Annotated in this window: 90 protein-coding genes, 1 tRNA gene and 1 riboswitch; of the genes, 39 read left to right on the forward strand and 52 right to left on the reverse strand. The window is 68.1% G+C overall.

The genetic code is table 11. From position 1 onward, the window contains the following. From ACO0LV_RS16975 to speB, 3 genes are all read left to right on the forward strand, one after another. A partial coding sequence (locus ACO0LV_RS16975; RefSeq protein WP_424789107.1) for a M15 family metallopeptidase occupies nucleotides 1–564 on the forward strand: 564 nt, incomplete at its 5' end. 99 nt (nucleotides 565–663) lie between these two features. After that, nucleotides 664–2,028, forward strand: coding sequence for an NAD-dependent succinate-semialdehyde dehydrogenase (locus ACO0LV_RS16980; RefSeq protein ID WP_424789108.1), 1,365 nt, complete (start codon nucleotides 664–666; stop codon nucleotides 2,026–2,028). Continuing rightward, a complete protein-coding gene (speB, locus tag ACO0LV_RS16985; RefSeq protein WP_424789109.1) occupies nucleotides 2,028–3,038 on the forward strand; it encodes an agmatinase in 1,011 nt (336 codons plus the stop codon). The genes ACO0LV_RS16980 and speB overlap by 1 nt, the downstream gene beginning before the upstream one ends. Before the next feature lie 20 nt (nucleotides 3,039–3,058). On the opposite strand, the gene ACO0LV_RS16990 is transcribed toward speB, so the two are convergent. Then, entirely contained in the window at nucleotides 3,059–3,961 is a 903-nt protein-coding gene (locus ACO0LV_RS16990) for an Lrp/AsnC family transcriptional regulator (protein ID WP_424789110.1), read from the reverse strand. Nucleotides 3,962–4,219: 258 nt separating this feature from the next. On the opposite strand from ACO0LV_RS16990, the gene ACO0LV_RS16995 reads away from it, so the two are divergent. From ACO0LV_RS16995 to ACO0LV_RS17010, 4 genes are all read left to right on the forward strand, one after another. After that, the gene (locus tag ACO0LV_RS16995) at nucleotides 4,220–5,599 is read left to right on the forward strand and encodes an MFS transporter (protein ID WP_424789111.1); all 1,380 of its coding nucleotides are present in this window, start codon (nucleotides 4,220–4,222) and stop codon (nucleotides 5,597–5,599) included. Nucleotides 5,600–5,699: 100 nt separating this feature from the next. Beyond that, nucleotides 5,700–7,382, forward strand: a complete 1,683-nt coding sequence (locus tag ACO0LV_RS17000; RefSeq protein ID WP_424789112.1) for an amidohydrolase — start codon at nucleotides 5,700–5,702, stop codon at nucleotides 7,380–7,382. Further along, entirely contained in the window at nucleotides 7,379–9,007 is a 1,629-nt protein-coding gene (locus ACO0LV_RS17005; RefSeq protein ID WP_424789113.1) for a thiamine pyrophosphate-binding protein, read from the forward strand. The genes ACO0LV_RS17000 and ACO0LV_RS17005 overlap by 4 nt, the downstream gene beginning before the upstream one ends. After that, on the forward strand, nucleotides 9,004–10,617 hold the full coding sequence (locus tag ACO0LV_RS17010) for an amidohydrolase (protein WP_424789114.1): 1,614 nt from the start codon (nucleotides 9,004–9,006) through the stop codon (nucleotides 10,615–10,617). Before ACO0LV_RS17005 ends, ACO0LV_RS17010 begins: the two co-directional genes overlap by 4 nt. An 84-nt stretch (nucleotides 10,618–10,701) precedes the next feature. On the opposite strand, the gene dacB is transcribed toward ACO0LV_RS17010, so the two are convergent. Together dacB and ACO0LV_RS17020 are read right to left on the reverse strand one after the other, a co-directional pair. Next, complete coding sequence (dacB, locus tag ACO0LV_RS17015; protein WP_424789115.1) at nucleotides 10,702–12,291, reverse strand: D-alanyl-D-alanine carboxypeptidase/D-alanyl-D-alanine endopeptidase; 1,590 nt, start codon at nucleotides 12,289–12,291, stop codon at nucleotides 10,702–10,704. Between the two features lie 91 nt (nucleotides 12,292–12,382). Next, the gene (locus ACO0LV_RS17020; protein WP_424789116.1) at nucleotides 12,383–13,186 is read right to left on the reverse strand and encodes a UbiA family prenyltransferase; all 804 of its coding nucleotides are present in this window, start codon (nucleotides 13,184–13,186) and stop codon (nucleotides 12,383–12,385) included. 73 nt (nucleotides 13,187–13,259) lie between these two features. Between ACO0LV_RS17020 and ACO0LV_RS17025 the strand changes: the two genes are divergently transcribed. The 3 genes from ACO0LV_RS17025 to ACO0LV_RS17035 are packed head-to-tail and all read left to right on the forward strand — an operon-like array spanning nucleotide 13,260 to nucleotide 15,877. Continuing rightward, nucleotides 13,260–14,324, forward strand: a complete 1,065-nt coding sequence (locus ACO0LV_RS17025) for a type III polyketide synthase (RefSeq protein ID WP_424789117.1) — start codon at nucleotides 13,260–13,262, stop codon at nucleotides 14,322–14,324. Continuing rightward, on the forward strand, nucleotides 14,321–14,851 hold the full coding sequence (locus ACO0LV_RS17030; RefSeq protein WP_424789118.1) for an isoprenylcysteine carboxyl methyltransferase family protein: 531 nt from the start codon (nucleotides 14,321–14,323) through the stop codon (nucleotides 14,849–14,851). The genes ACO0LV_RS17025 and ACO0LV_RS17030 overlap by 4 nt, the downstream gene beginning before the upstream one ends. A gap of 3 nt (nucleotides 14,852–14,854) precedes the next feature. After that, entirely contained in the window at nucleotides 14,855–15,877 is a 1,023-nt protein-coding gene (locus tag ACO0LV_RS17035; RefSeq protein ID WP_424789119.1) for an NAD(P)/FAD-dependent oxidoreductase, read from the forward strand. On the opposite strand, the gene ACO0LV_RS17040 is transcribed toward ACO0LV_RS17035, so the two are convergent. Both ACO0LV_RS17040 and ACO0LV_RS17045 read right to left on the reverse strand, forming a co-directional pair. Further along, nucleotides 15,830–16,081, reverse strand: coding sequence for a CDGSH iron-sulfur domain-containing protein (locus tag ACO0LV_RS17040; RefSeq protein ID WP_424789120.1), 252 nt, complete (start codon nucleotides 16,079–16,081; stop codon nucleotides 15,830–15,832). The genes ACO0LV_RS17035 and ACO0LV_RS17040 overlap by 48 nt on opposite strands. A 20-nt stretch (nucleotides 16,082–16,101) precedes the next feature. Further along, on the reverse strand, nucleotides 16,102–17,193 hold the full coding sequence (locus tag ACO0LV_RS17045; protein ID WP_424789121.1) for an iron-containing redox enzyme family protein: 1,092 nt from the start codon (nucleotides 17,191–17,193) through the stop codon (nucleotides 16,102–16,104). A gap of 165 nt (nucleotides 17,194–17,358) precedes the next feature. Here ACO0LV_RS17045 and ACO0LV_RS17050 point away from each other — a divergent pair, with 165 nt between their 5' ends. Beyond that, nucleotides 17,359–19,239, forward strand: coding sequence for an acyl-CoA dehydrogenase family protein (locus ACO0LV_RS17050; RefSeq protein WP_424789122.1), 1,881 nt, complete (start codon nucleotides 17,359–17,361; stop codon nucleotides 19,237–19,239). A gap of 94 nt (nucleotides 19,240–19,333) precedes the next feature. Next, the gene (locus tag ACO0LV_RS17055; RefSeq protein WP_424789123.1) at nucleotides 19,334–20,578 is read left to right on the forward strand and encodes an amidohydrolase; all 1,245 of its coding nucleotides are present in this window, start codon (nucleotides 19,334–19,336) and stop codon (nucleotides 20,576–20,578) included. Here ACO0LV_RS17055 and ACO0LV_RS17060 read toward each other — a convergent pair whose 3' ends face one another. Continuing rightward, nucleotides 20,579–21,280, reverse strand: a complete 702-nt coding sequence (locus ACO0LV_RS17060; RefSeq protein ID WP_424789124.1) for a hypothetical protein — start codon at nucleotides 21,278–21,280, stop codon at nucleotides 20,579–20,581. It lies immediately after the preceding gene. A gap of 225 nt (nucleotides 21,281–21,505) precedes the next feature. Here ACO0LV_RS17060 and ACO0LV_RS17065 point away from each other — a divergent pair, with 225 nt between their 5' ends. Genes ACO0LV_RS17065 through ACO0LV_RS17085 form a run of 5 tightly spaced genes read left to right on the forward strand, consistent with a single transcriptional unit; the run spans nucleotide 21,506 to nucleotide 27,379 of the window. Continuing rightward, nucleotides 21,506–23,344 carry an ABC transporter substrate-binding protein gene (locus ACO0LV_RS17065; protein ID WP_424789125.1) on the forward strand — a complete coding sequence of 613 codons (1,839 nt, stop codon included), beginning with the start codon at nucleotides 21,506–21,508 and terminating at the stop codon, nucleotides 23,342–23,344. After that, complete coding sequence (locus tag ACO0LV_RS17070) at nucleotides 23,345–24,412, forward strand: ABC transporter permease (RefSeq protein ID WP_424789126.1); 1,068 nt, start codon at nucleotides 23,345–23,347, stop codon at nucleotides 24,410–24,412. Then, nucleotides 24,409–25,323 (forward strand): ABC transporter permease, encoded by a 915-nt coding sequence (locus ACO0LV_RS17075; protein WP_424789127.1) that lies wholly within the window; start codon nucleotides 24,409–24,411, stop codon nucleotides 25,321–25,323. Before ACO0LV_RS17070 ends, ACO0LV_RS17075 begins: the two co-directional genes overlap by 4 nt. A gap of 5 nt (nucleotides 25,324–25,328) precedes the next feature. After that, a complete protein-coding gene (locus tag ACO0LV_RS17080; protein WP_424789128.1) occupies nucleotides 25,329–26,345 on the forward strand; it encodes an ABC transporter ATP-binding protein in 1,017 nt (338 codons plus the stop codon). Next, nucleotides 26,342–27,379, forward strand: a complete 1,038-nt coding sequence (locus ACO0LV_RS17085; RefSeq protein WP_424789129.1) for an ABC transporter ATP-binding protein — start codon at nucleotides 26,342–26,344, stop codon at nucleotides 27,377–27,379. The genes ACO0LV_RS17080 and ACO0LV_RS17085 overlap by 4 nt, the downstream gene beginning before the upstream one ends. A gap of 19 nt (nucleotides 27,380–27,398) precedes the next feature. On the opposite strand, the gene ACO0LV_RS17090 is transcribed toward ACO0LV_RS17085, so the two are convergent. The 15 genes from ACO0LV_RS17090 to ACO0LV_RS17160 all read right to left on the reverse strand — a co-directional run bounded on the left by ACO0LV_RS17090 (nucleotide 27,399) and on the right by ACO0LV_RS17160 (nucleotide 47,720). Further along, a complete protein-coding gene (locus ACO0LV_RS17090) occupies nucleotides 27,399–28,259 on the reverse strand; it encodes a S66 peptidase family protein (RefSeq protein ID WP_424789130.1) in 861 nt (286 codons plus the stop codon). A gap of 58 nt (nucleotides 28,260–28,317) precedes the next feature. Beyond that, nucleotides 28,318–29,151 (reverse strand): M55 family metallopeptidase, encoded by an 834-nt coding sequence (locus ACO0LV_RS17095; RefSeq protein ID WP_424789131.1) that lies wholly within the window; start codon nucleotides 29,149–29,151, stop codon nucleotides 28,318–28,320. 36 nt (nucleotides 29,152–29,187) lie between these two features. Next, entirely contained in the window at nucleotides 29,188–30,612 is a 1,425-nt protein-coding gene (gene pyk, locus ACO0LV_RS17100) for a pyruvate kinase (protein ID WP_424789132.1), read from the reverse strand. 53 nt (nucleotides 30,613–30,665) lie between these two features. Next, a complete protein-coding gene (locus tag ACO0LV_RS17105; RefSeq protein ID WP_424789133.1) occupies nucleotides 30,666–32,138 on the reverse strand; it encodes a glutamate synthase subunit beta in 1,473 nt (490 codons plus the stop codon). Continuing rightward, nucleotides 32,131–36,714 (reverse strand): glutamate synthase large subunit, encoded by a 4,584-nt coding sequence (gene gltB / locus ACO0LV_RS17110; RefSeq protein ID WP_424789134.1) that lies wholly within the window; start codon nucleotides 36,712–36,714, stop codon nucleotides 32,131–32,133. The genes ACO0LV_RS17105 and gltB overlap by 8 nt, the downstream gene beginning before the upstream one ends. A 121-nt stretch (nucleotides 36,715–36,835) precedes the next feature. Next, the gene (gene lgt, locus ACO0LV_RS17115) at nucleotides 36,836–37,918 is read right to left on the reverse strand and encodes a prolipoprotein diacylglyceryl transferase (RefSeq protein WP_424789135.1); all 1,083 of its coding nucleotides are present in this window, start codon (nucleotides 37,916–37,918) and stop codon (nucleotides 36,836–36,838) included. Beyond that, nucleotides 37,918–38,745 (reverse strand): tryptophan synthase subunit alpha, encoded by an 828-nt coding sequence (gene trpA / locus ACO0LV_RS17120; protein ID WP_424789136.1) that lies wholly within the window; start codon nucleotides 38,743–38,745, stop codon nucleotides 37,918–37,920. The genes lgt and trpA overlap by 1 nt, the downstream gene beginning before the upstream one ends. Then, nucleotides 38,742–39,992 (reverse strand): tryptophan synthase subunit beta, encoded by a 1,251-nt coding sequence (gene trpB, locus ACO0LV_RS17125; RefSeq protein ID WP_424789137.1) that lies wholly within the window; start codon nucleotides 39,990–39,992, stop codon nucleotides 38,742–38,744. The genes trpA and trpB overlap by 4 nt, the downstream gene beginning before the upstream one ends. Continuing rightward, a complete protein-coding gene (gene trpC, locus ACO0LV_RS17130) occupies nucleotides 39,989–40,804 on the reverse strand; it encodes an indole-3-glycerol phosphate synthase TrpC (protein WP_424789138.1) in 816 nt (271 codons plus the stop codon). Before trpC ends, trpB begins: the two co-directional genes overlap by 4 nt. A gap of 99 nt (nucleotides 40,805–40,903) precedes the next feature. Then, complete coding sequence (locus ACO0LV_RS17135; protein WP_424789139.1) at nucleotides 40,904–41,359, reverse strand: HGxxPAAW family protein; 456 nt, start codon at nucleotides 41,357–41,359, stop codon at nucleotides 40,904–40,906. Nucleotides 41,360–41,395: 36 nt separating this feature from the next. Further along, a complete protein-coding gene (locus ACO0LV_RS17140; RefSeq protein ID WP_424789140.1) occupies nucleotides 41,396–42,085 on the reverse strand; it encodes a Trp biosynthesis-associated membrane protein in 690 nt (229 codons plus the stop codon). Further along, complete coding sequence (locus tag ACO0LV_RS17145) at nucleotides 42,082–43,668, reverse strand: anthranilate synthase component I (RefSeq protein ID WP_424789141.1); 1,587 nt, start codon at nucleotides 43,666–43,668, stop codon at nucleotides 42,082–42,084. The genes ACO0LV_RS17140 and ACO0LV_RS17145 overlap by 4 nt, the downstream gene beginning before the upstream one ends. Continuing rightward, nucleotides 43,665–44,033, reverse strand: a complete 369-nt coding sequence (gene hisI, locus ACO0LV_RS17150; protein WP_424789142.1) for a phosphoribosyl-AMP cyclohydrolase — start codon at nucleotides 44,031–44,033, stop codon at nucleotides 43,665–43,667. The genes ACO0LV_RS17145 and hisI overlap by 4 nt, the downstream gene beginning before the upstream one ends. A 43-nt stretch (nucleotides 44,034–44,076) precedes the next feature. Then, nucleotides 44,077–45,870: an ABC transporter ATP-binding protein gene (locus ACO0LV_RS17155; protein ID WP_424789143.1), complete on the reverse strand. Its 1,794-nt coding sequence runs from the start codon at nucleotides 45,868–45,870 to the stop codon at nucleotides 44,077–44,079. A 2-nt stretch (nucleotides 45,871–45,872) separates the two neighbouring features. After that, entirely contained in the window at nucleotides 45,873–47,720 is a 1,848-nt protein-coding gene (locus ACO0LV_RS17160) for an ABC transporter ATP-binding protein (RefSeq protein ID WP_424789144.1), read from the reverse strand. Between the two features lie 75 nt (nucleotides 47,721–47,795). Here ACO0LV_RS17160 and ACO0LV_RS17165 point away from each other — a divergent pair, with 75 nt between their 5' ends. Continuing rightward, nucleotides 47,796–48,443: a TIGR03085 family metal-binding protein gene (locus tag ACO0LV_RS17165; protein ID WP_424789145.1), complete on the forward strand. Its 648-nt coding sequence runs from the start codon at nucleotides 47,796–47,798 to the stop codon at nucleotides 48,441–48,443. Between the two features lie 14 nt (nucleotides 48,444–48,457). Here the strand turns inward: ACO0LV_RS17165 and hisF are convergent, their stop codons facing one another. From hisF to ACO0LV_RS17235, 14 genes are all read right to left on the reverse strand, one after another. After that, on the reverse strand, nucleotides 48,458–49,231 hold the full coding sequence (gene hisF / locus ACO0LV_RS17170) for an imidazole glycerol phosphate synthase subunit HisF (RefSeq protein WP_424789146.1): 774 nt from the start codon (nucleotides 49,229–49,231) through the stop codon (nucleotides 48,458–48,460). Then, the gene (locus ACO0LV_RS17175) at nucleotides 49,228–50,157 is read right to left on the reverse strand and encodes an FKBP-type peptidyl-prolyl cis-trans isomerase (RefSeq protein WP_424789147.1); all 930 of its coding nucleotides are present in this window, start codon (nucleotides 50,155–50,157) and stop codon (nucleotides 49,228–49,230) included. Before ACO0LV_RS17175 ends, hisF begins: the two co-directional genes overlap by 4 nt. A 33-nt stretch (nucleotides 50,158–50,190) precedes the next feature. Beyond that, the gene (gene pafA, locus ACO0LV_RS17180; RefSeq protein ID WP_424789148.1) at nucleotides 50,191–51,585 is read right to left on the reverse strand and encodes a Pup--protein ligase; all 1,395 of its coding nucleotides are present in this window, start codon (nucleotides 51,583–51,585) and stop codon (nucleotides 50,191–50,193) included. Beyond that, nucleotides 51,582–52,289 (reverse strand): proteasome subunit alpha, encoded by a 708-nt coding sequence (gene prcA / locus ACO0LV_RS17185; protein WP_424789149.1) that lies wholly within the window; start codon nucleotides 52,287–52,289, stop codon nucleotides 51,582–51,584. Before prcA ends, pafA begins: the two co-directional genes overlap by 4 nt. Next, complete coding sequence (gene prcB, locus ACO0LV_RS17190; RefSeq protein WP_424789150.1) at nucleotides 52,286–53,122, reverse strand: proteasome subunit beta; 837 nt, start codon at nucleotides 53,120–53,122, stop codon at nucleotides 52,286–52,288. The genes prcA and prcB overlap by 4 nt, the downstream gene beginning before the upstream one ends. Next, nucleotides 53,119–53,310: a ubiquitin-like protein Pup gene (locus ACO0LV_RS17195; protein WP_424789151.1), complete on the reverse strand. Its 192-nt coding sequence runs from the start codon at nucleotides 53,308–53,310 to the stop codon at nucleotides 53,119–53,121. Before ACO0LV_RS17195 ends, prcB begins: the two co-directional genes overlap by 4 nt. 67 nt (nucleotides 53,311–53,377) lie before the next feature. Next, nucleotides 53,378–54,976 carry a depupylase/deamidase Dop gene (dop, locus tag ACO0LV_RS17200; RefSeq protein WP_424789152.1) on the reverse strand — a complete coding sequence of 533 codons (1,599 nt, stop codon included), beginning with the start codon at nucleotides 54,974–54,976 and terminating at the stop codon, nucleotides 53,378–53,380. Between the two features lie 38 nt (nucleotides 54,977–55,014). Next, a complete protein-coding gene (gene arc / locus ACO0LV_RS17205; protein ID WP_424789153.1) occupies nucleotides 55,015–56,673 on the reverse strand; it encodes a proteasome ATPase in 1,659 nt (552 codons plus the stop codon). 78 nt (nucleotides 56,674–56,751) lie between these two features. Next, complete coding sequence (locus ACO0LV_RS17210; RefSeq protein WP_424789154.1) at nucleotides 56,752–57,873, reverse strand: tRNA (adenine-N1)-methyltransferase; 1,122 nt, start codon at nucleotides 57,871–57,873, stop codon at nucleotides 56,752–56,754. Between the two features lie 11 nt (nucleotides 57,874–57,884). After that, nucleotides 57,885–59,000: a site-2 protease family protein gene (locus ACO0LV_RS17215; protein ID WP_424789155.1), complete on the reverse strand. Its 1,116-nt coding sequence runs from the start codon at nucleotides 58,998–59,000 to the stop codon at nucleotides 57,885–57,887. 25 nt (nucleotides 59,001–59,025) lie between these two features. Next, on the reverse strand, nucleotides 59,026–59,748 hold the full coding sequence (locus tag ACO0LV_RS17220; RefSeq protein WP_424789156.1) for an HAD family hydrolase: 723 nt from the start codon (nucleotides 59,746–59,748) through the stop codon (nucleotides 59,026–59,028). 82 nt (nucleotides 59,749–59,830) lie between these two features. Continuing rightward, nucleotides 59,831–60,349: a DUF2231 domain-containing protein gene (locus tag ACO0LV_RS17225; protein ID WP_424789157.1), complete on the reverse strand. Its 519-nt coding sequence runs from the start codon at nucleotides 60,347–60,349 to the stop codon at nucleotides 59,831–59,833. A gap of 210 nt (nucleotides 60,350–60,559) precedes the next feature. Beyond that, complete coding sequence (locus tag ACO0LV_RS17230) at nucleotides 60,560–61,261, reverse strand: YqjF family protein (RefSeq protein WP_424789158.1); 702 nt, start codon at nucleotides 61,259–61,261, stop codon at nucleotides 60,560–60,562. A gap of 440 nt (nucleotides 61,262–61,701) precedes the next feature. Further along, nucleotides 61,702–61,860 carry a hypothetical protein gene (locus ACO0LV_RS17235; RefSeq protein ID WP_424789159.1) on the reverse strand — a complete coding sequence of 53 codons (159 nt, stop codon included), beginning with the start codon at nucleotides 61,858–61,860 and terminating at the stop codon, nucleotides 61,702–61,704. A 95-nt stretch (nucleotides 61,861–61,955) separates the two neighbouring features. On the opposite strand from ACO0LV_RS17235, the gene ACO0LV_RS17240 reads away from it, so the two are divergent. Beyond that, nucleotides 61,956–62,102, forward strand: coding sequence for a hypothetical protein (locus tag ACO0LV_RS17240; protein WP_424789160.1), 147 nt, complete (start codon nucleotides 61,956–61,958; stop codon nucleotides 62,100–62,102). 83 nt (nucleotides 62,103–62,185) lie between these two features. Next, nucleotides 62,186–63,013 (forward strand): PAC2 family protein, encoded by an 828-nt coding sequence (locus tag ACO0LV_RS17245; RefSeq protein ID WP_424789195.1) that lies wholly within the window; start codon nucleotides 62,186–62,188, stop codon nucleotides 63,011–63,013. Between the two features lie 8 nt (nucleotides 63,014–63,021). Here ACO0LV_RS17245 and mshC read toward each other — a convergent pair whose 3' ends face one another. After that, nucleotides 63,022–64,311, reverse strand: a complete 1,290-nt coding sequence (gene mshC, locus ACO0LV_RS17250; RefSeq protein WP_424789161.1) for a cysteine--1-D-myo-inosityl 2-amino-2-deoxy-alpha-D-glucopyranoside ligase — start codon at nucleotides 64,309–64,311, stop codon at nucleotides 63,022–63,024. 5 nt (nucleotides 64,312–64,316) lie between these two features. Beyond that, on the reverse strand, nucleotides 64,317–65,189 hold the full coding sequence (locus ACO0LV_RS17255) for an undecaprenyl-diphosphate phosphatase (RefSeq protein ID WP_424789162.1): 873 nt from the start codon (nucleotides 65,187–65,189) through the stop codon (nucleotides 64,317–64,319). A gap of 43 nt (nucleotides 65,190–65,232) precedes the next feature. On the opposite strand from ACO0LV_RS17255, the gene ACO0LV_RS17260 reads away from it, so the two are divergent. Then, on the forward strand, nucleotides 65,233–66,198 hold the full coding sequence (locus ACO0LV_RS17260; protein WP_424789163.1) for an aldo/keto reductase: 966 nt from the start codon (nucleotides 65,233–65,235) through the stop codon (nucleotides 66,196–66,198). Between the two features lie 7 nt (nucleotides 66,199–66,205). On the opposite strand, the gene ACO0LV_RS17265 is transcribed toward ACO0LV_RS17260, so the two are convergent. Beyond that, complete coding sequence (locus ACO0LV_RS17265) at nucleotides 66,206–66,517, reverse strand: DNA primase (protein WP_424789164.1); 312 nt, start codon at nucleotides 66,515–66,517, stop codon at nucleotides 66,206–66,208. 53 nt (nucleotides 66,518–66,570) lie between these two features. Between ACO0LV_RS17265 and ACO0LV_RS17270 the strand changes: the two genes are divergently transcribed. Next, nucleotides 66,571–66,792 carry a DUF5703 family protein gene (locus ACO0LV_RS17270; RefSeq protein ID WP_424789165.1) on the forward strand — a complete coding sequence of 74 codons (222 nt, stop codon included), beginning with the start codon at nucleotides 66,571–66,573 and terminating at the stop codon, nucleotides 66,790–66,792. A gap of 6 nt (nucleotides 66,793–66,798) precedes the next feature. Here ACO0LV_RS17270 and ACO0LV_RS17275 read toward each other — a convergent pair whose 3' ends face one another. Both ACO0LV_RS17275 and ACO0LV_RS17280 read right to left on the reverse strand, forming a co-directional pair. Beyond that, on the reverse strand, nucleotides 66,799–68,103 hold the full coding sequence (locus ACO0LV_RS17275; RefSeq protein ID WP_424789166.1) for a M20/M25/M40 family metallo-hydrolase: 1,305 nt from the start codon (nucleotides 68,101–68,103) through the stop codon (nucleotides 66,799–66,801). Nucleotides 68,104–68,245: 142 nt separating this feature from the next. Then, nucleotides 68,246–68,458, reverse strand: a complete 213-nt coding sequence (locus ACO0LV_RS17280; protein WP_424789167.1) for a hypothetical protein — start codon at nucleotides 68,456–68,458, stop codon at nucleotides 68,246–68,248. A gap of 574 nt (nucleotides 68,459–69,032) precedes the next feature. On the opposite strand from ACO0LV_RS17280, the gene ACO0LV_RS17285 reads away from it, so the two are divergent. Next, nucleotides 69,033–69,118, forward strand: a tRNA-Leu gene (locus ACO0LV_RS17285). Nucleotides 69,119–69,841: 723 nt separating this feature from the next. After that, the gene (locus ACO0LV_RS17290) at nucleotides 69,842–71,299 is read left to right on the forward strand and encodes an NlpC/P60 family protein (RefSeq protein ID WP_424789168.1); all 1,458 of its coding nucleotides are present in this window, start codon (nucleotides 69,842–69,844) and stop codon (nucleotides 71,297–71,299) included. 186 nt (nucleotides 71,300–71,485) lie between these two features. Here ACO0LV_RS17290 and ACO0LV_RS17295 read toward each other — a convergent pair whose 3' ends face one another. Beyond that, the gene (locus tag ACO0LV_RS17295) at nucleotides 71,486–71,827 is read right to left on the reverse strand and encodes a hypothetical protein (protein WP_424789169.1); all 342 of its coding nucleotides are present in this window, start codon (nucleotides 71,825–71,827) and stop codon (nucleotides 71,486–71,488) included. A gap of 796 nt (nucleotides 71,828–72,623) precedes the next feature. On the opposite strand from ACO0LV_RS17295, the gene ACO0LV_RS17300 reads away from it, so the two are divergent. The 5 genes from ACO0LV_RS17300 to ccsB all read left to right on the forward strand — a co-directional run bounded on the left by ACO0LV_RS17300 (nucleotide 72,624) and on the right by ccsB (nucleotide 77,722). After that, the gene (locus tag ACO0LV_RS17300; RefSeq protein ID WP_424789170.1) at nucleotides 72,624–73,253 is read left to right on the forward strand and encodes a DUF305 domain-containing protein; all 630 of its coding nucleotides are present in this window, start codon (nucleotides 72,624–72,626) and stop codon (nucleotides 73,251–73,253) included. A gap of 263 nt (nucleotides 73,254–73,516) precedes the next feature. Then, the gene (locus ACO0LV_RS17305) at nucleotides 73,517–74,068 is read left to right on the forward strand and encodes a TlpA family protein disulfide reductase (RefSeq protein ID WP_424789171.1); all 552 of its coding nucleotides are present in this window, start codon (nucleotides 73,517–73,519) and stop codon (nucleotides 74,066–74,068) included. Next, nucleotides 74,068–74,850, forward strand: a complete 783-nt coding sequence (locus tag ACO0LV_RS17310) for a cytochrome c biogenesis CcdA family protein (RefSeq protein ID WP_424789172.1) — start codon at nucleotides 74,068–74,070, stop codon at nucleotides 74,848–74,850. Before ACO0LV_RS17305 ends, ACO0LV_RS17310 begins: the two co-directional genes overlap by 1 nt. A gap of 266 nt (nucleotides 74,851–75,116) precedes the next feature. Next, nucleotides 75,117–76,628: a cytochrome c biogenesis protein ResB gene (resB, locus tag ACO0LV_RS17315; RefSeq protein ID WP_424789196.1), complete on the forward strand. Its 1,512-nt coding sequence runs from the start codon at nucleotides 75,117–75,119 to the stop codon at nucleotides 76,626–76,628. After that, nucleotides 76,625–77,722, forward strand: a complete 1,098-nt coding sequence (gene ccsB, locus ACO0LV_RS17320; protein ID WP_424789173.1) for a c-type cytochrome biogenesis protein CcsB — start codon at nucleotides 76,625–76,627, stop codon at nucleotides 77,720–77,722. Before resB ends, ccsB begins: the two co-directional genes overlap by 4 nt. Before the next feature lie 75 nt (nucleotides 77,723–77,797). Here the strand turns inward: ccsB and ACO0LV_RS17325 are convergent, their stop codons facing one another. The 3 genes from ACO0LV_RS17325 to ACO0LV_RS17335 form a co-directional block, all read right to left on the reverse strand. Next, complete coding sequence (locus tag ACO0LV_RS17325; RefSeq protein ID WP_424789174.1) at nucleotides 77,798–78,871, reverse strand: heparan-alpha-glucosaminide N-acetyltransferase domain-containing protein; 1,074 nt, start codon at nucleotides 78,869–78,871, stop codon at nucleotides 77,798–77,800. Between the two features lie 138 nt (nucleotides 78,872–79,009). Next, nucleotides 79,010–79,585: a CueP family metal-binding protein gene (locus tag ACO0LV_RS17330; RefSeq protein WP_424789175.1), complete on the reverse strand. Its 576-nt coding sequence runs from the start codon at nucleotides 79,583–79,585 to the stop codon at nucleotides 79,010–79,012. A 221-nt stretch (nucleotides 79,586–79,806) separates the two neighbouring features. Beyond that, nucleotides 79,807–80,208, reverse strand: a complete 402-nt coding sequence (locus ACO0LV_RS17335; protein ID WP_424789176.1) for a four-helix bundle copper-binding protein — start codon at nucleotides 80,206–80,208, stop codon at nucleotides 79,807–79,809. A 232-nt stretch (nucleotides 80,209–80,440) separates the two neighbouring features. Further along, nucleotides 80,441–80,589: riboswitch (cyclic di-AMP (ydaO/yuaA leader) on the forward strand. A gap of 174 nt (nucleotides 80,590–80,763) precedes the next feature. Between ACO0LV_RS17335 and ACO0LV_RS17340 the strand changes: the two genes are divergently transcribed. Continuing rightward, entirely contained in the window at nucleotides 80,764–81,423 is a 660-nt protein-coding gene (locus ACO0LV_RS17340; RefSeq protein ID WP_424789177.1) for a C40 family peptidase, read from the forward strand. 111 nt (nucleotides 81,424–81,534) lie between these two features. Here the strand turns inward: ACO0LV_RS17340 and ACO0LV_RS17345 are convergent, their stop codons facing one another. The 6 genes from ACO0LV_RS17345 to ACO0LV_RS17370 form a co-directional block, all read right to left on the reverse strand. Beyond that, nucleotides 81,535–82,665 carry an ATP-binding protein gene (locus ACO0LV_RS17345; protein ID WP_424789178.1) on the reverse strand — a complete coding sequence of 377 codons (1,131 nt, stop codon included), beginning with the start codon at nucleotides 82,663–82,665 and terminating at the stop codon, nucleotides 81,535–81,537. Beyond that, a complete protein-coding gene (locus ACO0LV_RS17350; RefSeq protein WP_424789179.1) occupies nucleotides 82,662–83,381 on the reverse strand; it encodes a response regulator in 720 nt (239 codons plus the stop codon). Before ACO0LV_RS17350 ends, ACO0LV_RS17345 begins: the two co-directional genes overlap by 4 nt. Before the next feature lie 232 nt (nucleotides 83,382–83,613). After that, the gene (locus tag ACO0LV_RS17355; protein ID WP_424789180.1) at nucleotides 83,614–85,302 is read right to left on the reverse strand and encodes an acetolactate synthase large subunit; all 1,689 of its coding nucleotides are present in this window, start codon (nucleotides 85,300–85,302) and stop codon (nucleotides 83,614–83,616) included. Nucleotides 85,303–85,327: 25 nt separating this feature from the next. Continuing rightward, the gene (locus tag ACO0LV_RS17360) at nucleotides 85,328–85,690 is read right to left on the reverse strand and encodes a hypothetical protein (RefSeq protein WP_424789181.1); all 363 of its coding nucleotides are present in this window, start codon (nucleotides 85,688–85,690) and stop codon (nucleotides 85,328–85,330) included. Between the two features lie 32 nt (nucleotides 85,691–85,722). After that, complete coding sequence (locus tag ACO0LV_RS17365; protein WP_424789182.1) at nucleotides 85,723–86,907, reverse strand: FAD-dependent oxidoreductase; 1,185 nt, start codon at nucleotides 86,905–86,907, stop codon at nucleotides 85,723–85,725. Further along, entirely contained in the window at nucleotides 86,904–87,548 is a 645-nt protein-coding gene (locus tag ACO0LV_RS17370; protein ID WP_424789183.1) for a TetR/AcrR family transcriptional regulator, read from the reverse strand. The genes ACO0LV_RS17365 and ACO0LV_RS17370 overlap by 4 nt, the downstream gene beginning before the upstream one ends. Before the next feature lie 173 nt (nucleotides 87,549–87,721). Here ACO0LV_RS17370 and ACO0LV_RS17375 point away from each other — a divergent pair, with 173 nt between their 5' ends. From ACO0LV_RS17375 to ACO0LV_RS17410, 8 genes are all read left to right on the forward strand, one after another. Then, the gene (locus ACO0LV_RS17375; protein WP_424789184.1) at nucleotides 87,722–89,278 is read left to right on the forward strand and encodes an MFS transporter; all 1,557 of its coding nucleotides are present in this window, start codon (nucleotides 87,722–87,724) and stop codon (nucleotides 89,276–89,278) included. 61 nt (nucleotides 89,279–89,339) lie between these two features. After that, nucleotides 89,340–89,552: a heavy-metal-associated domain-containing protein gene (locus ACO0LV_RS17380; RefSeq protein ID WP_424789185.1), complete on the forward strand. Its 213-nt coding sequence runs from the start codon at nucleotides 89,340–89,342 to the stop codon at nucleotides 89,550–89,552. A gap of 2 nt (nucleotides 89,553–89,554) precedes the next feature. Continuing rightward, nucleotides 89,555–90,538, forward strand: coding sequence for a heavy-metal-associated domain-containing protein (locus tag ACO0LV_RS17385; RefSeq protein WP_424789186.1), 984 nt, complete (start codon nucleotides 89,555–89,557; stop codon nucleotides 90,536–90,538). Continuing rightward, nucleotides 90,528–92,858 carry a heavy metal translocating P-type ATPase gene (locus ACO0LV_RS17390; protein WP_424789187.1) on the forward strand — a complete coding sequence of 777 codons (2,331 nt, stop codon included), beginning with the start codon at nucleotides 90,528–90,530 and terminating at the stop codon, nucleotides 92,856–92,858. Before ACO0LV_RS17385 ends, ACO0LV_RS17390 begins: the two co-directional genes overlap by 11 nt. 37 nt (nucleotides 92,859–92,895) lie before the next feature. Continuing rightward, on the forward strand, nucleotides 92,896–93,177 hold the full coding sequence (locus tag ACO0LV_RS17395) for a YHS domain-containing protein (protein ID WP_424789188.1): 282 nt from the start codon (nucleotides 92,896–92,898) through the stop codon (nucleotides 93,175–93,177). A 9-nt stretch (nucleotides 93,178–93,186) separates the two neighbouring features. Beyond that, complete coding sequence (locus ACO0LV_RS17400; RefSeq protein WP_424789189.1) at nucleotides 93,187–93,567, forward strand: DUF1541 domain-containing protein; 381 nt, start codon at nucleotides 93,187–93,189, stop codon at nucleotides 93,565–93,567. Nucleotides 93,568–93,619: 52 nt separating this feature from the next. Continuing rightward, entirely contained in the window at nucleotides 93,620–95,908 is a 2,289-nt protein-coding gene (locus tag ACO0LV_RS17405; RefSeq protein ID WP_424789190.1) for a heavy metal translocating P-type ATPase, read from the forward strand. Beyond that, nucleotides 95,905–96,228, forward strand: coding sequence for a metal-sensitive transcriptional regulator (locus ACO0LV_RS17410; RefSeq protein WP_424789191.1), 324 nt, complete (start codon nucleotides 95,905–95,907; stop codon nucleotides 96,226–96,228). The genes ACO0LV_RS17405 and ACO0LV_RS17410 overlap by 4 nt, the downstream gene beginning before the upstream one ends. Nucleotides 96,229–96,495: 267 nt before the next feature. On the opposite strand, the gene ACO0LV_RS17415 is transcribed toward ACO0LV_RS17410, so the two are convergent. Together ACO0LV_RS17415 and ACO0LV_RS17420 are read right to left on the reverse strand one after the other, a co-directional pair. Continuing rightward, nucleotides 96,496–97,746: an MFS transporter gene (locus ACO0LV_RS17415; RefSeq protein WP_424789192.1), complete on the reverse strand. Its 1,251-nt coding sequence runs from the start codon at nucleotides 97,744–97,746 to the stop codon at nucleotides 96,496–96,498. Nucleotides 97,747–97,788: 42 nt separating this feature from the next. Further along, a complete protein-coding gene (locus ACO0LV_RS17420; RefSeq protein ID WP_424789193.1) occupies nucleotides 97,789–98,154 on the reverse strand; it encodes an ArsR/SmtB family transcription factor in 366 nt (121 codons plus the stop codon). A gap of 481 nt (nucleotides 98,155–98,635) precedes the next feature. Between ACO0LV_RS17420 and ACO0LV_RS17425 the strand changes: the two genes are divergently transcribed. Beyond that, nucleotides 98,636–100,146: pyruvate formate lyase family protein (locus ACO0LV_RS17425; RefSeq protein WP_424789194.1), on the forward strand; the 1,511-nt coding region annotated here is incomplete at its 3' end.

A 100,146-nucleotide genomic window follows, 5' to 3' on the forward strand; every position in this document is an offset into this window, starting at 1 on the left:
GTGGCGCAGATCGAGGCGACCCTCGGCTCGGTCTCGGTTCCGCGCGTGCAGCCATCCGCAGGTTCTGTCACATCGTTCGCCGGCGTCCTCGCCAACGCCGTCGCTGACACTGCCCCGGCTGCGATTGCCGCACCTTCCAACTTCGGACCGTCTGGGTTCCAGGTCAACGCCGACGGTGTGCCGGTCGATCTTGCCGCGTACGGAAACGGCCGCATCCCTCGTGAGGCTCTGGAACCGGTAGGCAACACCGGCCACAGACTGTGGGCACCCGCCGCCCAGTCGTTCGAGAAACTGCTGACGGCGGCTGCGGCCGACGGCGTGAGCATCGGCGTCACCGACTCCTACCGCCCGTACGATGTGCAGGTCGACGTCGTTCGTCGCAAGGGTCTGTACTCCGAGGGCGGCCTGGGTGCCAGGCCGGGTACCAGCCAACACGGCTGGGGAATGGCCGTGGACCTCGACCTGGATGCACCGGCGCAAGCATGGATGCGTACGAACGCCGCACAGTTCGGATTCGTCGAGGACACCCCGCGCGAGCCCTGGCACTGGGCGTTCCAACCCTAAGAGATCTCGGCGACACGGCCGGCCTGTTCTGCCCGCGACTGAACTCCGGCACCTCGGTACAGTGGCTTCATCCGCATTGACGCAAAACGGAGCCCCGTGATGATCGAATACCAGGTGATCAACCCCGCCACGGGTGAGCAGGTGGCTTCGTTCCCGGTGTTCACCGGTGAGCAGGTGGAGGCGGGCATCGCCTCCGCCGCCACAGCGCACCGCACGTGGAGCGCGACGGCGGTGGCTGAACGTGCCGCCGGGGTGCGCCGGGCTGCCCAGTTGCACCGGGAGCGTCGGGAAGACCTGGCCCGCATCATCGTGCGGGAGATGGGCAAGCCCTACCTGCAGGCGGTGGAGGAAGTGGATTTCGCCGCCGACATCAACGACTTCTACGCCGACCACGCTGAGACGATCACCCGGGATGAACCGGTGGATATCCTCGGAGAAGGTAGCGCGGTGGTGCGGCGCGCATCGCTGGGCGTGCTGCTGGGCATCATGCCGTGGAACTTCCCCTACTACCAGGTGGCCCGGTTCGCCGCACCGAACCTGGTGCTGGGCAACACGATCCTGCTCAAGCACGCTCCGCAGTGCCCGGAGTCGGCTGCCGCGCTGGAGCAGATCTACCGGGACGCCGGCCTACCCGAGGGGGCGTACGTGAACGTCTACCTCACCAACGACCAGGCGGCCGACGTCATCGCCGACGATCGGGTGCAAGGGGTGTCGCTGACCGGTTCCGAGCGGGCCGGTGCGGCGGTCGCGGAGGTCGCCGGGCGACACCTGAAGAAGGTTGCCCTGGAACTGGGTGGGTCGGACCCGTTCATCCTGCTGTCGACCGACGACATCGATGCCACTGTCGAGGCGGCGGTGCTGGCACGGTTGGACAACACCGGGCAGGCGTGCTCGGCCGCGAAACGCTTCATCATCATCGAGGAGTTGTACGAGGAGTTCCTGGAGAAGTTCCGGGCGGCGATGGCGGCGGTAGAACCAGGTGACCCCACATCGGTGAACACCGAACTGGGCCCGTTGTCCTCCGTGCAGGCGGCCCGGAACCTGCAGGACCAACTCGACCGTGCGGTAGCCGACGGTGCCACGTTGCGGCTCGGCGGCCAACGTTCCGGGGCGTTCTTCCCCCCGGCGGTGCTGACCGACGTCACCCCGCAGATGAATGCCTACAGGGAAGAGTTCTTCGGTCCCGTAGCCATGGTGTTCCGGGTGAGCAGCGAGCGGGAAGCCATTGACCTGGCCAACGACACCGGGTTCGGCCTGGGTTCCTACGTCTTCACCACCGACCAGCAGCAGGCGGACCGAGTGGCCGACCAGTTGGACGTGGGCATGGTGTTCATCAACATCGTGGCCGCCGATAGCCCCGAGCTGCCTTTCGGCGGTGTGAAACGCTCCGGGACCGCGCGGGAACTCGGCCTGCTGGGCGCCGAGGAGTTCGTGAACAAGAAGTTGATCCGTAAGGGAGTCTGATGGACGCCTCGCAAGACCGGCTCGGCCCGGCTGATTACAGCGCCACGCCTCGGTTCGCCGGCCCGCCCACATTCGGGCTACTACCCAGGTTGGATGAGGTGCAGGCCGCCCGCCCCGGGGCGCCGATCGAGGTGAAGATCCTGGGCGTGCCCTTCGACTCCGGGGTCAGTTACCGCCCCGGCGCCAGGTTCGGACCCGCCCACATCCGCCAGTCATCCAAACTGCTTCGTCCCTACAACCAGGCCACCGGTGCCGCCCCGTTCGCCGCCCAGCAGGTGGCCGACTGCGGAGACCTGGGCGTCAATCCCTTCGACATCGACGAGGCAATCGCGGCTGTGCAGGCGAACGCCGATGAGTTGCGCGCCGACGGTGCCAAACTCCTCACCCTCGGTGGCGACCACACCCTGGCGCTACCGAACCTGCGCTCGGTACACCGCAGTCACGGCAAGATCGCAGTGCTGCACCTGGACGCTCACCTGGACACCTGGGACACCTACATGGGCGCCCCCTACACCCACGGCACCCCGTTCCGGCGCGCGAGCGAGGAAGGGTTGCTCGACCTGGCCCGGTGTATGCATCTCGGTATCCGGGGTCCCCTATACGGAGCCGAGGACCTCACCGACGACGAGGTGCTGGGCTTTCAGATCATCAGGGCCGATGAGTACGAGTTCACCTCGGTGGCCGCGATCGTGGAGCGGATGCGCCGCCGCCTGGGGAATGCGCCGGTATATCTGTCGGTAGACATCGATGTGTTGGACCCCGCGGCCGCGCCAGGCACCGGTACCCCTGAGGCTGGGGGGTTGACCAGCCGGGAACTCCTCAACACCATCCGCGGTCTGCAGGGCCTGAACCTGGTGGGCGCCGAGATCGTGGAAGTGGCCCCGGCCTACGACCACGCTGAGATCACCGGGATCGCCGCCGCCCACGTCGGCTACGAAATCCTCTCCCTGTGGGCCAACCGCGAATCCGCGCCCAGCGGGCCTGCGGGTGCGTTCCTCACCGCTGACTGAGCAAGCCCGGTCCGGGAAACCTACAGGGCACTGGTGTAGTCCTCCTTCACCGACCGCAGATGCGCCCACGCCTCCAGAGCGGTGACCTCCGGGAAGGACCGCAGCCGTTCCAGCGAGGCATCCAGGTCCACCGGGCTGGCTCCGCGCAGTGTGACGACCGCATCGAAGCGTCCGATCGTGGCCGCGGCGAACTCCACATCCTCCTCATGACGCAGCCGTGTGAGCACCTGTGTGGCCTCCGACCGCAGGGTCAACCCCACCCCCATGGTCAGCAACCTGCCGAAGTGACCCCGCTCCTGGACCACCACCAGGCGGGCGATCCCCGCCTGCAACATCCGATTGACCCGCACACGAACCGCCGAGGAGGACCGGGCTACGCGCGCAGCCAGGTCCTGCCAGTTCGCGCGTCCGTCGCGCTGCAATTCCCTTAGCAACGCCCGGTCGGTGGCGTCGATGCTCATCGGCTCATACGTATCGTGCTCCAGGAGCCCCTTGAACACGCCGGTGTAGATGACCGTGCTGGTCCGCACCACGGCCGGGTGGCGCCGGACCTGGGCGAGCAGTGCCTGGATGTCGGTGTGGGTGGGCACCCGTACCTCCATGATGAGATCGTGGGCTCCCGCCACGATCGACACCAGGACCGTCTGCGGCCATGAGGCGACCAGGGTCGCCGCGTCCGCCACCGGACCCCTGGTGGCCACCGACACGTGCGCGGTGACCTGCAGCCCGGCGAAGTGCGGGTGCACCGCAGCCACCACCCGGATGGCGCCCGAATCGATCAATGCCCGCAGCCGCTGCCCAACGACCGCCCGTGGTTCGTGGATCGCGTGCGCCAGCGCCACCACACTGGCCCGGGGGTTCTGCTGCAAGGCGCGCACCAGCCGGCGATCCAGGTCCAGCCCGTAGCCACCGTCGGCGCTCATCGACCCTGGCATGCCTTTCTGAACGGATCCCCATCAATTCGTCAGCAGTCCGGCCGCCTGCTGCGCGTGTCACGAACGATTCTGCCATCCGCTGCCAACAGGTCTGCGGAATTCCCTTGAGTTCACAACAGACCTGTGTTGTGGGGCGCCCGGCAGGCTCGTATGCTCACACCCACAATCTGGCGCGGACCACAACGATGTCCCGGATCGGTGACCCCGGGGTGCCGCGACTACTCCTCCTTCGCAAGGCGGTATGTAATGAGCACCGGAACTCCCAGCGGGCAGAATTCCAGCCCTCGGCCCGGCGACGGGCAGACATTCAGCCATCGGCGGGCCCTGCGGGCCGGGATGGCCTCCTTCGTCGGAACGTCGATCGAGTTCTACGACTTCTATATCTTCGCCACGGCCGCGGCGCTGGTCTTCGGGCCGTTGTTCTTCCCCGACGCAGCCCCGATCACCGGTGTGCTGTACTCCTTCGCCACCTACGCCGTCGGCTTCTTCTTCCGGCCCCTGGGCGGAGTCATCTTCGGGCACGTCGGTGACCGGTTCGGGCGCCAGCGGTCCCTGGTCATGACCTTGGTGCTCATGGGCGTCGCGACCACCGCCGTCGGCGTGCTCCCGACCTATGAGTCGGTGGGCGTGCTCGCCCCGATCCTTCTGATTGTGCTGCGCGCACTGCAAGGAATCGCCGTCGGTGGTGAGTGGGGCGGTGCGGTGCTGATGTCGGTGGAGAATGCTCCGAACCGGTTCAAGGGGTTCTATGGCGCATTCCCGCAGTTGGGTAATCCGATGGGTGCCCTGCTGGCCTCCGGGATCTTCTGGCTGCTCACCGTGAACGATTCCCAGTTCCTGTACGAGTGGGGCTGGCGGATCCCGTTCCTGCTGTCCGCGGTGCTGATCGCGGTGGGTTTCTGGGTGCGGTACACCGTGGAGGAAACCCCGGTGTTCACCAGCGAGATCGAGCAGGACACCAAGGAGGAACTGCCCGTCAAGGCTGCGTTCCTACGCAATTGGAAACTGATCCTGTTGGGCGTGGGCCTGATCCCGATCTCCACCGGCGGGTACTACATGGTCACCACGTTCGCGACCGCGTACGGCACCGAACCCGCGTTCGGCATCGGCATCAGCGAGAACCAGATGCTCACCATCTTGTCCGTTGCGGCCTTCGGTGAACTGGTCTCCTGTCTGCTGATCGGGTGGCTTTCGGACAAGATCGGCCGCAAACGGGCCATGGGTGGCGGGTTGATCCTCACCGCAGCGCTGGTGGTGCCGATGTTCCTGACCATGGCCCCGGAGAACGTCGCACTGATGTACGTGCTCTTCACCGCGGTGCGGATCGGGATGAACTTCGCCTGGGCCCCGATGGCCTCGATCCTGGCCCAGGTGTTCCCTCCGCACTCCCGCCAGACCAGCCTGTCCATCTCCTACTCCATCGGTGCGGCGATCTGGGGCGGGCTGGCACCGGTGACCGCCACCGCGTTGTACCAGGCCACCGACACCATCTGGAGCGCGATCATCCTGTACTTCGCGATGACCGCGATCAGCATCGTCTGCCTTGCCCTGGCGCCCCAGCGCGTCGATGAGGTGTTCGAGGAGGATGTCCTCACCGCGCGGGCGCTACGGGAGGCCAACGAGTAGGTGGCGCGTACCGTCGGCACGTACCCGGTCCGGGCCTACCCTCCCCGGCCCCGACCAGGAAGCGACACCGGGGGTGGGCCGAGTGGAAGTGAGGGAGCCGATGCGAACGCTGCGGAGTTTCGACGGGACGCCGGAACACTGGGCACCCACCCTGGTCACCGCCGAGAGGATCCGGACACTGGAGCCGGACGGTGTGGTGAGCGCGATGCTCATCGCCGGCGGACGGATCGTCGCGCTTGGTGATACCGAGCGGTGCCGGGCAGCGGCGGACGACGCCGGATTGGGCCGGCCGCGCACGGTTGACCTGGGCGCGAAAACCGTGGTGCCGGGGTTCATCGACCCCCACGCCCACCCGCTGATGCACGGGCAGATGCGATCCTGGGTGGACTGCAGCCCGGGTAGGGCCCGCACCATCGACCAGATCGTGGAGCACCTACGGGAACGGGCTCGGCTGTCACCCGGTGAGGGACCGATCCGTGGCTACGGGTACGAGCACCGCAACCTCGCCGAGCGCCGTCACCCCACCCGGTTCGAGTTGGACCAGGTCGCCACCGACCGGGAGGTGTACCTGATGAACGCATCCGGGCACGGGGGCGTGGTGAACTCCTACACGCTCGCCAAGTACGGCATCACCCGGGACACTCCGAACCCGCCCGGCGGGGAGTTCTTCCGCGACGCCGATGGGGAGTTGACCGGTGAACTCTCCGACGCCGCATGCAACATCCTCACCGGCGCCGACGGGGTGAAGGTGGGCAACCACGGCCCCAACCTGCACCTGGGTGACCCTCGGCAGGAGCACCTGGATCAGTTGCGGACCGCGCAGCGTTCGTTCCTGGCCGGCGGGGTCACCGCGGTGGGTGATGCGCAGGTGACGCGCCGGGAGTTCACCACCTACCTGGATCTGGCCGAGGCCGGCGATCTGCACGTGCGGTACTCGATGTACCTGCTCTCCGCCTTGCTGGACGAGGGCCTGGAGATGGGGCTGCACGGCCCGTTCGGCAACTCCAGGCTGCACTTCGCCGGATTCAAGTTCTACGCCGACGGCACCCTGGGCGGGTGGACCGCCTACTTCCCCGACGGTTACGTCGGCGACCCCTGCCGCACCGGCATGCTCTACCACGAGCCGGCCGAGTACGCCCAGATGATCGCCCGCGCCCATCGCGCCGGCCTGCAGACCGCCACGCACGCCCAGTCTCCGGACGCGATCGCGATGGTGCTCGATGCGGTGGAAGCCGCCCAACGCGACGATCCCCGGCCCGACGCACGGCACCGGATCGAGCACTGCGGGCTGCCCACACCGGAGCAGGTCAACCGGATCGCCGCAGCCGGGATCATGCCGGTGAACCAGACCCAGCACTACTACAACTGGGGTGAAGGGGTGCTCGACGCGATCGGCAGCCCCGGGGAACGGTTCAACCCCTTGGGCGAGTTCGCCGCCGCCGGGGTTCCGGTGACGCTCAGTTCGGACGCACCGGTGGCCGACCCCCTGCCGTTGCAGGCGATCCAGACCGCGGTGACCCGCCGCACCGCGCAGGGTGCTGAACTGGGCCCGCCGCAATTGCGGATCACCGCCGAGCAGGCGCTGCACGCCCACACCCTGTCCGGGGCGCGCGCACTGGGACGGGAGGCGGAACTGGGTTCCCTCGCCGTAGGCAAGTTCGCCGACTTCACCGTGCTCGCCGAGGATCCGCTCGCAGTGGATCCGCAATCCATCGCCGATATCCCCGTGGTCTCCACCTGGGTGGACGGGGTACCCCGCTACGAGTCGGAGCAGTCGGCATGACGACCGAGAGTGCCAGGAACGTGGGCCGGGACGTGCTGACCGTGCTGCGCGCCTACGGGGTGGACACCGTGTTCGGCATCCCCGGCACGCACAATCTGGAGTTCTACCGTCACCTTCCGGAACTGGGTATCCACGCCGTGACCACCCGCCACGAGCAGGGCGCCGGGTACGCCGCCGACGGGTGGTCGCTGCAAACCGGTCTTCCCGGTGTGGTGGTCACGACCTCGGGCCCCGGGTTGTTGAACGCGCTGTCCGCGGCGGCCACCGCCCACGCCGAGTCCCGCCCGATGATCATCCTCACTCCCGGCCCGCCGCTAGGCCAGGAGTTCGCCGACATCGGGGCGCTGCACGAGACCAAGGACACCCGCGCCGCCGCCGATGCCGTGGTGCAGTGGGCCCGGCGGGTGGAGTCCGGCCGGGAAGCCGTCCAGGCCGTCCATGACGCGATGGACCTCTTCCGCGCCGGCCGCCCGCGTCCGGTGGTGATCGAGGTCCCCCTCGACGTCCTCGAAGGGGAGAGCGACTGCCCTCCGGAGATGCTGCGACCCCACTCCGAACCGCAGCCGGCCGCCGGCGACGACGAGCACGTCGCCCGCGCTGTCCGTTTACTCACCGGTGCCACCCGTCCGGTCGTCCTGGCCGGTGGTGGCGCGGTCCGGTCCGGCGCCGGGGTCACCGCGTTGGCCGAACGGTTGGGCGCACCGGTGGTGACGACGTTGAACGGACGCGGTGTGGTGCCGGAGTCACACCCACTCGCGGTGGGGTCCACGCTGCGGTTGAAGGCGGCCCACGCGCTGGTCAACGACGCCGATGTACTGCTCGTGCTGGGCTCGAAGGTCGGCGAGGCCGAGTTGTGGTGGGGGCCGCTGCAACCGTCCGGCCAGGTGATCCGCGTGGATCTGCTCAGCACGCAGATTCATAAGAACCTGCCCGCCCACATGGGCATCGTGGGAGACGCCGGCGTCGTCGTCGAGCAGTTGCTGCAGGCGCTGCCCGACGGCGACCCGAGCGACACCACCGGAGCACGCCGCGCCACTGTGGCCCGCGCCGAGATCGACCGGGAGAGCCGGGAGTGGGCCCCGGCCACCGCCGCCTGTTGCGACGCGATCGCAGCCGGCCTTCCCGCGGACGTCATCCTGGGGGCGGACTCCTCACAGATCTGTTACTACGGCACCGCCAACATGGTGCCGGTGGAGCATCCGAACTCCTACCTGTACATGGCCACCTACGCGACGCTCGGCTACGGGCTACCGGCGTCCATCGGCGCGAAGGTCGCCAGTCCGCACCGCCCCGTGGTGTGCGTGCTGGGCGATGGTGCGTTGATGTTCTCGGTGCAGGAGTTCATGACCGCCCTGGAGCAGCACCTGGACCTGGTCGTGGTGTGCGTGGACAACGGTGGCTACCGGGAGATCGAGGAGAACGAAGCAGACCGTGGCATCCCTCCGATCGGGGTGCGCCTGGACCAGCCCGATTGGCCGGCGCTGGTCACCGCGTTCGGCGGCAGCGGGGCCTCGGTCCGCGTCGCGGGCGATCTGCCCGGGGCACTACGGGCGGCGATCGACGCCGGCGGGGTGCATCTGCTGCACGTGCCGTTGTCACTGTTCGAAACCGAGGAGCAAGGATGACCGCTGACATGTCGAGCGAGTCGGGTGCGGAACTGCCGGGGACGGCCAAGGCCACCGCCCGGGCCTGGGTCGATGAGCACATGAGGGACCTGTCCCGTTGGCATCAGCACATCTGGGAGTTGGCCGAGCCGGCCTGGCGCGAGCACGAGTCCGCGTCCTGGTATGTGCAACGGTTGCGCGCCGAAGGCTTCGACGTGGAGGAAGGCTCCGGTGGGATGCCTACCGCGTTCTGTGCCGAGTGGAGCAACGGTCCCGGCCCAACCCTGCTCACCTATGCCGAGTACGACGCCGTGCCGGGCAACAGCCAGGAGGCGACCACTCGGCGCCGGCCCCGCGAGGGCCTGGGTCCCGATGCTCCCGGGCACACCGACCCGCACTCGGTACTCGGCATCGCCACCCTCGCCGGGTTGCTGGCCACCCAGCATGCCATGATCGAGCGCGACATCCCGGGCAGGTTGCGCTACACCGGGGAACCGGCCGAGAAGATGCACGGGTCCAAGGTGGTGCACGGGCTGCGCGGGTACTACGACGGCGTGGACGCCATAATCAGTTTCCACCCGTTCTACATGCTGCCGCTGTGCAACACCGCCCGGTGGGACACCCAGTGCGGGGCGTACTACTCCAAGGTGTATGAGTTCGTCTGCGACGAGCCGCAGACCTGGCAACTGGGCGCCGACCCGAACTCCCCGATCCCAGCCTCCCATTCGGCCGCGCGCGCACCGGGGGCGAACATCGCGTTGATGCAGATGCACTCCGCGTCGCGCACCATGCACGATGCGATGCTGCCCAGTGTGGGCGGGTGGAGCCTGTCTGATGCCATCCTGGCGTCCGGGCAGGCCACCGCGGACAACCTCCCGGCCCAGGTGGCGCGCATCCAGTACTCCTGGCGCACCCCGGACGTGCCGATGGCCGAGCACGTGCTCGCCGTGCTGGATCGCAATGCCGAGCACGCCGCGGCGATGGCCCACTGCCGGCTGGAGAGCACCTGGGTGGCCCGGTCCCGGCCTGGGTTGACCAACCACACGATGGCGCAGGTGCTCTACGACAACCTGGCCGAGGTGGGCGCCCCGACCTACGGGCCCGAGGCGATCGGAGCGGCACAGGACATCCAGCGCGAACTCGGCATCGACCCGATGACGCAGCCGTTCCTGGCCGAGTGCGAACAGTTGACCAGTCCGCAGGAGGCCGAGGCCGCCCTACGTGAGCAGATGCCCGCCTGGCAACGCAACTGGACCAGCGACGACTACGTGGAGATGACCCACTACGCCCCGACGGTGCGGTTCTACGTGGCCCGCCCGGCGTTGCGACCCGCTCCCGGGCGGGGGGCCTACCCACCCTGGGTGATGAACGCCCTCGGCGGCATCCCGGCCGCCATCGACCCGACCATCGAAGTCACCGGGAAGACCGTGGCCGGCACCTTCATCGACCTGCTGTGCGACGAGGACGCTCGCGCCCGGGCCGCGGCCGAGTTCGCCGAGCGGTCCGAAACCGAGGGGATGGAGCCGTTGCTGCCGGCGGACTTCCAGCCGCCGACCCACCTGCCGTGGCCGGAGTACGTGCGTGACCGGGAGGGCAACCGTCGCTGGCTCGGTACCGGAGCCCACGGCTGAGGCGGTCCCGCGCCGTCCGCATCCGAGAAGTCCGCACGACCGGCCCGGCACGTGTGCCGGGCCGGACGTGCTGCCCGGGAGCCCTCAGCAGGTCAGCGCCGCCTCACCCTTCTGCCATGAGCACTCCAGGTCCGGGTCGGACTCGTACGCGGGTTCGATCGCCATCGGGGCGACCGCCGCACCGCCGTCCTCGGAGTGCGACGCCAGGGTCACCGCGATCTGGTTCTCGATGTCGCCGATGCCCACTAGGTGGTTGTTGAACAGCATCGCGAACACCAGGTCACGTCCGTCGGCGTCGGTGACGTAGCCGCTCAGTGCGGTCACCCCGGTCAGACTCCCGGTCTTGGCGTGCACGTTCCCCTGTGCCGGGGTCTCACACATCCGCGAGTTCAGGGTCCCACCGACCATCCGCTCCCCCGCGCAGGCCACCGGGAACTCGGCGTACCAGTCCTCGAACCAGTCGGCCTCCTGCACCTCGTACAGGAAGGTGGCGAACTCACCGGCGGGGATCTGGTTGCCGCGGGACAGGCCCGAGCCGTCCACCAGACGCAACTCACTGGTCACCCCCAACGACTCCAGGTAGCCGCGAAGCACCTCAGCGCCGCTGGACCAGTCGCCACTGCCCGCGATCTCATCGCCGAGGGTCTTCAGGAGCACTTCGCCGTGACCGTTGTTGGACAGTTTCATGAACGGGTTGAGCAGTTCCGTCAGCGTCATCGACTCGTGCGTTGCCACCACCTCGGCACCGCTCGGTGTGGCCACGCCCGTCCGGATGTCACCAGAGACCTCGACGCCATGGTCCTGCAGCGCCCTGGCGAACACCGCCGCGGCCATGCCGGTCGGCTCCCACACCGCGCGCCACACCCGCCTGGCATCGGCGTCCGCGGCAATCGTTCCACTGACCGTCCAGGTGTTCGAGCCCCGCTCACGCGTCACGCTGATCGAGGTCGCCCCGCTCGGCGCCACGGTGGTGGCTTGGTTGTCGATGCTGATGTAGTCGGATTCGGGGATGACCGAGACCTCGGCGGCCTCGCCGGCACTGCCCGGTGCGGTGTTGATGATGACCGTGCCGGCGTCGTAGTCCTCGTTCGGGCCCACCGACAGCGCGGAGATCTGGGCGGAATAGTAGAAGTCCTCATCGCCCCAGGACCAGAACGGGCCCAGTCGCTGACTGTCGAACCGGGTGTCGTCGGCAACCAGGTCCCCGTGCACCCGGCGGATACCGGCGTCGGCCACTTGCTCCGCCAGCGCGGCGTAGTCCTGCTCCAGCATGGTGGGGTCGCCGTCACCCTTGAGGTACAGGTCCCCGTGCACCACCTCGGAGTTCCCGCGCCGCTCGCCGTCGGTGAGCACCGTGGTGGTGTAGGTGTAGTCCGGCCCGAGCAACTCCATCGCCGCCGCCGATGTCAGCATCTTCACGTTCGAAGCGGGCATCAGTCGATAGCCCGGGTTGTGCTCGTACAGCCGCTCCCCCGTCCGGGCGTCCTGGACCACCACCCCGGCCAGCGCCCCGTCCAACCGGGAGTCCGCCAGGATCCGGTCGACGTCCTCGACCCAGGCCGGAGCATCCCCGCTGGGCATGGTGTCGTTGCCGGTCATCGGTGCCTGTGCGGCGATCACACCGGCCGCCAGCGCCACCACCGCGCCCAGCGGTGCCTTGTATCCACGCAACATCGAGTGCCTCACTTCGTCGTAAGAAAAGGACGCCCGGACCGTAGCGCGGTAACTAAACGTCGTCAACCGTGGTAAATGCCTTTCGGCCGGTTCAGCCGGACCTGGCCAGCAGCATCACCACGTTCAACACCGCAATCGCCATCGCCCCGTAGAACGGAAGCCGGCGCGGTGCCGCCACCGAGGCTGCTGCCAGCACCCCCGCGACGACGAGCACCCCCCAGGCCCACCAGGGCACCGGTCCCGCAGGCCCGAGCACACCCACGGCCGTACCGGCGAGAAGGACGACGACGGCAAGGCGCCCGCAGGTAGGTGCGCCGAGCCGGTGGCCCAGCCCGCGCACCCCGGTGGCGGCATCATCGCTGAGGTCCGGCAGCACGTTGACCAGATGCGCTCCGACTCCGAGCAACCCACCGACGGCGAGCATCCACCAGGGCGGCAGCATCGCGGGAGTCAACGCCAGCCATGGAACGGCCGGCAGTGCAGCGAATGCGGCGGCATAGGGCACCCATGACCACACCGTGGCTTTCAGTCCGGCGTTGTAGACCCAGCCCGAGCCGACCAGCACCAGGTGCGCCAGCGCCGCAGCCCAACCCAGCGCCAGGCTCGAGGCGAGACACACCAGCGCCGATGCGACAAGAGCCGCCACGACCGTCGCCTTGGTCAACTCGCCCGTGGCCAGCGGCTTGTCCGTACGCCCCACAGCCCGGTCCCGGTCGGCGTCGAGCAGGTCGTTGGACCAGCCGATCGTGAACTGCCCGGTCAGCACCGCCAGCGCCACGACGGCGATGGTCCCGGCGTCGTGACCTGCCTCCAGAGCCAGCAGCGTCGCCAGGGCGGTGACCACCACGGTAGGGGCGGGATGGGTGGCACGCAGCAGAGCGATGACGATGCGCACCCCCTGAGGCTACGCGGTCCCACCGGCGTCGGCACAGGACGCGAACCCCGGCGAATATCCGTACGCTCGAGAAATGACACAGGTGCTCGCCGTCGCGCCGGTGCTTCCTGCGCACCGGTACAGCCAGAGCCAACTCACCGATGCACTGGTGCCGATCATCGGAGTGGACGCCCCCGGCGAACGCATGCTGCGGCGCATCCACGGCGGTTGCGAGGTGGACTACCGGCACCTGGCCCTGCCCCTGGAACGTTACGCCGCACTGTCCGACTTCGGGCAGACCAACGACGCATTCATCGAAGCCTCCGTCGAGTTGGGTGCCCTCGCCCTGACCAACGCCCTGCGGGAGGCCGGCCTGACCCCGCAGGATGTCGACCTGGTGGTCTCGGTCACGATCACCGGGCTCGCCGTGCCCTCGCTCGAGGCGCGGATAGCCGAACGGGTGGGGTTGCGCCCCGACGTGGTGCGACTGCCCATCGTGGGCCTCGGGTGCATGGCCGGCGCCGCAGGCACGGCGCGGCTGCATGACTTCCTGCGGGGACGGCCCGACGGCGTTGCTGCTCTGATCAGCGTGGAGCTGTGTTCCCTGACGATCCAGCGTGGTGATGACTCCGGTGCGAACCTGGTGGCCAGTGGGTTGTTCGGCGACGGCGGTGGCGCGCTCATCGCGACCGGAGCGGATCACCATAGCGTGCCGAGCAGCACCGGCCCGCGGGTGCTGGACTCGGCCAGCCGCCTCTACGTCGGAACCGCCGAGGCCATGGGCTGGGACGTGGGCAGCACCGGTCTGCGCATCGTGCTGGGAGCGGAGGTACCCGATCTGGTTCGCGACAACGTGGGCGACGACGTCGCGGCATTCCTCGCCCGCAACGGCCTGTCCATCGCCGATGTGGGCTGGTGGGTGTGCCACCCCGGTGGACCGAAGGTGATCGACTCCCTCGCCGAGACCCTCGGCCTGCCCCACGAAGCCCTGGAACTGACCAGCCGGTCCCTGCGGGAGGTGGGCAACCTCTCCTCGGCCTCGGTCCTGCACATCCTGCGGGCCGCCTTGGACCGCTCGCCCGATCCGGGTACCTTCGGACTGATGATGGCGATGGGTCCGGGATTCAGCCTGGAACTGGTGCTGTTGGAGGCCCGGTGACCTCCCAGATCCTGTTCACCGTGCTGATCGCGGCCGTCGGGCTGGAGCGGGTGGCTGAACTGATCGTCGCGCGCCGCAACGCCGCGTGGGCCTTCGCCCGTGGTGCCTGGGAGGCCGGTGCCGGCCACTACCCGGTGATGGTGGTGCTGCATACCGGGCTGCTCGCCGGTGCCCTGGCGGAGGTGTGGTTGACCCCGGTCCCGTTCGTGCCGGTACTCGGGGTGACGATGCTGGTGCTGGCGTTGGGCTCCCAGGGATTGCGCTGGTGGTGCATCTCCTCCCTGGGGCGGCGCTGGAACACCCGGGTGATCGTGGTACCCGGGCTGCCCTTGGTCCAGGGCGGCCCGTACCGGTGGCTGCGCCACCCCAACTACGTGGCCGTGGTGGTGGAGGGATTCGCCCTGCCGCTGGTGCACTCTGCCTGGATCACCGCGGCGGTGTTCACGGTGGCCAACGCGGCGCTGCTCACCGTGCGCATCCGGACCGAGAACCGCGCGCTCGTGGCCGCAGCACCGGCACAGGGCTGAGGCGTGGCCGTTGACCTGGTCATCGCCGGCGCCGGCCCCGCCGGTCTGGCCACCGCACTGCACGCGGTCGCGGCCGGAATGTCGGTGGTGGTGCGTGAGCCGCGCGAGGGCGTGATCGACAAGGCCTGTGGGGAGGGCGTGATGCCCGCGGGGATCGCCCACCTGGAGCGACTCGGTGTGCACCCGAAGGGGCAGGACCTCAAGGGAGTGCGGTACTGCGCTCCGGGCCGGCAGGCCGAGGCGCACTTCCTGGGCCCGCCCGGGCGCGGGGTGCGTCGCACCGAGTTGCACCGCGCACTGCTGCAGGCCACCCGCGAGGCCGGTATCCCCATCGAGCAGACCCGGGTACGGGCGGTCGAATCCCAGGCCAGGGGCGTCGTCGTCGATGGCACGGTGGCCGGGTACCTCATCCTGGCCGACGGCCTACACTCCCCCGGGCGCCGGATGCTCGGGCTGGACCGGCCCACCCGTGGGCCGGGACGGTACGGGTTGCGCCAGCACGTACGCCGTGCGCCGTGGACCGACCATGTCGAGGTGCACTGGTCCGCACACGCGGAGGCCTACGTGACCCCGGTCGCCGAGGACGAGGTCGGCATCGCGATCCTGACCAGCCGGCGGGCACCCTATGAGACCCAGCTGGCCGAGTTCACCGACCTGCGGGCGCGCCTGGCCGGGGCGGCGCCCGCCTCCTCGGTGCGCGGCGCCGGACCGTTGCGCCAGCATGCCCGACGGCGAGTGGCCGGCCGCGTCCTCCTGGTCGGCGATGCCGGGGGGTACCTCGATGCGATCACCGGTGAGGGCGTCAGCCTGGCGCTGGCCCAGGCCCAGGGTGCGATCGAGGCGACCGTGCAGGACCGTCCCGGCAACTATGAACGGACGTGGCGGCGGATCGTGCGCCGCCACTCCATCCTGACGCGGGTGCTCATGGTTGCGGGCGCCTCCCCGCTCCGGCCGCACCTGGTTCCGGCAGCCCAACGCCTACCATGGTTGTTCTCCGCCGCCGTCAACGAGGTCGGACGCGCCTGAGCAGGGCTCGGTCCGGAAGCCGATCGCCTTGTGGCTGCCGTCGCAGAACGGCTTGATGGCCGACGCCCCGCAGCGGCACAGTGCCACGGTCCGGCGCTCCATGGGGATGGGCGTGCCATCGGCCCCGACGATGGTGACACCACCCCGGACCAGGAGCGGTCCGTTCGGATAGGCGGTGATGCTCGGTTCAGCGGGCTGGTTCATACAGTTCCTCCGTCACGGGGTCAGGCCTCGGTCAGCGGCTTGCGCAGGGAGGAACGACCCTCCTGCCAGGCATCCAGCAGGTGCGCCCCGACCCAGTCATCGACCCTCAGGCAGGCCATGGCGCCGAACATGATGTCCTCAAGGAGGGCCGGCTCATCCTCGGCGAGCGAGCCGGCCATGTCGTGCCCGGCGATCTGTTCGTGAACGGCGTCGGCCTCCACATGCTCATCGAAGTACCAGGTCACCTCCGGTCCGAACCCGAGCCGGCGGAAGCCGTCACCGTAGTGCCGGTTGGGGATCGAGGAGGTCATTTCGAAAGCCGCGAGGTGCCCGACCACGGCACCCCGCAGCCTGCGGTTGATCCCGAACATGGACATCAGGTTGTGCGAGGCCAGCGTGACCGCCGGGACATGGTCCACGTAGTGCCCGTAGTGGTCGCAAAGGCCGGCCCCACGCACAGTGCCGGCGAAGATCGCTGAGTGCATCCGTCCGGGATTGCCGCCGCCGTACTCATCGGCCTGGATCTCCACCAGGGCGGCCTTGGCGCGGCCGGTCAGTCGTGGGATGGCCCAGGAGTGCGGGTCCGCCTCCCGGAGGGTGTAGATGCTGCGGTGCACCAGGAACTCCCGGACCTGCTCTGCGGTGGCGTGCTTGGCCACATAACGCGACAGACTCGGACCGCTGGGGGCGGGAGCGGTCAGGCCGAACAGCGCCTCGGCAACCGCCCCCGCCGTGGCCGCCGGCAACTCAGGAGGCCGGATCCGCTCCCGCAACGCGGACTCGAAGGCGTGCTCGAGGTCGGTGCGCAGCCGGATCAATTCGGGGGACCACTCCCACCGGTCCCCGAACGCGTCGAAGGATCCGTAGGCCAGGCTGTAGAGCGCGAACAGGCTCAGTTGCACATCGTCGTCGGTGATGACCTCACCCGCGCGCGCGAGCGCGTGGTCACCGATCGTGGCCAACTCACCGACTCCGTCCATACCAGGACCGCTGAGGAGGTTGAGCAGGTACGAACTCAGTTCCCCGCGGGGTGAGAAGGGGCTGAACGGTGCTGAACCCGGCGGGAGTGCGGCCACAGTCCGGACCTGCTCGCCGAGGGTGTCTTGAGTCATGTTTGCGCTCCCGTATCGGGCCGCGCCGCGGTGGCGCGAGCCTGAACGCACTTTCTCACCGGCATGTGCGGTGTGCATCTCGGCCCGGGGCTCACATCACCACCGTTGCCGCCGCCGCCGGGATACCCGAGACTAGGGGTACCCGCGTCGATGCAGGAGGCCGTCATGGTGCCGAGACCCGAAGTAGACGAACGCGAGGCCCGACGGGTCGCCGAACAGTCCCGGGACACCCGGTGGGACCAGCCGAGTTTCGCCAAGGAACTGTACCTGGGCCGCTTCCGACCGGAGATCCTCCAGAACCACCTGGCCCCGGACTCCGACCCGGACGAAGGCGGCGAGGCCTTCCTGGGGCGACTGCGCGAGGTTCTGGCCGGCATCGACGGCGCCGCGATCGAACGCGAGGCCAAGGTCCCCCAGGTCGTCCTCGACGCTTTGGCGCAGGCCGGGGCGTTCGGGATGAAGATCCCGACCGAGTACGGTGGTGCGGGCCTGGGGCAGGTGTACTACAACCGCGCGCTGATGCTGGTGGGAACGGTCAGCCCCGCGCTCGGTGCGTTGTTGTCGGCGCACCAGTCGATCGGGGTACCCGAGCCGGTACGCCAGTTCGGCACCGAGGAGCAGAAGGCACGGTTCCTGCCCAGGTGCGCCGCCGGTGAGATCTCCGCATTCCTGCTGACCGAGCCCGACGTGGGCTCCGACCCTGCCCGTCTGCACCTGAGGGCCACCCCCGACGAGGACGGCAACTACGTGCTCGACGGCTCCAAACTGTGGGCGACCAACGGGTCGATCGCCGATCTGCTGGTGGTCCTGGGCCGGGTCCCGGAGCAGGACGGACACCCCGGCGGGATCACCGCGTTCGTGGTCGAGGCGGACTCCCCCGGCATCACCATCGAGCGGCGAAATGCGTTCATGGGTCTGCGCGGCCTGGAGAACAGCCTGACCCGCTTCAGCAACGTCGTCGTTCCGGCCGCGAACATGCTCGGCCAGGAGGGCCGGGGCTTGAAGATCGCGCTGAGCACGCTGACCACCGGGCGGCTGTCGATCCCGGCCATGTGCGTCGCGGCCAGCAAGTGGTCCCTCAAGATCGGCCGGGAGTGGGCACGGGAGCGGGTGCAGTGGGGCCGGCCAGTGGGCGAGCACGCCGCAGTGGCGCACCGGATCGCCTTCATGGCCACCAACACCTACGCCCAGGAGGCGGTGCTCGAACTCACCTCCCGGCTCGCCGACGCCGACCGCGCCGACGTGCGGATCGAGGCAGCCCTGGCCAAGCTCTTCACCTCCGAGCGGGCCTGGCTGATCGCCGACCACCTCGTCCAGATCCGTGGGGGCCGCGGGTACGAGACCGCCGACTCCCTACAAGCCCGCGGCGAGCGTGCGGCGCCGGTGGAGCAGGTGTTGCGCGACCTGCGCATCAACCGGATCTTCGAGGGATCCACCGAGATCATGCACCTGCTCATCGCCCGGGACGCGGTCGACACCCACCTGTCGGTGGCCGGTGACATCATCGACCCCGAGGCCACCGGGCAGGACAGGGCCCGCGCCGCCGTCCGCGCTGCGCGCTTCTACGCCGCCTGGCTCCCCGGTCTGCTCGCCGGCCAGGGGATGGTGCCGGGGTCCTACGCCGAGTTCGGCCCGCTAGCCACGCACCTGCGGTTCATCGAGCGGGCCAGTCGCCGGCTGGCCCGGTCCACCTTCTACGGGATGGCCCGCTGGCAGGGCGGGCTCGAGCACAAGCAGGGCTTCCTGGGCCGGGTGGTGGACATCGGCGCCGAACTCTTCGCGATGACCGCGGTGTGCCTCCGCGCGCGGACGCAGCAGGAGGACGGCAGCGCCCCGAATTCTGCTCGGCTGGCCGCGTCGTACTGCCGTCAGGCGCGGCGCACCGTGGCCCGGCTGTTCCACGAACTGTGGATCAACACCGATGCCTCGGATGAGCGGACCGCCCGAGCCGTACTCCGCGGGGACCTCAGCTGGCTGGAAGCGGGAATCCTGGACCCCTCCGAGAACACCGGGCCCTGGATCGCACCGGACGAGGCCCTGCGCTAGCCCACCTGGGGCCCAGCATGCGGACGCCGCCGGCATGCCTGTGTCCGCACCGACGCGGGTCTGCGAGGCTCAGGTCACCAGCGAACGGAGGACTATGCCCACCAGCGAGACGCAGAGCCCTGAGAGGCCCTTCGATCCCGTGCTACGCGAGCAGGTGATCGAGCGTGCCACCAGCCTGCTGGACGAACTCGACGAACTGGCCGGCGCCCTGCACGCCGACCCCGAGACGGCATTCGACGAGCACCGCTCCGCTGCCCGGATCGCCGACCTGCTCACGCGCCACGGCGCGGACGTGGAGGTGGGGGCCTACGGTTTACCGACGGCGTTCCGCGCCGGCGCCGGCACGTCCGGCCCGAAGGTGGCGATCCTGGCCGAGTACGACGCCCTGCCCGAGATCGGGCATGCCTGCGGACACAACCTGATCGCCGCAATGTCGACCGGGGCGTTCCTGGTGGCCCGGGACCTGCTGTCTCAGGCCCACGACGGCGCCCCTGCGTCGGATCCCGGCACCGTGGAACTCATCGGCTCCCCGGCCGAGGAGGGCGGTGGCGGCAAGGAACTCATCCTGCGGGCCGGCGGCTTCGACGACGTCGACGCCGCCCTGATGGTCCATCCCGGCAACACCGACCGACTCGACGGGATGTTCCTGGGCATGCGGCATGTGGAGGTCACCTACACCGGGACAGCGGCCCACGCCGCGGCCGCCCCGGAGCGCGGGTACAACGCCCTGGATGCCGTGGTCACCGCCTACCAGTCGGTGGCCCAGGTGCGCCAGCACATCCTGCCGACCGACCGGGTGCACGGCATCATCACCGACGGCGGTCAGGCGCCCAACATCGTCCCGCACCGAGCGGCGGCGCACTTCTACGTACGCTCCGCCGGTGTGGACAGCCTACGTCACCTGTCCGCCCGGGTGGACGCGGCCCTTCGCGGTGCGGCGACGGCCACCGGCACCACCGCCGAGATCGTCTGGGACCGCCAGCCGGCCTACCTGCCGGTCCGCACCAACTCGGTCCTGACCCGGAGCTTCGCGGGTGTGCTCTCCGGTCGACGCGACCTGGCCGCCAGATCCGGCGGCGGTGCCTCCACGGACATGGGGAACGTGAGCCAGGTGGTCCCGGCGATCCATCCCAGTCTCGACACCACCGGCGCCGACATCCCCGCCCACACCGCCGAGTTCGCCGCCTCCACCCGCACTCCCCCCGCCCGGGACGCCCTGTTGGAGGGGGTGATCGGGATCGCGGGCACCGTGCTGGACGTGCTCAGTGATCCCCAGGTGCTGGCAGCCGCCCGGGCCGAGTTCGCCGAGACCGGCGGGCCCGTGCGCTGGCAGGACTGATCAGTCCACCTCCAGGGAGTCCACCAGTTGTGCGCAGCCGGCCTCGATCACCTCGCGCTCGCTGGTCCACTGGCAGTACAGGTGCAGGAGCTGGTCCCGGGAGAAGAGCCAGTAACCGAGGTAGTCGTAGTTGCTCAGACTCACCGACTGGGTGATCGCGGGGTGGCCGGCCAGCAGCGTCATCTCCGCCTCAGAGATCTCCTCGGCCCCGATCTGGTCGCGGTAGTCCGCCAGCCGGTCCTCCACGGCCGCCAACGGCACCCGGTTGCACCCGTCGGCGGCGCCATCCCAGTCCAGGCCGTCGTAGATCGCGACATTGACCACGTTCAAGATCACCGGATCCTCCACCGGCTCGGCCACCCACAGGTCCACCAGGTTCTCCACCGGATTGTCCTCGTAATAGGAGAACGTCTCCACGAACCCCTCCGGGGTGGACCACTGGGCACCGGCCAGGTCCAATGACGCCAGCATCAACCCCTCGTCCTCATCCAGGGCGTCCGGATCACCGCACTCCAGGAACTCCGGGGGCAGGGTGACGCGCTCACGATCGCCGCTGTCATCGCCGTCGGGCTTCTTGGCCTGGTCGGCTCCCGGAGCAGCCCCACCCGGGTCCTGGACCTCATCCTCGGGGGTGCACCCCAGGAGCATCCCGGTCAGCGCTGCCGCAGCAAGCGCCGCTGCCCAGCGGTTCGCGCGCATCACGACGTCCTCCTGTCGACCGATCTCACCGGGCCCCTCGGCCCCGCCGATCAGATTAACTCAGTGTCCACCGGAGGATCTGCGGCCCTGGTGAAATGTGTGTCGTGGCACACACGGGTAACCAAGCACCGCTATGGTGGTGCATCTGGCAAACCGTTGACCATCCCCGGCCGCGGTTGTCAGGACATCGACGTCCAGTGCCACGCTGATCAGGAGGCCGAACGAATTATGACCCACGGACGAGGAATGTGGCGCAGAATCGCCGCCACCGCGGGGGCGATCGCCATAGGAGCGGCCCTCACCGTCCCGGCCCATGCCGCCGGTGAGGAGGAGGTCGAGGACGACCTCGACGAACAGGGCGAGTACGAGGAGTTCGCCGGTAACGACGTCCTGACCATCGCCACCGGCCAGTCCATCGAGAACTGGAACCCCTTCATCCAGATCTACGTGATCGAGCACCAGTTCCGGCAATTGCAGTACGAGCCCTTGGTGCGGATGAGCGCGGAGGACTACAGCCCCACTGAGGGACTGGCCGAAGACTGGGAGGAGTCCGAGGACGGGCTCACCTGGACCTTCCACCTGCGCGAGGCCACCTGGCACGACGGAGAGGAGTTCACCGCCGACGACGTGGTGTACACCTACCACATCATCGAGAACGACCCGGTGATCAGTGCCCGCAATGCCGACGTGGTGGAGTTGATCGAGAACGTCGAGGCGATCGATGACCGGACCGTGGAGTTCACCCTGAGCAGCCCTTCGGTGAACCTGGAGGGCAGCGACCAGGTGATCGTGCCCGAACACATCTGGTCCGAGTACGAGGGTGAATGGAACGAGTACGGGAACGACGACTTCCCGATCGTCGGGATCGGTCCGTACCAGATGGTCGACTTCTCCACCGACGCCTACATCCGGTACGAGGCCTTCGATGACTACTGGCAGGGCGCGCCCGGTTTCAGTGAACTCGTCTACCAGTACTACACCGAGCCGGACACCGCGGTGGCAGCCCTGGAGGCCGGTGAGGTCGACCTGGTCGGCGGGTTGAACGAGGCCCAACTGGGCCGGGTCGAGGGCCTGGACCACATCACCACGAACGTGGCCCCGGACCGGCGCTGGCTGGCGTTCCGGTTCAACACCGGTGCCGTCACCCGCGATGGTGAGGAGTTCGGCAGCGGGCACCCCGCCCTTGCGGACCCGCAGGTGCGCCGCGCGCTGCACCACGCGGTGGACAAACAGGAACTGATCGAACGAGTCCGCGGCGGCTACGGCGAGGTGGCCCACTCCATCGTGCCGAACGTGTTCAGCACGATCCACTGGGAGCCCAGCGACGACGAACGGATGGACTTCGACCTCGATGAGGCCGGCCGCTTGTTGGATGAGGCCGGCTACGAGATGGGCGACGACGGCGTGCGTGTCGGTCCCGACGGCGAACCGTTGTCCCTGGTGTTCGGCGTGGACGCCGGCAACGCCGAGCGCGAAGGCACGGCCCAGTTCATCGCCGAGTGGTTCAACGAGATCGGCGTGGAGACCGAACAGCGCATCTCCGAGGACGTCCAGGACGAGTTCGACGAGGGCAACATCGACCTGGCCTTCACCGGCTGGGGCATCAACCCGAACCCGACCTACAACCTGAACCGGCAGAGCTGCGGGCAGTTGCCCGCCGCACCCGGCGACGGCACCACGGACACCTTCTACTGCAACGAGGAGTTCGACTCGCTGGTGCGGGACCAGGAGTCCGAGACCGACCCGGACGCCCGGGCGGAGTTGTTGTTCGAGGCCCAGCGGATCCTGTACGAGGACTCCCCGATCATCTTCCTCTGGTACCCCACGGTGATGGAGGCCTACAACAGCACCGCTGTCGGGGACTTCACCACCCAGCCGGCCGATGAGGGCATGATCATGGGCCAGATCGGCTCCTGGGCCTACCACTCCGCGAGCCCGACCGGCGAGAGCGTCGGCGGGGCGAGCACCGCCGTGCTCATCGGTGTCGGTGTGGTGGTGCTGCTCGGGGTGGCCGTCCTGGTGGTGGTCCTGGTGCGTCGTCGTCAAACCGCCGAGGAACGCGAGTAGATGACGTCCGATGCAACGACCGCGCTGCCGGCCGGGTCCGAGGACGACCCGGCCGGTGGCGCGCCGGACGACGGCGCCCGATCGGGCGCGGGCACGGGGCTGGCGAAGTACCTGCTGAACCGGGTCAGCGGCGCGATCGTGTCGCTGCTGGCGGTGCTGTTCACCGCGTTCTTCATCTTCCGGATCCTGCCCGGGGACCCCATCCAGAACCTGATGACGGACATGCAGTCGGCCTCTCCGGAACTGGAGCGGGCGCTGCGGGCCGAGTGGGGTCTGGACGACCCCCTGCACATCCAGTTCTGGTCCTACCTGACCGGAACCCTCAGCGGAGACTTCGGCACCTCGATCCAGTACCAGGTCCCGGTTCTGCAACTGTTCGCCGACCGGGTGTTGCCCACGGTGCTGCTGGGTGGGGTGGCGCTCATCCTGTCTGTGCTGATCGGGTTCTCGCTCGGCGCGAAGTCGGCCTGGCTGAACGGCTCGAAGTTCGACCGGCGCAACGTCAACATCGCGCTGATCTTCTTCTCCGCTCCCACCTTCTGGGTGGCGATGATCGCCATCATCATCTTCTCCCGGGAACTGCGCCTGTTCCCGACCGGGCGGATGGTCTCGGCGCACACTCCGGACCGGTTCTGGCCCCAGTTCCTCGACATCGCCCACCACATGGTGCTGCCCACCATCACGCTCACCGCGATGATTTACGCCGGGTACCTGCTCACCATGAGGGCCTCGATGCTCGACGAGATGGGCAATGACTACATCACCACCGCGCGCGCCAAGGGGTTGCGTGATGTGGTGGTGCGGCGCCGGCACGCGATGCGCAACGCCCTGTTGCCCACCACGACGTTGGTGTTCATGGCGATCGGCAACGTCATCAACGGTGCGCTGGTCACCGAGATGATCTACACCTGGCCCGGCCTCGGCTACACCTTCTTCCAGGCGATCGCGGTGCCGGACTACCCGGTCCTGCAGGGACTCTTCGTGATCTTCGCCTCGGCCACGGTGCTAGCCAACCTGGCCGCGGACATCCTGTACTGGTTCATCGACCCGAGGGCGCGCAAGACATGAGCACCGAGAACGCCGCCGCCACCGTGCGCAGCGCGCGCGCACTGCGTATGCGCCGCTGGCGCCAGTCCATGCGCACCATCTGGAACGACTTCCGCCTGCAGCGATCCGGGGTCGCCGGCCTGATCGGGCTGAGCGTCTTCGTGATGATCGCGATCATCACCCCGATTGTGGTCGCAGAGGAGTCGCTCAGCGTGACGCAGGCGACCGGTGGCCGGATGGCACCGCCCACCTCGGAGTACTGGCTGGGCACCGACGAGTTCGGCCGGTCCGTGCTGCTGCTGACCCTGTACGGCACCCAGGTCACCCTGGTGATCGGGATCGCCGCGGCCCTGGTGGCGATGGTGATCGGCACGTTCGTGGGCATCGTCGCGGGGCACTTCGAGGGCCGCGTCTCCTGGGTGCTGATGCGGATCGCCGAGTGGTTCATGAACCTGCCCACCCTGGTGCTGGCGATCGTGCTCGTGGTTGTGCTGGGACGGAGCATGTGGGTGCTGATCATCGCGATCGGCATTACCTCCTGGGCCGGGACCTCCAGGGTGATCCGGGCGCAGACGCGTGGTATCGAGGGCCGCCCCTACCTGGAACGTGCCCGGGCCCTGGGTGCCGGGCACTGGCACCAGATGGGCCGGCACGTGCTGCCCAACGTCACCCCGCTGGTGCTCGCCAGCACCATCATGGCGATCGCCGGGGCGATCCTGACCGAGTCCACCCTGGCGTTCCTTGGGCTGTACGACCCGAACAACCTCTCCTGGGGCATGCTCCTCAACCGCGCCTGGTCCAACGGTGCGATGAGCGCCGGGGCTTGGTGGTACGTGCTGCCCCCGGGCTTCATGATCCTGCTCGTGGTGCTGAGTTTCACCCTGTGCGGCCGGGCCCTGGAAGTGGCCCTCAACCCCCGATTGCGTCGGTGAGCCTCGTGACACTGCTTCAGATCCAGGACCTGCACGTCACCTACTCCGGCTCACGCGGGACCATCCCCGCGGTGCGCGGGGTCGACCTGAGCCTGGACCCGGGCCGCACCATCGGCCTGGCCGGTGAGTCCGGGTGCGGCAAGTCCACCCTGGCCGCGGCGATCCTGCGGTTGCTGCCCCCGCAGACCGAGGTGACGGGCAAGATCCTGCTCGACGGCAAGGACGTCCTCGACATGTCCTTCGGCGCGCTGCGCGCGGTCCGGTGGTCCTCGGCGTCGATCATCTTCCAGGGCGCGATGCACGCGCTGAACCCGATGCACAGGATCGGGGCGCAGATCGCCGAACCGATCCTGCTGCACGAGCAGGTCGAGGAGAAGGTCGCGCGCAAGCGGGTGGCCGAGTTGCTCGACCAGGTCGGGCTCCCGGTGTGGCGGTCCTCGAGTTACCCCCACGAACTCTCCGGCGGGCAACGCCAGCGGGTGATGATCGCCATGGCCCTGGCGTGCAACCCGGACCTGATCATCGCCGACGAGGCCACCACCGCGCTCGACGTGATGGTCCAGGCCCAGGTCCTGGACCTGATCAGCAACCTGGTCCGGGAACGTGACGTGGGGATGATCATGATCAGTCACGACCTGTCGGTGCTGGCCGATACCTGCGACGAGGTGGCGGTGATGTATGCCGGCAAGGTGGTGGAGCAGGGCCGCGCGCACGAGGTGTTCGCCGGCGCCCGCCACCCCTACTCCGACGCGCTCGCCTCCGCGTTCCCGGTGATCGGGGACGTCGAGGCCCGGCACCGCCCGCGCGGTCTGGCAGGGGACCCGCCCGATCCGACCGACCTGCCGAGCGGATGCACGTTCCACCCGCGCTGCCCGGTGGCCCGGGACGACTGCCTCACCGTGGTCCCGCCGCTGGAGGCCCTGGCTGAAGATCCGCAGCGCCGCAGCGCCTGCCACGTCGCCCAGGACGGTCTGCCGATCCGCACGCCCGCTCCCGTCCGACTGGAGGAGTCCACCACGTGAGTGACCAGATCCTGTCCGCACGCGACCTGCACGTCACCTTCGGCCTGCCCGATGGCCGTGAGGCCAAGGCGGTCGCCGGGGTCAACCTCGACGTGGCGCCCGGGGAGATCGTGGCCCTGGCCGGTGAGTCCGGTTGTGGCAAGACCACGCTGGCGCGCACGCTGCTCGGGCTGGAGGCGCCTACCGCCGGCACGGTGACCTTCGGTGGCAGGCCGCTGGGCACCAAGGTGCGGGAGTTGCGTGCCTTCCGGAAGAAGGTGCAGTTGGTACTGCAGGACCCCACCGGCGCCCTCAACCCCCGGCACACCGTCTACGACGCGGTCGCCGAGGGTCTACGGATCCACGGGATCGACGACGACGAGCACACCCGGGTCTGCGAGGCGCTCGCCCAGGCCGGGCTGCGCCCGCCCGAGCGGTTCCTGCTGTCCTACCCGCACGAACTCTCCGGCGGCCAGCGTCAGCGGGTGGTGATCGCCGGGGCACTGGCACTGGATCCGGCCATCATCATCGCCGACGAGCCGGTGGCCTCCCTGGATGCCTCGGTGCGCGGGGAGATCCTGGCGCTGCTGCTGCGCCTGCGCCGGGACTTCGGCCTGGGCGCCCTGGTCGTCACCCACGATCTCGGTCTGGCCTGGTCCATCGCGGACCGGATCGCGGTGATGTATCTGGGCCGGATCGTGGAACTGGGCGATGTGGAACAGATCCTCACCGACCCCCAGCACCCTTACACGAAGGCGCTGGTCTCGGTGCTGCCGGACTCCCCCGTCGGCGATCACATCGTGCTCGCCGGTGAGCCACCCGATGCCACGTCGGTGCCGGGCGGGTGCCGGTTCCACCCGCGCTGCCCGGTCCTGGCCAGTGGTGAGGCGGACCAGGCCGGGGTCGCGTCCGACTGCCGCACCGTGGATCTGCCGGTGCTGGCCGCCCACTCCTCCGAGCGGCAGGTGGCGTGTCACTACGCCCATCGGGTGCTCGGAGCGAGCCTGGGTCCGGGTGCCGGTGAGATCGAGCAGGTGCGGGCCGACCTGACCTGACCTGCCCGCGTCCACCGACTCAGGCCAGGGCCGGTTCGTACAGGTGGATCCCGGCGTCCTCGACCACCGCCGGCACTCCCAGCGGGACCGTCGCCGAACGGGAGCCATGACCGAACCCGACGTCGGTCAGCACCGGCACACCGAGTGGGCTGAGGCGGTCGATCAGGACCTCATCGACCCCGTCCTCGCAGTCGTGCCAGGACCCCGCGACCACCGCGGCGACGCCGGTCAGCCAGCCCGATCGCAGGAGTTCGGTGAGCATCCGGTCGATCTGGTAACGCTTCTCATCCACGTCCTCGATCACCAGGATCGACCCGGCCGCGCTCCGTGGTCCGGTGGGCCCACCCACGCCGCTGGCGAGCAGGCTCAGGCATCCGCCCATGGTGATCCCGCCGGCCCGTCCGCCGATCAGGGCACGGGCACCGGTGGCGGTGATGGTCCGGACCAGTTCGGGTTCGAACAGCATCCGGCGCAGCATCGCCCTGGTGGGTTCGTCGCTGGTGAAGGGTTCGGCACCGATCATCGGGGCGTGCAGGGTGACCACACCGAGGCGGGTGCCGATGGCCTGGTGCAGGGCTGTGACGTCGGAGTACCCGGCCAGGATCTTGGGCCGGGCCCGGCCCATCGCCTCGAAGTCCAGGAGGTCCACCATCCGGAAGGCACCGTACCCGCCCCGGGCACAGAGGATCGCATCGATCCGGGGATCGCACCAGGCGGCCTGGAAGTCGCCGGCCCGTTGGGCGTCGGTGCCGGCGAGGTAGTCCAGTTCGGGGTGGGTCGCCACAGCATGGGGGGCCACGGCCACCTCCAGTCCCCAGGAGCGCAGCACCTGCACGCCACGCTCGAGCCGGTCGGGCGGGACGGGGCCGCTCGGGGACACCACCGCCACGGTGTCCCCGCGCCGCAGCCGGGGCGGCCGGATGCGCTCGGGCTCCACCTCAGCCGTACCGGTGCTCGGTGGCCGCAGAGACCAGCGTGCAGACGGCCTTGAAACACCGGATCATGTCGTAGGCCGTGGCGCTGGTGAACTCCACGGTACGGTCCCCGGTCCGCACCACCGTGGGCACCACTGTCGCGGCCTCGGCGAGTTGGGTGGCGTCGGTCTCGACCTGCACCGTGAAGGGACCATGGTTCACACCCTCGACCTGCCCGGCAAGGGACATCGCGGCGGCGGCGGACTCCTTGATCTGGGCGTGGGTACGCGCGGGCGGCCGGCAGTCCGCGGTGTACCGAGCCACGTAGTCCTTGACCGCCACCGTGCGCGCCTGCGGCGCGTACGTGGCGGCATCGGCACAGGTGCGATCATCACCGGTGATCAGCACGACCGGCACGCCGTACGCGGCTGCGACGTGGGCATTCAACAGCCCCTCACTGCCGATCCGACCGTTCACCAGCACGTTGGTCAACGACCCGGGGATGTAGGTGTGCGAGAGCACGCCCTGGGTCCCGGCTGCGGTGTGATAGCCCAGGAAAGCCACGCCATCCACCGCGCCGCGCTGGATACCCTCGACCATCGTCAGTTCCTTGTGCCGCCCGGTGATCATCGTGGCCCGTGGGTCCAGTTCCTCCAGGAGCAGGTTGCGCATCGTCGAGTGGGCCTCATTGACGAGCACCTCGCTCGCGCCCCCATCGAAGAATCCCTCGATAGCGGCGTTGACGTCGGAGGTGAACAAGGGTCGGCAGCGTTCCCACTCGGGCGCCCCCGGCTCGCAGTCCGCGGGCCAGGTGACGCCGGTGGCGCCCTCCATGTCCGCCGAGATCAGTATCCGCATCGTCACACCGTAGCCGCGCACGCTTCGCCGTTTGGTTCAGCGCGCGGGGAACTCCTCCCCCACGGTGTGCAACCGGATGGAGTTCGTGGTGCCCGATTTCCCGGGGGGCATTCCGGCGACGACGACCACCTGGTCCCCGTCCGCGGCGAGGTCATCCCCGCGTAGCACGTTGTCGAGCTGGTCGACCATGTCGTCGGTGTGCTGGACCTGGTCCACGGTGAAGCTCTGGATTCCCCAGGACAGTGCGAGTTGGTTCCGGACACCTTCATCGGGCGTGAACGCCAGCAGCGGGATCGCCGAACGGAGCCGGGACATCCTGCGCGCGGAGTCACCGGACTGGGTGAAGCAGGCCAGGTACTCCGCCCCCAGGGTCTCTCCGATCTGGGCGGCGGCCTTGGTGATCACACCCCCTCTGGTGTGCGGTGTGGCCCGTAGCCGGGTGACCCGTTCCAGGCCGTGCACCTCGGTGTTCGTGATGATGCGTGCCATCGTCTCGACGCACTCGATCGGATACTGGCCCACCGAGGTCTCCCCGGACAGCATCACCGCGTCGGCGCCGTCCAACACGGCGTTGGCGCAGTCGGAGGCCTCGGCGCGAGTGGGCCGGGGCGCGGAGATCATCGACTCCAGCACCTGGGTGGCCACGATCACCGGTTTGGCGTTGCGCAACGCCAGTTCGGTGGCGCGCTTCTGCACCAGCGGCACCTGCTCCAGCGGGAGCTCCACGCCCAGGTCGCCGCGGGCCACCATGATGGCGTCGAAGGCATCGACGATCTCCGCGAGGTTGTCCACCGCCTGGGGCTTCTCGATCTTGGCGATCACCGGGACGGTGCGTCCCTCCTCGTCCATGATCGCCTTGACGTCGTCGTAATCGGCTGCGGAGCGCACGAAGGACAGCGCGATCATGTCCGCCCCAAGGCGCAGCGCCCAGCGCAGGTCCTCGGCGTCCTTCTCCGAGAGCGCCGGAACGTTCACCGCGACCCCGGGCAGGTTCAGTCCCTTGTTGTTCGACACCGGGCCGGGGACCTCCACGCGGGTCACCACGCGCGGGCCGTCCACCTCGGTGACCCGTACCGCGACCCGACCGTCGTCGATCAGGATCCTGTCGCCGGCGTGCACGTCCCCGGGCAGGCCCTCGAACGTGGTGGATACCAGATCCTTGGTGCCCGGGACGTCCTCGGTGGTGATGGTGAAGACGTCACCCTCGGCGAGGTCGTGTCCGCCCTCGACGAAGCGTCCGAGCCGGATCTTGGGACCCTGCAGGTCCACCAGCACCGCCACCGCACGCCCCGAGGCCCTGGCCGCAGCACGCACGTTGGCGTACACCGCCTCGTGGGTGGCGACGTCGCCGTGGCTGCGGTTGATCCGGGCCACGTCCATTCCGGCATCGACCAGCTTCTGAACCATGTCCATCGATTCGGTGGCGGGACCCAAGGTGCACACGATCTTCGCTCTTCGCATGCTCCAACCCTATTGTGTCTGCGGGGTGGCTCGTGCCACTGCCCCCGGGCCGCTCACCCGACTTTCATCGCTACCGTGCCGGCCGCGATCGGGGCGGGAAGTTCGGTGTGCCCACGCAGGTAGGAGTCCACCGACGCCGCCGCCGACCTGCCCTCCGCGATCGCCCACACGATCAGGGACTGCCCGCGGCCACAGTCGCCCGCCACGTAGACGCCGGGCACGCTGGTGCCGAAGTCCTCACCGCGGACGATCCGGCCCCGCTCATCGACCTCCACCCCGAGTTCGCTCAGCAAGCCGTCGGCGGGCACACCGGTGAAGCCCATCGCCAGCAGGACCAGTTGTGCCGGGATCTCCCGCTCGGTCCCCTCGATCGGCTCCAGGCGTCCGGAACTCAGGTCCACCTCCACCACCCGCAACGCCCGCACCCGGCCGTCGTCGTCGGCCAGGAACTCCGCGGTGGAAGTGGCGTAAACCCGTTCTCCACCCTCCTCGTGGGCGCTGGAGACGCGGTACAGCATCGGGTGGGTCGGCCAGGGCTGGTTCTCCGGACGTTCGACCGGTGGCTGGGGCATGATCTCCAGTTGCAGCACCGAGCGCGCTCCCTGACGATGCGCGGTACCCACGCAGTCGGCGCCGGTGTCACCGCCGCCGATCACCACCACATCGGCGTCGGTCGCCAGGATCTGATCGGGGACGTCCTCACCCACAGCGGCCCGGTTGGCCTGGGGCAGGAACTCCATCGCCTGATGGATCCCGGCCACGTCGCGCCCGGGTACGGGAAGGTCGCGGGCCAACTCGGTGCCCATGGCCAGCACGACCGCGTCATACCGCTCACGCAGGTCGGCGCCGCTGAGGTGGCCCGGACCGCCGATGTCCACCCGGGGACGGAACCGGGTTCCCTCGGCCTCCATCTGCGCCAGCCTGGCATCCAGGTGACGCTTCTCCATCTTGAACTCCGGGATCCCGTAGCGCAGCAGCCCGCCGACCCGGTCCGACCGTTCGAAGACCGCCACGGTGTGCCCGGCCCGGGTCAGCTGCTGGGCGGCGGCGAGCCCGGCAGGGCCGGAGCCGATCACCGCCACGGTGGAGCCGGTGAGTCGGTCCGGGATCTGCGGGGTGACCAGGCCCTTGTCGAAGGCGACGTCGATGATGGTCTGCTCGATGTTCTTGATCGTCACCGGCGGCTGGTTGATCCCGAGCACGCAACTGGTCTCACAGGGCGCGGGGCACAGTCTCCCGGTGAAGTCGGGGAAGTTGTTCGTGGCGTGCAGCCGCTCGATCGCCTCGTCCCACCGGCCGGTGCGGGCCAGGTCGTTCCACTCCGGGATCAGGTTGCCCAGCGGGCAGCCGTTGTGACAGAAGGGGATGCCGCAATCCATGCAGCGGCTCGCCTGCCGGGTGAGCATCGCCGAGTCCTCCGCGCGACGCTCTTGCACCTCCTTCCAGTCCCGGATCCGCACCGGTACCGGTCGGCTGGCGGGCAGTTCGCGTTCGCGCACCCGCAGGAAGCCTCGGGGATCAGCCATGGGTCGCCTCCAGCACTCGATTCCAGACATCGGGTTCACTCAGGTCCGCGCCGGCGGCCTCGACCTCGGCGAGCACGTCGGTGACGCGGGTGAAGGCCAGCGGCACCACCTTGGTGAAGCGACGGGCCAGGTCTTCGGGATCGGCCAGGAGGTGTTTGGCCACCGGGGAGTCGGTCTGCTCGGCGTACTCGGTGAGCAGCGCGGTCAGTTCCGCCACGTCCGCAGCGCTGACACCGGACAGGTTCAGGTCCCCCGACGCCAGGGCCTGGGCGTTGATCAGCTCCGCCTCGAGGTCCAGCACGTAAGCCGTCCCCCCGGACATGCCGGCGGCGAAGTTGCGCCCCGTTCCGCCCAGTACCACCACCGTGCCGCCGGTCATGTACTCACATCCGTGGTCACCGACGCCCTCGACCACGAGGGTGGCGCCGGAGTTGCGCACCCCGAACCGCTCCCCGGCGGTGCCGCGCAGGAACACCTGGCCGGAGGTGGCCCCGTAGGCGATCACGTTCCCGGCGATGACGTTCGCGGCGGCGTTGAAGGTGGCCTCGGCCGGTGGCCGTACCACCACCCGTCCACCGGACAGGCCCTTGCCGACGTAGTCGTTGGCGTCCCCGAACAGGCGCAGGGTGATCCCCGGCGGCAGGAACGCTCCCAGGGACTGCCCGGCCGACCCGTACAGGGTGACGTCGATGGTGTCCCGGGGCAGACCATCGCTCCCGTAACGGCGGGTCACCTCGTGACCGAGCATGGTGCCCACGGTGCGGTTGATGTTGCGTACACCGACCTCGATCTGCACCGGTTCGCCCCGTTCCAGGGCGGCTTCGGCGCGGGCGATGAGGTCGACGTCCAGCGCCCGATCCAGCGCGTGGTCCTGGCTGATCCGTTGCCGTGGATGGGACCCCGGCGGCAGTGACGGCTTGGCCAGGATCGGGGTGAGGTCCAGCCCGGCGGCCTTCCAGTGGTCCACCGCGGCGGAGGTGTCGAGCAGATCGACCTCTCCGATCGCCTCATCCAGCGACCGCAACCCGAGTGAGGCCAGGATCTCCCGAACCTCCTGTGCCACGTATTCGAAGAAGGTGACCACGTCCTCAGGGCGACCGGTGAAGCGCGCGCGCAGGTCCGGGTTCTGGGTGGCCACCCCCACCGGGCAGGTGTCCTGGTGGCACACGCGCATCATCACGCAGCCCGAGACCACCAGCGGGGCGGTGGCGAACCCGTACTCCTCCGCGCCCAGCAGGGCCGCGATGACCACGTCCCGGCCCGTCTTGAGCTGGCCGTCGGTCTGGACCACGATCCGGTCCCGCAGGTTGTTCAGCACCAGGGTCTGCTGGGTCTGGGCCAGGCCGATCTCCCACGGCGCCCCGGCGTGCTTGAGCGAGGTCAGCGGGCTCGCACCGGTACCGCCGTCATGGCCGGAGATCAGCACCACGTCCGCGTGCGCCTTGGACACGCCGGCCGCAACCGTGCCCACGCCGATCTCGGAGACGAGCTTGACGTGCACCCGGGCCGCGGGGTTGGCGTTCTTGAGGTCATGGATGAGTTGGGCGATGTCCTCGATCGAATAGATGTCGTGGTGGGGTGGCGGTGAGATCAGCCCGACCCCGGGGGTGGCGTGCCGGGTCTTGGCCACCCAGGGGTAGACCTTCGCCCCGGGTAACTGCCCGCCCTCACCGGGTTTGGCGCCCTGGGCCATCTTGATCTGCAGGTCCTGGGCGTGCACCAGGTACTCCGAGGTCACCCCGAACCGCCCGGAGGCGATCTGCTTGATCGCGGAGCGTCGTCGTGGGTCGAGGAGTCGCTCGGTGTCCTCCCCGCCCTCTCCGGTGTTGGACTTGGCTCCGAGCCGGTTCATCGCGATCGCCAGCGTCTCGTGGGCCTCGGCGGAGATGGACCCGTAGGACATCGCCCCGGTGGAGAACCGTTTCACGATCTCGCTGACCGGTTCGACCTCGTCGATCCCGATCGGCGCGCGCCCGGAGTCGGCGAAGGTGAACAGCCCTCGCAGCGTCATCAACCTGCCGGCCTGGGAGTCCACCCGGCGCGTGTAGTCCTTGTACAACTCGTAGTTGCGGGTCCTGGTCGAGTGCTGCAGACGGAAGACCGTCTCGGGGTCGAACAGGTGGGGTTCGCCCTCGCGGCGCCACTGGTACTCCCCTCCGATCTGCAGCCGCCGGTGCGCCGGGGCGATACCGCTTCGGGGATAGGCGGTGGCATGCCGGGCCGCCACCTCGGCGGCCAGCACCTCCAGGCCCACCCCACCCAGGGGCGTCGAGGTCGCCGTGAAGTAGCGGTCGACGAGGTCCTGGGCCAGCCCGAGTGCCTGGAACACCTGGGCACCGCGGTAGGAGGCCATGGTGGAGATGCCCATCTTGCTCATCACCTTCAGGACTCCCTTGCCCAGTCCCTTGATGAGATTGTGCACGGCCTGCTCCGCGGAGATGTCGCTGAGCACACCGGAGTGGACCAGTTCCTCCACCGACTCCATCGCCAGATACGGGTTCACCGCGGCGGCGCCGTATCCGACCAACAGGGCCACATGGTGTACCTCGCGCACGTCACCGGCCTCGACCAGCAGGCTGATCCGGGTGCGGGTGTGCTTGCGCAGGGTGTGGTGGTGCACGGCCGCGCACAGCAGCAGGGACGGGATCGGAGCCAGGAGGGCGTCGGAGTCACGGTCGGAGAGCACCACGAAACTGCTGCCCTGCTCGATCGCGGCGTCGACTTCGGCGAAGATCTCCTCCAAGCGGGCCTGCAGCGCGCTCGCGCCGCCCTCCACCCGGTACAGCCCGGAGATCGTCACCGCGGCGAAGCCTCGCCCCGGGCCCGGGGTGCGGTGGATGTTCTTGATCTTGGCGAGTTGATCGTTGTCGATGACAGGGAAGGGGAGCACGAGTTTGCGGGCGTGCTCGGGGGTGGCCTCCAGCAGATTGGGCTCGGGACCGATGGCCCCGCCGACGGCGGTGACGAGTTCCTCGCGGATGGCGTCCAGCGGCGGGTTCGTCACCTGGGCGAAGAGCTGGGAGAAGTAGTCGAACAGCAGGCGGGGGCGCTCGGAGAGCACCGCGATCGGCGTATCGGTACCCATCGACCCCAGTGCCTCTGCACCGGTGGCCGCCAGCGGCCGCAACAGGATGCGCAGTTCCTCCTCCGTGTATCCGAAGGTTTGCTGCCGGCGCAGCACCGAGGACCGGGAGTGCGCCACGTGCTCGCGCTCGGGCAGGTCCTCCAGGTTGATCTGGTTCTCCGCCAGCCACGTCTGGTAGGGATGGGCCCGGGCCAGTTCGGACTTGATCTCCTCATCCTCGATCACCCGGCCGGCACCGGTGTCCACCAGGAACATCCGGCCCGGGGCGAGTCGTCCCTTGCGCACCACCTCGGCCGCGGGCAGGTCGAGCACGCCGGACTCGCTGGCCAGGACCACCAGTCCGTCGGCGGTGATCCAGTACCTGCCCGGGCGCAGCCCGTTGCGGTCCAGCACCGCGCCGATGTACCGCCCGTCGGTGAAGCACATCGCCGCAGGTCCGTCCCAGGGCTCCATGAGAGTGCCGTGATAGGCGTAGAACGCGCGTCGCTGCGCGTTCATCGAGGTGTGGTTCTCCCACGCCTCGGGAATCATCATCAGCACCGCGTGCGGAAGGGACCGACCCCCAAGGTGCAGCAGTTCCAGCACCTCATCGAAACTGGCCGAGTCGCTCTGCTCCTCACGGCACACCGGCATCAGCGGCGCCAGGTCACCGAGCGCAGGGGAGGCCAGGGTGCCCTCCCGGGCAGCCATCCAGTTCCTGTTCCCGCGCACGGTGTTGATCTCCCCGTTGTGTGCCACCGCACGGAACGGTTGCGCCAGTGGCCAGGAGGGGAAGGTGTTGGTGGAGAACCGGGAGTGCACCAGCGCGATCTCGGAAGCGAATCGCGGATCGGACAGGTCGGCGAAGAACGGCTCCAACTGGGTGGTGGTGACCATGCCCTTGTACACCAGCGTGCGGGATGACAGGGAGGCGAAGTACACCCCGGCCTCGTGCTCGGCTCGCTTGCGCAGCCGGTAGGCCCGCCGGTCCAGATCCAGACCGTGCAGGGCGCCGGCCGCATCGGCGACCACGAGATGGCGGAAGGTGGGCATGCACGCCCGGGCGGTGGGTCCGACCAGGCCGTCCTGCACCGGAACATCCCGCCAAGCGAGTACGTCCAGGCCCTCCTCGGCGGCGATCCGCTCCACCTGCTCCGCAGCACTGTCGGCGCCGGCTGCGTCCAGCGGCAGGAAGGCCAACCCGATGGCGTAGTACCCGGCGGCCGGAAGTTCCGCCTCGATCACCGCACGCACGAACGCGTCGGGGACCTGGGTCAGAATGCCCGCGCCGTCGCCGGAGTCCGCCTCGGCGCCGACCGCGCCCCGGTGGTCCAGGTTCGCCAGTGCGCGAAGTCCGGCGTCGACGATGTCGCGACCGGGCGTGCCCCGCAGCGTGGCCACGAACGCAACTCCACAGGCGTCACGTTCGGCGCCGGGATCGTACAGTCCGTGCGCCGGAGGGATGGCGCTGTACGTCGCGTAGGGTCCTGCGTGCTGCGGGCTACCGCTCATCCGATCATCCTTGCCGCCACCAGGTCAGATCATCTGGTGGACTTTACCGACGCTTGAAGGTTGGGCAAGATAAGCCCATAACGGATTTACAGTACCTATGCTGTCAAGCCGTGAAGGGTCACTAGGCCCTACCCACGTCCTCCGGATCGATCGTGGAGGCATCGGGGTCGATGTGCGCCCCCGTGCCCCGACCGGGGCTCGTCCCCGCCGCGGTGTCGTCGTCTGTCGACCCGCCGTCACCGGGTGCCTCGTCGCCGGGTGACGACTCGCCGTCACCGGGTGCCTCGTCGTGGTGAGCCGGCTTGCGGTCGCCGGATGCCTCGTCGTCGTGGCCCTCGCCCACCTCTTCGTCCGCGGGCTCGCGCCCCGGCAGCCACACACTCGTGTCCTGGTGGGAGCCCCGCCTGCGCAGTACCACGAACGCGATCAGCGCCGCCGCCGCCAGGCCGAGGGCAGCCCAGGCGTTCAGCCGGATACCGGCGAACTCCAGGGCCGGGTCCATCCGCAGCCCCTCGATCCAGAACCGCCCCGAGGCGTACATCAGCACATACAGGGCGAACACCTGGCCACCGCCGAGCCGCAGACGCCGGTCCAACAGCACCAGCAGCGCCGCCATGAACAGGTTCCAGATGAGTTCGTACAGGAACGTCGGGTGAACCAGCGTGCCCGCCTCGAGGCCGTGCGCGGCCAGGATGTGCCCGTCGATCTGCAGGCCCCACGGCAGATCGGTGGGACCACCGAAGAGCTCCTGGTTGAAGTAGTTGCCCAGCCGGCCCACCGCCTGGGCGACCAGCAGCGCCGGCGCGATGGCATCGGCCATCGGGGCCAGGCGCAGGCCCTTGCGACGCAGTACCAGCCAGCCGGCCAGGGTGCCCAGGGCGATGGCACCGATGATCGCCAGACCCCCGCGCCAGATGTACAGCGCCTCCAGCGGGTCCGCACCGGGCCCGAAGTAGGAGGGGTAATGGGTGAGCACGTGGTAGATCCGGGCACCGATGATGCCCGCCGGGACGGCGACGATCAGCATGTCCGCGAACGCCCCGTCCGGGCCGCCCCTGGCCCGGTATCGCCGGATGGTGATGATGCTCGCGAGCAGGATCCCGGTCAAGATCGCCAGCGCGTAGGCGCGCAACGGCAACGGCCCGAGGTACCAGACCCCCTGAGCGGGACTCGGGATACCCGCGGTGGCGAGCAACTGGCCCATCAGTGCTCCCGACTCACGGTCGACCGGTCAGCCGCGCGCACGCCCTCGGCTAGCTCAGCGGTCAGCGCACTCAGGTCAGCAAGACCCGCGTCCCGGTCACCATCGGTGCGGACCAGGGTGCGGACCAGTGCCGAACCCACGATCACCCCGTCGGCGTAGGCCGCCACCTGGGCTGCCTGCACGCCGTTGGAGACCCCAAGGCCCACACACACCCGACTCGCACCGGCGGCGCGGGTCGCCGCGACGAGATCCGCCGCGCGCGCCCCGACTTCGGCCCGGGCGCCCGTCACCCCCATGGTGGAGGCGGCGTAGACGAAGCCGCGGCACGCCGCCGCCGTCATCGCCAGACGCTCGGTGGTGGAACTGGGCGCCACCAGGAACACCCGGTCCAGGTCATGCTCCTGCGCCGCACTGATCCACTCCTGGGCCTCATCGGGAATGAGATCCGGGGTGATCAGGCCCGCTCCCCCGGCGGCCGCAAGGTCCCGCGCGAACTCGCGCAGCCCGTACCGCAGCACCGGGTTGTAGTACGTCATCACCAGCGTGGGGGCGCCGGTGGCGGCGACCTCGCGGACGGCGTGCAGGACGTCGGTGGTGCGGGTGCCGGAGTCCAGGGCCGCTTGCACGGTCTGCTGGATGACCGGCCCGTCCATGCCCGGATCGGAGTAGGGCAGTCCGAGTTCGATGATGTCCGCCCCGGCCGCCACCGCGGCCTTGGCCGCGGCGATCGAACCCTCCAGGTCCGGGTAGCCCACCGGCAGATAGACCATCAGTGCGGCCCGGCCCTCGGCCCGGGCGGCATCGAGTACAGCAGCGGTGGCGCTCATTCGGCGTCCGGCTCCTCATCGATCAGGCCGAACCAGTCGGCCGCGGTGGCCACATCCTTGTCACCACGCCCGGACAGGCTCACCAGCAGGGTGGCCTCGGAGCCGTCGCCGGCCTCCTCGGCCAGTTCAGGGCCCAGTTGCAACGCCCCGGCCAACGCGTGGGCGCTCTCGATCGCCGGGATGATGCCTTCGGTGCGGCACAACAGCGCGAAGGCGTCCATGGCCTCGGTGTCACTGATGGGGCGGTACTGCGCACGCCCGATATCGGCCAGCCAGGAATGTTCCGGGCCAACCCCCGGGTAGTCCAACCCGGCCGAGATCGAATGCGAGGGCAGGGTCTGACCGTCGGCGTCCTGCAGCAGATAGGAGTGTGCGCCATGGAAGACGCCCGGTGAGCCCTTGGTAATGGTGGCAGCGTGCCGGTCGGTGTCCACCCCGTCACCGGCCGCCTCGCAACCGATCAGGCGAACCTGAGCATCATCGAGGAAGGCGTGGAAGATGCCCATCGCATTCGATCCGCCACCTACGCAGGCCACGACCGCATCGGGGAGTATCCCGTAGCGCTCCAGCACCTGGGCCCGGGCCTCGGTGCCGATGATCTTCTGCAGGTCCCGCACCATGGTGGGGAACGGGTGCGGGCCCGCCACCGTTCCGAAGACGTAGTTGGTGGTCTCGACGTTGGTGACCCAGTCCCGGAAAGCCTCATTGATCGCGTCCTTCAGGGTGCGGGTGCCGGTGCGCACCGGCACGACCTCCGCTCCGAGCAGGCGCATCCGGGCCACGTTCAACGCCTGGCGCCGGGTGTCCTCCTCGCCCATGTAGATCGTGCACTCCAGGCCGAACAGGGCAGCCGCCGTGGCCGTGGCCACACCGTGCTGCCCGGCGCCCGTCTCGGCGATGATGCGCTTCTTGCCGACCATCTCGGTGAGCAGGGCCTGGCCGAGCACGTTGTTGATCTTGTGGGAGCCGGTGTGGTTCAGGTCCTCACGCTTCAGCAGCACCCGGACTCCACCGGCATGCTCGGCGAACCGGGGCACCTCGGTGATCGGGCTCGGCCGGCCGGTGTAGTCGGCGTGCAGGGCGTTCAACCGGGCGGCGAAGTCCGGCTCCGTTCTGGCCTTCTCCCAGGCCGCGGAAAGGTCGTCCAGCGCGGCGATGAGAGCCTCGGCCACGAACCGGCCGCCGAAGTCACCGAAGTAGGGGCCCACGGCCAGGCGCAATTGCTCGGCGCGATCCCGCAGGGTCATCGGGACCGGACCGCACGCAGGGCCGGGTGCGAACCGGCGGCCACCATGTCCGCCACCGCCGCCCGGGCATCTTCTCCGGTCACCAGCGCCTCCCCGACCAGCACCGCGTCGGCACCGGCGCGGGCGTACTCGAACACGTCGTGCGGCCCTCGCACACCCGAAGCCGCGACCTTGACGATGCCGGAGGGCACCAGGGGGGCGAGTTCGTTGAACCTGTTCCGGTCCACCTCCAGGGTGTGCAGGTTCCGGGCGTTGATGCCCAGCACCGCGGCCCCGGCGTCCACGGCGCGGTCCACCTCCTCGGCGGTGTGCGCCTCGACCAACGCGGTCATTCCCAGCGAGTGGATCCGCTCGGTCAGGGCCGTGAGCACGTTCTGCTCCAGTGCCGCCACGATCAGCAGCACCACGTCGGCACCGTGGGCCCGTGCCTCCCACACCTGGTAGGGCGTGACGATGAAGTCCTTGCGCAGAACCGGTACGTCCACCACGGCCCGTACTGCGGACAGGTCGTCCAGGGAGCCACCGAACCGGCGGGACTCGGTGAGCACGCTGATCACGCATGCTCCCCCGGCCTCGTACTCAGCGGCCAGTCTAGCCGGATCGTCGATCGGCGCCAGGGAGCCCTTGGACGGGCTGGACCGCTTGACCTCGGCGATCACCGTGACGGCATCGGTCTTGGCGATGACCTCGCGGGCCTGCATGGCCGAGGGGCGCGCGTACGCGCGCTGCTTGAGCTCATCGAGGCTCACGTCGGCCTCGCGTGCGGCGAGATCCTCACGGACCCCTGCCACGATCTCCTCCAGAACAGTCACGCTGCACTCTCCTCCCGGTCCCATCGTAGGGGCCCGAGGTCGTGTGGATGACCGTGGGCCCGACCCGACGCCTCCGGATGGGATCGCGTGAGCGTCGGACTACCTGTCGGCGTCCTGCGCCTTGGCCTCCCGGTTCTCACCCCCGTCGCCCTCGGCGGACTGGACCTGGGCGGCCGGGGACTTCCCGTCGTGAGCCTCCGGTGCCTCGGGAGGGGCGCCCTGCAGGTCGGACTTGCGCGATTCGGCGGCGATCGGACCGGGGCTGCGGAGGTGCGCCAACTCGTCATCGGGGTCCGGCCTCGCGGGCTGGCTCGGTTGACCCATCCCCAGTCCGCGCAGCACCAGTGAGATCACCGCACCGACCACCAGCACGATCACGCCGGCCAGGATCACCGGGGTGGACGGCAGGATGATCCCGATCGCCACGATCACCGCACCCACGGCCGACACACCCATCAACGCCCAAGCAGCCGGTGTCCCACCGTGGTTGGCGTGCGGGGCGTGCGACGGCGGTTCGGACGGTGGCAACGGCGGGTACTGGGACGAGTTCGACATGGGTGCAGATCCTCCTGGAATGTGGCTGGACACAGCCTATCGCTCCCGACCGGAGGCATCGCCCCCAGCGCCCCGCTCGCCGGGCTCGTCGTGCCCGCTATGCCCGCTATGCCCGCTATGCGCATCGTCGTCGGTCGCGCTGGGATCCAGGCCACTACTGAGCGCATCCCAGTCCGCCCGGGAAGTGGTCTGTCCGGTCGCAGCACCGCTTGCGCGCGTCCCGGCCGGCCCAGCACCCTCGGGACGCACCACAGCGCGTTCATACCTGGCCGCCGCCGGCGCCCAGGTACCGGCCCGGAACGGCAACACCAGGGCCACCAGGACGGTCGATGCCAGCAGCACCACCACCACCCAGGGCCACACGGTCAGTTCGGCCGCGCCCGTGATCTCCCGGACTCCGCCGACCTCCCCGGCCGCCGAGCGCGCCGCCGGGTCCGGGTCGGCGATCAGCACAATCCCGGCGATCAGGGCCACCACTGCCGCCAGGGCCGCCGCTGCCGGTGCGAGGATCCGCACCACCGGGCCGGACAGACCCACGGCCAGTCCCGCGACCACCACGACCAGGGCCGCACTGGGCACCACCGGCGCCGCTCCGGCACCGGAGACCCGCACCGGCTGGGGGCCCAGCGTCGTCACCGCCTCGGCACCGACCCAGGTGAGCAGGCTCAGGCCGAACGCGCCGGCGCCCAACAGCACCAGCACCAGCACCATCCGGCCGCGGCTCATTCCCTCGCCCCGGCCACCACGGTGCGCACCCCCGCGGCCCGCTGCACCGCCCGGACAGCCGCCGCCGCTTTGTTCCGGGACTCGACGTACTCGCTCTCGGGGTCGGAGTCGGCCACGATCCCACCGCCGGCCTGCACGGTGGCCCGCCCGTTCTTGATCACGGCGGTGCGGATCGCGATCGCCATGTCCATGTCCCCGGCGAAGTCGAAATAGCCCACCGCACCCCCGTAGATCCCGCGGCGCGCCGGCTCGAGCTCGTCGATGAGCGCGATCGCCCGCGCCTTCGGCGCGCCGGAAAGGGTCCCCGCCGGGAAGGTGGCCGTGAAGGCCTCCAGCGCCGTGGCGTCGGGCCGCAGATGCCCGGTGACGGTGGAGGCCATGTGCATGATGTGGCTGTAACGCAGCACCTGCATCAGTTCCACCACGGTGACCGTGCCGGGTTGGCACACCCGGCCCAGGTCGTTGCGGGCCAGGTCCACCAGCATGATGTGCTCGGACCGTTCCTTGGGGTCGGCGAGCAGTTCCTCGGCCAGTTCCTTGTCTTGCGCCGGGGTGGCTCCCCTGGGCCTGGACCCCGCGATCGGGAACCCGGTCACCTCGCGGCCCTCGACCTTCACCAGCGTCTCCGGGGAGGAGCCCACCACATAGAAGTCCTCACCTTCGGTGTCGGCCAGGTGCAGGTAGTACATGTACGGGCTGGGGTTGATGGTGCGCAGCACCCGGTAGACGTCCAGCGGGTCGGCGGGGCTGTCCAGGTCGAGTCGCTGGGACAACACCACCTGGAAGACCTCCCCGTCCACGATCGCCTGCTTGGCGGTGCGCACCCCGGAGAGGAAGTCCTCCTTGGGGGTGCGGAACCGGAGGTCGGGCTCGACGGCGGCGTCACCGGTGACCAGTGGCTGGGCGGGCGCGGGCGCGACCATGGCCTCCTGCATGGCGTCCAGGCGAGCCACGGCGTCGTCGTAGGCCTCCTCGACGCGGGCGTCGGTGTCATCGAAGTTGATCGCGTTGGCGATCAACCACACCGACCCCCCGGCGTGGTCGACGGCGGCGAGGTCGCTGACCAGGCCCAGGCACACCTCCGGTACGTCGAGCTCGTCCGGGGCGTGCCCGGGCAATGAGGGCTCCCATTGATGGATCACGTCCCAGCCCATCGAGCCGACGAGGCCGCCGGTCAGCGGCGGCAGGCCCTCGATGGCGGGCGTGTGCAGTTTCTCCAGCGCCTCACGCAGCACCTCGAGCACCGGACCGGTGGTGGGGATGCCGGCCGGGACGTCACCGCGCCAACGGGCCCGGCCCTGGTGGCACGTCAGTACCGCCCGGGCCCGGACGCCCACGAAGGACCAGCGCGACCAGACCCCGTCGGCACCGGCCGACTCCAGGATGAACGTGCCCTCCCGTCCCGCGCTGAGCCGGCGGTACAGGCCCACCGGGGTCACGTCGTCGGCCAGCAGCCTGCGAACCACCGGGATCACCCTTCGGTGGTCGGCAGCCATCGTCAGGAAGTCCTCCCGGGTCGGCCAGGTGTGGCCCCAGGGCAGGTCGGTGGGCGAATTGGGTGTGCCCGGGGCGGGCGCGTTCATGCCCGCACCGCCGAGAGTGCACCGCCGGCGTCGAAGCAGCTGTGGGTACCGGTGTGACAGGCCGGGCCGTGCTGGCGTACCTGCACCAGCAGCGCGTCGCCGTCACAGTCCAGTTCCACCCCGCGCACTTCCTGGACATTGCCCGAGGTGTCACCCTTGCGCCAGTACTCACCGCGGGAGCGGGACCAGAACGTCACCCGCCCGGAGGTGAGGGTGCGATGCAGGGCCTCATCGTCCATCCAGCCGACCATCAGCACCCGTGCGGTGCTCTCCTCCTGGATGACGGCGGCCACCAGGCCCTGGTCGTCTCGTTTCAATCGCGCGGCGACCTCGGGCGCCAGCGTTGCGGGGGATTCTTCAGGCACGGTGTCATCCTCCCACGCCCGCGGCGGTCTTCCACGCCCGCGCTCAACTGCTCTGCACCACCCAGGAGGCGTACATGTCGGCGTACCGGCCGCCGGCCTGCACCAGTTCGTTGTGCGGCCCGAACTCCACGATCCGTCCGGCGTCGACCACCACCACCAGATCGGCTGCCTCGGCGGTGGACAGCCGGTGCGCGATGGCCACCGAGGTGCGTCCGGCGGTCAGGGAGGCCAGCGCCCGGCTGATCCGGGCCTCGGTGGCAGGGTCGACGGCGGAGGTCGCCTCATCCAGGATCAGCACGTCCGCATCGGCCAGGTAGGCGCGGGCGATCGCGACCAGCTGGCGCTCCCCGGCGGACAGGGACTCCCCCCGCTGGCCCACGTCGGTGTGCACCCCGTGCGGCAGGGTGGCCAGCCAGTCGTCCAGGCCCAGGTCCCTCATCGCGGCGGCGACCTGTTCGGCGCCGGCGCGGGTGCGTCCGTACGCGACGTTCTCGGCGATGGTGCCGTCGAAGAGGAACCCCTCCTGGGGCACGATCACCACCCGCTGGCGCAGATCGGCCAGCGCGATCCGGCGCAGGTCCACCCCGTCCAGGCTCACCGTGCCGGTGGCCGGATCCATGAACCTGGTGAGGAGTTTGGCCAGGGTGGTCTTGCCCGAACCGGTCTCCCCCACGATCGCCACCCGGGCCCCAGCCGGAATGTCCAAGTTGATGCCGGTCAGCACGGGGTCACCACCGGGATAGGCGAAACTCACGTCGGTGAAGTTCAGGGCCGCCGGGCCGCGCGGCCCGAGCGGAGCGGGTTCGGCAGGCTCATCGATATCCAGCGGGGTGTGCACGATCGCGATCACGCGCCGCCACCCGGCCACGGCGTTCTGTAGTTCGTTGAGCACCTCGGTGGCGCTCTGCACCGGGCCCACGAAGATCTGCACCAGGAACAGGAACGCGAGCAGGACACCGATGCTGATGCCCCCGTCCAGGCCCAGGTACACCCCGGCCACCACGACCCCGCCGAGCGCGACCGAGGACAGCAGCACCCCGGAGGAGAAGGCGATCGAGGCGTAGGTCTGGGCGCGCACCGCGGCGTCGCGGTGGCTGGTGATGGCCTGTTCGATCCGGCCCCTGGTCCGCTCGCCCGCCCCGTAGGCGCGGATGGTGGAGGCACCCACGACCGCCTCGGAGACCGCCGCCAGCATCGCACCGACGCGTACCCGGACCTCGCCGTAGGCCTTGGAGAGCGCCTTCTGCGCCCGGGGCGCCAACAGCATCATCGGCACGAACGCGGCCCAGACGAGCAGGGTGAGTTGCCAGGAGTAGACCAGCATCACCACGGTGGCCCCGAGGATCTGCAACGAGGACAGGATGAGCATCAACCCGCCCCACTGCACGAACAGGGAGATCGTGTCCACATCCGAGGTGACCCGGGAGACCAGCGACCCGCGGCGCTCGGTGTTCTGGGTCAGGGAGGACAGATCGTGGATGTGCCGGAAGGCGCGAACGCGTAGTTGGGCCAGGCCACCCTCGGCTGCGCGGAACAGCCGGTAGTTCACCCAGGAGGTGCACGCTCCGGTCAGCAGCAGTCCAACCGCGGCGATCGCGCACAGGCGCATCACCAGGCCCACGTCCACCCCGCCCGGGGCCAGGATGCCGGCATCGGTGGTGCGTTGCACCGCCAGCGGCACGATCAGGCGCCCTGCGGTGGCCACCAGGGCCAGGGCCAGGGTGAAACCGATTCCGACGCGCATGGCCGGGGAGAGTCGGATTCCTTCGGCGACGGTGCCGAAGACCCCGAGTTCGGAGGCTTCGGAGATGCGTGCGGAGGATCTCTGCTCGCTCATGGTCACTCCCCCTCCCCCTCTCGCTCCTGGCGTTGCACCTGGTAGGCGGTGACGATCTGGCGGTAGCCGGCGTCGCGGGTGAGCAGTTCGGCGTGGGTGCCCCGATCCACCACCTGTCCGCGCTCGAGGTGCAGCACGGAGTCGGCCATCGCGATGCTCGCGGTGCGGTAGGCCACCAGCACGACGCTGACACCGCCCACGCGCTCACCCAGGCCGCGCAGGATCTGCTGTTCCACCATGGGGTCCACCGCGGAGGTGGCATCGTCCATGATCAGCAGCCGGGGGCGGCGGATCAGGGCGCGGGCGATCGCGAGGCGCTGGCGCTGCCCCCCGGAGAGGCTGGAGCCGCGCTCCCCGATCACCGTGTCCAGGCCCTCGGGCAGGTCCTTGATGAACCCGTCGGCGCGTGCCACTTCCAGAGCGGACCACACGTGCTCGTCGGTCCATGCCGACGACTGTTCGAGGGTGACGTTGTTACGGACCGCGTCCTCGAACACGAAAGCCTGCTGGGACACCAGGGCCACCGCCCCGGTGCGATGGGCGGTGGACACCTCACGGGCGTCGAGACCGTCGTAGCGCACCACCCCGGAGGTGGGGTCGCTGAGCCGGGCGAGCAGGTCCACCAGCGTGGACTTGCCCGAACCCGTGGAACCGACCACCGCGAGGATCTGGCCGGGCTCGACGGTGAAGGAGACGTCCTTGAGCAGGTCCTGGGTGCCGGCCGAGCCGTCCGCGTCGCGGCGCGGCACCGTCAGGGTCACGCACTCGGCGGACAGGTGCATCCCACCACCGGCGGTGAGCACCCCGGTGCCCTCGCTCAGGTACCCGCGGGCGTCCACCACCCGGGAGATCCGGGCGTGCCCGACCAGGGACCGCGGCAGGTCGCCGAGCACGAACCCGATGGCCCGTACCGGGAAAGTCAGGATGGTCAGCAGGTACGCGGTGGTGACCACCCCGCCGGTGTTCATCAGGCCTGCCTCGATCCGGACCGCACCCACGGCCAGCACCCCCAGCGTGGCCAGGGCGGGCAGGTACTCGATCGCGGGATCGAACACCGAACGGATCCGACCGACGCGCACGTTCGCAGCCCGCAGGTCGTCTGCTGCCGCGGCGAACCGCTCCTCCTCCAGCGCCTCGGTGCCCAGCGCCTTGACGACGGCGGCGGCCTCGAAGCTCTCGTGCGCGGAGTCGGCGACCACCGCTCGCTGATGCTGCACCTCGGTAACGGCTGGGTTGACGAAGCGCCGGTAGACGGCGTTGAGCACCAGCACCATCGGGAGCACCGCCACCCCGATCAGCCCCGTGACCGGATCAGCGATCAGCATCGCGGCCGAGGCGATGGCGATCATCACCAGCACGCCCAGCGCGAACGGCAGGGCCTGGAACACCCCGCCGGCGGCCTCGGCGTCGGCGTTGGCGTTGGAGAGCAACTGTCCAGCCGGGTGCCGCCGGTGCCAACTCATCGGCAGGCGCAGATACTGCCGGGTGACCAGGCGGCGGTGACCGGCCTGCACATCCATGGTGCCCCGCCCGGCGAAGACGCGGCGGAGCGCCACACTCAGGGCGGTGACCAGGCCGATGCCGAGGAGCACCAGACCCGCGATCCAGATGCGGGCTGTCGGGACGGCGGACCCGGACAGTGCCGGTACCACCACGGAGTCGGTGATCTGACCAAGTGCCCATCCCGAGCCCACCAGTGCGGCCCCGTAGACGGCGCTGGCGGTGATAGCGACGGCGAACGTGCGCTTCTGCGACGCGATTCCCCGGCCGATCAGCAGCAGCGAGCGGCGCAGCGCGCCACCGGGAAGTGCGTACGCCCGAGAGGTTGCTGCCTCAGGCGGTCCTGCCATGACGGGGTCTGCTCCTCGATGGTGATGTGCGCACCATCGTCCCACACGCCCTCTACCGCCATGTACAACGACACTGTGACGTGGGTCCTGTTGTGCGATCGTGAGGGGATGGACTGGTATCGCTGGGAGCAGCGCGAGTTGGCGAACACACTGCGGGCGGTCGGCCCCGACGCCCCCACCCTGTGCGAGGGGTGGCGGAGCCGCCACCTGGCCGCGCACCTGTACCTGCGGTTGCACCGCCCGGGACAGTTCCTCGCCGGACTCCTGCCCGGACTGACCGATGCGGGCACCCGCACCATGGAGTTGGGTGAGGCCCATGCCGATCCGGAGGCTTACGAGGGATTGCTGGATCGGTTCCTGGCCGAGCCTGCCGCCTGGAACCCGATGGCACTGGCCGGGGATGCTATCCACCTGCTGGAGTACGTGGTGCATCACGAGGATGTCCGCCGCGCCGACGGGCCGGTTCAGCCGCGCAATCTGGCGCCGGAACAGTTGTCTACCCTATGGGTGCAGGTCCGCCGGGCAGGCAGGACCACCCAGGCCCGGGACCGCACCGGGATGGTGCTGGTGGTGCCCGGTGGACCCAGGGCGGTGGTGTGCCGCGCACGGCACAGCATCGCCGTCACCGGCGATCCGGTGGAACTCGCGCTGTACCTGACCGGCCGCACCGAGCACGCCGACGTCGACGTCGTCGCGGTCGCAGCGCAGCAGCCGACGCTGTGAGCAGTGATCTGCAGTCAGCGACGCACGGTGAACCCGGCCCCGGCCAAGGCCTCCTTGACCTGACCGATCGTGAGGCTGCCGTAGTGGAAGACGCTGGCCGCCAGGACCGCATCGACTCCGCAGTGGGCGACCGCAACGAAGTCCTCGACGCTGCCGGCGCCTCCGGAGGCGATCAGCGGGACGCTGACCCGCTCACGCACCGCCGTCGTCATCTCCAGGTCGAATCCGGTTGTGGTGCCGTCGGCGTCCATGGAGTTCAACAGGATCTCCCCCACCCCTGACTCGGCCGCCCGCACCGCCCAGGACACCGCGTCGATGCCGGTGCCGCGCCGCCCGCCATGAGTGGTGACCTCGAACCCAGATCCGGTCGTGGTCCCCTCGGGCGACCGACGGGCGTCCACGCTCAGCACCAGCACCTGGGACCCGAACCGCTGCGCGATCTCCTCGATCAACTCCGGACGCTGGATCGCGGCTGTGTTCACCCCGACCTTGTCCGCTCCAGCGCGCAGCAGCGCATCCACGTCGGCGACGGTGCGCACGCCACCGCCGACCGTCAACGGCACCGACACCTCCTCTGCGGTGGTGCTGACGACGTCCACGGTTGTGGCCCGGTCCTCGGTGGAGGCCGAGATGTCCAGGAACGTCAATTCGTCAGCCCCCTCGGCCACGTACCGCTTGGCGAGTTCGATGGGGTCGCCCGCATCGCGCAGATTGGCGAAGTTCACCCCCTTAACCACCCGTCCGCGGTCCACATCCAGGCACGGGATCACCCGTAGCGCCACGCTCATCCGGTGTCCTCCTCCTCGTTGCCGCCGTCCTCGCCGCCGTTCTCGCTGTCCTCGGCGTCCTCACCGTTCTCCTCCATCGCCGAGACCGCGAGCACATCGATGAGGAACACCAGCGCCTCGGTGCCGAACGCCAGTTCCGGGGGCGTTACCAGGATCAACCGGGATCCGACCTGCTCATCGACCAGCCCGTTCTGCCAGGCCGGAATCAGGCCGGTGAAGGGGATCGTGGTGGGCAGCATGCCCTCCCCCCAGAGGGTGTCGGTGATCTCGCCGGTGCTCCAGGAGTAGGTGGAGTAGCGCACCGTGACGGCCTGCCCGTCGCGGACCTGGGGGCCGTCACCACGCAGTACCGGAACCACCTGCAGGTCCGCCGGTGGGTCGGCATCAGGTACCTGCACCACGGGGATCCCGTCGTCGTCGGTACCGACCTGCGGGGTCTGGTCGTCGTTCTTGGGTGCCGGAACCGGTTCGCCCCAGGCGGTGGTGTGGCGGATGTCGTACACCAGCACGGTGGGGTTGGGCCGTTCCCGGGTACCCAGTTCCACCCGGAGCAACCGCGAACCCTCGGTGCGTCCGAGGAGTTCGGCATGCAACACCCCGGCGTCCTCACCGAGCACCATGATCTCCGGGGACTCCTGGTAGTTCTCCCTGATCGTCTCCCCGGTCACCGCGTCGATGGCGAGGTAGGACAGCATCACCGCGGCGGCATCGCGCAGTTCGGTTCCCTCGCCGGTGATGATCTCCTCGGTGTAGGGCGCCGAAATGCTCAATGGCGTCTCGAAGTCGACCCGGGGCATCATGCCGAACACCCCGGAAACCCAGACCTCGCCGTCGGACTCCGGATCCGGTTCCTGCCGGCATGCCACGGCCGCACCGAGCGTGGCCAGGCTCAGCGCACTCAGGACGGTTCGGCGGGATGGCAACACAGATCCAGAGTCTACGGCTCCCGAGCCACTGCCTCAGATCACCGGCATCGGACCCGGGTGGGCCTCATCCATGCTGGCGATCAACCGGTCCACCCGCTCATCGGAGGAGCGGAACGGGTCCTTGCACAGCACCGTGCGGCCGGAGTAGTCGTTCAGTTTCAGGTGCACCCAATCCACGGTGAAGTCCCGGCGGCGCTCCGTTGCGGCACGGACGAAGTCGCCCCGGAGCTTGGCCCGGGTGGTCTGCGGCGGTGTGGTGGTCGCCGTCTCCACCTCCTCCGCCGAGACCATCGTGGCGGCCAGGCCGCGGGCCTCGAGTTTCGGGAACAACCCGTGCCGCGGTGAGATGTCGTGATAGGCCAGCAGCAGCCGGCTCACCCGGGCGTCGGTCAGCGGCAGGTCCTTCCCGGCCAGGTACCGGTCCAGGAGCCGTTTCTTGATCACCCAGTCAAGTTCGGTCTCAACCGGTTCGAGGTTCCCGGTGCGCAACCCCTCCAGCCCACGCGACCACAGGTCCAGCACCCAGCCGTCGTAGGGGCCGTGCTGGTCGCTCTCGGACAGGTAGGTGCGGGTGCGCTCCAGGTAGTACTCCTGAACTTCCAGGGCACTGGCCGTGGTGCCGTGCGCCAGCGGAACCTGGGTGGAGGCGGTCAGGTCGTGGGAGATCTGGCGGATCGCCCGCACCGGGTTGGCGAAGGTGAAGTCACGCAGGATCACCCCGGCTTCCAGCATCCGCAGGATCAGGTCGGTCATGCCCACCTTGAGCATCGTGGTGGTCTGGGACATCGAGGAGTCCCCGCTGATCACGTGCAGGCGGCGGTACAGGTCGGCGTCGGCGTGCGGTTCGTCCCGGGTGTTGATGATCGGGCGGGACCTGGTGGTGGCCGAGCTGGTCGCCTCCCACATGTGGTCGGCGCGCTGGGAGAAGCAGTACCGGGCCCCACCGCTCCCGGGCAGCACATGCCCGGCGCCGGTGAGGATCTGGCGGGTGATGAGGAACGGGATGAGCGCGTGGGCGGTACGGCTGAAGTCCGAGCGCCGCCGGATCAGGTAGTTCTCGTGGCACCCGTAGGAGTTCCCCGCCGAGTCCAGGTTGTTCTTGAACATGTGGATGGTGCCGTCGATACCGTCGGCGGCCATCCGTTCCTGGGCGTCGGCCAACAGCCCGACCATGATCTGCTCGCCGGCCTTGTCCTGAATGAGGAGCTGGCGGAGGTCATCACACTCGGCCGTGGCGTACTCGGGGTGGGACCCGACATCGAGGTACAGGCGCGCACCGTTGCCCAGGAACACGTTCGACGACCGGCCCCAGGCCACTACCTTGCGGAACAGGTACCGGGCGATCTCCTCGGCCGAGGGCGTGCGTCCCGAGGTGGTGTCCGAGGTGATGCCGAACTCGGTCTCCAGGCCGAAGATGCGCGCGGTCATTCGTTCAGCAACGATTCCAGGGCACTCGCATCGAGCCGACGGAACGCCCGGCGGGGCCGAGTCCGGTCCAATACGGCCGCTTCCAGGCCGGTAGCGGGTATCCGGCGCCGTTTCCCGCCCTCCTCGACCGCCGCATCCGGACTGCCCAGGGCGCTCACCGCCAGGCGCATCACCTCGCTCAGCTCCAGGCCGGTGCGCCACTGCTCGGCCACGATCCGGCCGAGCCGGTCAGCCGCACCACCCATGACCACGAAGCCGTGCTCGTCGCTGACCGACCCGTCGTAGGAGAGCCGGTAGATCTGGTCGGTGTCCTGATCCGCGCCTACCTCGGCGACGGCGATCTCGACCTCCAGTGGCTTGGACTCGGTGGTGAACACCGCCCCCAGGCTCTGCGCGTAGGCGTTGGCCAGGCCCCGGGCGTTGACGTCGGTGCGGTCGTAGGAGTAGCCACGCAGGTCCGCGTAGCGGATCCCGGCCACCCGCAGGTTCTCGAACTCGTTGTACTTGCCCACCGCGGCGAAGGCGATCCGGTCGTAGATCTCGGAGATCTTGTGCAATGCCCTGGAGGGGTTCTCAGTGACGAAGGCGATCCCGCCGACGTAGCCCAGTGCCACCACCGAGCGGCCGCGCGCGATGCCCTTGCGCGCGAAGTCCGCCCGGTCCTTCATCAGTTGTTCCGGGGAGACGTAGTACGCCTGCGTCATGACCGGTCTCCTTCCTCGGTCTCGGCGAGCCGGGCGTTGATCTCCTCGGCGTGTCGGCCCAGGTCCGGCGCCGGGATCCGGGTGAACCCCCCGACGTCGATGCGCACCACGACCGGGTAGATCTTGCGCAGCAGGTCCGGGCCGGCCGTTGCCGAGTCGTCATCCGCCGCGTCGACCAGGGCCCGCAGCGCGGTACGCACCGCGGCGTCGGGATCGAGGTCGGGTTGCCAGAGCTTCTTCAGTGAACCGCGGGCGTAGACCCCGCCGGATCCGACGGCGTGGTAGTCACGTTCCTCATACCGCCCGCCGACGACGTCGTAGGAGAAGATCCGACCGGTCCCCTCGCCCTGGTCGTAGCCGCCGAACAGCGGGATCGCGGCCAGACCCTGCAGAGCCAGGGGGAGGTTGGAACGGACCATCGTGGCCAGCCGGTTCGCCTTCCCCTCCAACGACAACAGCGCACCCTCGATCTTCTCGAAGTGCTCCAACTCGAGTTGGAACAGGCGCACCAGTTCCACTGCGAGGCCGGCGGTGCCGGCGATCCCGATCGCGGAGAACTCGTCGGCGGAGAACACCTTTTCCATCCGCCGGTGCGAGATCTGGGAACCCATCGTGGCGCGCCGGTCCCCGGCCATCACCACACCACCGGGGTAGGTCAGCGCGACGATGGTGGTGGCGTGGGGGGCCGGTAGCGAAGCCACGTCCAGTTCCTGCCCGGCATAGCGTCGCCCGGGAAGGAGTTCGGGTGCCGCCTCAGCCAGGAATTCAGTGAACGAGGCGCTACCCGGACGGGTGTAGACCGCCGGCAGCCGGTCCCCGGCTGCGCCGGTCACTGGCCGCCCTTCTGCACGAAGCCGCGAACGAACGTCTCCGCGTTGGTCTCCAGCACCTCATCGATCTCATCGAGGAGCGCATCGACCTCGGCATCCTGTGCGCGGGCACCCGCGCCGGTCGGGGCCGGAGTGGGTACGTCGTCGTCGGGCGGGTCGGACGGGCGCTTCTGCTCGAACTGGCGGGCCACCGATGCCTCCTAGTTATGCCGGGAGAACTGTTGCCTCGATCCTACGACGCGCGGGCTCGCCCCGGCGTCATGGATTGCCGAGTGCGGCGATCAGATCCTCTGCCCGCGGGTGCGCAGCCAGCAGATCACCTACGTGCTCGGCACTGCCCCGGTAGGGGTCGGAGGTCGGCACCCGCGTCAGGTGTGCCCGGCCGGGCAGGTCGAAGACCACCGCGTCCCAGTTCGCCGCCTCCACCTGGGGGCCGTACCGCCGGAGCGTCTCACCGCGGAAGTAGGCCCGGGTGTCCGACGGAGGGTTGGCGATGGCGTGCTCCACCTGCTGGTCATCGACCAGGATCTCCACTCCCCCCGCTGCGGCGAGGCGGGCGTAGACGCCCTTCTCCGGGCGTAGATCGGACCACTGCAGATCCATCGCGGCCAGGCGGTGGTCGTCCCAGTCCGTCCCCCGGCGGGCGCGCATGCCCTCCAGCAGGCGGAGTTTGGCCACCCACTCCACCTCCCGGGCGCACTGGGCCGGGTCGGTGGCCAGCCTGGACAGCACCTCGCGCCATCGCAGCAGGACGTCCCGGGTCTGCTCATCGACCCTGCCGCGCTCGTGCAGCGCCGCCCCGATCACGTCCGCGTAGATCTGCTGGATCTGTACCGCGGTCATGCTGCGGCCATCCTCCAGGTCCACCTTCTCCCCCAGGGTCAGGTCCCGGCTGATCGTGCGGACCGCCGCGACCGGGTCGGCCAGTCGGAGCGCGGACAGTTCTAGCGGGACCTGCCCGGTCTCCAGCAGCCAGAGCAGGAGCGCGGTGGTCCCGAGCTTCAGGTAATTCGACACCTGGACCAGGTTTGCGTCACCGATGATCACGTGCAGGCGCCGGTAGTCGCGGGGATCGGCGTGGGGTTCGTCCCTGGTGTTGATGATCGGGCGGCGCAGGGTCGTCTCCAGGCCGACCTCCGCCTCGATGAAGTCGGCCCGCTGGGAGATCTGGTAACCCGGGTTCTCGCCATGTTGACCAAGGCCCACCCGGCCCGCACCGCAGAAGATCTGCCGGGTCACCAGGAACGGGGTGAGGTAGTCCACGATGTCACCGAAGGGCACCCGGCGGTCCACCAGGTAGTTCTCGTGGGTGCCGTAGCTCGCACCCTTGCCATCGGTGTTGTTCTTGTACAGGGTCACAGTGGGCATGCCGGGGATCTGGGCGAGCAACCTGCTGGCTCGCAGCGCGATCTCGTCGCCGGCCCGGTCCCAGGTCAGCGCTGCCAGCGGTCCGATGGTCTCGGGTCCGGAGTACTCCGGATGGGCGTGGTCGACATAGAACCTGGCCCCATTGGTCAGCACGGCGTTGGCCACCAGCCCATGATCCGGCTCCGGCGCGCCGCGGCGCTGCTCCCGGATGTCCGGCAAGTGTGCCGCCGAAGCGGCCCCGCTCGCCTCGGATCCAGGGGTATCGGTGAGTTGGCTCGGATGGGCCGCCCCGCGCTCCAGCCGCCAGCCCCGGGCATCGTTGAGCGGATCCTCATCGGAGTAGTCCCACCGCGGTGAGGTGCCTTCCGGGAGCGCGTGGCGGGCGTAGGCGGTGACCACCTGGGCCGACATCAGCATCGGGTTCAGCCCGGGACTGTCGCCCATGATGCCGAACTCGGTCTCCATGCCCACGATCCGCCGCACACTCACCCACCCAGCCTAAGTGGCCCCACCGGTCGGCTGCGCGGCTAGAGGTACTGGCCGGTGGGGCGCACGGACTCGATGGTGCGGCCGGCCTCGGGTGAACCCTTGTGCTGCACGATCGTGCGGATGAACACGATCTGCTCACCCTTCTTGCCCGACACCCGCGCCCAGTCGTCGGGGTTGGTGGTGTTGGGCAGATCCTCGTTCTCCTTGAACTCCTCCAGCGCGGCGTCCAGCAGGTGCTCCACGCGGATGCCCCGCACCCCGGAGGCGAGCAGGTCCTTGATGGCCTTCTTCTTGGCCCGGTCCACCACGTTGGCGATCATCGCCCCGGAGTTGAAGTCCTTGAAGTACAAGATCTCCTTGTCCCCGCTGGCGTAGGTGACCTCGAGGAACTGGTTGTGCGGTTCGGTGGCGTACATCCGGCCTACCACCTGCTCGATCATCGCCGCCACCGCACAGTCCGCGTTGCCGTCGTGCTCGGCCAGGTCGTCGGGGTGAATCGGCAGGTCGGCCGTGAGGTACTTGCTGAAGATGTCCCGCGCGGCCTCGGCGTCGGGTCGTTCGATCTTGACCTTCGCGTCCAACCGCCCGGGGCGCAGGATCGCCGGGTCGATCATGTCCTCCCGGTTGGAGGCTCCGATCACGATGACGTTCTCCAGCCGTTCCACACCGTCGATCTCGCTGAGCAACTGGGGCACGATCGTGGTCTCCACGTCCGAGGACACCCCGGTGCCGCGGGTACGGAACAGCGACTCCATCTCATCGAAGAACACCACCACCGGGATCCCCTGGGAGGCCTTCTCCCGGGCCCGGGAGAAGATGAGGCGGATGTGCCGCTCGGTCTCCCCGACGAACTTGTTCAGCAGTTCGGGGCCCTTGACGTTGAGGAAGTAGGACCGCGCCCGACCGGCGGCGTCGGTTTCGGCGTCCTGGGCGGTGGCGGTCCTGGCCAGCGAGGTGGCCACCGCCTTGGCGATCAGGGTCTTTCCGCACCCGGGCGGGCCGTACAGCAACAGCCCCTTGGGGGGTTTGAGACCGTGTTCGCGGAACAGTTCCGGGTGGGCGAACGGCAGCTCCACGGCGTCACGGATCTGGTCGATCTGGGCCGCCAGGCCACCGATGTCGGAGTAGTCCACGTCCGGGACCTCCTCCAGCACCAGGTCCTCCACGTCCGAGCGCAGGATTCGCTCGAAGGCGAACCCGGTGCGCCCGTCCACGGTCAGGGTGTCCCCCACCCGTACGTGCTCGTCCTGCAGCGACCCGGCCAGTCGCACCACGCGCTCCTCATCGGAGCGGCCCAGCACCAGAGCCCGGTCCTCGTCGAGCATCTCCCGGACCGTGACCAGTTCCCCGACCGGCTCGAACCCGCCGACGCCGACCACGGTCATCGCCTCGTTCAGCTGCACCTCCTGGCCCAGGGTCAACTCCTCCAGGGCCACCGAGGGTGAGACGCCGAGCCGCAACTTGCGGCCGGCGGACATCACATCGGCGGTGCCGTCGGAGTGCGCGCGGACGAACAGTGCATAGGACCCCGGCGGCTTGCTCATCTCCTCCAGTTGGGTGCGCAACTCCACCAGTTGGGAACGCGCCGCGCTCAGTGCCTCGACCAGGCGTTCGTTCTTGCCGGCGAGGTCGATCGCCTGCTGGCGCAGTTCACGCTCGCGCCCCGAGGGCGCCCCACCGGTGTCCACTGAGGGCATCGAAACCTCCTGGTCACCACTGTAAGCCAGGACCGACGACGACGTCGCAGCGGAGTCGGCCTGGTGGCCGCACCCTGATCAGGGGGCTGGGTCTTGATCAGGGGCTGGGTCTTGATCAGGGGCTGGGTCTTGATCAGGGGCTGGGTCTTGATCAGGGGCTGGGTCGGCCCCGGCACCGGATCGTTCTTCCGGTGGGTTCGGGGAGTCGGCGGCGGCCGCACGCCGGCGCTGCTCGCGGCGCATCTTGCGCAGTCGCTTCGCGCTCATATCCCGCTCGGACAGGTCAGCGGAGAGATCGGCCTCGTCGAAGTCGGCCGCCGGTTCGGAGTAGGCCCCCGGCGCCGGACGACGACGGCGCAGCGGTGCCGGGGTGCCCGGTGCCATCCGCCTGGTGGTGAGCAGGAATCCGGTGTGGCCGATCATGCGGTGCTCGGGCCGCACCGCCAGGCCCTCCAGGTGCCAGCCGCGCACCATCGACTCCCAGGCCACCGGCTCGGTGAACCGCCCGTCGGCCTTCAGGTCCTCGGCCAGCCGGGAGAGTTGGGTGGCGGTGGCCACATAGGCCAGCAGTACCCCACCGGGGGCGAGCGCGACGGCGCACACCTCCAGGTTCTCCCACGGCGCCAGCATGTCCAGCAGGATCCGGTCCACCGAGCCCGGTTCGGCGCGCTCGGGCAACACCTCGGCCAGGTCCCCCACCGCCAGTTCCCACGCGGGGTGGTCACCGGCGAAGAAGTCGGTCACGTTGCCCTGGGCGATCTCGGCGAAGTCGGCGCGACGCTCCACCGACAGCAGCGAACCGTGATCACCCACCGCCCGCAGCAGCGACAAGGTCAGCGCCCCCGAACCCACCCCGGCCTCCACCACGCACGCCCCGGGGTAGATGTCGGCCTGGGTGACGATCTGCGCGGCGTCCTTGGGGTAGATCACCGCGGCACCACGGGGCATGGACAGCACGTAATCACTCAGCAGGGGTCGCAGCGCCAGGTAGGCCACCCCGCCACTGGTGGTGACCACGCTGCCCTCGGGCGCACCGATCAGTTCGTCGTGGGCGAAGGAGCCCCGGTGGGTATGGAAGACCTTGCCGGTCTCGAGCACGATGGTGCTCAGCCGTCCCTTGGGGTCGGTCAGTTGCACCTTGTCGCCCGGTCGCAGCAGGCCTCGGCGGACCTGGGCTCCGGTAGGGATGTCGTGGCTCACGGCCGGTGAGTCTACGCGCCCAGCGCGTCGATGACGTGCTTTACGTCGAGCACCCCGCGGATGCCGGTCCGCCCGCTCGCCGGCGCGCCGAGCACGACGATCGTGCCGGCACCTGCCTGTGCAGCCCTGGCGACCTGGGCGACCGCCTCACTCCCGCGGGTGGTGGAGATCACCGCCACCGGGGGCACCGGCACCGAGACGGCGCCGAGCGTGGTCCGCGGCCGGGACGGCGCGGGCACCGAAGCGGCGGCCTGGTGCTGGACCAGTCCGGTCGGGGCGCCGTCGGCGGCGGTCAGCACGGTCACCGTGTGGCCCCCGCCGGCGCGGTCCCAGTCGGTCAGGCTGGTGGTCTCGGGCAGCACGAGCGCCGGTTGCACCAGGGCGCTGAAATCCACCCCGGCGGTGGCTCGTTGGGCCTTGGCCCGGCGCACCTCGGCCTGCGCACCGAACCACAACACCCCGGCGATCAGCACTGCCCAGACCAGGCGGAAGGTGCCGGCTGCGCCCAGCAGCAACGGCCATATGCCCCAGAGGACCACCCCCAGGGCCAGCACCTGGCCGCCACGGGCGGCCACCATCGTGCCGCTGGCGCGGTTGCCGGAGAGTTTCCAGACCGCAGCCTCCAGGATCCGGCCCCCGTCCATCGGTAGGCCCGGAAGCAGGTTGAACGCCGCCAGGACGGCGTTGACGTACACCACCGCGGAGAGCATCACATCGGCTGCGCTTCCCTGGCCCGCTGTGATCGGTATCCACATGAGCCCGGCGATCAGGGCGTTCGCGGCCGGGCCGGCCACCGAGACCACAGCCGAGCGGCCCGGCCGGTCCAGGCCGTGGTCGAAGGCGGTGTGCCCGCCCCACAGGGTGAGCACGTACTCGGTGACGGGCACCCCGTAGAGCCGGGCGGTGAGCCCATGAGCCACCTCGTGGACCAGGATCGAAGCCAGCAGACCCGCCGGCAGCAGCGCCGCGATGAGATAGGTCCGCGGCGAGTCGCCGAGCAGCGCCTGGAACGTGGGCAGGAAGAGCACATACAGCACCGCCCCGAGCACCACCGAACCGGGCGCGAGGATCAGCGGCGTTCCCGCGATCCGCCCGATCCGCCAGCCCCGGGTGCGTGAGCGTCTCATCCCCGCCTGGTGCTTCCGGGCATCCTCACCGGCGCTGCCGGCAGGCGGTGAGGATCTGGCGCAGGTGGTGTACCGAGACCCCCTCGAGGGTGTCCAGCAGGACCCTCCCGGGTGCGGCGGGGATGGGCAGCAGCGCCGGCACCCCGATGGTGCAGGCACCTGAGGCCTGCGCGGCGGTCAGCCCCGGGACGGAGTCCTCGATCGCGATCGAGCCGGCGGCGCTGACGCCCAGCCGGTCCATCGCAGTGAGATAGGGCTCGGGGTGCGGCTTTCCGTTGCTGACGGTGTCACCGGTGACCACGGCGGAGAAGGTGCCCTCGGGCAGGGAGTCGATGAACACGTCGGCCAGTTGCGCGTACGACATCGTGACCAGTGCCAACGGCACGCGCCGGGCGCGCAGTTCGTGCAGGAGTTCGGCCGCCCCGGGTCGCCATGGGATGCCGCCGTCCGCGACCCGGAGGGTGACCCGGTCCAGCAGGGTCTGCACGATCTCCTCGGTGGTGCCGCGGATCCCGGCCCGTTCGCGCAGGTGCTGGGCCGAGACCGACAAGGGCAGCCCCACCAGTTCCAGGGCGAGGGACTCATCCCAGGTTCCCCCGTGTTCGGCGCACAGTTCCTGCTCAGCGGCGAGCCAGTGCGGCTCGGAGTCCATCAGGGTGCCGTCCATGTCCCATAGGACCGCTTCCAGTGGGTACCGCGGCTCAAGGGTCTCCTGACCTGCGAGAACGCTCTGAGAAGGGACATCCAAGATGGGCTCCAGCCGTCGTCATCCGCGAAACGATGTGCAGGAACAGGCTAGTCGCATCGAAGTGCCCGGTACCGCCACCGGATCAGCCGTGGTCGAAATGCTCGTGACGTGACCCCACCTTGCGGGCCACCGTCAGATGGCCCCCGAGTTGACCTGCGGCTGCCAGGGCGCCATTGGCGAGCATGCTGAGCATCACACCGGCACCGTGACGACCGCGGCGGCGCAGCAACCAGGAGGCAGCGTGCAGCCCGAGGGCCACCGAGTTGGCGCCGGCATGCACCAGGCCCACCCGCCGGCTGCGGGTGTCGGTGCCGGCCCACTCGGCCCACCCGGTGATCGCGGTCGGCAGCGCTGCCAGGATGCCGAAGCCCAGCAGTCGCCTGGCGGCGGGGCGGGTGCGGGCGCCGCCGGTCACGTCCAGCACCGCGGTGCTGAGCCAGGCGCCGATCGGTGCGTCGCTGAGCAGGGGATGCAGTGCGTGTCCCAGTGCATGACCGTGCAACATCCGCCGTCGGCCCGCATCGGCGACCAGTGCATCAGCCAACGGCTGGACCGAATCGGCGTAGTCGTCCAACACGTCGGCTTCTTCGATCCGACTCATCATGCGGACCAGCGTGGGTAGTCGACGACGCCTCATCCGAGGCTCCGGTCCGGAGCGGGCGAGCACCCAGTCATAAGGATCTCCTTCGGTCGCCTCGAGCGCACGATGCCAGTGTGCGTCAGGGTTGCCCCACGTGCATCCCGAGCAACCCGGTACACGTGGCGAGCGCGCCGTCGCGTCGGCTCCCCCAGCGGGCCCGGTATGACGGCCTCATACCGGCCGGGGCATCCCGATGCGCACGTGCACCAGTGGGGAGAAGTGCACCACCGGTGTCGTGTGCGGGTGCGGTAGTGCGTTCTCGGCGAACAACGCGGCCGGATCACACCTGGCCCGCGCGGTGTGCAGCGGCCAGGGCTCGTGCTCGATCGGGGTGCGCCAGATCCGTCCCCAGGCATGGCTGTACCCGTTCCATCTGCCGGTGAGGAAATTCTCGAGCGGGCTCGGATGCTCAATCCGCTCGCCGGCCTCCACCTCCGCGCCGAACCATCCATGGCCCGCCCGGCGTCGGGAGGTGTACTGAACCGCGCCATCGCGCTCACGCTGATCCGTGGTCGAACGCTGGTAGGACAGGCCGAGCTGGCGCAGCAGCACGGTGACGGGCAACCGTGAACACTCCAGGGAGAAGAACCAGACCCCGTCGTGCCCGTCTTCGCCGCGTACGTATGTACGCACGTTCACCTCGGTGAAGTCCGGCACGAGCGCGAAAGCGCCCTCCGGTGCACCGAAGTACTGAATCCGGAAGGGCGTGATGCTCACCCATGCGGCGTCCTCGAAGATGTCCACCGCCAGATGCGGCGGTATCAACGCCTGCAACCTCGCCGCCTCGATGGGCCAGTGCAGGAAGGTCAGGTCTCGCCAGTGCTGAACATTGACCGCGACGGGTACCCGGTACTCCGGATGTCGACTGGGCATCGCAACCCTCCGCCTCTGCCGGTGCCGCCGGATCCGCAAATGCTGAGCAGCACGGGACGGCTTAGCCTCGAATATGGTTTCTCACGCCAGCTCCGACCGCAACCCCGCACACGAGGTTCCGTCCGCCTCCCTCCTGGACGGGCTACGCGCTGACCCGGGTTCTGATGCCGGTGGCGGCCGGCGGTGCGATCGTGCGCCGCCCGCGGATGATGCTGCTCTCCCAGAAGGCGGGCCTTGACAAGCGAGCTGTGCGCACCATGCAGCACCTGCGAGACCGTTACGGCCCCGGACCGGTTCAGGTGCGGATGCCCTGGCGCCGGTTCACCTTCCTCCTGGAACGGACCAGGTGCACAGGGTGCTGAACGAGTCACCGGAACCGTTCTCCCCCTCCACCCGCGAGAAGCGCGGGGCCCTGGGTCACTTCCAACCCGAGGGGGTGCTCATCTCTTCCCCCCGAGGAACGCACCGTCCGCCGTCCCTTCAACGAACAGGTCCTGCAACCGCAGCGCCGTACCCATGAGCACGGGCAGCGGATGCACGAGGTGGTCGCCGAGGAGATGAACGCCCTGCGCGACCACGCCCGCATCTCCCGCGCGCACCGGTTCACCCCGGACCTGTGGCTGCGCGTGCGCACCGATGAAGACTGGCCGCTGGTGCCGTTCAGCGGTGGGCCGCGATGTGCCCGGGGCGGAACGTGGTCCTGCACACCGCCGGCGCGGCGTTGGCGCAGCTGGTCAGCGCCGAGGAGTTCACGCTGGTGGATCCACCGCTGAGCAGCCGGCGGGCACTGCCCGGTGGGATCAGCCCGTTCCACCTGCGATTCCGGCTCTCCGGGCCGTGACGACGTAGGCTATTGGGGTGAGTTCCGTCCCCCGCCACCGCCGTAGCGAAGAGCCCGACCCGGCCGATGAGATCCCCCCTGCCATGATGCTGGCCTCCTTCGAGGGCTGGAATGACGCCGGTTCCTCGGCGAGCACCGCGCTGAAGATGATCGCCGATGCCTGGGACGCCCGGGAGATGCGCGAGATCGACCCGGACTCCTACCACGACTTCCAGGTGAACCGACCGGTGGTCCAACGCACCCCGGACGGCTCCCGCGCGCTGACCTGGCCCTCCACCACCATCTCGGTGACGGTGACCCCGCAGACCGGTCGGCGCCTGGTGCTCGCCCGCGGCACCGAACCCTCACTGCGCTGGCGGGCCTACTGCAACGAGTTGCTGGACGCCGCCGAGGACCTGGACGCGGGCACCATCGTGTGCGTGGGCGCCCTGCTGGCCGACGTGCCGCACACCCGGCCGATACCCGTGCAGACCAGTTCGGACGACCCACGCGTGCAGGCCCTGCTCGGGGTGGAGGACGGCGACTACGAAGGACCCACCGGGATCGTGGGCGTGCTGGCGCAGATGGCGCTGGACCGCGGCCTGCACTCCTTGTCCATCTGGGCTGCCGTTCCGCACTACGTTGCCCAGCCCCCTTCCCCGAAGGCCACCCTGGCCCTGCTGACCGCTCTGGAGGAACTCCTCGGTGAGCCCGTGCCCACCGGGGACCTGGTAGAGGACTCCCGGGCCTGGCAGGACGGGGTGAATGAACTCGCCGAGGAGGACCCGGAGGTGGCCGAGTACGTGCGCCAACTGGAGGAGGCCAAGGACACCGCCGACCTTCCCGAGGCAAGCGGTGAAGCCATCGCGCGCGAGTTCGAGCGGTTCCTGCGCCGCCGCGACACCGGCGGCGGACCCATCTCCGGGAGTTGACCCCGGTTTCAGCCGGCCACTGCGCCCCGACCGGCGCGCAGGTCCACACCGAGTAGAGCATCGACGGCGTCCGCCACCAGGGCGGCATCGGCGGCGGTGGAGGTCCCGTCCGCCCAGGTGTCCACGGCCGCGAGGGCAGCCGGGGTGTCCAGATCCTCGGCGAGCGCCGAACGGACGCGGGCGAGGACGTCCTCGCCCGCCGAGCCCGCTCCCGATCCCGGCTTGCGGCCGGCGGCCTCGGCGTGCTGCAGCGCCCCCTGCCAGCGCTCCAAGCGCCGGGTGGCTTCGATGAGCAGTCCGGTGGTGTACTCCCAGTCCACCGAGTAGTGGTTGGCCAGCACCGCCAGGCGGATGGCCGCCGGTGGTACGTCGTCCAGCAGGTCGGAGACGAACACCAGGTTGCCCAGGGACTTGCTCATCTTCTCGCCCTGGTAGGCCACCAGGCCGGTGTGCACGAACGACGACGCCGGATCCGGGTTCCCGGTGAGCGCCCGCAGGTGGGAGGTGCTCATCTCGTGGTGGGGATAGATCAGGTCGTTGCCCCCGCCCTGGACGTGGAAGGGCACGCCCAGGAAGTGCTCGGCGATCACCGCGCACTCGATGTGCCAACCGGGGCGGCCCCGGCCCAGCGGACCGCCGTCGAAGTCCGGTTCGTCCGGGCGGGCGGCGCGCCACAGCAGTGGGTCCCTCGGGTGCTTCTTGCCCGGCACCTGCGGGTCACCGCCGCGTTCGGCGAAGTAGCGGTCCATGGTGGCCTCATCGAGCCGCCCGACACTGCCGGCCCGGTCATCGGAGGCGATGTCGGCGTAGATGTCCGGTCCCCGCTCGTCGTCCCCCGGGTGCACCCGGTACGCCCCACCGGCCTGCAGCATCCGCGCGACCGCCTCGGCCACCAGGTCCGTGGTCTCGGCCACCCCGATGTAGTGATCCGGGGCCAGCACGCGCAGCGCGCTCATGTCAGAGACGTACAGGGCCACCTGGTCCCGGGCCAGTTCCTGCCACGACACGCCGGTCTGGCGGGCCCGCTCCAACAGCGGGTCGTCCACGTCGGTGACGTTCTGCACGTAGTTCACCTGCAGGCCGGCATCACGCCAGGCGCGGACCAGGGTGTCGAAGGCGATGTAGGTGGCTGCGTGGCCCAGGTGGGTGGAGTCGTACGGGGTGATCCCGCATACGTAGATCCGCGCCTGCTCCTCCCTCACGGGCTGGGCCAGGCCACCGGTGAGGGTGTCGCGAACCCGGGGCGCGATACCGCCGGCAGGAAGGGTGGGTACGAGAGGGGAAGACCAGGACTGCACGTATCTCACCCTATCGGCGAAATGAGGGCATCCTCCGGCAGCGCGGTCAGCACCCCGGCGGCCAACAGACCGAACACCACCGCGGCCAGGATGATCCGGTAGATCACGAACGGCAGGTAGGAGTAGGTGGACACGATCCGCAGGAACGCGATGATCACCACGTAGCCCACTACTGCGGCCACGAGGGTGGCGAGTGCGGTGTTCGCCGGCCCCGCCTGACCGCCGGTGCCGGCGGAGCGGATCAGTTGGAAGAATCCCGAACCCATCACCGCCGGGATCGCCAGCAGGAAGGAGTACCGCGCGGCCGCCTCCCGGGTGTAGCCCATCAGCAGCCCTGCGGTGATGGTGCCGCCGGACCGGGACACCCCCGGGATCAGCGCCATCGCCTGGGCCAGGCCGAACAACAGCCCGTGCTTCCATGTCAGTTCCTCCAGGGTGCGCCGCTTGGCTCCCACCCGGTCCGCCCAGCCCAGGATCAGGGCGAAGATCGCCAGCACGGCGGCGGTGATGTACAGGTTCCGCAGCGCGTACTCGATGGTGTCGGCGAACGTCAGACCGGCGATCACGATCGGCAGGGAACCCAGAATGATCAGCCAGCCCATCCTGGCGTCGGGATCATCGGTGGAGATCTGCCGCCGCCAGGGCCCGATCGGCAGCGACTTGAACCAGTGACTGATGATCCGGGCGATATCCTTGCGGAAGTAGACCAGCACCGCGGTCTCCGTGCCGATCTGGGTGATCGCGGTGAACGCAGCACCCGGGTCGGTGCCGCCGGGCAACAACTCCCCCACGATTCGCAGGTGCGCGCTGGAGGAGATCGGCAGGAACTCCGTGAGCCCCTGCACCAATCCCAGAATGATCGCTTCCCACCATGTCACGACGCCCAAGACTAGACGTCCCGGACCGGTAGCCTTCACTGCCATGGACCTTCGGCGTGTGGGCAACAGTGGACTGCGGGTGGCCTCTGTCGGCCTGGGCACCCTCACCTGGGGCCGCGACACCGATGAACACGAAGCCGAGGAGCAGCTCCGGGCCTACCTCGATGCCGGCGGCAACCTGGTGGACACCTCGGCCACCTATGGCGACGGCACGGCCGAGGAGGTCATCGGCGCGCTCCTAGAACGCAGCGTGGACCGGGAGGAGGTGCTGCTGTGTTCCAAGGCCGGGGTGCGCACCGATGCCGCCGGCGCCCGCCCGGACACCTCTCGCGGGGCGCTGCTGGACTCCCTGGACGCCTCGCTGGACCGGCTGGGCACCGACCACCTGGACCTGTGGCTGGTGCAGGCCCCGGACGGGAGCACCCCGTTACGGGAGACGCTTTCGGCGCTGCGTGCGGCGGTGGCGTCCGGGCGCACCCGGTACGTGGGGCTGTCCAACTTCCCGGCCTGGCAGCTGGCCCGGGCGGCGACCCTGCTGGACACCGACGAGACGTTCCTGACCGCCGCGCAGATGGAGTACTCGCTGCTGCAGCGCGGCATCGAGCGGGAACTGGTGCCGGCCGCCGATGCGTGCGGCGTGGGCATCCTGGCCTGGTCCCCGTTGGGACGTGGGGTGCTGTCGGGCAAGTACCGCCGCTCGGTGCCGGCTGACTCCCGGGGAGCCTCTCCGCACCTGCGGGGCTTCGTCGAACCGTACCTGACCGCTCACGCCCGATCGGTGGTGGAGGCCGTGTCCACCGCCGCCGAGGGGCTGGGCCGCTCCCCCGTCGAAGTAGCCCTGGCCTGGGTGCGGGATGCACCCGGGGTGGCCTCCGCCGTCGTCGGGGCTCGTACCCCGGCACAGTTGCGCGGTTCGCTGGCCGCATCCGACCTGGAACTACCCGGGCAGATCCGGCAGGTGCTCGATGAGGTCACCGAGGTGGAGTTCGGCTACCCCGAGCGACGCTGATCATGTCTCACCGGTCGGCGTCGGGTTCGTCGAGTTCGTCCGCCGCCGGCAGGTCGTCGTCATCGTCGTCATCCACGTCGTCGACGTCGTCGTCCCAGTCGTCGTCATCGTCGTCGTCGCCGTCGTAGACGACGAACGGGGTGTCCACCTCGTAGGCGTCGTACAGCGCCTCGTCATAGGTGTCGAAGGCGTCCATGAGCGTATCGGCGGCGTCGATGACGGCCGGAGCGTCGCCGTCCCGGGCCCCGGCGACAGCGTGCAGGTGCGCGGTGAAGGCAGCGAAGAGCCGGTCCAGGGCGGCCTGCGGGTCAGTTGCCATATGCGCACGGTAGCGCGCATTGACCACGGGCGACAGACCTATAAGGTGTGCCCATGCAGGACGTGTCGATCCTGCCGGCGCAGACCGGCTCGGCTCATTACGAAACGCGGGTGTTCACCCTCCCCGCCCGATCCAGCAGGCACGATGTGCGCCGGTTGCTCACCGAGCACGCCGAGTACGGGCGCTGGGAACTGGCCCGGTTGTGCCTGTACGCCGGCGGGGAGCGCAAGGTGTGGCTTCGCCGCAAGATCTACCGGGTGCACTCCACGCTCTGAGCGGGCTCAACAGGTGCGCAGGAATCGCTCCAGCACTCGGACCCCGAACTCCAGCGAGGCCACCGGTACCCGCTCGTCCACACCGTGGAACATGCCGGCGAAGTCCAGTTCGGGCGGGAGCAGGAGCGGGACGAACCCGTAACCGGTGATGCCCAGTTTCGACAGGGCCTTGTTGTCGGTGCCGCCGGACAGCATGTAGGGCAGGACCACCGCACCGGGGTCCTCGGCGTCCAGGGCGGCGATCATCGCCTCGACCAGGTCGCCTTCGAAGGGGACCTCCAACGCGGTGTCGCGGTGGATCGGCTCCACCCGGACGTGCTCACCGGCAAGTTCGGCGATCTTGCTCACGGTGGCCTCTTCCTGTCCGGGCAGGAACCGCACGTCGATGGCCGCCTCGGCGCTGCCCGGGATCACGTTCGCCTTGTACCCGGCGTCGAGTTGGGTGGGGTTGGCGTTGCCCGACAGGGTGGCACCGACGAACTTGCTCGCCCCACCCAGGGAGTTGATCAGGACCTGCAGGGCCTCCGGGTTGTCCGGGTCCACGGTGGTGCCGGTCAGTTCGGCCACCCCGTCCAGGAGCTTGCGCACGGTGGGACCCAGGGTGATGTCCCACTGGTGCGCCCCGATCCGGGCCACGGCCGCGGCAAGGTGGGTGACGGCGTTCTCGGTGTTGATCTGCGAACCGTGGCCGGCGCGGCCCTCGGCGATCAGCCGGGTCCAGGCGATGCCCTTCTCGGCGGTCTGCAGCAGGTAGGCCCGGCGCCCGTTGACCTCCACACTGAAACCGCCGACCTCGCTGATCGCCTCGGTGGCTCCCTCGAACAGTTCGGGCCGGTTGTCCACGCTCCAGTGCGACCCCCACACCCCGCCGGCTTCCTCATCGGCGAAGAAGGCCACCACCAGGTCCCGGGGCGGGCGCCAGCCGGTGCGCTTCATGTCGCGCAGGACCGCCAGGATCATCGCGTCCATGTTCTTCATGTCCACGGCTCCGCGGCCCCAGATCATCCCGTCCATCTCGTCACCGCCGAACGGGTCCATCTTCCAGTCCTGGGCCTGGGCGGGCACCACGTCGGTGTGCCCGTGCACCACCAGCGCGGGCCGTTCCCGGTCGGTTCCCGGGATGCGCAGCACCACATTGGCACGCCGGTCGGTCGACTCGAAGTACTCCGGGTCCCAGCCGACCTCGGTCAGCTTCTCCATCACGAACTCAGCGGCCTCCCGCTCCCCCGGGCCGGACCCATCGCCGTAGTTGGAACTGTCGATCCGGATCAGCGAACGGCACAGGTCCACCACATCGAGTTCAGGGGTCATCTCTTCCACCAATCCACGTCGTTCCGGCACGGGTGGGCTCAAGGCCGCATCGAGGGCGGGCACGAGGCCTCATCTGTTCGCACGATACCGGTCGCGGGTGGGGCACCGCCGACGGCGATCGGAGGCTGCCGTATCCGGCGTGTCAGTATCCGAAGGCCAACGGCGCCTCGTCGTCGGTCTCCACCCACATCGACTTCGCCTGGGTGTACTCCGCCCGTCCGTCGGTTCCGCTGGAGCGGCCGAACCCGCTGTCGGCGAACCCACCGATGGTGACATCACGCCCAGTTTTCGCGCGCCGCGGCGCGGATCGAACCCAGTCTGGCCACCACTGCGACGTTGCGCAGAGCACGGTCATCGAGCACTCGCCGAGTGTGACACAGCCCACGGGGGCACCTGGGGGTCTCAGGGGCGCCCAGACCTGTGCGGCGGATCGGCGCGGATTGCCACTCGAGGCCGCAGGAGCCCAAGTTCACGCCCACCGAAGGCGTGTGAAGTTCCACGGCCGACACGGCGCCACCATGTTGAGTACGGGTTAACACCTTGTACACTGGTCACCGCCGGGAAAGAGTCCCCGTCCCCCTCGGAGACGTTGAGATCCCGGCTAAGTCGCGACGGCCGAACGGCCCCCCTCTGAACGGCCGGTCGCGCGACGGCCCCGAGGCCTTGCCTCGGGGCCGTCTTATATCTGCGGCCGATATCTGCGGCCGCCGATGTGGCCGGTTACCCGCCCCGAGGACGACGTGGCCGGTTACCCGCCCGATGACGACGCAGCAGGCCGGGTGCACAGGTGTGCGCAGGCCGCAATGGAAGCCGCGGCGAGGGTGTCCCGCACCACGCCCGCGGCAGTGTGCGCGGGGCGTCCGGGACCCTGTTCGCGTGATATCTTGGCGGGCGTCGTTTGGAGTTCACAGGACACGAGCGACACCCAGGTCCAGGTGGCGGAATTGGCAGACGCGCTAGCTTGAGGTGCTAGTGCCCTTTATCGGGCGTGGGGGTTCAAGTCCCCCTCTGGACACTCACACCTAGACACATCTAGACCCTTCTCGTAGCAGCCAACCGCATGATTTGGCGGTTCTCGCGGTCTTGGTTTCGCATCCTATGGCATCTAGTTCCACGGCGATACCCGCTGCGCAGCACACTAAATGGCACACCGATTAGCACACCAGCCGTAGCGGGGCACCGCCAACTGTCCCCCATCACCGAGGACGTCGAGGTGGCCCCAGGGCTGGTTTACCGGCCGCCCCGGAAAGCGGGACTAGTTGAGGGTCAAGCACCGCGAAACCCGTGAGTCATCTGCCTGCGCATGGGTCTAAGTAGACCGCTATTGCGTGCCAGCGGTCCGCAGGGTGCGCACCATCCGCACCGCAACGGCCTGCTACTCCTCGCTGTACCGACGTGCCGGCGGCCCTCCAGCGGTCTGTTTGTTCGCCATGACTCCATCCTCGCTTCCAAGGTCTGGAGTCTCCACCGAACCCAGTACGGTTCAGTTGCAAAACCCGCTGAACTGCGCCCACCCGCTTGGGACCGGATCCCACTGAAACCGGCGCTCCAGTCCAATGAGGCCGACGAGGGACGTGTGCTAGATGTGATAAATGTGAATATCGGTGTAGATGTTCACAAAGCTATTGGTGTGCCCTACGGTGTGCATGTGACAGGTCAACACGACACGCCGAAGCACTAGGCGCAGTTTCTCTCGGGATGGAGCGGTATGGGTTCAGCGCGGCCCGCACGTCGTGGTGTGGCATTCGTTTCTGCGCTTCTGTTGGGCGTCGGGCTCGGTGTCGGCTCAGCGGCTGCTAGTCCGCAGATCCCCAGCGAAGATGAGATCGACCAGTCCTGGCGGCAGGTCGAGGGTACTGCCGGGCAGGTAGCACAGCTTGAGGTACAACTGGCCGCCAACGCGGCTGACGTGGAGACCGCGCAGCAGGACGCGGCGATCGCCACCGACCAGTACAACCAGGCCGTGGTCGACCTGCAGGACGCCGAGGCCGCTGCGCAAACTGCCGCCGCCGACGCCGAGCGCGCGGATGCCGAGTTGCTGGTGGCCAGCCAGGACGTGGCCCGCCTGGCCATGGCCGCCTATCGCGACAACGGTGGGCTGGGCCACCTGGAGATGTTGGTCTCCTCCAGCGGAGTCAGCGATGTGCTCTACCGGGCCTCCGCCTTCGATCGGCTTGGGGGCGGTGCAGACGATGCGTTCCAGCGGTTGGACGCCGCTGAGATCATTGCCGCGCTGATGCACCTGCGCGCCGAGGAAGCGCTTGCCGAGCAGGCCGAGGTGGCGGCCGAACTCGAGATCGCCCACGACGAGGCCGAGCAGGCAGTCGCACACGCCGAACAGACCCAACAGGACACCCAGGCCCAACGCGGCGTGCTGATCGGGGAGTTGGCGCAGTTGCGCCAGACCTCCTACGAACTCGAGGAGCAACGTCAGGATGGGCTGGAGCAGCAGCGGCGGGAGCGGGAGAATGCCGCGGCAGCCGCAGCGCTGAACGTGCAGCCGGCGGCATCGGAATCGGATGTCTCCGCAGACGCAACTGGTGAGGACTCCGGTGGTGTCGACTCTGCTGATGAGGGCTCTGCTGCTTCCGACGACTCCGCGGACTCGGGACGTGCTGAGTCCGAAGACGACAGTTCCGATGGCCCCGGGGACTCCACCCCTTCACCAAGTCCGAGCCCAAGTCCAAGCCCGAGTCCGAGCCCGAGCCCAAGTCCGAGTCCGAGCCCGACCACCCCTCCTTCGGACGATGGCGGCTCCGGTAACGGTGACTCTGGCAGCGAGGACTCGGGTAACAGCGGTGGCAGCAATGGCGGCACCGGCGGGTCCGCTGCCAGCACCGGCCAGGCCGCGCTGAACTGGGCCATGGGCCAACTTGGTACGCCCTACCAGTGGGGTGGTGCCGGCCCGAACGGATATGACTGCTCCGGCCTGACTATGCGGGCATACCAGAACGCCGGGGTCAACCTGCCGCGTACCTCCAGGGAACAGTACGACGCCGTCAACAAAGTGCCTTTGGACCAGAGGCGACCCGGCGATCTGATCTTCTACTCCAACAACGGGCAGGCCAGTGGCATCTACCACGTGGCAATCTACGCCGGGAACGGCATGCGGGTGCAGTCTCCCCGGCCAGGTTCAACGGTAGAACACGTAACGGCATGGTGGACCAACGTGCTGCCGATGGCCGGCCGCCCCTGACCGGGCACAAGTTCAACTCGAGTTCGATAACGGTCGAGTTCGATGACTTGTGTTAAGTCGCAGGACATCGGTGCCGAAGACCAGCCGCACGGCGTCGGAGTCGGTTGACAAAGCCCTGGGCAGTTCGGCCTGCATGCTGGCCGGCCAGGTGTGCGGACCGGACCGGCACGTGCCACATGCGGGCGGCTATGTGCGGGACTGTCCAAGTTCGACACTTCTGTCATAGGCGGTACGCACCTGCTCCAGGTCCACACCGGCCCGCACGCAGTCGGCGATGCCGGCGGGGCCGAGGTTGCGGTCCAGGTAGGCCCCGAAGTCGGGCTCGTCTTTACCGGCCGGCACCCACCGGGCGCACTCGGTAGCGTTGTTGCCGGCGAAGGTTGCCGCCGTCTGCAGGTCTCCTGCCAGTCCGATTTCGTCCAGGTGTGCAAGTTCATCGGCGTCGAGTCCGCGGTTCCAGCGCTGGATGCAGCCTTTGCGCCATCCGGGTCCGCGACGGGCCATCGGCTCGGGCAAGTCGTACGGCATTTCGGAGGGGTGGGCGCGGGTCAGTTCACTGCCCGCCCAGTGGGAGTCCTCACCGACGAAGCCGAATGCTCCCCGGTATGGGTCGTGCCAGGCGCGGGCGTCGGAGGCCAGCCACGCCGGCGACGCAGGTGCGTGGCACCCAGTGGGTAGCCGAGTGCACCACGGCCAGGGGCTTGCGGGCGGCTTGCCCCGGTGAGCGGTCAAACGGGGACTCTTGTGACATGTGCGCTGCGATGTCCGAATCGAGTCATCTGCCGACGACGGTGGCTTAAGGCGCAAGTTGCAGGGCCACATCTGAGGTGACGCGGGGCAACTCGGCGAACTGGCCACCGCTCGGTTGGCCTAAGGGCTGGCGTGCGATGTCCTGATTTCTCATGGTCATCATGTGTGCGGGACGAGTGGAGACGTCGAGGTCACGAGCGGGTGGCCTACTGGTGCCGGTTGTCGTCCAATGGTCCCCTGCTCAGCCAGCAGTACGTGCATTGCCGGGCTCGTGGTGGAGCACCCGCATGGGTACCGATCGCGACGGGGTGAGGTCCAACTTGTCAGAGTTGCAGCCAGGCATGGGGAAACCGTGTTCAGCCAGTCGATGGCCAACCCTCGGCGCGGGGATGATGTGGTCGATGAAGACTCGATGAAGATTCGCCGGTCTCCGATCGTGGCGGCCTGTCCCCGCGTGCGGCGTGGTTAGCCTGGACGAAACCCCTCAAGGGGACGACCCTGCGGCTGGGAGGTTGCTGCGGTGCTCATGCCCGCCGGCCCGGGTCGAACGAAATTCACTAGATCTTGGAGAGCCGTGCCACCCACCACCCGACTCACCACAGTTGTGGGTGGGATTTCGCTTGCCATAACTCTGGCCGCGTGCGGCGATAGCGGGGTTACCCCGTCGAGCGAGCCAGCCAGCGTTACCGCCGTCGAGACGACTGACAGCCCACCGGGAATCGATGACCACGGTTGGCATAACGACGACGACACGATGTTCGCTCAGATGATGATCATCCACCATGAGGGTGCCATCGAGATGGCTGACCTGGCCGTGGAGCGGGCCGACAGCCAGCAGGTGCGTAGTTTGGCTGAGGGCATCTCTGCGGCTCAGGGTCCTGAGATTCGACAGATGACTTCGTGGCTGGAGTTTTGGGACGAAGAGGTCTCCCCGCCGGCGCACGACGTTATGGCTCATGAGGGCATGGAGATGGAGGGTATGAACCAGCAGGAGGCCATGTCCGAGTTGGAGTCGCTCTCGGGTGCTGGCTTCGACCGGCGCTTTTTGGAACTCATGATCGCTCACCATCGTGGTGCGGTCGAGATGGCCGAGACCCATGTGTACGCGGGACAAAACCGCGAAGCGCTGGAACTCGCAAAAACGATCATCATTGACCAGCAAGATGAGATAACCCAGATGGAAGAACTTCTTGAAGGACTCTGACGCCTTGGCTTCGGCGGATAAGTTGCTCCGGCTCCTCCGCTGGTCTCTGATCCCGCTCTCCGGAAGGCAGCAGGCCATCCCGGCTAGAAAGGGCATATACCACCCGAGGGTCCCCGCCGGCGGTCGGAGTGAGTGAGTTCATGATCGAGCCCATTGGACAGACGGTCGCGAGCAAGGCACGCAAACCGCGAGCGTACGCCGCCGGTAAGAGAGTTGGCCGTGCTCGCGTACTAACGCCGAGGGGATGGGTCCTGAGTGTCGTGATGGTTCTGGCGTTGGTGGCTGGATGCACGAGCGCCGATGGCGGGAGCGGCGACGCCGCATCCGATGTCGCGGGTGCCGGATATGTCGCCGGGGATGGCAGCGTGGAGACGTGGGCGGCTGCGGACCGCGGTGCAGCGGTGGACTTGTCCGGGGTGTCCTATGACTCCGAGGACATCGACCTGGCGGACCTGCGTGGTCAGGTGGTGGTGGTGAACTTCTGGTACGCCAATTGCCCCCCGTGCCGCAAGGAAGCCCCCGACCTGGCTGAGTTGTCCGAGCAGTACGAGCCCGACGGCGTGCGGTTCCTGGGAGTGAATCACATCGACGCACCGGGTACCGCTCAGGCTTTCGAGCGGCGTTTCGCCATCCCTTACCCATCGCTGCATGACAGTGAGTCTGCTGGGGTGGCCGCCATGCAGGGGGTGGTGCCGTTGCGGGCGATGCCTACCACGGTGGTGCTGGACCGCGAGGGCCGGGTGGCCGCCCGGATACTGGGGTTGGCCGAGCGCAGCGTCTTGTCCACGCTGATCGCAGAGACGCTGGAGGAGTAATGGGCTGGCTGGAGCAGTTGGGCGCTGATTTCGCCCAGACCATCTATAGCGGTCCGGTGCTGGCCGCGTTGCCGGTGGCGCTGCTGGCCGGACTGGTCTCCTTTGCCTCCCCCTGCGTGCTGCCGTTAGTACCTGGTTACGTGGGTTACGTCTCTGGGATGAGCGGGGCCGATACGCCGGGTCAGGGTGAGGCCGGGCGCGGTTCCAAGATGCGGCTGCTGTTCGGGGTGGGCCTGTTCATTCTCGGGTTCACCGCGGTGTTCGTCGCCCTGACGATGGCGCTGAGCACCGCCGGGTTGTGGCTGGTGCGCTGGCAGGACCTGATCACCCGGCTGCTGGGGGTGCTGGTAGTGGTGTTGGGTTTGGCGTTCATCGGCAAGGTTGGGTTCCTGCAACGGCAGTTGCGTCTGCCGGTCAGCCCCAGGGCTGGGGTGTTGGGCGCTCCGGTACTGGGCGTGGTCTTCGGGTTGGGCTGGACCCCGTGTATGGGTCCCACCCTGGCTGCAGTGCTGGCCCTGGCCCACGACGCCGCTGACCCCGGCCGGGCACTCGTGCTGGTGATCGCCTACTGCCTGGGTCTGGGAGTGCCGTTCGTGATGGTGGGCTTGGGGATGAAGTCCTCGGAGAAGATGATGGGATTCATGCGTCGTCACCGTGTGGTGATCATGCGCACCGGGGGAATCATGCTGGTGCTCATCGGCCTGGCTCTGGTCACTGGGTTGTGGGGGGCGTTGACGCAGTGGATGCAGGGCTACATCGCCAACTTCGAGACGATCATCTGATGCCCGGCTACATCCCAGAGGGCCTGCGCGGCTCGGAGCAAGACGACTCCGGCCTCCCAGCACCGCACGGCCCCGCCCCGTCGGCGGGCAGTGCCGGCGATGCCGTTAAGACCGCGCAGACGTCCGGGGCAACCAGGACCGACCTGGCTGCCCATCAGCGGTCTGCCACGGCAAGTGCGGGCGGGCGAGTTGCGTCGTCGTCGGGTCGTTCCAAGGGATTAGGGGTACGTGGCTGGGCGCGTTGGATGTGGCGCCAGTTGACCAGCATGCGGGTGGCGTTGCTGCTGCTGTTGCTGTTGACGGTGGTGGCCATGCCCGGGGCGTTCTTTCCCCAGCGGCGGGTCGACCCCAACCTGGTGAACCAGTTCTATGCGGACAATCCGACCCTGGCGTCCTGGCTGGACCGGGCGTACATGTTCGATGTGTTCTCCTCGCCGTGGTTCTCCGCGGTCTATCTGCTGTTGTTCACTTCCCTGATCGGGTGCATCGTGCCGCGAAGCATTGCCCATGCCAGGGCGTTGCGGGCCGAACCGACCAAGGTGCCGGCTCGGTTCTCCCGGTTTCCGGTGCGCTCCCAGCGCTTGGTGCACGCAACTCCTGAACAGGTGCGTGCGCGCCTGCATGAAGGCATGGGACGGCGCTACCGGACCAGATTGGGCACCGAGAACAAGCCCAGGCAAGGCGCGGTGCATACTATCTCCGCTGAGCGCGGGTACGGCAAGGAGACCGGCAATATCATCTTCCATCTAGCGTTGGTGGGGCTGCTGGTGGTCACGGCCTGGGGGGAACTGGTGCATTACCGGGGGCAGGCGATGATCACCGAGGGATCCACCTTCGTCAACTCTGCGCTGGACTATGATTTCTTCGAGGCCGGGGCGTTGTTCGACGTCGATGCGGTGGACCCTTACCGGATCCGTCTTGATGAGTTCGTGCCGGAGTTTACCGTCGATGCCCAGGCCCGGGACTTCACCGCCTACGTCACCTTGTTCGAGACCGACGGTACCACCAGCGAGCCGACGATCCGGGTGAACCACCCCCTGAGCGTGGGCGGGTCGCGGGTGTATCTGATGGGCAACGGGTTCGCCCCGGACCTGACCATCATCGATGCCAGCGGGCAGGTCGCCCACGACGGGCCGGTGCCGTTCATTCCGGCCGATGATGACCCGGGGTATGGCTCCACCGGGGTGGTGATGGTGCCCTCTGCGAATGACGGGGAGTTGCAGTTGGCGTTCAATGGCTCGCTGCTGCCCACCGCAGCGCAGGATGCGGAGGGTGCCTATGTGTCCTCGATCCACCCGCTACCGATGGACCCGGTGATGCTGCTGCAGATGTACACCGGGGACTTGGGCCTGGACGAGGGCGTGCCGCGCAATATGTTCGTGCTGGACACCGATGGTCTGGAGCAGGTCACCACTACCGGGCAGGACGGCACCGAAGGTCCGGTGCAACTGGAGCTGCGCCCGGGCCAGAGCGTGGACCTGCCCGACGGGCAGGGTACGTTGACCTTCAACGACCTGCCCCGGTTCGTGGCGTTGGACCTGCGTTATGACCCGGCCCCGCTTTGGCAGGGGATCTTCGCCACGCTGGCTTTCGGCGGGTTGATCGCCGCGCTGTTTCTGCCCCGGCGGCGGATCTGGGTGCGTCTGGTGCCCGGGGAGCGGGGCACGACAGTGGTGCATGCCGCAGCATTGGCGCGCAATGACGACTCAGGTCTGCGCGGTGAACTTGATCGGGTCCTGAGTGTATTGCCCGGTCCGGGCGCAAGGGAGAAAAAATGAACGAGCAACTGGGCACGATTAGCACGTTGTTGATTTACGGCACCATCAGCGCCTACGTGGTGGCGATGGTGGGCTTCGCGGTGGACCTGTCCGGGTTCGGCAAGGGGGCAGACCCGGGCCGGGCCCGCAAGGCGGTGGGCATCGCGATGAGCACCAGTTGGCTCGGGCTGATCTTTCACGTCGGGGCAGTGGTGCTGCGCGCGATCGCCGCCGAGCGGGTGCCGTGGGCGGACATGTATGAGTTCACCCTGATGTCGACGATGTTCACCATGGTGGTGTTCATGGTGGTCAACCGGCACAAGGATGTCCGTTACCTGGGGACGCTGGTCTTGCTGATCAACGTGGTCGCGCTGCTCATTGCTATCACGCTGCTGTACACCGTCGCCGACGGGGTGCAGCCGCCACTGCAGTCCTACTGGCTGGTGATCCACGTATCGGTTGCCTCGCTGGCGACCGCGTTGTTCTGCGTGGGCGCAGCACTGTCAGTGCTGCAACTGGTGCGTGGAGGTGACGAACGACGGCGGGAAGCCGAGCATGCCCAGTCCGGCGGATCAAGGCGGCAGCCGTTAGGCGGCCGCGGTGTCGAGGGCCGTAGCGGTGCGCACGGTGCTCGCACGGGCGGTGCTAGCGCAGGCGCCGACGGCACCCGGGGTGCCACGCTGGTGGCGCAGGAGGCACAGCCCACCGAGGGTGAAGTCGCATCGATGGACCTGGGCGGACAGGAGCCACAGACGTTGCCGGCCCGGCCCACGTTCTGGTCCCGGCTGTTGGACGCCTTCCCCGCAGAGGAGACCCTGGAGCGATTGTCCTACCGGCTGAACGCCGTGGGCCTAGTGGGCTGGACCTTCGTGCTCATCACCGGATCGATCTGGGCCGAGTACGCCTGGGGCCGGGCGTGGGGCTGGGACCCCAAGGAGGTCGTCTCGCTGATGGTGTGGATCATCTATGCCGCATACTGCCACGTGCGGCTGACCACCGGCTGGAGCAAGAAGGCCTTCGCCTACTTCTCCCTGGCCGGGTTCGCGGCACTGATGTTCAACTACTACGGCGTGAACATTTTCATCAACTCCCTGCACTCCTACGCCGGGGTCTGAGCGGGCAACAACTGCGTTCGTCGGGTAGGGGCCAATGGCGGTGACATGGCGGGTCAGTGACGAGGGGCCAGTTCGTCACCGGCGCCACAGCCGCAACGCTGCCTCCAGTGGGCCGCGGGAGAAGAAGTGCCGCCAGGCCACCGCCGCTCCTACCAGCACCAGTGCCATCACCGCGGTGATGGCCAGACCGTCCTGGGCGGTCTGCGGCCCGGGACGCACCACCTGCGCGATGGCGAACAAGTGGACCACATACACCGTCAGCGCCAACTGCCCCGTGGCCACCAGCGGCCAACCAAAGCGGCCCAGGTAAGGCAGCACCAATAGTGTCAGGGCCAGCACCGCCACGGCCGAGGCGCTGCCCCGGATCAGCCACAACGGCATCTGCGAATGCGCCGCCGCCGAGAGGAACCAGTCCACAGCCGGCTCTCTACCGGGCCGCCCCAGGAACACTTCCAGCACCCGGGAGCCGAGTTCGGCAATCAAGGTCAGCACCACTGCCGCCACAGTCAGCCGTATCTGGACCCACCGGTCGTGCAGCCGCAACCGGCCTAGCCACATCCCGAATAGGAACGGCGCGAGCCAGGTGATCACCGGGTAGGGCCCGGTCAGCAGTGTCGAGGCCACGATCTGCCCCGGCGCGTCCAGCATCGTGGCAGGCTCGCGGTCGAAGACCTCACCGGTTCGCAGTTGGACACCCAGCCACACCAGTGGCCCAGCGGCAACTGCCACGATCGAGGCGGTCAGCAGCAGCCCGGACGGTGCCCGCACCACCACCAGTCCCACGAGGAAGAGCACCGCATAGGTGGTCAGGATGACATCAGAGCCATGACCCGCTAACTGAGTACTCAACCCGATCAGGCTCAGCAGAACCGTCCGCCACAACACCTGCCCCCACGGCAGCGCGCCACCGTCACGGGCTCGCCGGGTCAGCAACGAGTACCCGATCCCGGCCAGCAGCACGAACAACAATGAGGCCCGCCCGTGCGGCAACCGCATGACGAGCCCAGCAATGCCGTCGTCATACAGCGGACCGATGTTGACCGCGACCATGCCCACGATGGCCAGCGCCCGTGCCGCGTCCAGCCCGGTGACCCGGCCATGGGGTGCGCTGGCATCCGGGGAGGCGCCTGCCGTGTGCGCCGCGCTCACCGATGCGCCATCCTGCTGCTCCGCCCTGGCACAGGTTGTGACCGCGCCCATCCAAGTGTCATGTCGACCCGGTGAAGGGACCCTGGGCCGACTAGGTGCGAGGCCCTCTGAGCCCCTCCGCGGCCGGCCCGGGCGTTCCTACGTCAGTTGGAGGGTGGTGAGGCAGGTCGCGCCCTCGTCGGTGGTGGAGAAGTCGGCTGACCCGGTCAGGCCGTCATAGTGAACCTCAATGGTGCCCTGGACATCGCGCGGCAACCAGAAGCCGGCGAAGCCGTTCGCATAGGTCGTCACCTCTTCATCGATGAGCACCTCGCCTGTTGCATCGTCGAGGATCCGCACCTGGAGGTCCTCGTCGGTCAGCTCACCCTGGCATGTGGTCAGGCTGTGGTAGAAGCACTCGTGAGTCTGGTTCACGTAGGGGGCTACGGAGAGGTAGAAACGGTCCTCGGGCATGGGCAGGGTAAGTTCTTGCTGCCCATCGGAGAACATCAGTTCATCGGCTCGGATGGAGGCCATGTAGTCGGTGGGGCGTTCGGGCCCACCGAGTCGATCGAGGTGGTCGATCATCTCCGCGACCTCCATGCCGGCCAGGTCATGGGTGGCGAGGAACTCGGCTTCATCACCCTCGGTGGTTGGCTCGGAGGCCGGATCCGCCGAGGAGCAGCCGGCGAGGATCAGCACCAGCGCCCCGACGATCGCCGCAATTCTTTTCACGTTCTTCCACCTGTCCTATCAGTCCCGGCGCATCTTCTGACCAGCACGGCAGCAGGTCATACTTACCAAGGATTCTTGCCGATCAACTGGGTCATCGTAGGCAACTGCTGCTGCCGAGAGTTTAGGTCTTTCGTCCCGGACCCAGGCGGAGCCTTCCTGCGGCGCCTATTTGAATCGCCCCAGCAGGCCGTTCTGGGCCGGCGCGGGCGCAAGTAGCCCTGTCAACTGATGGTGGCGAGGAGTTCGTTGCAGGCTTCCTCGCAGGCTCGGCACGCCTCTGCGCAGATGCGGCAATGGTCATGGGCCTGTGCGTGACGGGCGCACTCATCGCCGCAGGACTGACAAGCCTGGGCGCAGGCCTGCAACTGAGCACGGATGAGGTTAGCGTCATGACCGGTTTGTCGGGACAGCATGCGGGCCGTGGCATCGCAGATGTCGGCGCAGTCCAGGTTGGTACGTATGCACGTGCGCAACTCGGCAACCATTTCCTCGCTCAGACAAGCGTCTGCGCAGGCGGTACACGCCTGGGAACAGGCCACGAGGGCATCGATCGTTCGGGCCAGTAGATCCCGGTCCAGAGTGATCTGGGCAGGGTGGGCATCCATCATCTCTGCGGTTCTCATTGTCGCTCCCGTTTCGATAACCATCACAGCATTGGCTCTCGACGTTACGACAGCAGCGGCAGGCATGCAGCCGGCGAGGCGGGGTGTGACGATGAAGGTTTGATGAAGTATTCCGGTAATCCCGTGATCAAACCGTGATCTGAGGATTTGCGGTAGGTACTGTCACTCTTGCTCCCCGCGCCGTGCGGGAAGCCCACAAGCGGACGCCGAACCCTGCCACCGCACCGTGGTCATCGATTAAACGCCGGGCAGGGGCGGGGGACCCAACCGTCGGTGCGCGAGCACCTAGGGGTGAAGTCCCGCCTGGGAAGCCAGGTGAGACCGGGTGAATCTCCAACCCGAACCCGACAGCTGACCTCGTAGGCGACTTGGAGAATCGAATTGACTGAACCAACAACCGGCGCCCGACACCGTGCGGCCTGCCGCCCCTCCACCCCACTGACCGTTCTTGGTCACGCAGTCACTGGGACCACCGGCAGACGGGCGCTGGCCGTCTTTGCCTCCTCCGGCTTGGCGCTCACCATGGGCGCCTCCAGCGCTGTAGCCCTCCCCCAGGTGTCGAGTTCGAGTTCCGGCGTTGGCTCCCTGGCCAACGTGGTGCTCGACGCCGACCTCGACAAGGTGACCACCTCACCGACCGTCTCGGTCGATGCAGACATCGCCTGGGACTTCGCCGCCGCCGAGGTCTCCTCCGAAGCCCCGCCCCCTCCCCCGCCGCCAGAGCCGGTCATCACCGCGCCGCAGCGCCCCACCCAGGACGCCGCCCCGGCCTCCCGCACCGGGCAGCGCACCGAGCAGCCGGCTCAACAGCCGGAGCAGCAGGCCGAGGAGCAGGCCGGGGAAGGCTCGGGCGGGTCCAGCGAGCAGGTCGCAAGCACCTCTTCCGGTTCTGCGGTCGTGGACGTCGCCCGACGCTATGTAGGCACCCCGTATGTGTGGGGCGGCTCTACCCCGGCGGGTTTTGATTGCTCGGGCTTCACCGCCTATGTCTTCGCCCAATTCGGGGTAAGTCTGCCTCGGACATCCGGTGCCCAGGCGGGTGCCGGACGCATTGTCTCGGCAGCCGAAGCCCAGCCGGGTGATCTGGTGGCGTGGCCCGGTCACGTGGGCATCTACACCGGCAATGGCAACAACATCGCCGCCCGAAACCCCGGCACCGCGCTGTACGAGGGACCCATCTTCCATAACAACCCCACGTTCATCCGCGTGCTCTGAGCGCAGATCTCAGCACTCTGCATCGGCCCGCCCTGCCCCAGGGGCGGGCCGATGCTCGTGCTGTGGGTGCCGACGAGGACGCATCCCTTGAGGTGCCCATTGGAGTTGATATCAAGCCTGTGAATGCTGACGACTTAACGGCAGTTCGATAGTGAACACCGCGCCGTGGCCAAGCCCCGCGCTGTCCGCTCTCACACTGCCCGCATGGGCCTGGGCGATGGAGTGGCTGATGGCAAGGCCGATCCCCGACCCTCCGTGCGCGCGGTCACGAGCAGCATCGGCACGGTAGAAGCGCTCGAACAGGTGGGGCAGATGCTCGGCGGCTATTCCGCTGCCATTGTCCTGCACCCACAAACGCAGGCGCGATCCAATCCGGTCGGCGCCCAACTGGACCTGACCTCCCTTGGGGGTGTGCCGCACGGCGTTGTCCAGCAAATTTGTCAAGACCTGCCCGAGCCGGTCAGGGTCGGCGGTGATGACCGCCTGGCGTTCTGACCTTGTGGCCACGATCGCCAGGTCAATGTCCTTGCTAGTGCACTTCACGCTTGCCTGTGCTGCGGCGTCTTCGAGCAGGTCACCGACCCGCACCAGCTGCCATCGCATTTCTAAGCGTCCCTCGCTAGCGGCAGTCACCAGGGCCATGTCCTGGGCCAGACGGGCAAGTCGTGCCACCTGCTCACGCAGCATGACTATGGTCGGTTCATCAGCCGGCACGACACCGTCCACAATCCCTTCGAGGTAGCCATCCAGCGTCGCCACCGGGGTGCGCAATTCATGAGCCAGGTCGCCCAACATGCGAGTGCGGGTCTGTTCGATCCCACCAAGGTCGGTGGCCATGGTGTTGAACGCGCCGGCGAGGTCATCGAACTGCGCACCCATGCGGACCGCTGGCACATGGGCGTTGTAGTCACCGCTGGCGACCTTCGCTGCTGCTTGGCGGAGGCGTTCTAACGCCATGGTGATGCGTCGAGTAAGGAAAATGCTGACCAGCACTGACGTCAGGAGAGCGACGAGGAGCGCCAGGGACAGAGACAGGGTCCATGCCGTGGTGAAGGCTTGCCTTGCGTGCGCCACGACCTCGGAGTCAGCGGGCTCGGCCATGAGCATGTGATCGTGGAAGAGCATTGGCCCGATCACCGAGGCCACAGCCCATGCTGTCCCGGCGGCCACCAAGAGGACCGCGACGATCGCTGCCAGGAGCCGAGCACCCAGCCCCCACTGTTTTCGCGGCCGCTTGGTCATGATCCCGTTCCCATTCGGTAGCCGACCCCCCGCACAGTGCGGACGAACCTCGGCGCGGATGCCTTGTCGCCGAGTTTGCGCCGCAGATGCCCGATGTGAACATCGACAAGGTTGTCATCGCCCACCCAATTGGGCCCCCACACCGTCTCGATGAGTTGGCGCCGGGAAAAGACCATGTCCGGGCGCCCCGCCAGCGCTGCCAGGACGTCGAACTCAGTGCGCGTCAATTGGACACTCTTTCCGTCGAGGAACACTTCCCGCCCCAGAGCGTCAACGGTCAATGGCCCGAACGACGCCACTGCGCCATGGTGGCCCGGTGAGTTCTGCCGCGGACGACGCAGCATCGCCCGCACCCGTGCCACGAGTTCACGCGCGCTGAACGGCTTGGTCACATAATCATCGGCGCCCACCGACAGGCCGATAAGTTTGTCTACCTCCTCCACGCGAGCGGTGAGCATGATGATGTAGCAATCAGAAAACACCCGCACCCTCCGGCACACCTCGATGCCATCGAGGCCAGGCAGACCAAGGTCCAGCAGCATCACCCCAGGGCGCCACTGCTGCGCACGCTGTACCGCGTCATCACCGTCCCCGCAGGTCTGGACCTCGAAGCCATCGCGCTCCAGATAGTTCGCAACCAATCGCGCCAAGGGGGCTTCGTCATCGACGACCAGAACCCGGGGCAGGTTCACTTCCGAATGAGCAAGTGAAGTCATGACTCCATAGTGAACCAAGTAGACCGTCACTAAAAGCGTGAGTGTCCCCACCATCCTCGGGCAGCACCGAGGCGATGACGGCCTGGAAGGCTGGAGTGAACGTCGCCGATGCCAACTGGAGCAGGAAGATGAGGATGTAGATCTGCCAGGCCTCCGCCACAAACGGAAGGGGACACGGCGACCGCGGCCAGGATCAGGTCCGTCCTGCCAGGTTCAGGAGATCAGTGCGGGTTCACGATCGTGTCGTGTGATGGACAGGCCTATCGGCCGTGTCTTGATGGGTTGCGGTTTCGTGCTGTAGTTCGTCGATGAGGACCCTGGTGTTCTCGGAGTAGTCCACGGGCACGGCGAGGAGTTGCACTCCGCCCTGTGTGAATGCGTGCTCCAGGGCGGGGCCGAGTTGTGCAGCGTCGGTGACGTGGGTGCCGGTCGCGCTGTAGGCCTGTGCATAGGCGACGAAGTCTGGGTTGTCGAACGTCATTCCGTAGTCGGTGAACCCGTCGACGGCTTGCTTCCAGCGGATCATGCCGTAGGCGTGGTCTTCGAGGATCACGACGACGAGGTTGAGGCCGAGCCGCACGGCGGTTTCGAGTTCTTGACTGTTCATCATGAACCCGCCATCGCCGCAGACGGCCATCACGCGACGGCCCGGGTGCAGGAGCGAGGCCATGATCGCAGACGGCAGTCCGGCTCCCATTGCGGCTAGTGCGTTGTCGAGCAGAAGCGTGTTCGCTGTGATGGTGCGGTAGTTCCTGGCGAACCAGATTTTGTACATCCCGTTATCCAGGGCGACGATGCCGTCATCCGGCATGACCTGACGGACCTCGTGCACGATGCGCTGCGGGGTCAGCCGATCTTCGGTCGCCCGGTCGGCGACGTTCGCGAGGATGCCTTCACGCAGCGGGAGCAGCGCTTGGGCGTGGGGCACCTTGCCATCCAGCCGGTCTGTGAGGGCGTGCAGGGTGTGGTGGAGGTCGCCGATGACCTCGACCTGCGGGACATAGACCTCTTCGATGGTGGCGGGCTGGTAGTCGAGATGAACGATGGTCTGCCCGCGGGAGTGCATGGTGAACGGGGGTTTTTCGACGGTGTCGTGGCCGATGGTGATGATCACGTCGGCCTGGTCGATGGCCTCGTGCAGGTAGTCGCCCTCGGTCAGGGCCGCGGTGCCCAGGTAGAGGTCGGTGCACCCGGAGACGGTGCCCTTACCCATCTGCGTGGTGAAGAACGGGATCCGCATGCGCGCAACGAACTCCGACAGGGCGTGGGTGCATCGTGGCCTGGCGGCGGCAGCACCGAGCATGATCAAGGGGCGCCTGGCGCCCGAGATCACGTCCGCGGCTGCGGCGATCACGTCGAGGCTGGCGACGGGAAGAGTCGCAGGGGTGGGCGGGATGAGATCGACCTGAGGTGCGGTGGCGGCGGCGAGATCCTCGGGAAGTTCGAGGTGGACCGGGCCGGGTCGTTCGGCCTGTGCGACTCGGAAGGCCTCTCGGATCACGGTGGGGATGGTGGGAGGCGAGATTATCTGCTTGGTCATCTTGGTCACGGGTGTCATCGCGGCGATCGTGTCGACGATCTGGAACCGTGCCTGCGCGGCGGTGAGGATGCTCTTTTGCCCGGTGATCATGACCATAGGCATCGCACCGAGCAGCGCGTATGCCGCGCCGGTGGAGAGGTTGAGCGCTCCTGGGCCGAGGGTGGTCAGGCACACCCCGGGACGGCCGGTCAGGCGTCCGTGGGTGGCGGCCATGAAGGCGGCTGCCTGCTCGTGGCGGGTCAGTATCAGTTCGATACCAGAGCGGCGGATCGCTTCGAGGAGGTCGAGGTTCTCTTCGCCCGGTATTCCGAAGATGCGCTCGACGCCTTCGTTCTCGAGAGCTTTGACCAGCAGGTCTGATGCGGTGTGTGTGTTGGGCATGATGCGGCTGTCCTCCTTGGCTTCGTCAGGTGAGTTGCAGGGTGGTGAGGCTGTGGAAGTGGCAGTCATGGGCCTGCTGCAGATACGGGGCGAGGGAGAGGTAGAACTCGTCCTCGGGCAGCGGGATCGAGGATTCGTTCCCCTCGCCGTCGAAGGGCACGAGCGAATCGGGTTCGACCGAGGCGATCAGACCCTCGAGGCGGATCGCATCGAGGTGCTCGGTGATCTCTCGCCCGTCGAGCCCGTTGAGCTCATACTCGGCAAGCCAGCTCTCGGCGATGTCGGTGGTGGCCGAGGCGGCGCCGGTGGAGCAGCTGGCGGTGAGCAGCGCTGCTAACAGGACCGCGATGATCGTGGTGACGGTTCGGGTGGTGGACTGTTGAGGCATAGGTCTGCGCTCGTGTCTGACTCAGGCGGGCACTACGGGGTTGTGGGTTCGGGTGGCTGGTGCAGGCGGGGTGCCCACTCGCGGACGAGCGCGACGGCGTCGAGTCCTGTGGCCGCGACCGGGGCGCCCTCGTGTTCGTGGATGACTAGCACCGGGTCGGTGGAAGCCAGTCGTGTTGTGGTGCCAAGGCCAGTGTGGCCGGCTCCGGCGAGGATGTGTCCGTAAATGCTGGAGGTAAACGTCGAGAACGGCCGATAGACACCGGGGGCGTCACCGAGGCCGTGGTCGTGCAGCAGGGTGCGTGCGGCGTGGGTGCCTTGGGCTGCGGCATCGTCCCAGTGGTCAATCCGGTAGGTGCCGAGGCTGGGGTGCTCGTGGAGGGCGACGCCGCCGGCGGCGTAGATACGCTGCCCTGGTGCTTCGCGCAGGCGGAGCTGGTCGTCGACCGGTATTCCTTCTGGTCTGTTCCAGGGTGAGGGGGCTGTCGGGAGGGTGCCGTGGGCGATGATCGCCAGATCGCCTTCGACCCGCTCGCCACTGTCGAGAACGATGGTGATGTGGTCGGGGTGGGTGCGCACGGCTTGGATGGTGGCGCCCAGGTAGGTAGCGCCCCGAGCGCGATGCAGTTCCAGGAGTTCACCGGCGATGTGCTCACCGAAGGTTGAGGAGCCAGGCAGAGTTGAGCGGCTAATCAGTGCGACTTCGTGCCCGGCGGTGCTCAGCAGTGAGGCGGTCTCTGCCGCGAGCAGTCCACCGCCGAGGATCAGGACACGGGCCGAACTGTGGAGCGCGGCGATCTGGTCGCGGACACCGGCGGCATCGGCGAGCGAATGCAGGGTGGTGAGCCTGCCGGTGGCCATGGCCTCGTCGCGCCCAAGGACATTCTCGCCCAGGGTGCGCGGCCTACTGCCGGTGGTGACGATGAGACCGTCGTAGGTGCGGCTGTCGCCGGAGGAGAGGTCGACCTGGCGGGTGCGCGGGTCGATACCACGCACGGTGTCGGCCACCAGAGTTGCGCCGGTCTTCGGCAGTGCGCTCTGCTCGGGTGTGAGCAGACCGATGGCCACCCCCTTGTTGACCAGGGTGCGGTTGAACGGTTGCTCCCCGGTGCGGGTGAGCAAGTCAATCTGCGCTTCAGGTACGGCGGCTTGCAGGGACTTTGCGGCAGCGGCTCCTGCCGCGCCCGCTCCGATGATGCCAATAGTTTGCGGCCTCATCGCGGTTCCTGCGGCTGGGCGTTGGTGAAGGCGGGCAGCAGGATCGCGCCAATGAACCAGGGGGCGTCGTCGGGGCTGAGTCTTCCGGTGCGTACTTCCTCGGCGGCACCATTGAGCACGACGTGGGTGGTGGTCAGCAGCCACGACACGGGCAGGTCGGCGCGGAAGGCACCCTCGTCCTGGCCGCGCAGCAGTAGGCCGCGCATACGGGCCTCGGACTTCTCGTGCAGTTCACGGATACGGGCCGCGGACAACTCCTTCTGGGCCGTGGCCAGCAACGCGCGGGATTGGTCGACGAACACCCAGCTGGAGGTCACCAGCCGCTGAAACGCCTCGCGGGCATCCCCGTCGAGCGGCACCTCGCTGAGCACGTCCTCGGCGCGTTCGAGACTCTCCACCAGGGCGGCCTCAATCAGTTCGGCACGGTTCTGGAAGTGCCCGTAGAGGGTCTGACGGCCCACGCCGGCCTCGGCGGCGATATCAGCGACCGAAGCATCGGGGTTCTTCCGAATCGCGGTGACGGTACCGGCCAGGATCTTGGCTCGGTTGCGCAGGGCATCAGCCCGCTGGTTCGCCGCGCCACGCCTGCCGGCACCGGTCGGCGGGCGCTCACGATTCGTGGTGGTCTTCTTCGTCACCATTGCTCCACCTTTTATCTCAGACAGGAATGTATGAGATAGTCTACCCGTTACAAGTCGTACGCGCATGTATGAGTTTGCGTGTGGGTGAGCCGACAGGTCGCTCGAGACAGGCAAGGAAGGAGCACGAGAGCCATGAGAACGACAATCACGACACGCGCAGGAGTTGAGCGATCATGAACCAGACCGAAGCACCGGCTCCCACGGCGGGAGCGAAGCAGTGGTGGGGGCTGGCCGTGCTGGTCACACCCTCGACGCTGCTGTTCATGATGCTGACGATCCTGTTCCTGGCAGCGCCGAACATGGCCGCCGATTTGAATCCAACGAGCACGCAACTGCTGTGGATTCTGGACATCTACGGGTTCGTCATGGCCGGGTTCCTGGTCGCCATGGGCGTGCTCGGAGACCGGATCGGTAAGCGTCGGTTGATGGTGATCGGCGCGATCCTCTTCGCGGGCACCTCGATCGCGGCCGCACTCACGACCAGTCCGGAACTGATGATCGCCTGGCGTGCGCTATTAGGACTGGCCGCCGCCATGATGATCCCAGCCACCCTGGGGTTGATCTTCGTGCTGTTCGCCGATGCGAAGCAGCGCGGCGTCGCCATCGGAGTGTGGGCCGGCGGCATCTCCGCCGGTGTGGCGCTTGGCCCGCTGCTTTCCGGCCTGCTATTGGAGGGCTTCGGCTGGCAGGCCACGTTCTTGGTGGCGGTGCCGATCATGGCGCTGGTGGTCATCGGTGCTCCGCTGCTGCTGCCCGAGCACAAGGACCCCACAGCACGGATCGATCTGTTCAGCGCCCTGCTGCTGGTCGGCGGTCTGCTGGCGATCATCTACGGCATCAAGCGCTTCGCCGCCCAGGAGCCTGCCGGCCCTTCGGTCGCCCTGTTGGTCGCAGGTGCCCTGGTCGGGTTGTGGTTCGTCATCCGTCAGCTGCGGGCCGAGAAGCCCCTGCTGGATGTGCGGCTGTTCGCCAACCCCACCGTGAGCGGAGCGCTGGCGGTGTTCTTGCTGTCCGCGGCGGCGCTGGGTGGGGTGTACTCACTGTTCACGCAGTACCTCCAGCAGGTCCAGGAACTCTCACCCCTGCAGGCAGGGCTCTCGATTCTGCCGGCGGCGGCGGTGCTGATCGTGGTCGCCACGCTCTCGCCGGTCTTCGCTCGCAAGTTCCGGCCCGGCAATGTGATCGCGATTGGCCTGTTGACCCAGGTGGTCGGTTACATCCTATTCACCCAACTCGACGCCAGCACCGGGCTGGCGCTGGTGATCGCGAGTTTCGTGATCACCTACCCCGGCGTGGCCCCCTCGATGGCGCTCACCACGGACCTGGTGGTCAGTTCCGTGCCGCCGGAGAAGGCCGGTGGCGCTTCCGGGCTTGCGACCACGGCGAATGATCTGGGCATCTCACTCGGTGTCGCGGTGATCGGTAGCGTTGGTATCGCCGCTTACCGGGGTCAGATCGGCGGGCTTCTGCCCGATGGCCTGCCCGCCGATGCTGCCGCGGTGGCATCGGACAGCGTCGACGGGGCCATGGCCACCGCAACTGAGTTGCCCGGCTCGCTGGGCGAGCAGCTCATCGCAGCCGCGCAGGAAGCCTTCACCGGCGGACTGAACACCGCCGCGATCGTCTCCGCCGTCATCGCCGCCGTGGCGGCAACCATCGCGGCCACCCGCCTGCGCCACGTCCGCCCCACGGGAGAGGCACAGCAGGCCGAGGAGATCAGCACCAGTTGACCCATACCCCCTATAGGTATAATCTCGAACGACCCGTACACAGATGAAGGAGCTACATACTATGGCAACCACGACCGAGTACCAGGTGACCGGGATGAGTTGCGGGCACTGCGAGACCGCGATCGGCGCCGAGGTTTCCGAGATCGCCGGGGTGACCGGGATCGAGGTCAGTGCCCAAACCGGGCGTCTGGCGGTGACCGCCGAGCAGCCCGTCGAAGATGCCGCGGTGATCGCCGCCGTTGACGAGGCCGGCTACACCGCCGTCAGAAACTGAGCATGAAGGCCCCTGCACGGCTGGGCCTGTACGGGCTGGTCCTCGTGGTCGTGTTCGCCGTGGCTGGATTCACGGCGAACGCCGTCATCCCCGAGGACACCGTGCAGGCCTGGGTCGAAGAGACACCAGAAGACCATCATGGACAAGGAGACGATGAGATGAACAGCGGCGGGCACGAAGCTCATGGGGCTGACGCAGCCTCTCTTGGCCTCGGCCTAGCCCAGGACGGCTACCAACTCACGGAGGTGGGCACACCCGACCATACCGGCACCGAGGACGAACTGACCTTCGCGCTGACCGGACCCGACGGACAGCCAGTGACCGACTTCGAACTCGAGCACGAGCAAGAGATGCACCTGATCGTCGTCCGCGCTGACGGGCAGCATTTCCGCCACGTGCACCCCAAACGTGACGAAGCCGGCACCTGGTCGATCCCTTGGGAATGGGCCGCCGCCGGCACCTACCGGATCTTCGCCGACTTCGTACCGGCCCAGACCGGCGAGGGCATGACCCTGTCGACCGCGGTGCAGGTTGCCGGTGACTACGACCCGGCACCGGCCGATCACCCGGTCACCGAGGCCGCGGTGGACGGTTTCGATGTGGCCGTCGAGGGCGACCTTGTTGCCGGGAGGGCCTCCGACCTGACCATGACGATCACCCGCGAAGGTGAACCCGTCACTGAACTGGAGCCCTACCTGGGTGCCTTCGGGCACCTGGTGGCCCTGCGTGATGGGGATCTGGCCTACCTGCATGTCCACCCGCACGGGGATGCTCCCGAGGCCGGTGAGACATCGGGTCCGGAGATCGTCTTCGAGGCCACCGCGCCCACCGCGGGCCGGTACCTGCTGTACCTGGACTTCCAGGTCGACGGGCAAGTCTACACCGCCGCCCTGGTGATCGACACCACCACCGGCGATACCACTGGCAATAACACCGACAGCGGCGACTCGGACACCGGCGAGGAAGGAGCCGACCATGACCACTGAGCACACCAGCACCGAAGTGAATCTCACCGGCGTTGAGTTGAAGATCGGTGGCATGACCTGCGCCTCGTGCGCGAACCGAGTCGAGAAGAAACTCAACAAACTCGACGGGGTCCATGCGAGCGTGAACTACGCGACCGAGAAGGCAACCGTCACCGCTCCTGCCGGCTATGACCCCCAGTTGCTGATCGCCGAGGTGGAGAAGACCGGCTACACCGCCGAACTCCCACCCTCTGCCAAGGACAACTCCAGCGCCTCTGGTGATGAGAGCGAATCGTCCGAGGATGCTGAGATCAGGGTGCTCAAGCAGCGCCTGATCGGCGCGGCGGTCCTGTCGGTGCCGGTCATCGCGATGGCGATGATCCCGGCGTTGCAGTTCGACTACTGGGGCTTCGCCTCCCTGGTCCTGGCCACACCGGTGGTGGTGTGGGCGGGCTGGCCCTTCCACAAGGCCGCCTGGGCCAACCTTAAGCACGGGGCGGCCACCATGGACACCCTGATCTCGGTGGGCACGACCGCCGCGTTGATCTGGTCGATCATCGCCCTGTTCTTCGGCACCGCCGGGCAGCCAGGCGTGGTGCACCCCTTCGAATTCACGATCTCCCGCTCCGATGGCCTCGGGCACATCTACCTGGAGGTCGGGGCCGGGGTGATCACCTTCATCCTACTGGGCCGCTATTTCGAGAAGCGCTCCAAGCGTCAAGCTGGGGCAGCCCTGCGTGCCCTGATGGAACTCGGGGCGAAAGAAGTCTCCATCCTGCGAAACGGGCAGGAGGAGCGGGTCTCTATCGATGAGCTCTCCGAAGGCGACGAGTTCGTGGTCCGTCCCGGTGAGAAGATCGCCACCGACGGGGTGATCACCTCGGGTAACTCCGCAATTGATGCTTCGATGCTGACCGGCGAGTCCGTGCCGGTGGAGGTCACAGTGGGTGACCCGGTGACAGGGGCCACGGTCAATGCTGGTGGCCGCCTCGTGGTCAAGGCCACCCGGGTGGGTTCGGACACTCAGTTGGCGCAGATGGCCAAGATGGTCGAGGACGCCCAGTCCGGCAAGGCCGAGATCCAACGGCTGGCCGACCGGGTCTCGTCGGTATTCGTGCCCGTGGCCATTGCGGTCGCGATCGCCGCCCTGGGTGCCTGGCTCGGGGCCGGGTTCCCGGTCAGCGCCGCCTTCACCGCCACGGTCGCGGTGCTGATCATCGCCTGCCCCTGCGCCCTGGGCCTGGCGACACCGACCGCGCTGCTGGTCGGCACCGGGCGTGGCGCGCAGATGGGCGTGCTCATCAAGGGCCCGGAGGTGCTGGAGTCCACCCGAAAGGTCGACACCATCGTGCTGGACAAGACCGGCACCGTCACCACCGGCAAGATGACCCTGACCGAGACGATCACCGCCGACGGGGTGGACCGCGAGGACCTGCTGCGTATCGCCGGCGGCCTGGAGGACTACTCCGAGCATCCCATCGCCCGGGCCATCGCCGCCGGAGCCACCGCGCAGGTGGGCGAACTGCCAACCCCGGAGTCCTTCGAGAACATCGAGGGCAAGGGTGTCCAGGGCGTGGTCGATGGTCACGCGGTGCTCGCCGGCCGCGAGACGCTGCTGAATGACTGGTCGATGTACCTCGACGAGCACCTCAAGGCCGCCAAGCAGGCCGCAGAGGCCGAGGGCAAGACCGCGATCGCCGTCGGCTGGGACGGTGCCGCCCGGGGTGTGCTGGTCGTCTCCGACCAGATCAAGCCCACCAGCGCTGAGGCCATCTCTCAGTTCAAGGAGTTGGGTTTGACTCCGGTGCTGCTGACCGGGGACAACCAGACCGTGGCCGAGCAGGTCGCCTCCGAGGTCGGCATCGACCAGGTCATCGCCGAGGTGTTGCCCAAGGACAAGGTCGACGTCGTCGCCCGCTTGCAGGACGAGGGCAAGGTCGTGGCGATGGTCGGTGACGGGGTGAACGACGCCCCGGCTCTGGCGCAGGCTGACCTCGGTCTGGCGATGGGCACCGGGACTGACGTCGCGATCGAAGCCGCCGACATCACCCTCGTGCGCGGAGACCTGCGAGCTGCCGCGGATGCGATCCGCCTGGCACGCAGGACGCTACGCACGATCAAGCAGAACCTGTTCTGGGCCTTCGGGTACAACACCACCGCGATCCCGATCGCCGCCTTCGGACTGCTCAACCCGATGCTCGCCGGCGCGGCCATGGCCTTCTCCAGCGTGTCCGTGGTCACCAACAGCCTACGGCTGCGCAGGTTCAAGGCCAAAGCCGACCAGCACACCACCCCGGACGCCTCCGAAACCGCACCGGCACGCGAGCCGGTGAACACCTGACGCATCGTCGTCGACACCAGAGAAGGGAACACAGAAGATGACTGCACACGACCACCACGCCCACAACCACGGCGACCACAGCCACGGGGATACTTCTGGCGGCTGCAGCGGACACGCGCCCAAGACCGAAGACCTCGCCGCAGCGCAGGGTGACGATGTTACCGAATGTCTAGTGATGCCCGGGACCCCGGTGATCAAGTCACAAGCCGAAGAGGCAGGGCTCTACCGCGACTACCAGGGCCAGCGGTATTGGTTGTGCTGTGACGCCTGCGGGCCGCTATTCGACGCCGATCCCGACCGGTACGCGAACGCGGCTTGAACAATCAGTATGAGCGATTCCGGGCTTGCCGAGGTGACAGATCGGCCCCGATTCCTCGGTATTCGAAGAACACCGGACCACGGCGGTGATCACGGTGATGAGGACACCGACCCTCACGAGGATATGGACCACCTGGCAGACGGCGGGCCGGTGCCCGAGGGCATGACCGAGCCCGCCGACCCCGAATACCCGGTGGGCAGCGAAGTGAGGTGGACGGCTGACCACATGGAAGGCGTGGAGGGAGTGACGGCCACGATCGCATCATCAACCGAGGAGACCGGCTACGTCGTCAACCATGAAGCTGACGGAATGACGAGGACCAACCACAAATGGGCCGTCGAGAGCGAGATCGACCCCGATGCCCGAGCGGGCCCCGCACAGAGCCAGTAGCGCTCTGTGATGAGGTGCCAGCCGTGCATCGAAGAGGAGGAATGAGACCGGTATGAGCAACCAGCACAATGCGCACGCCCAGCACGAGGGGCAGCCCGATCACCACAACCACCGGGCCAATCCCGGTCACGACCACCAGCATGAGGCTCACCACCAGCACGAGAATACCCACGATGGGCATACCGGGCATGAACACCACGGCGGTCACGACCACGAGGGCCACGAAGGTCACGGGCACGAAGGTGAGCACCACGCTGGTCATGAAGCACATGGCGGGCACGCGGGGCACGGCCACGGCGATCACGGTGACCATGTCGGGCAGTTCCGGCGGCTGTTCTGGATCATGCTCCTGCTGGCGGTGCCGGTCGTGGGCTTCAACCACATGTTCGCCGACTTGCTCGGCTACCAGCTGCCCGATGCCGCGTGGGTGTGGTGGGTCTCCCCGGTGCTGGGCACGATCATCTATGTCTGGGGTGGTCAGCCGTTCCTGACCGGCGCGGTCTCAGAGATCCGCGCCCGCCAGCCTGGGATGATGTTGTTGATCGGGTTAGCCATCACGGTGGCGTTCATTGCCTCCTTAGGTGCAAGCCTTGGCCTTCTGGACCACGAACTGAACTTCTGGTGGGAACTGGCGCTGCTGGTGGTCATCATGCTGTTGGGCCACTGGATCGAGATGCGGTCGCTGGCCCAGACCACCTCGGCGCTGGATTCCTTGGCTGCGCTGCTGCCCGATGAGGCCGAGAAGCTTCAGGGTGATGACATCGTCAAGGTGGCACCGGGCGACTTGGTGCTCGGCGATGTGGTGATCGTGCGGCCCGGATCGTCGGTGCCGGCTGATGGCAGGATCGTGGACGGTTCGGCCAGTATGGACGAGTCGATGATCACCGGTGAGTCCAAGGCGGTGCGTCGTGATAACGGTGACCAGGTGATTGCCGGCACCGTCGCTACCGATTCCGGCCTGCAGGTAGAGGTCACCGCCATTGGCGATGACACCACCCTGGCAGGGATCCAGAAACTGGTTTCCGATGCCCAGTCCTCCTCTTCGCGGGCGCAGCGCATCGCCGATACGGCCGCGGGTTGGCTTTTCTGGTTCGCCCTCGGTGCGGGCCTGATCACTGCGATCGTGTGGTCTTTGCTGGGCGTGCCGGATGCTGCGGTGGTCCGGACCATCACCGTGCTGGTGATCGCCTGCCCGCACGCTCTGGGTCTGGCGATTCCGCTGGTGGTCTCGATCGCCACCGAGCGTGCCGCACGCGGTGGGGTGCTGGTGAAGGACCGGCTCGCGCTTGAGTCGATGCGGACAGTGGATTCCGTTCTGTTCGACAAGACCGGGACCCTGACCAAGGGAGAGCCCACGGTCTCCGGCGTCGAACCGGTCGGGCAGCGCAGTGCAGATGAGGTGCTGGCACTGGCAGCGGCCGCAGAGTACGCAAGTGAGCATCCCTTGGCCAAGGCGATCGTGGGCGCCGCACGCGACCGCGACCTGCACCTTGCCAGTGCCCAGGACTTCTCCTCCTCTCCGGCAGTCGGAGTTAAGGCCACCGTCGAGGGCGCTGCCATCGAGGTGGGAGGCCCGTACTTGCTGGACCAGCACAGCCTGAGCGAACTGGCTGTCGTAGAGGACTGGCGAGCCGAGGGTGCCATCATCCTGCACGTGATAGCCGACGGGGAAATCATCGGGGCACTGCGCCTTGATGATGAGATCCGCCCGGAGTCCCGTGATGCTGTCGATGCGCTGCACGCTGCAGGTGCTCAGGTGGTGATGATCACCGGGGACGCCCAGGCGGTTGCCGATACGGTGGCCGCTGAACTAGGCATCGACCGGGTCTTTGCAGGTGTGCGACCGGAAGACAAGGCAGCGAAGGTCGAGGAACTGCAGAGCGAGGGCCGTAAGGTGGCGATGGTCGGGGACGGTGTCAATGATGCCCCTGCACTGGCTCAAGCAGACGTGGGCATCGCGATCGGTGCCGGGACCGATGTGGCGATCGGGTCCGCAGGGGTGATCCTGGCCTCCTCCGATCCCCGTTCTGTGCTTTCAGTGATCGACCTGTCCCGAGCCAGTTATCGCAAGATGAAGCAGAACCTGTGGTGGGCTGCGGGCTACAACCTCGCCGCAGTCCCCCTGGCCGCTGGTGTACTCGCACCGATCGGGTTCGTGCTGCCGATGAGCGTCGGTGCCATCTTGATGTCTGCGTCCACCGTCGTGGTGGCGCTCAATGCCCAACTGCTACGCCGCTTGGACCTGGAGCCGGCTGTCAGCACCGCCAAGTTCCTCGACCAGGCCCCGGCCGAACGATCGGCCACCAACACCAGTGCAAAGACTCATCAGGAGCAGAGATGACTACCACAGCAACCTCACCGCAGTCCCGAGAAGAACCTGGTCACGGCTACATCAGCGACAAGCACCGCTACCTCGCCCGTCTCAAGCGCATCGAAGGGCAAGTCCGCGGCATCCACCGAATGGTCGACGAAGAGATCTACTGCATCGACATCCTGACCCAGGTCAGCGCCGCAACCTCCGCCCTGGAAAACGTGGCGCTCGGCTTGCTGGAAGACCACCTCAAGCACTGCGTCGTCGGTGCGGCCAAGGCCGGCGGAACCGAGGCCGAAGAGAAGATCAAAGAGGCCTCGCAAGCGATTTCCCGACTCGTCAAGTCCTAGAAGGAGGGCTCGTGGGCACCACCCGCACAGTTCTCAGCACCCTCACTGGACTCCTCACCAACGCGTTGGCGACTGAACTCTTCAGCGCGGCACCACGAGCGTCTCGAAACGGCTGCGAATCCAGCATCACGGCAGTTCCAACGCATTGGGCCCTCGAGATCACGATCCGCGCCAGGGCGCGTTGTTGACCCCATCCCGGTGCACCTGACACAGGCGTGGGCGAGCCGTAACCCTACTCAGGTCGATCGTGACCAAGCCAGCCTCAGTTCATCCAAGCCCGACCGAGTCGTGCTGCTTGGAGACCCGATTCGCGGGGCGCGATGCGCGTACCCACGCCACGACAGCCAAGACGGTTCCGAGAACGCCTATGACGCCCAGAACGAGGGCGATCGCGGGCATGCCGATGCTCGCGCCAAGGATGCCTGCCAGGGGGTAGGTGATAAGGAAGCAGGCGTGGGATAAAGAGAACTGCGCGGCGAACACCGCGGGCCGGGTCTGCTCGGTGCTATTGCGGCGCAGCAGCCGCGCGGAGGGGGTGAGGATGGCCGAGGTCGCGGCCCCGAGCAGTACCCACACCGTCAGTAGCGCGAGCCACTGCGCAGTGCCGTCCATCCACGCGATCACCCCCGCCCCGGTGAGCAGAATGAGCGGCAGGGCGATACCGCCAGTGAGCATGACCCGTTGGTCAGGCAGGGTGTCGAGGAGTTTGGGCATCCCGAGGGCGACAAGCATCGAACCCCCGCCGTAAGCGCCGAGCATCAGGGCGACATCGGCTTGGGAGCGGCCCAGATCGCCCTGGACGAGGACGACGGTGTTGACAATCACCATCGCGGTGGTGGTCGCGACGACGAGGTTTAGCCCCATCAGGCCCCGCAGTTCGCCGCTGGCCCAGAAGGCGCGCGCACCCCGGGTGAGGCGCTCGAAGAACGGCGAGGGTGGCGGTGCTTCGATGTGCGGGAAGCGGGAGGCGATCACCAGGGCCGCCGAGGCGAGGAACCCGAGCACGGTTCCGACGAAGAGGTTGTGGTAACTGATGACTGTGAGCAGGAGGGCGGCGAGCATCGGACTCACGAGTGATTCCAGGTCGTAGGCCAGCCGTGACAGCGAAAGCGCGCGAGTGTACTCCCCCTCATCGGGCAGCACCGAGGGGATGACGGCCTGAAACGCTGGAGTGAACGTCGCCGACGCCGACTGGAGCAGAAAGATCAGGATGTAGATCTGCCAGGCCTCCGTCACGAACGGAAGAGATACGGCGACCGCGGCCCGGATCAGGTCGGCCCCGATGAGCAGTGCTTTGCGGGGCAGACGCGCGGTCAGTGCCGTAGCGATGGGCGAGACGGCGACGTAGGCGACCATCTTGATCGTCATTGCTACCCCCATCACGATCCCGGCGTCACCGCCGGCGATGTCGAAGGCGAGCAGCCCGAGCGCAACGGTGAGCAGGCCCGTGCCGAGCAGTGCGATGACCTGCGCGCTGAACAACTTCGCGTAGGTCGGGTTCCGCAGGACGGCGATCATGAGGTCGGGCCTAACAGGTCGAGAATGAACAATGCGACAGCCCTACTGCGGGGGCGGGTGATGGTGCGGCGGGATCTGTCCGTTCGCCACGGCGTGCTCGGCCTGCTTGATCGCCTCGACCACCAGTGCCACGGCATGCTCATCGGTGAGGCGGTAGAGCACGCTCGTGCCCTCCTGACGGGTCGTGACCATCCGCGCCATCCGCAGCCTGGCGAGGTGCTGGGAGACCCCGGACGGCTTCTTACCCACCAGTTCGGCCAGCGCGTTCACCGGGAGCTCCTCAGCCTGCCGCAGCGCGAGCACGATCCTGATTCTCGTCGGGTCGGACAGGATGCCCAGCACCTCAGCCGCCAGGTCGACGTACTCCGATGACGGGTCCATCCCGCAAGACTTAGTGCCTGCATTCATACGCAGACACTAACACGCGCCGTGTGGCACTGTCCGCGGACGGGGGATCCCTTCGTACCACGTTCCATAACTCTCCCCCTCGGACGAAAACCTGGCAACACGCTGACATCGGGGTTCTACCGTGAATTCGGCGGCGATCGAAACCAATCTCCGGAGCGTCCGGCGTGTTTTCTCCAGCGATGTAAAGGAATCAGGCAACGGGGCTTGTCCCACGCAACGGTGTGCTACCCGGGCGCGATCCAACTTATGCCACCCGTATGAATCCACCGAAGACGAACCTTCTAGTTACAACGACGCGGGTGCTCGGCTTCGCAGACTGCACGGAGAACGGGTCGCTGGCACACAAGCCGTACCCCGTGGGGAATTTCGTGCCCCATCGGCTGTTTGCGTCGGGCGCGGTTGTCGCGGGCCGTTAGTCCCAGGCCTTTGCTCTCCGTTGCCCGTAGCCTGGAGGCATACGACCACTTTGGGATGTGACACCATGACGACCTTCGACGTCCAGCCCGATCTCCAGCCCGCGTGGCGTGGGTTCGCCGAGGGGCCGTGGACACGGACGATCAACGTGCGCGACTTCATCGCACGCAACTACCAGCCGTACCACGACGGGCCGGAGTTCCTGGCCGGTCCCACCACCAAGACCAGTGACCTATGGGAGACCCTGGAGCGCGACTACCTGTCCGTGGAGCGAGAGCGGCGGGTCTATGCGGTGGACACCACCACCCCTGCAGACATCGACGCGTTCGCTCCCGGGTACATCAGCGCCGACGATGACGTCATCGTCGGGCTGCAGACCGATGTCCCACTGAAGCGCGCGATGATGCCGGCCGGCGGCTGGCGGATGGTGGAGACCGCGATCGGTGAGGCCGGCGGCGAGGTTGATGAGCGGATCAAGGAGATCTTCACCAAGTACCGCAAGACCCACAACGACGCGGTGTTCGACATGTACACCCCACGGATCCGCTCGGCGCGTTCGGCGCACCTGATCACCGGGCTGCCGGACGCCTACGGGCGCGGCCGGATCATCGGTGATTACCGGCGGGTGGCCCTGTACGGCGTCGATGCGCTGATCGCGCAGAAGACCCAGGCGCTAGCGGATCGGGCCGGAGATGGATTCTCCGAGGAGTGGGCCCGGTCCCGAGAGGAGCACGCCGAGCAGATCAAGGCCCTCCGTAAACTGATCACGCTGGGCACCCAGTACGGGTTCGATCTGACCCGCCCGGCGGCCGATGCCCGGGAGGCGGTGCAGTGGACGTACCTGGCCTACCTGGGGGCGATCAAGTCCCAGGACGGTGCCGCGATGAGTTTCGGTCGGCTCTCCGGGTTCTTCGACATCTACATCGAACGTGACCTCGCCGAAGGGGTGCTGACCGAGAGCCAGGCCCAGGAACTCATCGATGCCCTGGTGATCAAGTTGCGGATCGTACGGTTCCTGCGCACGAAAGCCTACGATCAGGTCTTCTCCGGAGACCCCTACTGGGCCACTTGGACCGACGGCGGGCTGGGTGAGGACACGCGGACCATGGTCACCCGCACCTCCTTCCGGCTGCTGCAAACGTTGCGCAACCTGGGCCCGGCACCGGAGCCGAACATCACGGTGCTGTGGGACGAGTCGCTGCCGTCGGCCTACAAGGACTTCGCCGCAGCGATCAGCGTGGAGACATCCTCGCTGCAGTACATCTGCGATGACCACGTGCGAGAGCATTTCGGTGACGACGCGGCGATCGCGTGCTGTGTCTCGGCGATGCGCATCGGCCGGCAGATGCAGTTCTTCGGGGCCCGGATGAATATCGGCAAGACGTTGCTGTACGCGCTGAACGGCGGCCGGGACGAGAGGTCCGGTCAGTTGGTGGTGCCCGGCTTCGAACCGGTGGCCGGGACCGGACCACTGGACTACGAGGAGGTCTGGGCGAAGTTCGACGCCATGCTCGGTTGGGTGGCTGAAACCTACGTCGAGGCACTCAACATCATCCACTACAGCCACGACAAGTACGC

This window comes from Pseudactinotalea sp. Z1739, from assembly GCF_049725055.1.
In the GTDB taxonomy this organism is placed as follows: Bacteria; Actinomycetota; Actinomycetes; order Actinomycetales; family Beutenbergiaceae; genus CALKWS01.

Excerpts from the sequence above, each read along its gene's own strand:
- ACO0LV_RS16980 (WP_424789108.1), top strand. The coding sequence starts at position 664 with ATGATCGAATACCAGGTGATCAACCCCGCCACGGGTGAGCAGGTGGCT.
- speB (WP_424789109.1), top strand. The coding sequence starts at position 2,028 with ATGGACGCCTCGCAAGACCGGCTCGGCCCGGCTGATTACAGCGCCACG.
- ACO0LV_RS16990 (WP_424789110.1), bottom strand. The coding sequence starts at position 3,961 with ATGAGCGCCGACGGTGGCTACGGGCTGGACCTGGATCGCCGGCTGGTG.
- ACO0LV_RS16995 (WP_424789111.1), top strand. The coding sequence starts at position 4,220 with ATGAGCACCGGAACTCCCAGCGGGCAGAATTCCAGCCCTCGGCCCGGC.
- ACO0LV_RS17000 (WP_424789112.1), top strand. The coding sequence starts at position 5,700 with ATGCGAACGCTGCGGAGTTTCGACGGGACGCCGGAACACTGGGCACCC.
- ACO0LV_RS17005 (WP_424789113.1), top strand. The coding sequence starts at position 7,379 with ATGACGACCGAGAGTGCCAGGAACGTGGGCCGGGACGTGCTGACCGTG.
- ACO0LV_RS17010 (WP_424789114.1), top strand. The coding sequence starts at position 9,004 with ATGACCGCTGACATGTCGAGCGAGTCGGGTGCGGAACTGCCGGGGACG.
- dacB (WP_424789115.1), bottom strand. The coding sequence starts at position 12,291 with ATGTTGCGTGGATACAAGGCACCGCTGGGCGCGGTGGTGGCGCTGGCG.
- ACO0LV_RS17025 (WP_424789117.1), top strand. The coding sequence starts at position 13,260 with ATGACACAGGTGCTCGCCGTCGCGCCGGTGCTTCCTGCGCACCGGTAC.
- ACO0LV_RS17040 (WP_424789120.1), bottom strand. The coding sequence starts at position 16,081 with ATGAACCAGCCCGCTGAACCGAGCATCACCGCCTATCCGAACGGACCG.
- ACO0LV_RS17045 (WP_424789121.1), bottom strand. The coding sequence starts at position 17,193 with ATGACTCAAGACACCCTCGGCGAGCAGGTCCGGACTGTGGCCGCACTC.
- ACO0LV_RS17050 (WP_424789122.1), top strand. The coding sequence starts at position 17,359 with ATGGTGCCGAGACCCGAAGTAGACGAACGCGAGGCCCGACGGGTCGCC.
- ACO0LV_RS17055 (WP_424789123.1), top strand. The coding sequence starts at position 19,334 with ATGCCCACCAGCGAGACGCAGAGCCCTGAGAGGCCCTTCGATCCCGTG.
- ACO0LV_RS17065 (WP_424789125.1), top strand. The coding sequence starts at position 21,506 with ATGACCCACGGACGAGGAATGTGGCGCAGAATCGCCGCCACCGCGGGG.
- ACO0LV_RS17070 (WP_424789126.1), top strand. The coding sequence starts at position 23,345 with ATGACGTCCGATGCAACGACCGCGCTGCCGGCCGGGTCCGAGGACGAC.
- ACO0LV_RS17075 (WP_424789127.1), top strand. The coding sequence starts at position 24,409 with ATGAGCACCGAGAACGCCGCCGCCACCGTGCGCAGCGCGCGCGCACTG.
- ACO0LV_RS17095 (WP_424789131.1), bottom strand. The coding sequence starts at position 29,151 with ATGCGGATACTGATCTCGGCGGACATGGAGGGCGCCACCGGCGTCACC.
- pyk (WP_424789132.1), bottom strand. The coding sequence starts at position 30,612 with ATGCGAAGAGCGAAGATCGTGTGCACCTTGGGTCCCGCCACCGAATCG.
- ACO0LV_RS17105 (WP_424789133.1), bottom strand. The coding sequence starts at position 32,138 with ATGGCTGATCCCCGAGGCTTCCTGCGGGTGCGCGAACGCGAACTGCCC.
- gltB (WP_424789134.1), bottom strand. The coding sequence starts at position 36,714 with ATGAGCGGTAGCCCGCAGCACGCAGGACCCTACGCGACGTACAGCGCC.
- lgt (WP_424789135.1), bottom strand. The coding sequence starts at position 37,918 with ATGGGCCAGTTGCTCGCCACCGCGGGTATCCCGAGTCCCGCTCAGGGG.
- trpA (WP_424789136.1), bottom strand. The coding sequence starts at position 38,745 with ATGAGCGCCACCGCTGCTGTACTCGATGCCGCCCGGGCCGAGGGCCGG.
- trpB (WP_424789137.1), bottom strand. The coding sequence starts at position 39,992 with ATGACCCTGCGGGATCGCGCCGAGCAATTGCGCCTGGCCGTGGGCCCC.
- ACO0LV_RS17135 (WP_424789139.1), bottom strand. The coding sequence starts at position 41,359 with ATGTCGAACTCGTCCCAGTACCCGCCGTTGCCACCGTCCGAACCGCCG.
- ACO0LV_RS17140 (WP_424789140.1), bottom strand. The coding sequence starts at position 42,085 with ATGAGCCGCGGCCGGATGGTGCTGGTGCTGGTGCTGTTGGGCGCCGGC.
- ACO0LV_RS17145 (WP_424789141.1), bottom strand. The coding sequence starts at position 43,668 with ATGAACGCGCCCGCCCCGGGCACACCCAATTCGCCCACCGACCTGCCC.
- ACO0LV_RS17155 (WP_424789143.1), bottom strand. The coding sequence starts at position 45,870 with ATGAGCGAGCAGAGATCCTCCGCACGCATCTCCGAAGCCTCCGAACTC.
- ACO0LV_RS17160 (WP_424789144.1), bottom strand. The coding sequence starts at position 47,720 with ATGGCAGGACCGCCTGAGGCAGCAACCTCTCGGGCGTACGCACTTCCC.
- hisF (WP_424789146.1), bottom strand. The coding sequence starts at position 49,231 with ATGAGCGTGGCGCTACGGGTGATCCCGTGCCTGGATGTGGACCGCGGA.
- pafA (WP_424789148.1), bottom strand. The coding sequence starts at position 51,585 with ATGACCGCGCGCATCTTCGGCCTGGAGACCGAGTTCGGCATCACCTCG.
- prcA (WP_424789149.1), bottom strand. The coding sequence starts at position 52,289 with ATGACGCAGGCGTACTACGTCTCCCCGGAACAACTGATGAAGGACCGG.
- arc (WP_424789153.1), bottom strand. The coding sequence starts at position 56,673 with ATGCCCTCAGTGGACACCGGTGGGGCGCCCTCGGGGCGCGAGCGTGAA.
- ACO0LV_RS17215 (WP_424789155.1), bottom strand. The coding sequence starts at position 59,000 with ATGAGACGCTCACGCACCCGGGGCTGGCGGATCGGGCGGATCGCGGGA.
- ACO0LV_RS17225 (WP_424789157.1), bottom strand. The coding sequence starts at position 60,349 with ATGAGTCGGATCGAAGAAGCCGACGTGTTGGACGACTACGCCGATTCG.
- ACO0LV_RS17230 (WP_424789158.1), bottom strand. The coding sequence starts at position 61,261 with ATGCCCAGTCGACATCCGGAGTACCGGGTACCCGTCGCGGTCAATGTT.
- ACO0LV_RS17245 (WP_424789195.1), top strand. The coding sequence starts at position 62,186 with ATGATGCTGGCCTCCTTCGAGGGCTGGAATGACGCCGGTTCCTCGGCG.
- ACO0LV_RS17260 (WP_424789163.1), top strand. The coding sequence starts at position 65,233 with ATGGACCTTCGGCGTGTGGGCAACAGTGGACTGCGGGTGGCCTCTGTC.
- ACO0LV_RS17265 (WP_424789164.1), bottom strand. The coding sequence starts at position 66,517 with ATGGCAACTGACCCGCAGGCCGCCCTGGACCGGCTCTTCGCTGCCTTC.
- ACO0LV_RS17270 (WP_424789165.1), top strand. The coding sequence starts at position 66,571 with ATGCAGGACGTGTCGATCCTGCCGGCGCAGACCGGCTCGGCTCATTAC.
- ACO0LV_RS17275 (WP_424789166.1), bottom strand. The coding sequence starts at position 68,103 with ATGACCCCTGAACTCGATGTGGTGGACCTGTGCCGTTCGCTGATCCGG.
- ACO0LV_RS17280 (WP_424789167.1), bottom strand. The coding sequence starts at position 68,458 with ATGACCGTGCTCTGCGCAACGTCGCAGTGGTGGCCAGACTGGGTTCGA.
- ACO0LV_RS17295 (WP_424789169.1), bottom strand. The coding sequence starts at position 71,827 with ATGCCGTACGACTTGCCCGAGCCGATGGCCCGTCGCGGACCCGGATGG.
- ACO0LV_RS17305 (WP_424789171.1), top strand. The coding sequence starts at position 73,517 with ATGGTTCTGGCGTTGGTGGCTGGATGCACGAGCGCCGATGGCGGGAGC.
- ACO0LV_RS17310 (WP_424789172.1), top strand. The coding sequence starts at position 74,068 with ATGGGCTGGCTGGAGCAGTTGGGCGCTGATTTCGCCCAGACCATCTAT.
- resB (WP_424789196.1), top strand. The coding sequence starts at position 75,117 with ATGCGGGTGGCGTTGCTGCTGCTGTTGCTGTTGACGGTGGTGGCCATG.
- ccsB (WP_424789173.1), top strand. The coding sequence starts at position 76,625 with ATGAACGAGCAACTGGGCACGATTAGCACGTTGTTGATTTACGGCACC.
- ACO0LV_RS17335 (WP_424789176.1), bottom strand. The coding sequence starts at position 80,208 with ATGAGAACCGCAGAGATGATGGATGCCCACCCTGCCCAGATCACTCTG.
- ACO0LV_RS17345 (WP_424789178.1), bottom strand. The coding sequence starts at position 82,665 with ATGACCAAGCGGCCGCGAAAACAGTGGGGGCTGGGTGCTCGGCTCCTG.
- ACO0LV_RS17350 (WP_424789179.1), bottom strand. The coding sequence starts at position 83,381 with ATGACTTCACTTGCTCATTCGGAAGTGAACCTGCCCCGGGTTCTGGTC.
- ACO0LV_RS17355 (WP_424789180.1), bottom strand. The coding sequence starts at position 85,302 with ATGCCCAACACACACACCGCATCAGACCTGCTGGTCAAAGCTCTCGAG.
- ACO0LV_RS17360 (WP_424789181.1), bottom strand. The coding sequence starts at position 85,690 with ATGCCTCAACAGTCCACCACCCGAACCGTCACCACGATCATCGCGGTC.
- ACO0LV_RS17365 (WP_424789182.1), bottom strand. The coding sequence starts at position 86,907 with ATGAGGCCGCAAACTATTGGCATCATCGGAGCGGGCGCGGCAGGAGCC.
- ACO0LV_RS17370 (WP_424789183.1), bottom strand. The coding sequence starts at position 87,548 with ATGGTGACGAAGAAGACCACCACGAATCGTGAGCGCCCGCCGACCGGT.
- ACO0LV_RS17375 (WP_424789184.1), top strand. The coding sequence starts at position 87,722 with ATGAACCAGACCGAAGCACCGGCTCCCACGGCGGGAGCGAAGCAGTGG.
- ACO0LV_RS17380 (WP_424789185.1), top strand. The coding sequence starts at position 89,340 with ATGGCAACCACGACCGAGTACCAGGTGACCGGGATGAGTTGCGGGCAC.
- ACO0LV_RS17385 (WP_424789186.1), top strand. The coding sequence starts at position 89,555 with ATGAAGGCCCCTGCACGGCTGGGCCTGTACGGGCTGGTCCTCGTGGTC.
- ACO0LV_RS17390 (WP_424789187.1), top strand. The coding sequence starts at position 90,528 with ATGACCACTGAGCACACCAGCACCGAAGTGAATCTCACCGGCGTTGAG.
- ACO0LV_RS17395 (WP_424789188.1), top strand. The coding sequence starts at position 92,896 with ATGACTGCACACGACCACCACGCCCACAACCACGGCGACCACAGCCAC.
- ACO0LV_RS17400 (WP_424789189.1), top strand. The coding sequence starts at position 93,187 with ATGAGCGATTCCGGGCTTGCCGAGGTGACAGATCGGCCCCGATTCCTC.
- ACO0LV_RS17405 (WP_424789190.1), top strand. The coding sequence starts at position 93,620 with ATGAGCAACCAGCACAATGCGCACGCCCAGCACGAGGGGCAGCCCGAT.
- ACO0LV_RS17410 (WP_424789191.1), top strand. The coding sequence starts at position 95,905 with ATGACTACCACAGCAACCTCACCGCAGTCCCGAGAAGAACCTGGTCAC.
- ACO0LV_RS17415 (WP_424789192.1), bottom strand. The coding sequence starts at position 97,746 with ATGATCGCCGTCCTGCGGAACCCGACCTACGCGAAGTTGTTCAGCGCG.
- ACO0LV_RS17420 (WP_424789193.1), bottom strand. The coding sequence starts at position 98,154 with ATGAATGCAGGCACTAAGTCTTGCGGGATGGACCCGTCATCGGAGTAC.